This is a genomic window from Oceanimonas doudoroffii, from assembly GCF_002242685.1.
Lineage (GTDB): Bacteria > Pseudomonadota > Gammaproteobacteria > Enterobacterales > Aeromonadaceae > Oceanimonas > Oceanimonas doudoroffii.
The window spans coordinates 1,773,599-1,885,217 of sequence record NZ_NBIM01000001.1; the positions used below are offsets into that span (position 1 = coordinate 1,773,599).

A 111,619-nucleotide genomic window follows, 5' to 3' on the forward strand; every position below is an offset into this window, starting at 1 on the left:
GCGCCGAGGTGGGCTCGTCACAGACCAGAAACTCGGGCTCGCCGGCCAGGGCCCGGGCAATGGAGATGCGCTGGCGCTGCCCCCCCGAGAACTCGTGGGGAAACTTGTCCATGTCCGAGGCCGCCAGGCCCACCTGCTCCAGCAGTTGCCCGACCCACCTCCTCCCTTCTTCCCGGCTTTTGATCATGCCAAACAGCACCAGCGGCTCGGCGATGATCCGTTCCACCTTCCAGCGCGGATTGAGGCTGGCAAAGGGATCCTGAAAGATCATCTGGCAGCGGCGGCGAATATACTGGCGCTGCTCGCGGCTGGCTTCTGCCAGCACCGTGCCTTCATAACTGATTTCACCGTCGGTGGGCTGATACAGGCCCGACAACAGCCGCGCCACCGTCGACTTGCCGCAACCGGACTCACCCACCAGACTGAAGGTCTCGCCCCGGCGAATGCTGAAGTCGATGCCCCGCACCGCGTGCACATAGGTTTTGTCTTCCCGGTTCAGCAGCCGGTGCATAAGGGGCTTGGAGATATCGAACTTGATGTGCAGGTCGCGCACCTCCAGCAGACCTCTTTCTTCAATCATTTCGCTCATCACACCAGCTCCTCTTCCGTGACTTTCAGGCAGGAAACCCGGGAATCTCCCACCGTTTTCAGCACCGGCTCAGACTGCCGGCATTCGGCACTGCTGTTGGGGCAGCGCGGGTTGAAGGCACAGCCCGGAGGAATGGCGTTAAGCCGGGGCATGGAGCCCGGGATCTGCGACAGCCGAGGCTCACGCACGCCAATCCGGGGAATGGAGCCCATCAGCCCCGCGGTATAGGGATGGCTGGGGGACTTGAGCACCGCCTCCACCGGGCCTATCTCCACCAGCCGGCCCGCATACATCACCGCCACCCGATCGCAGATCTCGGCGATTACTCCCATGTCGTGGGTCACCAGCATCACCGAGGCATTGTGTTGTTTGCACAGCCGGCGCAGCAGCTGCAGCACCTGGGCCTGCACCGATACGTCCAGCGCCGTGGTGGGCTCATCGGCGATAATCACCCTGGGCTCAACACAGAGCGCCAAAGCGATCACGATGCGCTGGCGCATGCCCCCGGAAAACTGGTGCGGATACTGATCGATACGCTGCTCCGCCGCCGGTATGCCCACTTCCTTCATCAGGTTCAGTGCCTTCTGCCGGGCCTGCTCATAAGACAGCGGCAGGTGGGTCTGAATGGTTTCAATCAGCTGCTTGCCCACCGTCAGCACCGGATTCAGACTGGTCAGGGGATCCTGAAAGATGGCGCCGATTTCCTTGCCGCGCAGCAGCCGGCGCCGCTCTTCTGCCAGGTTATCGATGCGCTGGCCGTGCAGGCGAATTTCACCGCCGGCGATGCGTCCCGGCGCCTCCAGCAGGCCGGTGATGGCCGAGCCGGTCAGTGACTTGCCGGCTCCCGATTCTCCTACCACCCCAAGGATCTCCCCCTCGCGCATATCAAATGACACATTCTGAATTGCCTTCAGGTTGCCCTTGCGGTGCATAAACTCGATGCACAGATCATCCACCTCCAGCACCACCTCACCGCGGTTATTGTTCACCTTGTCCATGGTCTTCTCCTTAACGCAGCTTGGGATTTAGGGCATCGCGCAGCCAGTCGCCCACCAGGTTGACCGACAGCGCCAGCACGACCAGTACCAGGGAGGGGAACAGCACCACCCACCACTGGCCCGAGAACAGGTATTTGTTACCTTCGTTGATCAGGGTGCCGAGCGACGGCTGGTGTGGCGGCATGCCCACTCCGAGGAAGGACAGGGTCGCTTCGGTCAGCACCGCCAGCGCCAGGTGCAGGGTGGCCAGCACCAGTACCGGACTGAGCACATTGGGCAGAATATGCTGGAACATGATGCGCATATTGCTGCTGCCCATGACCCTGGCGGCCTGTACATATTCCTTGTTGCCCTCCAGCAGGGTGCAGCCCCGCACGGTACGGGCATACTGCATCCAGCCGGTGAGGGTGATGGAGATGACGATGATGTATACCGCCATCTGATCGTGCATGTCCTGAGGCAGCAGGCCACGGGCGGCACCGCTCACCAGCAGCGCGAACATGATGGTGGGGAAGCTGAGCATGGCATCGGCCAGGCGCATGATCAGGGCATCGATCAGGCCACCGAAGTAACCGCTGACCACCCCCAGGGTCACCCCCAGCGCCATGGCGCACAGCACACTGATAAAACCGACGATCAGCGACACCTGCAGGCCGTGCAGGATCAGCGAATAGACGTCTCGCCCCTGAATGTCGGTGCCCAGCCAGAAGCGGGCCTCACCGCCTTCCACCCAGGACGGTGGCAGCTCGGAGTCCATCAGGTCAAAGGCGGCCAGGTCGAAGGGGTCGTAATGAGCCAGCAGGGAAGCGCCAATGCCGCCGAACAGCAGCAACAGCAAGACAGCGCTGGCAAACACCGTCAGCCGGGAGCAGCGAAAGTTGTAGGCGATGTCGCTGTCCCAGACGGCCAGCAGCCGTTGCCATAGTTTCTGCAGTCCGACTGGGCGAGAGCCCGCCGGGGCGGCCGGAGCCGCCTTGGTCATGTTCATTGCCATAAGTTACCTCGTCCTTGGGGTGCTTACATTCAAGCGTTTTTCAGGCGCGGATCGATCACTCGATAAAGGATGTCCACCAGGGTATTGATGCAGATAAATATCAGGGAGATAAACACCAGATAAGCGGAGATCACCGGAATATCCACGTAGTTCACCGCCTGGATAAATAACAGCCCCATGCCCGGCCACTGGAACACCGTTTCGGTGACCACGGCGAAAGCGATCAGGCCGCCGATCTGCAAGCCGATAATAGTGATCACCGGCAGCAGGGAGTTACGCAGGGCATGCACATAATTGATGCTGCGCTGGCGGATGCCCCTGGCCTTGGCGAACTTGATGTAATCGGTGCGCAGTACCTCTTTCATCTCACTGCGTACCAGACGCATGACCATGGTGATCATGAACAGCGCCAGTGACAACGCCGGCAGAATGATCGAGGCCCAGCCCGACTGACTGAACAAACCACTGCTCCACCAGCCAAACTCCACGATGTCTCCCCTGCCATGGGAAGGCAGCCAGCCCAGCCAGACCGAAAACACGATGATCAGCACGATGCCGGCAATAAAGCTGGGCAGGGACACCCCGATCAGGGAAATGGTCTGCACCAGGCTGGTCAGCCACTTGTTGCGCGACAGCGACACCCAGACCCCGGCAGGCAACCCCACCAGCAGCGAGATGATCACGGCCACGAACACCAGCTCCAGGGTGGCGGGCAACCGTTCCAGGATTAAATTGAGCACATCCATCTTGTTGTAATAGGAAATGCCGAAATCCCCCTGGGCTATATTGCCGACAAAGCGCCCGTACTGGGTAAGCACGCCATCGTTCAGACCCAGCTCTTCCCGCAATTGATCCCGTTCCAGTTGAGTGGCGCTCTCCGGCAACATGCCGTCGATAGGATCCCCCACAAACTGAAACATGGTGAAGGCGATCAGCGCCACCGTCAGCATCAGGCCACAGGCCTGGATCAACCTCTGTATGATAAAAGCCAGCATTCATCTCACTCCTTTGATTGACTCGTACAAGGCCTTGCCAGCCCCACGGCGGGCCGGCAAGGAATCAGCTTTGCTTGATGCTCGCGTACCAGAGCCGTACCACATTGTCGGGGTTCTGAGTGATGGTCAGCTTGTCGGAGGTTGCCCAGGCCATGGGCTCAAAATGCAGGGGCAGGAGTGGCAACTCCCGTTGCGCCGTGGCCAGCACCTCCTCCATCAGCTGGGTACGCCTCTGCTGATCCTGCTCCACGGAAGACTGCTCAATCAGCCTGTCGATGGTGTCATTCTGAAAGCGGGGAATATTGAAGGCGCCGTAAATGCCGCCATCCCTGGAGTGCAACATCTGCTGGTTGATGCTGTAGGCGTCATACAGCGGCAGGTTGGCCCAGCCGAGCACCGCCACATCGGTACGGCCGTTGTCACGAATTTGCGAATAGACGCTGCGGGTATGCATATTCAGATTGGTGTCCACGCCAATCTTGGACCAGTAACGCTGCACCGCCTGACACCACTGCTCCGCGTTCAGGTAGTACCCCTGTTCACAGTCAAAGGCCAGCTTGAAACCATTCGAGTAACCGGCCTCGGCCAGCAGCGTTTTGGCCTTTTGCGGATCGTAGCCATGGCCAATGGCACGCTCGGCATCGTAGCCGGCGATGGCCGGCGCCACATAGGTGTTGGCCACCTCGGTCATGCCACGCATGATTTTCTTGACGATGGCTTCCCGGTCAATGGCCATGTGCAGGGCCTGGCGTACCCGCTGATCCTGCAGCGGATTTTTTCCATCCACATTGCCCGCATTAAGTTCGTTATTCATGTTCAGGGTAAGAAACATCACCCGCAGCGAAGGGCGCACCTTGACCTCTATGCCCTGCTCCCGTTCCAACCGGGGCAAGTCCTGCAGGGGAATGTCGCTGACCAGATCAAACTCGCCGGAGAGCATGCCGGCCAGGCGAGTAGACTCGGAAGCCACCGGCTTGAACACAATGCGATCAATGTTGTGCTTGACCTGCTCGGCCTGCCACCAGTGATCATTTTTGATCAGCACCATTTCCGCATCGCGGCGGCGGCTTTCCAGAATAAAGGGACCGGTGCCGTTGGTGTGGTTGGTGGCGTAGCCTTCGGTGCCCTTGCTCATGCTGGTGGGCTCGGTGGCCTTGTGCTCTTCCAGCCACTCCTTGTCCATCATCAGAATGCCGGTCAGCTCATTGAGGGCGATGGGCGACTTGCCATTGAGGCGAATATCCACCGTGTAATCGTCCACCTTGACGGCGTCCTTGATGGAAGAAGCATTGCCGCGAATTCCCGAATCCGGGTGGGTCACCCGGGCAATGGAAGCGACCACGTCATCGGCATTGAAGCTGTTGCCATTATGAAACCTGACTCCCTCGCGCAAATAAAAACGCAGGGTGGTTTCATCCACTTGCTCCCAGCCGGTCGCCAGTGCCGGAGACATTTCCAGCTGTTCATTCCATTGCACCAGACCTTCATAGATATGGTTCTGGAATGCCAGGGCCGGGGTGGAGGCAAAGGCGTAGGGATCAAGGGTGGGAATGTCTCCCTGCTGGGCCCAGCGCACCACATTTTCGGCCTGGGCCTGCTGTGCATTCAGGCTGCAGGAAGCAACCAGCAGACAAGCGGCAATTTTGGTCAGTTTCATCATCAATCATCCCTGTGAGTGAACATAGTGAGGCCTCGTCATCGAGCCCCTTCTGACAGATGTAATGCCTGTACAACCAGCATCGATAACATTTTTATTACAAAAAATTAGAGAGGGTAACCAAAATTGCTAACAATCTACTCCTTATGTGATAGCAATCCCAAAACCCAAAGATGCTGCCTGACGGGGCTCCACAACCCCTTACCCCGCTGATATGTTGCGTGAATGTTATCTTCACCCTGCATTTCCGGGCAGGGTGACGGCATCAGGTGCACCACACCGCATTCGCTTCATCGCTACAGGGAGTAACCATGACAGTCGCACTGCTCAGACAAGTTCGTATCAAGGGGGCGGCGGACAGCCGGGATATGCTGATCGAACAGGGCAAGATCTCTCGTATAGCGCCCCATATTCCATTGCCGCCCGGCGCCACCCTGTTGGAAGGCCATCACCGCCTGGCACTACCCGGTTTCATCGACGGCCACGCCCATATAGACAAGTCCCTCTGGGGCATGGACTGGTATGAAAATCAGGTTCCTCGGGAACTGCCGGCCATCATTGAAAACGAGCGCCACTTTCGCCGTCACCATGACGTTGACCCTCAGCGGCAGTCCGAGCGCATCACTCGACAGGCCATCAGCCTGGGCACCACCCATATTCGAACTCACATCGATGTGGACACCGAAATCGGCCTCAAGCACATGGAAGGTGTACTGACCACCAGAGATAAGCTAGCCGGTCAGGTCTACATAGAAACGGTCTGCTTTCCCCAGAGCGGCATGCTGGGCCGACCCGGTACCCAGGCCTTGATGAATGAGGCGCTCAGACTGGGCGCCGACTATGTCGGGGGCATTGATCCCTCCAGCTTTGAACGCAATCCGGTGGCCCATATCGATGCACTGTTCGACCTAGCCAACCGTCACGACAAGGGCATCGACCTGCACCTGCACGAAGCTGGCGAGCTCGGCGCCTTCTCGGTAGAGCTGATGATTGAACGCACCCTGGCTTCGAGCCTGCAAGGCAAGGTGACCATCAGCCATGCCTTCTGCCTGGGCGAAGTGGATACGGCCTACCAGGAGCGACTGATCGAGGGCCTGGCCCGGGCGGATATCGCCATTGCCACCACGGCGCCGGCCAACCGCAACGTGCCTCCCTATGAAAAACTACGCGCCGCCGGCATCAGGGTCACCGCCGGAAATGACGGCATTCGCGATACCTGGAGCCCCTATGGCAACGCCGATATGCTGCAACGGGCCATGCTGATGGGCCTGAAGTATCGCTGGCGTCAGGACAGGGAGCTGGAACAGGCTCTGCACGCCATCACCCAGGGCGGTGCCGAGGTCATGGGGCTGAGCGACTATGGTCTGCAACCGGGCTGCCAGGCAGACCTGGTGCTGCTGGACACCAGAACCGTTGCCGAAGCCATTGTCGAGCCCCCCCAACACCGTACCGTGATCAAGGCCGGTAGAGTGGTTGCCGACAGGGGGGAATGCCTGTTCTGAACCGAACCATGCCAACGCGCCACACCCGTTTACTGTTCAAAGGAATGAAATTCATATGAAAACCACCAAAATCACTGCCCGGTACGTGATTGGCTTCAAGGATGACGGCCATCACATTTATGAACACGGCGAGCTGGTCTACCAGGGGGATACCGTCCTCTTTGTGGGCCACGACTATCAGGGCCAGGTGGACGACACTCAGAACCTGGGTAACGCCCTGGTCGGCCCCGGTTTCATTGATCTGGATGCCGTAGCGGATCTGGACTCCACCGTGCTGGCCTTTGATCATCAGCCCGGTTGGAAAAAAGGCCGCCTGCCCGCCAGCGACTGGCTGCGACGGGAGACCTACAGCGATGCCGAGCTGGACTTCAACAAGCGCTATGCCTTCAGCCAGCTGCTGCTCAACGGCATTACCACCATCGCGCCCATCACCTCGATCCTGTACCGGGAGTGGGCGGAAACCGCCGACGAGTTTCGTCGTGCCGCCGATATCGCCGCCAGCCTGGGGGTCCGCGCCTACCTGGGCCCGGCCTACATGTCCGGTTATGGCGTGGTCAATCCGAACGGCAATTTCGACATGCGTTTCGACGAACGCCGCGGGCTGCAAGGACTGGAAGAAGCGGTGCACTACGCCGAACAGCTGGACCAGTACGGCGACACCATCAGGGGCATGCTGGCACCGGATCGCATCGAAGGTTGCACCCCTGAGCTGCTGCGCCAGACGGCCCGGGCCATGCGCGAGCTGGACTGTCCGGTGCGGCTGCACAGCTGCCAGGGCGAGTTCGAACTGGAAATGGTGCACCAACTGCACAACGGCATGTCCTCGGTGGAGCTGATGGCCGAAAACGACCTGCTTGACCGCCGCCTGTTGCTCCCTCACCTGCAATTGCTAGGCGGCAAGCACTCCACCCCGGACAAGATAGCCAGGGAACTGGCCTTGCTCGGACAAAGCGGCGCCAGCGCCGTGATCTGTCCCCTGGTGGCCGGTCGCCATGCCAAATACTTCAACGGCGTCAGTCGTTTTCGCGAGGCCGGCATCAACATCAGCCTGGGCACGGACACCTATCCGCCGGACATGATCCAGAACATGCACATTGGCGCCATTCTCAGCCGGGTCGAGCGCGGTAACATCACCGAGGCCTCGGCAGCGGATTATTACAATATGGCCACCCTGGGCGGAGCCAGGGCCCTGGGGCGGGAAGACATCGGCCGCCTCTGCCCGGGAGCCAGGGCCGATATTATGGTGTTCGACTTCGACCGCATTCATACCGGTCAGGTCTTCGACCCCATCACGGCCATGGTGATTAACGGCAATGGCCGGGACATCAAGGGCGTCATCATCAACGGTGACAGAGTAGTCTGGGACGGCCAGCTGGTGAAACTCGGGCTGGATCTGCAGCAACTGCATCACCAGGCCCAGAAACAGTTTGACGGCTTTATCGCCAGCTACCCGGAGCGTTGCCACCAGCATCCGCCGCTGACGGAGATCTTCCCGCCCAGCTTTCCCCTGAGTCGACGAAACCGGTAACCGAACGCAACGACGCAGCCAATAAGTACTGCGGGAAAGTGGCGGGATTGGCGGTATGCATATTGGTGGTATGGCCAGCGGTTCTGGCCTCTTCAATATTGGCCTGACGGTTGAGGTGTTCATTGGCCTTGACCGGCCGGAAAAACACAAACTCACGCACTTTGGTGATCAACCCGGGAATATTGACCGGGTGCACCAAGTGACTGGGCCCTTGAGCGCTTTCCCGGTATTTACGTTCTGCGCCAGCATGATCGTCCGGCATTGAAGCGGCCGGTCGCCTCCTTCACCAAAACGGGAAGGCCGATATCGGGGCGCCTCAGTGCGAACCGGGACCGGACTCCGCCTGTATCTCGGAAAACAATGCCGCCAGATCCAGGCTTTGCTCTTCATTTTCACTCAGATCCAGGCTGGATTCGAGGTGATCGAGGTGGCGGCGCATTTCCCCCACGGCCGTGTCCACGTCACCAGCCAGTAGCAGATCAACCAGCCGGCCATGATCATCACAGTGGCATTCATGGGCCCGGCGATCTTTCTGATACATGCTGACAATCAGCGAACAGCGCGCCAACAGCCGCTCCAGCATTTCCAGCAACACCTGATTACCGGCAATACGCGCCAACTCGAGATGAAAGCGGGCCGCCAGCTGCACCGCCGCCGGTCGCCGCCCTTCGTTGACGGCCTGCCTTTCCGCGTCGATCAACGCCCTGAGCGAGTCCCCCCCGGCTTCGTCGATGCGTGTAGCCGCCAGCACCACGGCTTCGGCTTCCAGCAAACGACGCACCACAAACACGTCCGCCGCTTCCTGCTGACTGGGGCAGGCGACCATAGCGCCCTTGTTGGCAATAATGCTCACCAGCCCCTGATGACTCAGCTCCAGCAGGGCGGCACGAATATGATTGCGGTTGGCCTGCAGAGCCTCGACCAGTTTGAGCTCTATCAAGCGGGTACCCGGGGCCAGCCGCTGCTCGACAATGGCACGACCTACGGCCTCGACAATACGGTGGATTTCCTTCTTTTTGGCAGTCGTCAAGGGCTACTCTCACACACCATGTCAGCACGAAATTGGGTAAATATTAACAAATGCCGTATAAAAGCGACACGACTCGAACAGGCTGCCGGCCGATGACGTCGGCAAGTTTCCCCTGCCATCACCTGATGCTCATCCCTGCCAGCGGCTGACGCCGGGATAGCCTCCTTCCAGCAGCTCTTTGACGAAGGGAGAAGGTATTTGCCGGTCGGCCAGCAGAAAAACCTGATCCCGGGCCCGGGTCAGGCCCACATAAAACAACCGGCGCTCTTCGGCGTGGGGATAGTCTTCCTCGACGGGCAGCAGCGCGTCGAGCAGCGAGGCCTGCTTTTTTTCCGGCGGAAAACCATAACGGCCCCGGGCCAGGCCCAGCAGGATCACACAGTCGCTTTCCTTGCCCTTGGCGCCGTGCAGGGTCTGAGCGTCAATGTGCAGGCCGGCAAAGCGTTTGCGCCAGCCCGCCAACAGGGCTTCGTCGGGCAGGCTGAAACGAAAGCGGGACAACAGATAAACGGAGGCATTGGGCCGCTGGGCGGCGATCTGCCCCAGCAGCCGGGCCACCACGTCCATACGCTCGTCATCGGCCACCGGCAGCACATGCACGCAGGGGCCGTCGCTGCGCTCCAGGGTGCTCAGGTTTTTTGGCAACTGATGGGGATTGCGGGTGACAAAGCGACTGGCCACTCGCTCAATCACGTTGTTGAAGCGAAAGGTGGTATCGAGGGCGGTAACGGCGGTGGCGCCAAAAAAGCCGGCAAAATCGGTGGTGAGCGATACATCGGCACCGCTGAAACGATAAATGGCCTGCCAGTCGTCACCCACGCAAAACAGTGACAACTCCGAAGCCGCATCACGCAACGCCAGCAACAGCTCGGCCCTATCCCGCGAGATATCCTGAAACTCGTCCACCAGCACATGGCGCCAGGGCACCGCAAAGCGGCCGGCTCTCACCAGGGCGGTGGCCTGCTCTATCATGTCGTCAAAGTCAATTTCACCGGTCTCGGCCAGGCGTTGCTGGTAGCGCTGCAGCAGGGGCCGCACCAGCGCCAGCTGCTCGGCCTGCTCCGGAGTGGGGGCCTCGGGCTCGCCGTACTGCTTGAGTGCCGCCACCAGCGGCGCCCATTCCCTCGCCAGACGGGCAAAGTCGGGAGTGGGCACGGTCTGAAAGCGGTGCATGCGCAACCAGGCCAGCAGGCGCATGCCATAGTGCTCGTCCTCGGCCAGTTGCTCCAGCCAGCGAGAAAAGGCACGCTGCCTGACCGCCTCGCTTTGTGCCAATTCACTCAGCGCCGGCGCACACCCGGTGGCCCGAGTGATAATGTTCAACCCGAGGGCGTGAAAGGTGCTGACCTGCACCCCGGCGTTTTCCGGGCGTCGGGCCAGGCGCTCGCGCATTTCCGCCGCCGCCTCATTGCCAAAAGCCAGCAACAGCAGATCATAGGGTTCGGCCTGGCCGGATGCCAGCAGAAAGGCGGTGCGCGCCGCCATCACGCTGGTCTTGCCGCAACCGGCACCGGCCAGCACCAGGTTGTGATCCTCATCGGTCACACAGGCCAGCCGCTGGGCCGGGGTAAGCGGATGGGCTTCCAGGGTATCGAACAGCGCCTGGTGTTCCTGCAGCACCTGCTCGCAATGCTCCCGCTGGCATTGCTCGCGCCAGTGATCATCGGCCTGTTGCAGGGTGGCCACCAGCTCAAAGGCGGCCCGGGCGCGGTCATCCAGAGAGGGCGGCAGGGTCAGGTCACACCAGCGCAGCGGCTCTTCGGCCAGCCAGTGCTGCAGTTGCTGCCAGCGGGACTGGCGCAGGTAGCCGGATTCCAGCAACGCCAGGCAACGCTCGGCCAGGGGGACCACGCGCGCGGCATGATGCGCGAACCAGCCCAGCTCCAGTTGCCGCTGCAGTGCCTCGGCACGGGCTTTAGGCAACCAGGCACACACCAGCTGTCCTTGCCGGCAGTTAAGCACCAGCTGCCGGAACAGCCGGCCGGGCGCCAGCACCGGCGGCGCCAGCAGTTCCTGCCAGGGCACCGGGTGACGTTCCCGCCGCAGGTGCAGCACCGGCCCGTGGTCGGTGGGCTCCACTCCCGAAAAGGGATGACTGAACAGCTGGCCCAGCCAGTGGGCCTTGCAGATGGACATGATGACGCCTCAGGACAGGGTGTTAATGAGCTCGCCCAGAATCATGTGGGTGCGCACCGTCTTGATATGGGGAGTGTGCTCAATAATGTGACGAATGGCGTCAAGCCGCTCCATCGACTCGGCCTCCACATACACCAGCATGTCGGTTTCGCCGCTGATGGTATAGCACAGTTTGATTTCAGGCACGGCACGCAGGGCCTCGGCATACTGCTCGCACTGGCGTACGTGGTAACAAAGGGCGAAATAGGCGCGTACCACCCCCTGAGGCCGTCCCAGGCGCGCATGATAACCGCGAATAATGCCGCGCTCTTCCAGGCCCTTGATGCGCTCGGACACCGCCGAACGGGACAGGCTCACCTCACGGGCGATGCTGGCTACCGCCATGCGGGCGTTTTCCGTTAACAAAGACAGAATTTTCTGGTCGAACTTGTCCACTGCTACCTCTTGTTCACGCTGCCGAACGAAACGTCGGGCAAAAGCGACGTTTCGCCGACGGAAAGCGTCATAGTGCCGAGTCTGATTATTATTGTGTGGCGGTAATATATCAGAATTCCTGAATATGGATTTGAAACTCGATGGGACGTTTGCATAAAGAACTGGGACTGGGCTATGGCACCGGCATGATGGCTACTTCGCTGCTGGGCAGCGGCATTTTCGTGGTGCCGGCGGTGGCCGCCGGCCTGGCCGGGGCAGACTCGCTGTGGGCCTGGCTGTTGCTGATGGTATTGGTGTTACCGGTGGCCTTTACCTTTGCCCGCCTGGGCCGGGCCTTTCCCCATGCCGGTGGCGCACCCCACCTGATTGGCCGGGCCCTGGGCCTGCCCATGGAAAAACTGGCCGCCTTTTTGTTTCTGGCGGTGCTGCCGGTGGGCCTGCCCGCCATGCTGACCCTGACCACCGGTTTCTGGCATGCGCTGTTTCCACTCAATGACGCCGGCGATCTGTTGATCCAGCTCGGCAGCCTGGGGCTGGTGCTGCTGCTGGGCAGCCGCCCCGGCGGCGCCTCGGGGCTGGTGCAGCTGATGATTGCGATCACCATCGTCGGGCTGCTGGTGGCGGTGTGGCTGGCGGGCGGCCTGGCCGCCAGTGCCGCCGCCACCCTGCCGGCGCCCTCCACCGTTAGCTGGGGCACGCTGCCGGCAGTGCTGGCGGTGATGTTCTGGTGCTTTGTGGGGCTCGAAGCCTTTACCCACATGGGCGAGGAGTTTCGTCGCCCGGAGCGGGACTTTCCCCTGGCGCTGTTGTTGGGGGTGCTGCTCGCGGGCCTGGTATATTTCGCCTATGCTATGGCGGTGGTGAAGTTCGGACTCTATGGTGACGAGCGCACCAACACCACCTCCTTCCCGGTGCTGCTGGCCATGCTGTTTGGCGAGCCCGGCCGCTGGGTTGCCGCCCTGGTCGGCTACGCGGCCTGCTTTGCCGGCCTCAATCTCTATGTGCAGGGCTTTGGCCGGCTGCTATGGAGCCTGGCCGACGAAGGCAAGCTGCCGGCATCTCTGGGTCGACTCAACCGCCACGGCGCTCCTTTTCGCGCCCTGTGCTGGGTGGTGGCGGCCTGCACCCTGTGCGTGCTTGCCGCCTGGCTGTTTCGACTGCCGCTGGAAACCCTGATGCGCTACGCCAACGGCAACTTTGTGCTGGTCTACCTGCTGGCAATGATCGCCGGGGTCAGGCTGCTTACCGGCTTCTGGCGTGCCCTAGCCCTGGTGGCCACCCTGCTGTGCGCCGGCGTCTTTGTGTCGCTGGGGCTGGAGGCGGGATACGCCCTGGTGCTGGGCGCCGGCTTTATCGGCGCAAGGGCGATCGGCGCGCGACGGGCCCGTCCGCAACTGGCCGCAAAGCGCCAGCGCCTTTAAACGCCGTTGGCGACTCAGTCCAGCCGCTTGTGAAAGCGGCGGGCAGCCACCACCAGGCCGAGCAGGGTAAAACCGGCCAGCCAGAGGGTGTCAAAAGCCAGGGAGGCAAGGCTCGCATCACGCAGCAAAATGCCCCGGGCCAGTCGCATGTAATGAGTGGCGGGCAGGCCTTCGGCCAGCCACTGGGCCGCTACCGGCATGCCCTCGTAGGGAAACATGAAGCCCGACAGCAGAATGGACGGCATCAGCACAAACACCGTCATCTGCATGGCCTGCAGCTGGTTGCGGGCCAGGGTGGAGATCACCAGCCCCAGCACCAGACTGGCGGCAATAAACAACAGGGTGGCCAGCAGTAGCTGCAGCGGGCTGCCGTTGATGGGCACATCAAACAGCGCCACCCCCAGCGCCAGAATGAGCACCAGCTGCACCAGACCGGCAAAAATATAGGGCACGATCTTGCCGATCATCAGCTCCATGGGACTCACCGGGGTAGTGATCAACCACTCCAGGTTACCCCGCTCCCGCTCCCGCACCACCGCCAGGGCGGTAAACAGCACCATGGTCATGGTCAGGATCACCCCGATAAGCCCAGGAATAATGTTTACCGCCGCCCGCTGCTCCGGGTTGAACAGCAGGGTCACCGCAAAGGGCGCATTCCGCCCCGGCGCTTGCGATATTTCCGGCAGGGCCGCCTGGCGCAACAGGGCATTGGCCAGCAAGGGATCCGTCCCATCCACCAGCCACTGTCCCAGCGGTCGCTCGTCCTGACGCCGGCGCGCCAGATCCACCGGCAGCACCAGCGCCGCCTTCACCCGTCCCGCGGTTATCGCCGCCTCGGCGTCGGCCGGCCGCACCAGCCGCTCCCTGAAGACAACCAGACCTCCGGCCTCCAGCCGCGCCGCCAGCGCCCGGCTGCCGGCGGTTTGCGCCTGATCCACCAGCGCCGCCGGAATATGCCGCACCTTGGTGTTGATGGCATAGCCAAACAGCAGCAACTGCAACAGCGGCACCATGATCACCATGGCAAAGGTGAGTCGGTCCCGGGACAACTGGCGGAACTCCTTGACGGTAATGGCCTGAATACGACGCAGACGTATGAGCAGGTTCATGGGGAAGCCCCGGTGCGGCTCACAAACACGTCTTCCAGGCTGGGGCGTACCCGTGTCAGCTCGGCTCCGTTCAGGCGTTCGGGTAGTTGCCGGCGCAGCCAGTGTTCCGGCTGCTCGATGCGGCCATCGACCAACACCCTCAGGCGCAGGCCCAACTGGGCGGCGGAATGCACCTCCCCAAGCGCCAACAGATCACGTTTCAGCTCGCGCAGCCCGGTAGTAAGCACTTCCACCACGGTGACCCCCAACCCATTCATCAGCTGCTCCGGCGAACCATCGGCCCGCTTGACCCCCTCATCCAGAATCGCCAGGCCATGGCAACGTTCGGCCTCGTCCATATAGTGAGTACTGACCACTATGCTGGTACCGGTGTCGCACAGATCGAACAGTGTTTCCCAGAAATCACGGCGGTTCTCCGGATCCACCGCCGAGGTAGGCTCGTCGAGAAAAAGCAGAGCCGGACGGTGCACTATGGCCGCCGCCAGTGCCAGCCGCTGGCGCTGACCGCCACTTAAAGAGCCCGCCAGCCGCTCCGACAGTGCCGCAAGCTCGTGGGTGGCCAGCAGCTCATGAATACGCTCCCTTGCCTGCCGGCCACTCAAGCCCTGCACCCGGGCCACAAAGGCCAGGTTTTCCTGTACCGACAGGTCCTCATAAAGGGAAAAGCGCTGGGTCATGTACCCCACTCGCCGGCGCAGGGCCTCGGCCTGCCGGGGAACCGGCAGCCCCAGCACGGTCACCTGACCATCACTGGGCAGCAGCAGGCCGGTAAGCATGCGCAAACAGGTCGACTTACCGCTGCCGTTTGGGCCGAGAAAGCCGTAGATGGTGCCGGCGGGAATGGCCAGATCGAGCCGGTTCACCGCCACCAGCTCACCAAATCGTCGAGTCAGGCCGTGCGCCTCTATGGCCAGTTCGCTCATGGTCCCTCCGGCACCACCCAGGCGGGCACGCCGGACGGCAGCTCCGCCGCCTCCGGCGGCAACTGCACTCGGGCCAGATACATCAGCCGGCTGCGCTCGCCCTCGCTCAGGGCATAGTAGGGACCAAACACCGGCTCTGTGGCCACCCAGCCGAGCCGACCGCCGAAGGGCTCGGTCAGGCCTTCCACCCACACCTGCATGGCATCCCCCAGGCGCAACCCGGTGCGCGCTGGCGCCGGCACATAGACCTCGGCATAAGGGGCGATGTCGGTTTCCAGTATTGCCACCACGGCACCCGCCGCCACCCTGTCCCCCACCCGGTAGGGAAGCTGCTCAACCACGCCGGCGCGACTGGCCTCGATGCTGAGTTCACTCAACCTGAACCTGGCCAGGGCCAGCTCGGCCCGGCTGGCATCCCGCGCCGCCTCGGCCGCGGTGATGTCTTGCGCCCGGCTGCCCGTTTCTGCCCGCGCCAGCCGCTGCCGAGCCGCCTCAACCTGGGCCTGCAGACGATCATGCTCTGCCTGCACCCGGTCCAGCTCCGCCCGGCTGGCCAGCCGACTTGAAGTGAGCACCCGCACTCGCTCCAGGTTGCGCCTCGCCTCAGGCAACAACGCCTCCAGCTGGGCCAGCTCGGCCCGGGCGGTTTTGATGTCTTCCACTCGGCTGCCCGCCTGCAACAGCGCCAGCCCCGCCTCGGCCTGGCGCAACCGGGCCCCTTGCCGCGCCACTTCCAGCCGCAGGCGCTCCGGGTTCAGCTGCATCAGCAGGGCGCCGGTCGATACCCGGTCACCCTCCGTCACCGGCTGCGCCAGCACCAGCTCGGACGCCGGGGCGAGCAGCTCAATGCGGTCCCGCTCCAGGGTACCCAGCCAGGGAACCGGCCCAGCGGGGTTGCAACCAGCCAGCAACAGGCCAAAGGCACAAAACAACAGGCGGCATAAAGCGGACATAAGGGATTCCATTGGAATTGATGGTTTCAGCTTAGCCGAGTGCGGGCCGTTGAGGTTTGCGCTACATCAGCCCGGCATGCAGTTCACCGACAATCCGAGTAACATAGCGCCCCATACATTGTCCCGACGTCAAGGAAAGGAACCACCCATGCCCATCACTCAGGAACTGCTTAACCAGACCGATGCCCTCGCCCGCCAGGCCGGTGACGCCATTATGGAAATTTACGGCCGGGACTTTGCCGTCGAACACAAGGAAGACAACTCTCCGCTCACCGAGGCCGATGCCGCCGCCCATCAGATCATCGTCAACGGGCTGAAGACATTACCGCTCACCGCCCCCATTCTGTCGGAGGAAGACACCGCAGGTTTTGCCGGGGCCGATGACCAGGGCCGCTACTGGCTGGTAGACCCTCTGGACGGCACCAAGGAATTCATCAAGCGTAATGGCGAGTTCACCGTCAACATTGCCCTGATCGAACAGGGCGAGCCGGTACTGGGTGTGGTTTATGCCCCGGCACTGGGCCTGGGCTATATGGCCGCCAAAGGGTTGGGAGCCTTTAAAACGGAGGGAAATGGGGAGCCTGAAGCCATTCGCGTGGTGGAGCATAAAGAGGGCCAGCCCTGGCGGGTGGTGGGCAGCCGCTCCCATGCCGGCGGCGAATTGCCGGCCTTGCTGGCAAAACTGGGTGAGCACGAGCTGGTGGCCATGGGCAGCTCGCTGAAACTCTGCCTGGTGGCGGAGGGCAAGGCCGATGTGTATCCGCGACTGGGCCCTACTTCGCTGTGGGACACGGGTGCCGCCCAGTGTGTGGTGGAACAGGCCGGCGGCCGAGTGCTGCAGCTGAACGGTGAACCACTGGGCTACGCCAATACTCGGGAAGTGCTTAATCCGTACTTTCTGGCACTGGGCGAAAATGGAGTGGACTGGCCGGCGCTGTTTGGCTGACACGGACGGCCATCACCGAATCGAAAAGGGCGGCGCTAAGCCGCCCTTGGTTTATTCAGTAAAGGCCTGGGCTGTGCTTATGCGCCCAAATGGCGGGCGTGAAACCGCAGATGTTCTGCAATAAAGCTGGCGATGAAGTAGTAGCTGTGATCGTAGCCGGGCTGCAGGCGCAGCTCGAGATCGGCACCGCTTTCTTCGGCGGCGGCTTTAAGCGCCTGGGGCTTGAGCTGTTCGGCCAGGAAGTTGTCGGCTTCGCCCTGGTCCACCAGCACCGGCAGGGAACAACCCTTTGCTTTCAGCAGCAGGCTGGCGTCGTAGTCGGCCCAGGCCGCCTTGTCTTCACCCAGATAGGCGCCCAGGGCCTTGTGGCCCCAGGGGCAGTCGGTGGGGTTGGAGATGGGTGCAAAGGCCGATACCGACACAAACCGCTCCGGGTTGCGCAGCGCCAGCACCAGGGCGCCGTGGCCGCCCATGGAGTGACCGCTGATGGCCCGTTTGCCGTTGAGCGGCAGTTCGCTTTCCACCAGTGCCGGCAGCTCGCTCAGCACATAGTCATACATGTGATAATGGCGGTTCCAGGGCGCTTGCGTGGCATTCACATAAAAACCCGCCCCCAGGCCCAGATCGTAGGCACCGTCGACGTCGTCGGCCACGCCCTCGCCCCGAGGGCTGGTGTCGGGAATGATCAGCGCCAGGCCAAGCTCGGCGGCCGCCCGCTGGGCGCCGGCCTTGGCAGAAAAGTTCTCGTCGGTACAGGTCAGTCCCGACAGCCAGTAAACCGCCGGTACCGCACCCTGCTCGGCCTGAGGCGGCAGAAACACGGAAAACTGCATGCTGCAGTTGAGGGTGTTGGAGTCGTGCTGATAGCGGATTTGGCGACCACCAAAGCACTTTTGCTCTTGTACCAGTTGCATGTGGGATCCTTTGAAAATCGGCTGAAAAGAAGGCCTGCTGCGCAGGCCCTTTTGGTAGGCCCGGTTTTAACCGGGCAGCTTGTACAACATGTATCGCCTCGCCCCCAATAAATTGAGGCCTGCCGATATTACTTGTTGTACAGGATCACGGAGCGAATGGACTTGCCTTCGTGCATCAGGTCAAAGGCATGGTTGATCTCGTCCAGGCCCATGGTGTGAGTGATGAAGGTGTCCAGCTCGAATTCGCCGTTCATGTACTGCTCCACAATGCCGGGCAGCTGAGAGCGACCTTTTACACCGCCAAAGGCGGAGCCTTTCCAGACCCGGCCGGTCACCAGCTGGAACGGACGGGTGGAGATCTCGGCACCGGCCGGGGCCACACCGATAATCACGGACTCACCCCAGCCCTTGTGACAGGCTTCCAGGGCGGAACGCATCACCTTGACGTTACCGATGCATTCAAAGGAGAAGTCCACGCCGCCGTCGGTCATTTCCACGATCACGTCCTGAATCGGCCGATCGAACTTGCTCGGGTTAACGCAATCGGTGGCGCCCAGCTTTTTGGCGATCTCGAACTTGTCTTCGTTGATGTCGACGGCGATGATGCGACCGGCCTTGGCCTGTACCGCACCGATGATCACCGCCAGGCCAATGCCGCCCAGGCCAAACACCGCCACGGTGTCGCCTTCCTGCACGTTGGCGGTGTTCTTGACCGCCCCCATACCGGTGGTTACGCCGCAACCCAGCAGGCACACCTTCTCCAGCGGCGCATCCTGGTTGATTTTGGCCAGGGAAATTTCCGGCACCACGGTGTGCTCGGCAAAGGTGGAGCACCCCATGTAATGGAAAATCGGCTTGCCGTCCTTGAAGAAACGGGTGGTGCCGTCGGGCATCAGGCCCTTGCCCTGAGTAGCGCGCACCGCCTGACACAGGTTGGTTTTGCCGGACTTGCAGAATTTGCACACGCCGCACTCGGCGGTGTACAGCGGAATGACGTGATCGCCGACCTCAAGGCTGGTCACGCCCTCGCCCACGGCTTCCACAATGCCGGCGCCTTCGTGGCCCAGGATGGACGGGAATACGCCTTCGGCGTCGTCACCGGACAGGGTGTAGGCGTCGGTATGACAAACCCCGGTGGCCACAATGCGAACCAGCACTTCACCCTTTTGGGGCGGCATCAGATCCACTTCTTCAATGCTGAGCGGCTTGCCCGGTTCCCAAGCGACGGCGGCGCGGGTTTTCATCATTTCCATGGTTTGCTCCTATTTGCTTTTTAAAGCGATAAATTGCAGTAACGTCAGCGTCTGTAACATTTCGCCCCGTTAAAACGGGGCCTACCAAGGGCGCAACATGTAAAAATATTGCACTTGTAGGCCCGAGTTTATTCGGGCAAATCGTACAGCGCTCCCCGAAGGGGATGCCGGCTATTGTAATACGGCCGTTTCCAATGATAATGCTCAGCAAGGCAAATGATTTTTACCCGTGAGTAACAATGACCCACTGGGAAGGCATTAACGAGTTCATCAGTGTAGTAGAAACGGAAAGCTTCACCGCCGCCGCCCGCCGGCTGAACGTGTCGGTGGCACACGTAAGCCGGCGCATCAACCAGCTGGAAAAACGACTGGGAGCCAAACTACTCTATCGCACCACCCGCAAGCTGCACCTGACCGAGACCGGACGCATCTATTACCGTCAGGTACGCCGGGTGCAGGACGAACTGCAGGCCGCCGAGCAGCAGGTGATGGCGATGGAAGGCAACCCGGCGGGCAAGCTGCGCATTACCGCCCCCGTCTATTACGGCGAGCAGTTCCTGGCGCCGCTGGTGAACGACTTTCTGCTCCGTTACCCGGAGCTCAAGCTCGACATGGTGCTCACCAACCAGACGGTGGATTTGGTGCAGGAAGGCTTTGACCTGGCCATTCGCCTAGGCACCCTGGACTCTTCAAGCCTGATGTGCCGCAAACTGGCCCGACGCACCCAGTATTTGTGCGCCGCCCCCGACTACCTGAGCCGCTACGGCACCCCGGGGCAGATCGGCGATCTGGGCCGGCACCGCTGTCTGGCCGGCACCGTGGATCACTGGCGCTTTCTGGAGCAGGGCAGGCCCCGCGCCTTTCGGCTGCCATCGGGCTGGCACTGTAATTCCGGGTTGGCCCTGAAGGACGCGGCCATCAAGGGGCTGGGCATAGTGCAGCTGCCCGACTATTACGTCACCGAAGAGCTGGAAAAGGGATTGCTGGTCAGCCTGCTGGATGAATTCCGCTTGCCGGACGACGGGGTCTGGGTGGTGTACCCCAATAACCGGCACCTGTCGCCCCGTGTGCGACTGCTGGTGGACTACCTGGTGGAACAACTGGGCTAGAAAGCAAACAAGGTTCTGAATGGTGCCCAGCTGACTTTATCCCGGCAGCGAGTATACAATTGGCAACATTTCATACAGCCCGCCCCGCCGCAAGGAAGCCGACATGTCCTCGTTCAAGCCCTGTGAAATTCTGACGCTTCCTGCCGAAATGACCACCCATCAGCATCACTACAACCAGATGGTCATCGGCCTTAACGGACAAACCGAATTCGATATTGGCGGCAGTGGCTGCCTGCTCGGCCCCGGTCAGGGCTGCCTGGTGGCCTCCGAGCAGGATCATGCCTTTGGTGGACTGGGTCGCAACAGCATACTGGTGGTCAATTTGCCCCCGCTGGTCACCTCATGGCTGCCCGACGGCGACGAGCGGCTGTCAGGCCTGTTTGACCAGCCTCGTTATTTTCAGCTGCCGCCACAGGCCCGGCAGCTGGTTTCGGCGCTCAGTCAGGAAATCAGCAGCCAGCCGGAAGACGAGCTGCTCGGCCAGGCCTGCGCCCATACCCTGATGTGTGCACTGCAGCGGCACATGGCCTTTGCCCAGGCCCGCCCCCGGCGCCCCCAACTGAACATGGATCTGATCGATGATTACATTCGGCTGCACCTGCACCGCAAGATCACCGTGACCCAGCTGGCCGGCTGCGTGTTCCTGGGGGAGAGCCAGTTTCACCAGCTGTTCAAGGAGCAGACCGGGCTATCGCCCTATCAGTACGTGTTGAAACAAAGGCTGGCCGAGGCCTGTCGGTTGCTGGTCTTCAGCCAGCACAGCCTGGCGGACATAGCCCAGCGCTGCGGTTTTTCCAGCCAGAGCCTGTTCACTCAGGTGTTCAGCCGGCACCACAATGTGTCTCCGGCCCGTTACCGCAAACTGCACGCCTGATCACAACCACACCAAAACCGGAGCTTTACTAAAAAAAACCGGAGCATTCCAAAAGACTCATCATTGGCCAGGCCCTACTATCCTCGACTATAACAAAACCTTAACCAAGGACCACGCGTCCTGCGTGTGCAAGTCAGGAATCCATCCTGGAGGAATAGGGAATGATTGAACCCAGCTTTGCCATTACCGGCACCTTTATCGTTTATCTTCTCGGCATGCTGGCGATTGGCTACTACGCCTATCGGCGTACTGCCAACTCGTCAGACTACTTTTTGGGCGGACGTTCGCTCGGCCCCTGGCCCGCGGCCATTTCCGCCGGCGCGTCCGACATGAGCGGCTGGCTGCTGCTCGGCCTGCCCGGCTACGCCTATGCCGCCGGCATGGAGTCGCTGTGGCTGGCCGGTGGCCTGCTGTTGGGCACCTGGGCCAACTGGCAGTTCTGTGCCAAGCGCCTGCGTACCTACACCATTATTACCGACAACGCCCTCACCATTCCCGAGTATCTGTCTCGCCGCTTTGAAGACGGCTCCAAACTGCTGCAGACCATAGCGGCGTTTTTCATTCTGCTGTTCTTCCTGTTTTACACCAGCTCCGGCCTGGTCGCGGGCGGCAAGCTGTTTGAAACCGTGTTCGGACTGGACTATCAGGTGGCCGTGGTCATCGGCACCGTCTGCATCGTGTCCTACACCCTGTTCGGCGGCTTTCTGGCGGTGTCCTGGACCGACCTGGTGCAGGGCCTGCTGATGGCGGCGGCGCTGCTGTTCGTGCCCATCGCCGCCATGGAAGGAGGCTTTGGCCAGCTCGGTCAGGATCTGTCCGCCATCAACCCCGAGTTACTGACCCTATGGAACGACATGCAGGGTGAGCCGCTGTCGCTGATCGCCATCCTGTCACTGGCCGCCTGGGGCCTGGGCTATTTTGGCCAGCCCCATATTCTGGCGCGCTTCAAGGCCACCCGCAGCAACAAGGACATCGGCACCGCCCGCCGTATTGCGGTCAGCTGGAGCCTGCTGTCCATGGCTGGCGCCGTCATGGTGGGCATGGTGGGCCTGCTCTACGTGAACAAGCAACTCGGTGGCGAGCTGGCCGACAGCGAAACCATCTTTATGGTGCTGGTGAACGCCATGTTCCACCCGGTCATCGCCGGCATTCTGCTGGCCGCCATTCTGGCCGCTATCATGAGTACCGCCGACTCCCAGCTGCTGGTGTCGTCCTCGGCGCTGGCCGAAGACTTCTACAAGCGGGTATTCAAGCCCGACGCCAGCTCGGAAAGCATCGTCAACGTGGGCCGCTTTGCGGTAATTGCCCTGTCGGTGATTGCCCTGGCGCTGGCCTTCAACCCCGACAGCACCGTGCTGGGGCTGGTGTCCTATGCCTGGGCCGGCTTTGGTGCCGCCTTTGGCCCGGCCCTGCTGTTCAGCCTGTACTGGCGTAACATGAACCGCAACGGCGCCCTGGCCGGCGTGCTGGTGGGCGGCGTGACCGTGGTGGTGTGGAAGCAGCTGTCCGGCGGCCTGTTCGATCTCTACGAAATCGTGCCCGGCTTTGTGTTTGCCTCTGTGGCCATCGTCCTGGTCAGCATCCTGACCGGCGGCGCCAGCCGCTCGGTAACGGCGACCTTCGACGATTACCAGAAGGGTCTGGATACCCTGGACTGATTGAGCGTAACAGCACCAAAACAAAAGGCCGGCAAATGCCGGCCTTTTTCATACGAGGTGAATACGGTTGTCAGCCCATCTGGGACTGCAGGTAGTTGGGCAGGCCGATGCGCTGAATGAGGCCCAGCTGCTGCTCCAGCCAGTGAGTGTGATCGTTCTCGGTGTCTTCCAGCAGCACCTGCAGCATGTCACGGGTCTGATAGTCCTGTTCCTGTTCGCACAGGGCCATGACCTTGCGCAGATCCTTGATCACCTTGTATTCCAGATCCAGGTCGCTCTGCAGCATGGAAGGCACATCCTTGCCGATATTGAGCGGTACTCGCGTCACCATGTCGGGGGTGCCTTCGAGAAACAGAATACGCTCAATCAGCTTTGAAGCGTGGCCCTTTTCATCCTCAAATTCGTGGTCGATGCGGGCAAACAGCTTGCTCAGACCCCAGTCGTCATACATGCGGGAGTGGATAAAATACTGATCCATCGCGCTCAGTTCACCGGCCAACAGCTCGTTCAGCGCGCCAATGATTTTTTGATTACCTTTCATGTTCTGCTCCGTTACAGTTGCGACTGCTGGTAATTCTCAAGACCAATCTTGCCGATAAGGTCGAGCTGGGTATCGATCCAGTCGAGGTGACCTTCTTCATATTCTTCCAGCTCGCACAACAGCTCCCGGGACACGAAATCGTGCACCGACTCACAGTAGGCAATGGCCTCTTTCAGCACCTGCAGCTGTTCTTCCACCTGCTGGCGATCACAGCCGAGCATTTCTTCGGTGTTTTCACCGATGCGCAACCGGTTGAGGTGCTGCAGATTGGGCAGGCCTTCAAGAAACAGGATGCGCTCGATCAGATCGTCCGCCTGTTTCATGTCCTTAATCGATTTTTTGTATTCGCGATCGTTCAGCTGCTGCAGGCCCCAGTTCTTGAACATGCGGGCATGCAGGAAATACTGGTTGATGGAGGTCAGCTCGATGCTGAGCACCTGGTTCAGGTACTCGATGACTTTGGTGTCGCCTTTCATAACCACTCTCCCTTTGAATGATGGCCATAAGGATAGACGCCAAGGGCCGTTTTTTCAAATTTAAACGCAATATAAGTTGTTGATTTAATTAACTTTAACTGTTAACGAGAACGAGTGGCATTCGCCCTCTTTATTGAGCCGGAACGCCGTCCCAACCGTTCATGGCAAAGCGGCGCTTTCCACCGTGCCGGCTCCTTCATTTTCCCCTGCCGTTCCTAGAAAAAATGAAAATATGGCTTGCCTTGATACACAAATGCAAATAAAAACAATTAACACTCACAATAAGGAGACTCGTAATGGCCTTCACCCTTCCCGCCCTGCCCTACGCTTACAATGCGCTTGAGCCGCATCTGGATGCCATGACCATGGAGATCCATCACGGCCGTCACCATCAGACCTATGTGAACGGCCTGAACGCCGCGGTGCGGGATACTCCCTACGCCGATTGGCCGCTGGAGCGACTGCTGCGTGAAATAAACAGCCTGCCCGCGGCGCTGCAAACCGCGGTGCGCAACCACGGTGGCGGCCATGCCAACCACTCGCTGTTCTGGACGGTGATGTCTCCACATGGCGGCGGCGAACCCGAGGGGCGACTGGCCGATGCCATGGGCAATGCCTTTGGCAGCCTTGAGGCGTTTCGCGAGCAGTTTGTGCAGGCCGCCGTCAGCCGCTTCGGCAGTGGCTGGGCCTGGTTGTGCGTGGATGCTGACAAGCGCCTGCTGGTGACCAGCAGCGCCAACCAGGACAGCCCGCTGATGGAAGGCCTGACCCCGATCCTGGGGCTGGATGTCTGGGAGCACGCCTATTACCTGAAATACCAGAACAAGCGCCCCGACTACATCGCCGCCTTCTTCCAGGTGGTGAACTGGAATGAGGTGGCATCACGTTACGAGGCGCTGTGCTGAGGAAGCCGCTGCCGCGCCACAGGCGCGACTACCGTCGGCCCCGCACCCTGGTGGGGCTGGCCATACTGGTGACCGGCGCCTGGCTGGTGCTCGGTCAAGGGGCTGAGGCATTGCTCGGGACCGATTCGGCTTTTTGGGCAGGCCTGCTCGGCGCCCTGCCGGGCTGAACAGGCAACTCTTAACAAAAAAGCCAGGGCCACTCTGTGACCCTGGCTTGTGTCTCGGAGCCGCGGTTATTTAATCCAGATGGGGTTGGAGTAGGCGCGCTTGCCGTTGCGGTCTTCCACCACCCACTGCATCCAGGTGTGGTTGGGCGGCACCGGCACGCCGGTCCTGAACCACTTGGCGCCGTTAATCTTCCAGCCGGCCACCTGCTTGCCATCCAGCCAGACCTCGGCCCGGGCCAGGCCCACCTCGGAGCGAAACTCCACCTGGCTTTCAGTGAAAGGCTGGGCGGTGCCGCCGAAGTTGGTGGTGATGGGATAGACCTGAGGCCCAAAGCTCAGAAAGCTGTGCCCCTTGCCGGCGGCGCTGGCATAGTCCGCGGTCAGCCGGCCATTGGGGGTGTAAGCATACAGCTTGCCGCTGTCTCCCCCCAGATACACCTTTTCACCCCGGCTCCAGCGCCGGCGCAGATCCTGCAGCCGAGCCTCAAAACCGGATGACGCCGGCGCCAGCTCCAGCAGCGCCAGCTCGGCACGGCCCAGGCCGGCATAAAGCTGCTTGTCGGCACTGAGGGCCCCCAGCGAGCCGGCGCTGAGCCAGGCGCTGACCTTACTGCCCTTGCGGTTTTTACGCAGATCGTCGCTCTCGTAGAGAATGCCCAGCTCGTTCTGCAGGCTAGCGGCGGTCCAGTGGGCCTGCACCATGTTGGGCATGTCATTGTAGTCGGGGCGGGCGGCGACGCCCTCATTGCGCTCCAGCCGGTAGCCGGCGAACACTGACTCGGCGGACGGCAGCGTGGTGGACAGACGAATGCCGGCGGTGTCCCGGTTGACCTCGTAGCGGCTGGTCAGGGGGCGGCCCTGCCATTCCCGCCGCAGCTCAATCACCACCCGCTGGTCGCTTTGCTCCACCACCTGGAGCTCGCTCAGGCGTAGAGCCTGCTCACCCGGCACAAAGTCGAGGGAGCGCACCAGATCGGCGCCGTACCGGCCGTCACCGGCCAGCGCCAGATCCACCAAGGCGCCATTGTCGGCACTGATGGCAAAGGCGAAATACGGCGTACGCACCGTGATGTCCTGTTCGCCGGTGGCATTGCCGCCCTCGATAAAGGTAGGCCCGTGCAACACCTCAAGGTTGACGGAAGCCGTGTTGGAATCACCGCCCTTGGAGGCGCAGGCGGAAAGCACCAGGGCCGCCAGCAGGGGCAGCCCGGTTTGAGAAAAGCGCATGAATAACACCCCGAAACAATGAAAAATTCGCCATGGATTCTGACACTTTGGCGCCGAATCTCAATAGCCTGAATGCAGCGGCAGCGGCCAGCCCTTGCCTGGGCCCCCTGGACCACTCGGGCTTGCGCGTGGGCGCGACCAAAGCGGTCGTTCAGCCGGCCTTGTCGTCGAGCCAGGCCTCGGCTTCGCTCAGGCTTTCAAAGTATTGCACCTCGCTGCCCAGCATAAACCAGTCCATCAGGGTGGCCATCAGCTTTTCCTTGAAGTTACAGCCCACCACCGCCAGCTTGCTGAATTCGTCACCGTGCTTGCGGGTGAAACGAATGTCTTCCCAGAAGGCCCGAGCTTCCCAGCCATTAAAGCCGGTCAGATCCACCAGGGCGAGAATGCGCGGCCCCTTCATCGCGGCCAGCTCCTGCTCCAGGCGCTGCTCCATCTCCCTGAAGTCGTCATAGGCGATGTCGCCGAAAATGCGCAGATTCAGGCGCAGGGTATGGTTGTCCTGGCGCGCCATCTCCACTTCCATGCCGTGTGCTTCAAGCATGTGTCCTCCCGTCGAGCTGTGACTGTGGGAGTAAGTATAGAGCCGCTCAGCGGCGGGAGTCGCCCATGCGCTCCAACTGCGTCAGCAGCCGGTTCAGGGTGTCTACCAAAGGGCGGGTTTCGCCTTCTGCCAGACCCTGCGCCAGCCGGTGCTCCCACTCCAGCACACGGGGCACCATGCGCCGGTACAGGGCCCTGCCCGCAGGGGTAAGGGCAATGCGTGCCGCCCGCTGATCCCGCGGGCTGGGGCTGCGCCGAATCAGCCCTTTTACTTCCAGCCCCTGCAGTGCCCGCGACACCTTGACCTTGTCCATGCAGGTGAGTTCGGCCAGCTCCCGGGCAATCAAGGCTCGGCCCTGACCAGTGACCGCCAGCAACCGCCATTCGGGCCGGGTAATGCCAAACTCTTCACGGTAAAAGGCCGCCAGCTCGCTACTGACCCGTTCGGCCACCTGCATCAGCTTGTAGGGCAAAAAGCGTTCCAGCTCAAAATCACTGTGATCATCCATGTAGGTCTTCCTGTCGGTCCGTTGAGGGGGCGCAGTGTAACCATTTTTGTGCCCGGCTTTGAAGTGGCCGCCACAACCGCGGGCGGACGGCTATAGTGTTTAGCATATGCATTCAGCGCAGGAGGGCACAGCATGAAAACGGAGTTCTCCTTTCCCCTGAGCGAAGGCGAGCATTCGCCTCAGGCTCACTGCGACCTGCCTGCCGGCAGTGTCGAACGGGAAATTGGCCGGGACGGCTTTTTCGGCCCGGCCAGCCACATGTATCACCGCCACCCGCCCACCGGCTGGAGCCACTGGGAAGGGCCGCTACGGCCCCGCGCCCTTGATACCAACAAACTGCCCAAGCTCGGCCCGTCGCCCTGGGATGCGGCCCCGCTGCTGCACAATGAGCGCCTGAGCATTCGGCTATGGCGTTGCCAGGCCGCCATGGATCACCTGGTGCGCAACGGTGACGGCGACGACTGCCTGTTTGTGCACCAGGGCAGTGGCGTGCTGTTTTGCGATTATGGCCGGTTGCCCTTTGGCGAAGGAGACTACCTGGTGCTGCCCCGGTCCACCAGCTGGCGAATAGAGCCGGAACAGCCGGTCACCCTGCTGATGATAGAGGCCACGCAAGGGCGCTATCGGCTGGCGGACCGGGGAGCGGCCGGGCGCCACGCCATTTTTGACCCCGGCGTGCTGGCACACCCGCGTATTGACGAGGCCTTTACTCGCCAGGCCGAAGCACCGGGAGAATGGCAGGTACGGCTCAAGGCCAGAGGCGGCCTCAACACCATCACCTATCCCTTTAATCCCCTCGACGCCATTGGCTGGAAAGGGGATCTCACCGCCCTGCGCCTCAACTGGCGAGACATAAGGCCACTGATGAGCCACCGTTATCACCTGCCGCCCTCGGCCCACAGCACCTGGGTGGCCGACGATTTCGTGATCTGCACCTTTGTGCCCAGACCCATGGAGTCGGATCCCGGCGCGCTCAAGGTGCCCTTTTTTCACAATAACGACGACTACGATGAGGTGCTCTTCTATCACCGGGGCAACTTTTTCAGCCGGGATAATATCGACGCCGGCATGCTCACCTGGCATCCCTGCGGTTTCAGCCACGGCCCCCACCCCAAGGCCCTGGCCGCCGGTCGCCAACCCGGCCGCAGCGACACCGACGAGGTGGCGGTGATGATTGACAGCCGCCGCCCCCTGGAGCTGGCCCCCCTGCCCGCCGGGGTGGAGAACCCCGATTATGTGAATTCCTGGCAAGGCAAGGCCCGAGCCGAATAATGCGACCAAGGAGGAAATGGTGAAACTGGCCTCTCTCAAACACGGACGCGATGGACGTCTGCTGGTGGTATCCCGGGATCTGCGCCGAGTCTGCATTGCCGAAGGCGTGGCCCCCACCCTGCAGGCCGCCCTGGATAACTGGGATGAATGCGAGCCGGCTCTGCGTCGCCTCTACCAGCGCCTGAACCGGGGCGAACATCAGGCTGCCTTTGCCTTTAATCCCGTCGAGTGCGCCGCGCCCCTGCCCCGGGCCTATCAGTGGGCCGACGGCAGCGCCTATGTCAGCCATATCGAGCTGGTGCGCAAGGCCCGGGGCGCCGAGATGCCGCCCAGTTTCTGGAGCGATCCCCTGATGTACCAGGGCATGTCGGACGGCTTTCTCGGGCCTCATGACGACATTGAACTGGCCGATGAAGCCTGGGGCATCGACTTTGAAGGAGAGGTGGCGGTGATCACCGGTGATGTGCCCATGGGAGTGAATGAACACCGGACACTGGACCATGTGCGATTGCTGATGCTGGTCAACGACGTGTCGCTGCGCCACCTGATCCCGGCGGAGCTGGCCAAGGGCTTTGGCTTTTTTCAGTCCAAGCCCGCCACCGCCTGCTCGCCGGTGGCCGTGACTCCCGACGAACTCGGCCGCCACTGGCACAATGGCCGGGTACACCATCGCCTGCGGGTAACACTGAACGGCGTCCTGTTCGGCGAGCCCCACGCCGGCACCGACATGACCTTTGGCTTTGACCGCCTCATCGCCCACGCCAGCCTGAGCCGCTGCCTGGGGGCCGGTACCATTATCGGCTCGGGCACCGTTTCCAACCGGGACCCAAATGCGGGCGCCTGCTGCATTGCCGAGCGCCGCACTCGCGAACTGCTCGACACTGGCGAAGCCAGCACCCCCTTTATGCGCTTTGGCGACACCGTGCGCATGGAGATGTGTGATGCCGGCGGCCACTCCATTTTCGGCGCCATTGAGCAGCGGCTGACGCCCTACTCCGGGCCGGACCAATGACAACCCCACCGCTGTGGACACCCTCCCCACTGCGAGTGCGGCAAAGTCGGCTGCACGCCTTTATGCAGCAGCTGAAACGGGAGCTGGGGCTGGAGTTTGCCGACTATGCCGCCCTGCATGCCTGGTCGGTGCAATACAGTGATCTGTTCTGGCAACAACTGTGGCGCTTTGCCGGGGTGACCGGTCACCAGGGGGGGATCACGGTGACGGACCCCGATGATGCCGAGCACGCCATCTGGTTTCCCGAGGCCCGGCTCAATTTTGCCGAAAACCTGCTGGCCCACGATCGGGTGCCGGGCCATGAGCCCGCCATTATCGCCCTGACCGAAGATGGCGATACTCAAACCCTGAGCTGGCACAAGTTGCAGCAGCAGGTGGCGGCGGTGTCCACCTGGCTCAATGCCGCCGGGGTGGAGCCCGGCGATGTGGTGGCGGGCTTTATGCCCAATGTACCGGAAACCCTGGTGGCCATGCTGGCCTGCACCAGCCTGGGGGCAATATGGACCTCCTGCTCCCCCGACTTCGGCGCCGATGGCGTGATTGAACGCTTTGGCCAGACCAGCCCCAAGGTGCTGTTTGCCGCCGACGGCTATCGCTATCACGGCAGAGCCCACGACAGCCGGGCCCGGGCCGACGCCATCATGGCGGCCATTGACAGCCTGACTCATCGGGTGGAAGTGCCCTGCCTGAACGCCCCCCCCGCCCCCGCCGGTATCACGCCCTGGCATCAAGTGCTGGCCGAAGGCCAGGGCGTGTCCCTGCGGTTTCATTCCATGCCCTTTAACGCGCCGCTGTATGTGCTTTATTCCTCCGGCACCACCGGCAAGCCCAAATGCATGGTACACGGCGCCGGCGGCACCTTGCTCAACCATGTAAAAGAACATGCCTTGCACTGTGATATTCGCCCCGGCGATCGCGTGTTCTATTTCACCACCTGCGGCTGGATGATGTGGAACTGGCTGGCGTCGGCCCTGGGCAGTGGTGCCACCCTGCTGCTCTATGATGGCGACCCTTTTTACCCCGATGCCGGCCGGCTGTGGCAATGGTGTGCCGAGCAACAGGTCAGCCTGTTCGGCACCTCGGCCAAATACCTGGAGGCACTGGAAAAGCGCGGCCTGCACCCGGGGCAGGAGTGTCACCTGGAGGCTCTGCGCACCTTGTGCTCCACCGGTTCACCGCTGGCACCGGAGCAGTTCGACTTCGTTTACCGACACATTAAAAGCGATCTGTCGCTGGCTTCCATTTCCGGCGGCACCGACATCTGCGGCTGCTTCGTGCTCGGCAATCCCCTCAGCCCGGTGTACCGGGGCCAGTGTCAGGGGCCGGGGCTGGGCATGGACGTCAGAGTGTTTGATGACAATGGCCGGGCCGTTATCGACGAGCCCGGCGAGCTGGTGTGCTGCAACGCCTTTCCCAACCGGCCGGTGGGGTTCTGGCACGATGCCGATGGCCACCGCTATCACGACGCCTACTGGGCACGCTGGCCGGGCGTGTGGCATCACGGTGACTTCGTCACTCGGACGGCCGAGGGCGGCATGGTGTTTCACGGCCGCTCCGACGCCGTGCTCAACCCCGGCGGCGTGCGCATCGGCACCGCCGAAATTTACCGACAGCTGGCGCGCTTTAAGGAAATAGCCGAGTCGGTGGTAATTGGTCAGCGCCGAGGCAATGACGAACGCCTGGTGCTCTTTGTGCAGCCGGCCAAGGGCCATGCATTGACGGCCGAGCTGACCGAGGCCATTCGCACACGGCTGAGAGAGGCCTGCTCACCCCGCCATGTACCGGCGGTGATCCTGGCGGTGAACGATGTGCCCCGCACCCGCTCGGGCAAGCTGGTGGAGCTGGCAGTGCGGGAAGTGGTGCATAACAGACCGGTGAAAAACCGGGAGGCCCTGGCCAACCCCGACGCGCTGGCGCAGTTCAAGGACAGGCCGGAGCTTATCTGAAGACAGCGGGAAGCCATCAGTACGAGTAGGTTGTGATGAGCGAAGCGAGTCCCAACCAATATAGACGACTGCGGCATGTTGGAATTCGCCGAAGCTCATTCCAACCTACAGACCATATCGGGCTGCTTATCGCTGTCAGCTGTCGAGGTAGCGTCCCTGATTCAGTTCGCGCTCACGCTGACATTCGGCCAGGTAAATCGCCGCCACCACCGAGGATTCCCGATGATGGTCGTCTATGGCCCGGGACACCATGCGTTCCAGGGTCTTGTCGTTTTTAGCCATGCGAAACTTGCGCAGCCAGTAGTGTTTATCCTGCAGGTCTTGCTTCGACTCTGTGTGTGTGTTCATTAACGGTGTGAATTCCGGTGAGGAAACAAAAAACGGCCAAAGCCTGAAAATAAGACGGTAAAAACAGCAAAATGGTTCCCGCACTCCGAGCGCGGGAACCACCGGCTCAGCGTGCCCGTGGCACGAAGCCGACGACATCATACACTTTGTCGAGGGTCTGCACCGCCTTGGCCCGGGCCTTGTCGGCGCCCAGCGTCAGCACACGACGCAGCTCGGTTTCATCTTCCCGCAGCTCGTGAAAGCGCTGCTGAATGGGCGTGAGCATGTCCAGCACCGCTTCGGCGGTTTCGGTCTTGAGGTGACCGTACATTTTGCCCTCAAAATGCTGCTCCAGCTCGGCAATGGAGCGGCCGCTGACGCCGGACATCAGGGTCAGCAGGTTGGACACGCCGGGCTTGTTTTCGGTGTCGAAACGCACCACGGGCGGATCGTCCGAATCGGTGACGGCCCGTTTCAGCTTCTTGCTGATCTTCTTGGGATCTTCCAGCAGGCCGATGAAGTTGTTGGCGTTGTCGTCCGACTTCGACATCTTCTTGGTAGGCTCCTGCAGGCTCATGATGCGGGCGCCGTCCTTGGGAATAAAGGGCTCGGGTACGGTAAAGACGTCACCGTAAAGCTGGTTAAAGCGATAGGCGATATCCCGAGTCAGCTCCAGGTGCTGCTTCTGATCGTTGCCCACCGGCACCTGATTGGCCTGATAGAGCAGAATGTCGGCGGCCATCAGCGCCGGATAGGTAAACAGGCCGGCGTTGATGTTTTCGGCGTAGCGGCTGGACTTGTCCTTGAACTGGGTCATGCGCGACAGTTCACCGAACTGGGTGTAGCAGTTGAGCACCCAGGCCAGCTCGGCGTGCTCGGGCACGTGGGACTGAATAAAAATGGTGCTCTGCTCAGGCGTGAGGCCAATGGCCAGGTACAGGGCGGCGGCGTCCAGACAGGCGGAGCGCAGGGCTTGCGGATCCTGGCGCACGGTAATGGCGTGCATGTCCACGATGCAATACAGGCAGTCGTAGTCCTGCTGCATTTTCACCCACTGGCGCAGGGCGCCCATGTAGTTGCCTATGGTCAGCTGGCCCGAGGGCTGGGCACCGCTGAGTACGATGGGTTTAGCCATGTTGTTCCTTGTGATGTATTTGATTAAAGCTTAAGCAGTGCGGCGAGCCCGGCAAAATCGTCCAGCACCCAGTCGGGCTGGCTGTCGGCAATGGGCCGGCCGTAGTTGTAGCCGTAGGTCAGCGCCGCCACCGCCATGCCAGCCGCCTTTGCCGCCAGCACGTCGTTCTCCGAATCGCCCACCATCAGGCTACGGGCCGGGCTCACATCCAGCCGCTCGCACACATGCAGCAGAGGCGCCGGGCTGGGCTTTTTCTCGGCCAGGCTGTCGCCGCCCAGAGCCAGCTCAAAGTGGCTGCTCAGTCCCGCCGCCGCCAGAATGCCGGGCACGAAACGATAGGGCTTGTTGGTGACCAGGGCCAGGCGCTTGCCGGCACTGCGCAACCGCTCAAGGGTGTCGAGCACGCCGGGATAAAACACTAGGGCACCGTCGGCATGGCCGGCGTAGGCCTCATCGAACAGGCCACGGGCGTGGCGATGCAGCTCGGCGTCAGGGGCTTCTCCCCGAGCGGCGGTGAGTGCACGCTGTACCAGCATGTCGGCACCATTGCCCACCCAGTGACGCACCGCGTCCACCGTCTGAGTCGCGTGACCGAGACTTGCCAGCATGTCGTTGATGGCTTCGGCCAGCTGGGGCACGCTGTCGATCAGGGTGCCGTCGAGGTCGAACTGAACAAGATCAAAGTCAGCCATGGGCGGCAGCCAGCTCGCGGCGCATGTCGTCGATCACCGCCTTGTAGTCGGGCTTGCCGAAAATGGCGGAGCCGGCCACGAACATGTCGGCGCCCGCCTCGGCGATGTCACGAATGTTGTCGGGCTTGACGCCGCCGTCGATTTCCAGGCGAATGTTGCGACCGCTTTCGTTGATGCGGCGGCGGGCCTCACGCAGCTTGTCGAGGGTGCCGGCGATAAAGGACTGGCCACCAAAACCCGGGTTGACCGACATCAGCAGGATCACATCCACCTTGTCCATGACGTAGTCCAGGTAACTGAGCGGCGTGGCCGGGTTGAACACCAGGCCGGCCTGGCAGCCGTGCTCGCGAATCAGGCCCAGGGTACGGTCGATATGCTCGGAGGCTTCCGGATGAAAGGTAATGATGGAGGCACCGGCCTTGGCGAACTGGGGCACCAGGCTGTCCACCGGCTTGACCATCAAATGCACGTCGATGGGCGCGGTAATGCCGTAGTCGCGCAGGGCCTGACACACCATGGGGCCAATGGTCAGGTTGGGCACATAGTGGTTGTCCATCACATCGAAGTGCACGACATCGGCACCGGCTTCCAGCACTTTCGCCACGTCTTCTCCCAGGCGGGCGAAGTCGGCAGAAAGAATGGAAGGAGCTATCAAAAAGTCTTTCATGGGGTTACCTTGAGCGCAAAAAACGCACCGATTCTACCCCAGCAACCGGGGATTCTCTAGCGTCCATCCCCCATGAGTAGCCGGAAGATGTAAGCTTGAAGCGGTAAGTAAAACACGGGAGCCTGAAATCGGGATGCCCTGCCCGCTGGCGACCTCGGGCAGCTTACCGCTAATCGCTTACGTCTTACAGACTGTCACGGAGTGCGCAATGAACTGGAAATACAGATTGCAGGGGGTGCTGGCGGCGATGTTCGGAGTACAGTCGGAGCAACATCGCCGGGCCCAGTTCAGCGGCAGCCCCTGGCCTTATGTGGCGATGGGGGTGGTGGTGATTGTGTTGTTTGTGCTGGCGCTACTGGGCGTGGTGCAGCTGGTGCTTGGAGCCTGAAACGGAAGAAGGAAGACATAATTAAGCATACTTACTCACTTTATGTCTTATCTCTTGTGTCTTGCCTTTTACTTCTTACATTTTGCCCGGAGCAAACAGCGCCAGCAGCTCGTCGACCTTCTGGCGATTATGACCATGACGGCTGATGGTGCGCTTGACCGCCACCACATCTAGGCTGGCGTCCCGGTATAACTCCCGGGTCAGCGGAATGTCGTGGTTGCTGATCAGCACCGGCACGCCTCTGGCGGCCGTTTCCCGGGCCAGCCGCGCCAGAATGGCCTGATCGTCCAGGGTGAAACCGTTGGCGGCATAGGTGGTGAAACTGGCGGTACTCGACAGCGGCGCATAGGGCGGATCACAGTAAAACACCTGCTCCGGCCGGGCACCGGCGAATACCTCGGCGTAACCCTGGCAGACAAAGGTGGCCTTTTGCGCCTTTTCGGCAAAAAACCACAGCTCCTTCTCGGGAAAATAGGGCTTCTTGTAGGCGCCGAAGGGTACGTTAAAACCGCCCTTGCGGTTGTAGCGGCACAGGCCGTTGTAACCATGGCGGTTCAGGTACAGAAACAGCAGCGCCCGACGCCAGGCATCCTGCTCCTGGTTAAATTCGGTACGCAGGCCGTAATACACTGCCTTGTCATTATTGGCGGACACAAAAAGCCCGGCAGCCTCACGAACAAAGGCCTCGGGCCGGTTTTTCAGTAGCTGATAAAGGTTGATCAGATCGGCATTGATATCGGCCAGTACATAGGCATCGAAGTCGGAATTGAGAAACACCGAGCCGGCCCCCACAAAGGGCTCGACCAGGGTGCGCCCTTCGGGCAGGCGGCGGTTGATGTTGTCCACCAGGCCGTATTTTCCACCAGCCCATTTCAGGAAGGCGCGGGTTTTCATCATTGTTGCCATGCTTGCCGAACGGTGTGAGGGGCGCGCATTGTACCCCCATGCCACGCCCATGGCTATGGGCTGGCCTCTTTCTGCACCTGGCCAAAGGGCTTGGGCCAGGGCTTGGCGGCACGCAATTCGGCAGGCAGCCGTTCGATCGCCCGCCTGGCCAGCTCCGCCGAAGCGAAGTCACCGAAGATAAGCACAAACCAGGGCTGGTCATTCAGCTGTCGGGCATATACCCAGGCCGGCTGCAGGGTGTGGCGGCTGGCCAGCTGCTGCAGGGCCTGCCGATCCTTGCTCGCCATCAACTGCAGGGTATAGTGACCAGCCGGCTTTTGGAACAAGGACGATGCAGGCGTAGCGGCTGGCACCGGTTGCGCCGCCGGCGTGGCATCTGCCGGCACCCTGGCCGCGGCCAGGGCCTCGCCAGACTTGCGCTGCAGCAGCTGGCTGACCACCTCGTCCTCAATCACTACCCGCTCCTTGCTGCTGTCATCGGGTGACTCCACGACCTGAGTAGTCACTCGAGGCTCCTCGGGCAGCGGCTGAGCCGGCCACTCCCCCGCCAGCCGTTCGGCCGAGGGCTCGGCGGCGGATAACGGCGCACCGCTCCCTTCGGGCGTCAGGGTCAGGGGTTGGGCCGGCGCCTCGGGCAACGACTCTGCCTGGAACGGCTGAGCCACCTCGGGCTGCGGTGGCTCCCTGTCCAGCAGCAAACTAACCAGCAGCAACAGGCCAAGCAGGATCAACCCGGTCAGCAGAATTTTCACCGGTTTTTGTTCCAGCCATTGCCGGTAGGTAGGTGTTCTCATGCTTGGCTCCGAAGTCGCGACCAGATCGCCGGGATAACGCAGCGTCGCCGGCTGGTCGGACGCCGTCACCCCGAGGTGTGTACATAACTGCCGTTTATCTTCCTCGCTCAGCTCGGGAACTTCAAGCTCCAGCACCGGCAGATCAGGCTGGTTGCGCAGCAGGCTGCGCACGCCACCGGCCCAGGCCGGCGAGCCCAGCAACAGTACAAAGGGACGTTGCGCCTCCGGCAGCCCCAGGCACAGCTCTGCCAGCTCCTGCAACTGGGGATCGGTCAGCCACTGACCGTTCTCCACCACCAGCAGCCGTCGGCCCGGGGCCGCAGGCAGCAGCCGGGTCACCGACTCCAGCAGGTGATCATCAGGGTCGAAAATGGCATCGCTGAACCAGTCACTCAGCAGGGCATCGCGAAAGGCGGCCTGGCTGGTAAGCAGGCGGGCGTCCAGGGTGGCAGCAGCGGGCAGCCCGGCCTGCTGCACCAACAGGCCGGCCAGGGTACGTTTGCCGGCTCCGGGCGGACCACTGAGCAACACCAGCCCCTGTTCAAGACGGGAGAGGTGCAGCAGCCGCTCCAGCAACTGCTGCTGGGATGACAGGGTCAGCACCATTTCGGCAGCCACGCTCGTCGCCCTTACGCCAGCACTTGTGCCAGCTGGGCTTCGGTTACATCACTCACCACCTGAGCCCGGCCTATCCCCACCGGCAGCACCAGCCGCAGCTTGCCGGCCAGTACCTTTTTGTCGCGCATCATGTGCGGCAGATACTGGGCCAGGGACATATTGCCGGGGCCGGTTACCGGCAGTCCGGCCGCGGCCAGCAGCGCCTCGACCCGAACCACCTCGGCATCACTCATGTCGCCGCGCAGCCGGGCGGTATGGCAGGCTTGAACGGTGCCGGCGGCCACCGCCTCACCGTGCAACCAGTTACCGTAGCCCATCTCCGCCTCGATGGCGTGACCAAAGGTGTGGCCCAGGTTGAGCAGGGCGCGCACGCCATGTTCGCGCTCGTCACAGGCCACCATTTCCGCCTTGATTTCACAACAGCGACGAATGGCGTAAGACAGTGCCTCGGTCTCGAGTTGCTGCAGCCGGTGCAGGTTGACCTCCAGCCAGGCAAAGAAGTTGGCGTCCCAGATAATGCCGTACTTGATCACCTCCGCCATGCCGGCGGCAAACTCCCGCGCCGGCAGGGTCTGCAGGCAGGCGGTGTCGATCAGTACCAACTCGGGCTGGTAAAAGGCACCTATCATGTTCTTGCCGAGCGGGTGGTTGACCGCGGTTTTGCCGCCCACCGAGGAGTCGACCTGGGCCAGCAGCGTGGTAGGCACCTGAATAAAGGGCACCCCCCGCTGATAGCAGGCAGCGGCAAAACCGGTCAGGTCGCCAATCACACCGCCCCCCAGGGCTACCAGGGTAGTGTCACGGCCATGACCACTTTCCAGCAGCCGGCCCATCACCTGGTTGAAGGTATCCAGGCTCTTGTACTGCTCGCCGTCGGGCAGCACCAGGCTGTCTACCTTCAGCGGCGCCAGGGCCGCCAACAGTGCATCCAGGTACAGCGGCGCCACCACCTCGTTGGTGATCACCAGTACCTTGTTGCCCTTGATGGCACCTTTCAGCAGGCTGCCGTCGGCCATCAGGCCATCGGCGATCAGGATGGGGTAGCTGCGCTCACCCAGGTTGACGGTTAACCTTTCCATGGAGCTCCCGAGGCTTAAAGGCCGATAAGTTCGACGATCTGGTTGGCCACCAGCTTGGCACTCTGCTCGTCGGTGCGCACCACGTAATCGGCCACTTCCAGATAGAGTTCGTTGCGCTCGTCGGCAAGGCGCTCCAGCACATTCCGCGGCGCCTCTTCGGTTTGCAGCAGCGGACGGCGCTTGTCTTTCTGCACTCGGGCCAGCTGCTTGTCTACCGTGGTCTCCAGGTACACCACTATGCCCCGGGCCGACAGCCGGTTGCGGCTTTCACGGCTCTTGATGGAGCCACCGCCGGTGGCGAGCACGATGCCCTGCATCTCGCTCAGCTCGTTGATTACCTTTTCTTCGCGTTGGCGGAAGCCTTCTTCGCCTTCTACATCAAACACCCAGCTGATGTCGGCACCGGTGCGGCGCTCGATTTCCTGATCAGAGTCATAAAACTCCATATGCAGTTGTTGCGCCAGGTATTTGCCAATGGTGCTCTTGCCCGCACCCATAGGTCCCACTAGGAAGATATTGCGTTTCTCAGCCATGTTGCACGAAATTCTCACAAACAAATGCGCCCCACGAACACCGCGGGGTCGACGATGAACCTAACCTTGATTTTCTGAAACTGGACGCCGGATTATCGCAACTGCGCCGCCGGCTGGCAAGGTGTACGCCGCCGGCCCGTAAACCGGCGGTCAATCCTTATATGCTGTCGTGCACGATACGGGGGGTGACAAAGATAATCAATTCCCGTTTGCTGTTGTTGTCCCGAGTGGTCTTGAACAGGTTGCCCACCACAGGAATGTCACCCAACAGCGGCACCTTGGTGACGTTGCGAGTGATATTTTGCTGAAAAATCCCCCCCAGCACCAGGGTTTCGCCGTCGTTAACCAGCACCTGGGTGGTGATCGACTGGGTGTTGATGGCCACCGCCTCGCCGCCGGTGGCCTGGGGAATGCGCTCGCCGATGGCGTCCTGAGTCACGGTAAGATCCAGTACCACCCGGTTATCGGGCGTGATCTGGGGCGTCACCTTGAGACTCAGCACCGCGTCCTGAAACTGTACCTCGGTGCCACCTTCTCCCGACGAACTGGAATAGGGAACTTGAGTGCCCTGCTCGATCAGCGCCGGTTTCTGATTGGAGGTGGTGACCCTGGGGCTTGCAATGATCTCGGCGCGGTTTTCCCGCTCCAGCGCCGACAGCTCCAGATCGAGAATACGCCCGCCATTTAGCTTGGCTATCTGAAAGGCCACGTTGCCGGCGGCGCCGGCCACCGGCAGGTTAACGTTAAGCGAGGTGTCATTGTCGGATCTGAGCCCCTCTAGGGTGCCACTGACCGACTGGGTGTTACTGCCGCTGGTGTTGTCGTTGCTGTAACCCCAACGCACCCCGAATGCCTCTTCAAAGCCGTCGTCTATGGTCACCATGCGGGCTTCGATCACTACCTGCTTGATGGGAATGTCCAGCAACGACAGCATACGGCGAATGCTTTCTATGCTGGCCCGAGTGTCCTTGATCACCAGCATATTGGTCCTGTCATCCACCGCAATAGCACCTCGCTCGGTCAGCAGGCCGGTGCTTTCATTGGTGAGCAGGGCCACCACGTCGGCGGCTTTGGCGTAGTTGACCTGCAGAAATTCGGTCTCCAGTGGTGCCAGTACTTCCTGGGCCTGCTGATGTTCCAGCTGGCGCTGCTCCTGCTGGGCCAGCTCCGCCGCCGGTGCTACCAGCAGAATGTTGCCGTCCAGCCGCTTGCCGAGGCCACGCACCTGCAAAATGGTATCCAGCGCTTGCTCCCAGGGCACGCCGTCCAGGCGCAGGGTCAGGTTACCCTGCACCGAGTCGGTGGTCACCAGGTTGAAATTATTGAAATCGGCGATCAACTGAAGCACGGTACGCACCGGAATATCCTGAAAATTCATGGAAATGGGCTTGCCGTCATAGCGCTTTTGGGTGACCGAAACGGCCTTGGCCCGCGTCGCCGGCACCAGCTCCAGCACGAACAGGCGCCGGGACTGATCATAGTGATAATCATAGGCTTCGGTGGTGGACACGGTAATCAGTGCCTTGTTGCGTTCGCGTCGTACTTCGATACGTTCCACCAGGGTAGCGAAGTCACCGACCCGGTAGCTCTTGAGCTGAGCCTCCGGCACATGGGTGTTGTGAAAGCTGACGATCAGCTGATTGCCCCGCTCCTGCATATCGACCGCCGCACTGGGGTTGTCGAGGCTTATCAGCACCTGGCCCTGGCCCTCGCGACCACGGCGAAAATCGATGCCGCCGATGGCGTTGGTGGCGCCCGGCGGCAGCGCCGTACCAGTGCTGGTGGTACCGGCCAAATCCTTGCCCAGTAACAATCGCACCCGATTGCCCTCCGGCTGCAAGCGATAAGGCAGGGGCTGCGCCATGGAAATCACCACCTCCAGGGCACCACTCACACTGCGCGCTTCTACGGCTTCGATACCAAGGCGCTCAACGGGAATACGGTTTTCCAGCAGCGCCGAGGTCGCGCCTGGCATGCGCAACACCAGCCGGTTAGGCGCACCCAGCATGCTGTCGGTAACGACGGGAGGCTCGTCGAATTCCAGCTCCAGCGCCAGCTGTTCGCCCGCCAGGGGATTGATCCGTATCTGCTCCAGGCTGGCCGCCAGCGTCGGCGCTGGGGCCGCCCATATCAATGCCAACGCCATGCCGGTTACCAGCCTCAGGGCCGTTGTTTTCAACATAATGCGCACTCCCTGCAATCATTGTTATGTCGTTATGGCTGGCCCAGGGCCAGCTCCAGCGCGGTCTCTCTCTTGTTCCAGCACCCCCGCCCATCGGGCACAAATTCCTGCAGGGTCACACCGTCGCGCTCGATGCGAATCACCCGGCCATGGTTCAGACCCATATGATGACCAATGTCGATGATGTGGGTTTCTCCGTCCTGGGCACTGATCAAGGCCTTGATGCCGCCGGCGTTTTGCAGGGTGCCCCTGAGATAAAGGTTGCTAAGGGAGTACTGCTCCAGCGGCTCACGGGCGCGCTGCAGGTTCGGCTGTTCGCAGTTCACCGGTCCTTGTTTCTCCTGGACCACGCCTTCCGGCTTCGGACTCACAAAGGGGCTACGGCGCTCATCCGGCCGGTAGTCTTCGGGCACATACTGGTTGACCTCCGGCACCGGCTCGGGCGGAACCGCCGGGCGGGAACGCACCTGGGCCACATACTGGCGCAGATCGTCCTGCTCCGAACAGGCCGTCAGCATCAGCAGCAGGCTCAGGAGCAATACCCTGTTCATGGCGCCTCCCGTTCATTGTATTTGTAGGTCTTGGCCAGCATGCTCATGCTCAGTTGCTCATCCTCAAGCCGCACCAGGCTGAAGCTGTCGAGGATTACGATACGCGGCAGCCCGGCCACATCCGCCACGAAACGGCCCAGCTGATGATAGTTTCCTCGCACTATGATACGCATGGGCAGCTCGGTGGAGAATTCGCCGGGCTGCTCCGCCTCCCAGTTGATGCGCTCAATGCGCAGGCCATTGTCGGTGGCGATATAGCTGATATCGTCCAGCAGGCCGGCAATTTCCAGGTTGCTGGGCAACTTGCGCAGCTCGTCCTCCAGCTGTTTCCCAAGCATCAGCAGTTGCGCTTCATAGGACGGCAGCAGGGCGGCCTGGGCGGCCTTTTGCTCAAAGGTGGTTTTCAGCCCAGTCTCCTGGGCCTGCGTGCGTTCCAGCAGCGCCAGGCTGTCGCGAATGAAGAAATAACCAATCAGCACCATTAGCAGCACAGAGATCACCACCACCGTCAGCACCTTGGCCGACCTGGGCCACTGGCCGATATTCTCAAAGTCCAGTTCGTTGAGTTCCTGCCAGTTCATGGCTGACTTCCTTCTGTGACCACCTTGATGCGCATGGAAAACTGGCTGAGGGCGATGGGCTGGGTATCGCTGGCATAGATAGAGCCCAGCCGGGGCTCGGTCAGCCAGCGCGACGCCTCAATACCGCGCAGCATGCTGGCTACCCGCGGGTAGGCCTCGGTCTTGCCCACCAGTTCAATGCGATCGCGGGCCACGTCCATTGAGCTCAGGTACACGCCCGGCGGCACCAGGGCCGGCATTTGATTGAACAGCCGCACCGAAAAGGCGCGACGTTGCTGCAGGCCTTCGATCAGCTGCATGCGCTCCAGCAACCGATCCCGCTGTTTAATGATGTCGCCGATACGCCCCAGCACCTGATCCAACCTGGCGGTTTCCACCTGCAGGTAACGATTACGCTCCTGCTGATGAGCCACCAGCTGGTGAATACGCAGGTTGACCAGCAGCATCAACGCCACGGTCAGGGTGGCGGCCACGCCCAGCAGCACCATGAAGTGTTTTTTCTGTCTGGCCTTGAGCGCTTCCCGCCAGGGCAGCAGGTTTATTCTGGACATGGCGTGAAGCTCCTCAGTGCCAGCCCCAGAGCCGTAGTATAAGCGGCGGTATTGGTATACTGCCCCTCCCCCAGCAGGTGCTCGAAATGGGGTTGAAGTACCGGCATGCCCAGCTCCTGCTCCAGTATCGACGCCAATCCCGGCAACTGGCTGCCGCCTCCGCTCAGAAACAGGGCCTTTGGCGTCTGCCCGCCGGAGCTGCTGGAAAACAGCTGAAGATTACGACGTATATGCTGCAGTATGTCGGTGATGTGTTGCTGCTCCACTTCTTCCCGCAGCGGCACCGCCTGAGCCGGATCCAGCTTGGCGCGCTCCGCCTGCTCTTCGGGAATATTGTTCATCTGGCTCAGGTCGCGGGTAAAATGAGCCCCGCCGAAGTTCTGCAGCCGGCCGTAGATCACTTCTCCCTGATCCAGCACCGCAAAACTCAGGCATTCCGCCCCCAGATCGACCAGCGCCATCACCTCCGTGTGTACTCCCTGAGCCTGAAGCAGTGCCTGAGCGGCCCGGGCCAGGGCATGTACGCCAATGTCCACCACCTTTGCCTCCCAGCCCGCCTGGTTCAGCGCTGCCAGACGGGTGGAAATGCTGTCGGTGCGAGCGGCGCTCAGCAGAATGCTGTCCCGATCCGGACGAGTGCGGCTGGGGCCGAGGTTTTCGTAGTCCAGGCTGATTTCTTCCAGCGGAAAGGGAATATGCTGCTCCGCTTCCAGCAGCACCTGGTTTTCCAGATCATCGGCAGACAGGCCGCGGGGCAACAGAATGATTTTGGTGGCGACATTGCTGCCGGTGACCACGGTCGCCACCTGGCTGATACGAGTATCAAGCCGCAGCCGCAGGCGCTTGAGCGCTTCGCCGACCACCTCCACATCCTGCAACTGGTGATCAACAATGCTGTTTTTGGGCAAGGGGACCGAGGCCATGGCTTCCAGCCGAATGTGTTCCGGCGTGCCCCGCAGGGCCACCGCCTTGAGGCAGTTGGAGCCGAAATCGATTCCCACCATCCACTGCGCATCCTTTTTTTTGAAAAGGTTCCACATAAGGCATCCATGCTGTTGTTTTTGTTGGCCCGATTTAGCTTAGCCTAGTTCAGGAAGACTCAAATGTACTTATTCATGATTTGGTACAGGTCTCAACAAAGCACTCGAATCCGACAAGGGGCACAGGATATACTTGCCGATTGTTGGTTAAAAAATGATATGTGAGTTTCTTCCATGTTGAAATGGCTCGTGCGCCTGATTGTTCTGGCGCTCTTTCTTGGTCTCTCAGGCGTGATTGCCGTGGTGGTGTTTTATCAGCAGCTCAGCAGCGATCTGCCCGATGTTTCCACCCTCAAGGACGTGCGCCTGGAAACCCCGATGCGCATCTACAGCCAGGACGGCGAGCTGATCTCCCAATACGGGGAGCAACGGCGCACCCCGGTATCGGTCGGACAAATGCCGCCACTGTTGATCGATGCCTTTCTCGCGACCGAAGACGCCCGCTTTTACGAACACCCGGGCATCGATCCGGTGGGTATTGCCCGCGCCGCCCTGGTCTGGCTGACCACAGGCGAAAAACGCCAGGGCGCCAGCACCATTACCCAGCAGGTGGCGCGCAACTTTTTCCTCAGCCGGGAAAAAACCGTGGTGCGCAAGGTCAAGGAAATCTTTCTGGCGCTGCACATTGAGAGTCAGCTGAGCAAGGACGAAATTCTGGAGCTCTACCTCAATAAAATCCCCCTCGGCCATCGCGCCCACGGTGTGGGGGCCGCCGCACAGGTGTATTACGGCAAGGAGCTGGCCGACCTGACCCTGGCGGAAATGGCCATGATCGCCGGCTTGCCCAAGGCCCCGTCCACCCTTAACCCCATCAGCAACCCGCTGCGCGCCGGCGAGCGCAGAGCGGTGGTGCTGGGGCGCATGCTGGAGACCGGCAAAATCACCCAGGCCCAGTATGATGAGGCCATGGCCGCCCCGGTGGCGGCCCGCTATCACGGTGCCGAAATCAGCCTGAACGCTCCCTACCTGGCAGAGATGGCACACCAGTTCGCCCTGTCCATGTTTGGTGAGGAAGCCTACACCCGCGGCCTCAACATCTACACCACGGTGCAGGCCGACGAGCAGCAGGCGGCCAACCAGGCCCTGATCAACGGCCTGCTCGCCTACGACCTGCGTCACGGCTACCGGGGGCCCGCCGCCACCCTGTGGCAGGGCGGTCAGCCCTGGAGCACCGAGCGCATTGCCGAGCACCTGCACGAGCTGCCCGCTTACTGGCCCTTGAAGCCGGCGGTGGTAACCGCGGTCGGTGAGCGCAGTGCGGTCTTGATGATCAAGGACAAGGGCGAAGCCACGCTGGACTGGGACGGTCTCAAGTGGGCACGCCCCTACATCGCCGACAATCGTCAGGGCCGCGCCCCTCGCCAGGCCAAAGAGATTCTCAAGGCCGGCGAGCAGGTTTGGGTGCGCCCTCAGGGTGAAGGCTGGATGCTGGCCCAGGTGCCCGAGATCAACGGTGCCCTGGTGGCGCTGGAGCCGGGCAGCGGCGCCGTAACCGCCCTGGTGGGCGGCTTCAATTTTACCCTCAACAAGTTCAACCGGGTGGAGCAGGCAGAACGCCAGATGGGCTCCAATATCAAGCCCTTTATCTACTCCACCGCGCTGGATCACGGCTTTACCCTGGCCAGCCTGGTGAACGATGCCCCCATCAACCATTGGGACGTCGGCAGCGGCAGTGCCTGGAAACCGCGCAACTCACCCAACGTGTATGATGGCCCCATTCGTGTGCGCGAGGCCCTAGCCCGCTCCAAGAACGTGGTGTCCATTCGCCTATTGCGGGATAGCGGCATCGCCAACGCCATGCAGCGGCTCAACGCCTTTGGCTTTGACACCGACAGTATTCCGGCCACCGAGAGCCTGGCGCTGGGCTCCCCCTCGGCCACACCGTTGCAAATGGCCACCGGCTACGCCGCCTTTGCCAATGGCGGCTACAAGGTCACCCCCTTTGTGGTGGAACGCATAGAAGATGCCCAGGGTGTGGTGCTGTATCAGTCCGAGCCGTCACGGGAGCGCATTATCAGTGAGGAAAACGCCTTTCTGGTGAGCTCGGCACTGAGCTCGGCGATTCAGGGTGGGGCCAGCGGCGACCGACGCTGGAACGGTACCGGCTGGCGAGCGGGGCGTGCCCTGGGTCGCGGCGACATCGCCGGCAAGACCGGAACCACCAACGACTCCCGTGATGCCTGGTTCTCGGGCTTCAGCACGGCCCGGGTAGCCACCGCCTGGATCGGTTTTGACGACTTCGGCCGCCCATTGGGCCGTACCGCCTACAACCCAAACCTGGGTCGGAATCAGGTAGCCGGCGGTGAATTTGGCGGCAGCACCGCCTTGCCGGTATGGGCCGATTACATGAAGGTAGCGCTGTCGCACTTTCCCGAACAGGCCAGGCCTCAACCCGAAGGCCTGGTGACCGCCACCATAGACACCAGCACCGGGCTGCTCAGCAACGGCAAGGGACGTACCGAGTATTTTGTAAAAGGCAGCGAACCCAACCGCTACAGCCGCCCCGACAGCCATCAGCGCTTCGGCGGCACCAGCGTGACCGACGAGCTGTTTTAACACCGTTGATGATCCAAAAGGGCGCTGCCTATGCAGCGCCCTTTTTTATTACATCAATTCCTTCAGCAACTTGCTGATCACTCGGGCCATTTCATTGAAACAGGGCCGACGCACCGAATGGGCCCGATGCAACAGGGCAATGGTGCGGCTGGGCTCGGGGTCGGTTACCTTGAGGTAGCTCACTCCGCTTTCCCCATTGTGCTCCCCCACCGCCAGCTGCGGGATCAGGGTCAGCCCCGAGCCCGCCGCCACCATGTTGCGCAGGGTTTCCAGGCTGGTGGCCTTGAAATGATTGTCTTCACCGATGCCGGCGGCAAAGCAGAAGCCCATGGCCTGTTCCCGCAGGCAGTGGCCGTCTTCCAGCATCAGCAGTTTTTCCCCCTTGAGCTCGTCGAGCCGAATCTGCTCCCGTCCAGCCCAGGCATGCTCCGCCGGCAGCGCCAGCAACATGGGCTCATCGTAAAGGGCAAGTGACCCAAACTGGTCCATATTGTCGAGCTGCGCCAGGATAAGGCAGTCCAGTTCGCCATCCGCCAGCTGCTTGAGCAACACCTGGGTCTGGGCTTCGTAGAGAAAGATATGCAGCTCGGGAAAATGCCGTTTCAGCGCCGGAATGATATGGGGCAGCAAATAGGGGCCAACGGTGGGGATCAGGCCGATATGCAGCTCCCCCGACATGGGCTCGGTAAAGGTGCGGGCAATGTCGCGCAGATCCTTGGTTGCGGCCAGCACGCGCCGGGCCTGCGCGGTGATGGCATCCCCCGCCGGGGTGAACAGCACCTTGCGGGACGTGCGCTCCATCAGCAAAACCCCGAGCTCATCCTCCAGCTTGCGCAACTGGCCGCTCAGGGTAGGCTGGCTGACGAAGCACTTTTCCGCCGCCTTGCGAAAGTGGCGTTCTTCGGCAAGCGCCACCAGGTATTCAAGATCCCGTAAATTCACCGTTTCACCATGGTTATCAATTCCTTTAACGGCATGATCCCCGATTTGGGTGAGAATGGGAAGGCAGGAGAAGCGGCCATAGGGTTAGCTATAGCTTCAATGCCGCTCTGCTCACTGCCATCCATGGCATGTGAACAGAGCGGCTCAGGTAATTCCTGTTACTGCTTTTCGCGTCATCCGTAGTCAGCCCAGGTGGGCGGCCAGTTCATCGCTGCCGCCGATATGACGACCGTCAATAAATACCTGAGGCACGGTACTGCGACCGGACACCGCCTTCAGGCTGATGCTGGTGGCGTCCTGACCGATAATCACCTCTTCGTAACGCAGGTTGCGATCCAGCAGCATTTGCTTGGCACGGGCACAATAGGGGCAACCCGGCTTGGTAAACAGGGTGATGGCAGACGGCTTGGCCGCATTGGGGTTGATCCAGGCCAGCATGGTGTCGGCATCGGAAACCTCAAAGGGATCACCAGGCTTTTGCGGCTCGATGAACATTTTTTCAATCACGCCGTCCTTCACCAGCATGGAGTAACGCCAGGAGCGCTTGCCAAAGCCCAGCTCCCGCTTGTCCACCAGCATGCCCATGCCCTCGGTGAACTCACCATTACCATCGGGGATCACACGAATGTGCTCGGCCTCCTGGTCCGCCAACCAGGCGTTCATCACAAAGGTATCGTTCACACTCAGACAGATAATGTCGTCGACGCCGTTTTCAAACAATGCCGGTGCCAGCTCGTTAAAGCGGGGCAAGTGAGTGGAAGAACAGGTGGGTGTAAAGGCGCCGGGCAGCGAAAATACCACCACGGTTTTACCGCTGAACAGCTCGTCGGTGGTCACATCGCTCCACTGATCCTGAATGCGGGTACGAAAGATCACCAGGGGCACACGCTGGCCGGTTTTGTCTGTCATCATGTTCGAGTCCTTGTGTTAGCTGCTTGCTGTTGGACTCAGTATTACCCGACGAGAGAGAAAGATTAAATCGTTTAATTGCATCAAGTTGATAGCTTTTAGCAATCAAAACGGGCAATGGCCTCGCCACTGCCCGTCTGTTGTTGTTCGTCAGCCCCGGCCGTTGAACCATCCCTTGTAAATCTGCTCCTTGAGTTGATGCCGGCGCAGTTTCAATCCCTCAAACTCGGCATCGGAAATGGGCAGGTTGCAGGCCTCCAGGCCTTCAATCTCGTGGTTCACCTTGTGATACTCCCGGGCCAGTTGTGCGAACTCTTCGTCGTTCAGCTTGAGCTCGCTGATGCGCTCGGCATGCTCGGGAAACTCTTCGGCAAGCGTGTGTGTCATGAATCAACCTCCTCGGCAACAGGGGATGATTTAACTATAGACGACAGACTCCTCGGGTACTCGCGCCATGGCGGCCTCCACCACTTCCGGGCCGGCCCCACGCTTGTGGGCATTTTCACTGAGGTGGCGGCGCCAGGCCCGGGCTCCGGGCATGCCCTGAAAAATGCCGAGGGTATGGCGGGTAATGTTGCCCAGATAGGTACCCTGGGTCAGCTCCCGCTCGATATAAGGCAGCAGGTTGCGAATCACCTGATGGCGGCTCGGCACCTCGCGCGTATCCTCAAACAGCTCGGCGTCCACCCGGGCCAGCAGATAGGGGTTCTGATAGGCTTCCCGCCCCAGCATGACGCCGTCCAGATGCTGCAGGTGGATGTGAGCCTCTTCCAGGGTCTTGATGCCGCCATTAATGGCCACGGTCAGCCCGGGGTAATCCCGCTTGAGCCGGTATACCCGCTCATAGTCCAGCGGCGGAATTTCGCGGTTTTCCTTGGGACTCAGCCCCTGCAGCCAGGCCTTGCGAGCGTGCACGACAAGGGCATCGGCACCGGCCTCGGCCACCCCGTCCACCAGCGCGCAGAGAAATTCGTAGCTGTCCTGCTCATCGATGCCGATACGGGTTTTGACCGTCACCGGTATGGACACCGCCGCCTTCATCGCCGCCACCCCCTCGGCCACGGTTTTCGGCTGGGCCATCAGGCAGGCGCCGAACAGGCCATTCTGAACTCGATCGGACGGGCACCCCACATTCAGGTTGATTTCGTCATAGCCGCGCTGCTCCGCCAGACGGGCGCAGTGTGCGAGCGCCTGCGGGTCATTGCCACCCAGCTGCAGCACCAGGGGATGCTCCTCGTCGTTATACGCCAGGTAGTCACCCTTGCCGTGAATAATGGCGCCGGTGGTCACCATTTCGGTATAGAGCTGGGCATGACGGCTCATCAGCCGATGAAAATAACGACAGTGTCGATCGGTCCAATCGAGCATGGGAGCTACAGAAAACCTGCCAGAGCTGAAACCGCCAGCTGTAGCGGCTTCGCTCTGGTTTTTCCTTGCATTTGAATCTCTTACAATCTCAGTCATTTCGCATTGTTCTCAGGTATTTTTCAGGCTACGGTATCCCATACAGTATCCCGCATAAATGGGATACCCGATGGAGGAAGCATGGCCAGCTTTACAGTGGAGAAGCGCAAAACGGCGGCGGGCGTCATACGTTACCGCTGCATTGTGCGCGTCAAAAAAGATAAGGCGATAGTGTATCAGGAGTCCCGCACCTTCGGGAAATTGGCCGATGCCCGCACCTGGGGTAAGGCTATGGTGTCCCATATCGAGACCCAGGGGATACCCGGTCAGACACCCGAGATACCAACCATTCGGGAGCTGATCACCATGTATCAGCAAGACCCTGACATATCGAAGAAGATAGGCCGCACCAAGGGGTATGTTCTCAACCTGCTGGTCGACAGCGACATATCAAAGCTACAAGCCGACAAGCTGACCACCATGGCCATTATCAACCACTGCCGGGACCGCAACGCCGCCGGCGCCAAACCGCAGACCGTCGCCCAAGACATCAGCTACCTAAAATCGGTCTACACATCTGCCAAGCCGGTGTTTGGGATACCGGTCACCGACGAAGTGATCCGCGAGGTGATCCCCGTTCTGCACAGCATGGGCCTGATCGGCCGTTCGGAACGGCGCAGCCGGCGACCGACCAGCGATGAGATCGGCAGGCTCCGCGAAGGCCTGGCCAAGCGCATGAGCCACCGAGGCAGCAAAATCCCCCTGACCGACATTCTGGATTTTTCCATACTCAGTTGCATGCGCATCAGCGAGGTTTGCGCTATCCGCTGGGGCGACATTGACGAAGAAGCTAGGGCAGTGATGGTGCGCAACCGCAAGGATCCCCGTAAAAAGGCAGGCAATCATATGTGGGTGCCACTGCTGGGCGAGGCCTGGAACATAGTGCAACGGCAGCCCAGGGAGAACGAGCTGATATTCCCCTACGAGTCACGCAGCGTGACTGCGGCCTTCCAGCGGGTGCGCAATGCGCTGGGCATTGAAGACTTGCGTTACCATGACCTGCGCCGCGAAGGCGCCAGCCGCCTTTTTGAAGCCGGGTTCGGCATTGAAGAGGTGGCGCAGGTGACCGGTCACAGAAGCCTGAACCTGCTCTGGCAGGTTTACACCGAACTGTTTCCAGGCAGACTGCATGCCAAGATGAAGGCAGAAAAACATTAGAAAAGAGTAGATCTTAGCGCCTGTTTAGATCGGCGTGAGAGGCCACTAACGTTGACATTCTTGTTGACGTACGCATAATGCTGCGCCAATTTATGCGGTAAGGTATACGAATGAATACATCAAAGGAGGGGGGTAGCATGCGAACACTGTCAAGCGAGTCTGTGGCCAACTACTTCATACAACGGTCCTTTGATGAGGGTGTACCACTGACGCCGATGAAGCTGCTTAAACTCGTTTACATTGCCCACGGTTGGCACCTTGGCTACTTCGATAAGCCATTGATCAACGATGCTGTTCAGGCATGGCAATACGGACCAGTGATCCCCGACCTCTACCGCAAAATAAAGCGATTTGGCCGCATGACCATAGACGCTCCCGTTGAAGGCTATGGTGTGGTTGGTGACGGTAATTTGATAAACACCCCACCGGACGAGCAGACAATCGCTCTTCTCGATAGTGTTTGGAATTCTTATTCCAAATTCGACGGCATTCAATTGTCTTCCATGACCCACCAGCGTGGCACGCCGTGGGATCTGGCATGGCATGAGAACCATGGCAGTCAGTATCAGGGCGCCATTATTTCCAACGACCTGATAAAATCTCACTATCAGTCAAAAATTCAACAGAATCAGCCTCGGTAAATCATGGCCGCTGAAGATATATTTGCCGCAATTGAGGTTGAGGCTGCAAAACCATTAACAGCTCAAAACGACACGCTGGCAAAAAAAGAGCAGGAGGCTCTTGAGAACGGACGAACACAAGTACAGACAGAACTTCACAAGCTCGTTCGCTACTCCCTCCGATTTGGAGCTGTGTTGATAGGCGCGTTGATTTGCGTGAGGTTCTGGCATCTTGGATCGCCTGAAGCATGGCGCTGGTTAAGCGATGAAGATGTTCAAGGTATCGACAAAATGCTATTCAGCAGCGCCTTCGGTGGCGTTGTAATTACTTACCTTAAAGACGTTCTATCTCCCCAGCAGCAAAAATCATAAAAAGATTCCCCGCCCCTTCATTCAGAATACTCATGAAAGCCGGCAGCGTTTTCATGCCCACTACCCCACCGAAAAATCAATTATCTCATTAGTTGTCACTTAGGCCTCCCCAGTAGTCATTCTAGCGTGGCTGCACCTGCCTGAATGGCATTCCCCAGAAACCTACCAGAAAACAGATAAACCACACGTCCAGGTGCACATTGTTGTGACCGTGGCAGCCAGGTCATGCAGCTCCCCCCTTCTCCGGCCCGCCCAACACAGCCCGCACCAGGTAAACAAGATGGGAAAGGCCCTCATCATCCCTGGTGGCTCAGCGATTAGCATGAAATTTTCGATGATTATACCATTGATTGCTTTTTAACCGCCCTGCCAATAAGCGCCACTGACCGCCAATAACTACCAAGTAAAAAAATCAACCCCCAAAGCCAATGTTTATTCCGAGGGTGATTCAACATTCACCAAATCCAGCCTGTTTGATACTGTCCATCCATACAGTAAGCTGTGAAAAGTTCCGAGACATTCCGGGCTTTGAAAGATCGGAATTTTGCAGAACTCGGAAAGCTGCCAACGCAAGCGATTAAAGGAAAATGCAGGCGATATAAGAACAAAGAAAGGATCCGAAAGGAGGTGGAAAATGCAGATGTTAAACACCAATGAGGCTGCAAAAATCCTGAACGTGCATGCAGTCACCCTGAGTAAGTGGGTACGCAATAAAAAGCCAGGTCTGGTGTGCTACCGGGTAGGGCGAGAGCTGAAATTCAAGCGTGAAGACGTGGAAGCGTTTCTTCAAAGCTGCAAAACCGGCTGCAGGCCAGAAGAGGTGAAGGCGTGACATTCCATACCAGTGTGAACGGGCTAGTAGAACGCCAGGTGGCCGAACTCAAGCAGGAGCTTACCGAGCTGAGACGAGCAGCAGAGCTTTTCAGCACTCTGCCGGACAGTCCAGGACAAAGCCTGATGGCCGCCGTTGAGCGCCTGGAACGCAAGCAACAAGCACTGTTCTCAGAACTCGGGTTCCATGCCGGTGGTTTTCATCTGGTGTAGCCAGTTGGGGTCAGTGAGGCGGCGTGGAGGCAGCATCAATGACCAAATCAGGAAAACACCAAATGTCAGAATCAAACATCCGTACCGGCTGGATTTGCATTGCCACCGAAGGCAACACCGCTGATGGCCGCATTATTCCCGCCCATTGGCTGAAGCAAATGGCCGAGACCTACAGCCCCGATTTTTACACCGCCCTGTTGTGGCCAGACCATAACCGCAAAGCGGATGTAATGGGCCAGGTGATCGCGCTCAAAGCCGAGCAGGTGATCGGCAAAATGAAGCTGTTCGCCATTCTCAAACCAACCCGTGAGCTGCAGTCGCTCAACGCCAGAGGCCAGAAGCGGTTCTGCAGCATTGAGCCAGCTGAAGACTTCGCCGGCACCAGTAAAACCTACCTGATGGGAGTGGGTGTGACCGACCAGCCGGCCAGCACCGGCACCACCCAGATGCAGTTCAGTCAGGGCAAACGACTTATTTCCAAGTCTGAGCCCCTGCACTTCTCCGCAAAGGCCGAAAAGGTCAGCGATGCCGAGTTCCAGAAGTTGATCGGTGCAGTGGAAAGGATTGCCCAGCAACAGCAGGAGTTTGAAAACAAACTGTACACCGCCGCCAGTGAAGCTCGGGGCTTCTACCTGGTGTAAAGGTCAGCCATGCCAGGTGGCATATCAAAAAAGCAGAGCTCCCCAAGAAATAAACCAAACGACCCAGACTCATTCACAAGGTGATCCGGACGGCCATTATGGTTGGGGACTAAACAAAAAATCATGAAGAAAAAACGAAGGAATAACCCATGAATAACGAAATTAACGCCGCCTTTAAAGCATTCGGTCAAGCCAAGCAACATCAGGACGAGATTGATCAACAGATGGTTTCTCTGAACCAGTTGAAATCAAAGCTGCTCAAGGAGAAAGCCGAAAAAGAGCAGCAACTTGAAGCGCAATCATCCGTTGAATCTGACGGCCTAATCTACGGCGAAAGTAAGACGCTGAAAAGTATTGCACAACTGAAAGGTGCCGTGCTGGTACTGGATGACAGAATGAAAGCCATTAACACCAAAGTCGGGGAAATGAAAGGGCAGCTTTCCGACGCTTACTTAGCCACCCAGGAAGCCAGGAGGAAATTCAATTCTCTTTATATCTACTGGCTTGAAAACGAAGCGATAAATGCTATTCAGAGTGGCCTAACAGAGGCTCTGAAGCCGGCGGCAGGTTTTATAAAAATGAAACGAAAGCTTGTTGGAGGCAAGGTCGAGTCAGGGATTGAAAAACTAATCAGCGATACCTTGTCAGAACTTTCCAGAAGTGAGAACACCAGTGAGGTGGTGCTTTTGCCTGGTGCGGAAGAGGTTGTATTCCAGCGTTATCAGCCGGCTTCGTTAAGCCATGAAGAACTTCAATTACTGAGTACCCCCGCCGGCCGCCACAAGCTGAAGGTACTGGCCAAAGCCCAGTAAAGCAAAAGCCGGGTAGTAGACCCGGCTTTGAACAGAGATCACCCACGCCAATGGAATCTCATTATTTAATATTCAAGCCATAGGTAAAAACAGTGATGACTATTCACCCTAAAAGCAAGAACACTGTTGATTATGCAATCGCCGATCCTGTGTGTAAAGCGCCTGCTGAAAAAATCACCCTGTTGCGCTTTGCTGACACCCTGCGTATTATCGTACTCGCTGGCCTAGACACCCAGCCAAACCGGTGGATTAGACACCCACAGGACGAAAACCAAGCAGGAAAATTTGTACGCCACATTCAATATGGACCTGAAGCCACTTCAGGTTCATTATCACTTTGTGGTGCAAGGATTGGAGCCAAGCGGCTTGACCGCAAAGCACCATCGCGCGTTCCTGCTTGGGCGCACGTCTTGAGGCTGCCAATCCACCCTGTTTTGAACTTCAAGCAGGGTATCAACATGCTCTATCAATTTCTTATCTGCTCCCCAGGCCGCAAGCTGGCCGAGCTTTCCCGTGTCCGTATTGTTTCCGCCTTCGGTCGGTCCGAGGCCGAGGCTCGCGCCCATCTGGCCGGCCCGAATCTGGTGTTTCTGAGCCGTACCCCGGCCCGTAAAGGGGGGGCAGCATGAGCCAGGTATTATCTCCCACCGTCTTTATGTTGATGGCCACCTACGGTGGCGTGACCACCGTTCGCCTGGACGACGTGGCCGATCTTTATTTCGGCATGGCCCCCCAAACCGCCAAGGCCAAGGCCACTGCCGGCCAGCTCCCCGTGCCGGCCTTTCGTGCTTCCCAAAAATCACCCTATCTCATTCACCTGGTTGACCTGGCCGCATACATCGATACGCAGCGCCAGGCCGCCGCCGAGCGGATCCAGCGCCTCAGTGTGGGAGGTAAACCAGCATGACCACTCCCATCAAACAGCGCATCGCCGAAAACGAAGACAGCGTTCATAGCCTGGCCCTGGGCGTGACGGCTCTGGGTGATCTGCTTTCCAGTCTCGACCCGGCCTCCGGCATGTCGGACAAAACCTTAAGAAGCCTGGGTTACCTGATCCAAGAAGTTGGCAAAAGCATGACCCAAAAGCTGGATGAAAATAACCGGCTCGACCTTGAGGAAGGCATGAAAAAACTGAGGGGGTCACGTGAGCACTAAGCTGTCCCCTACTTTGGATCGTCAGCCTCTTCCCGTCACCATCCCCGACTATGTAGCCGGGGTGAAAGTGATTCAGGCACTCTTCTCCGGGCCCACGGGCCCGGAGGACCTGGCATTCATTGAGTACGCGCTCAAAGGTCTGGAACTCAAGGCCGCCGGTAAGCTGTTCGGTGAATACCAGCGCCGCCGGAAACAATACAAGGCGAAATCGGCAAACATATGGCTACGAATGGCGGCCGGCACTGCCCGGGCGCAACAAGAACGTTTTCCCGTTCCGTTGAAACGCATCAACGAGGAAAAACGGCGTGAAGAAGTAGCCCGCGAGTGGGCCAGTCAGGTAGCCGCCATTATTGATAACTCAACCAAGGGGTTTACCTCTCCCCAGCCGGCCGATGAGCTGCTGGCGGCCGCCATGACCCCGGCCCGCCAATGGGGCTTTTCTCCGGTACTGCCCGACCTGAGCGGTGAAGTTACCGATAAGCACCTGAACCATGCAGCCAGTGCCTTGGCCAGGCTGCAGGATGACGGCTGGTGGCTGAGGCAGATCCGCCGCGCCTACCAGCGACACCAAGAGCTGATTGCCATTATGTCCGGCGAGGTACGCCGGGGCGTGAGCCCTTATGTATCGCATCGGGCCTTTATGGAATACCGGGCCAATAAAACCGCCCAAGCTCGCTGGCTGGCGGAAATGCTGGTGGTGAATGAGGAAGAAGGGCTGGAACTATCACTGGCCGAGGCCCACGCTGCCAGCGTTTCTAATCCGGAAGTCCGCCGGGTGGAGCTGATGGTAAGAATGCGGGGGTTTGAAGATCTGGCTTGGGAGCAGGGCCACGCCGCCGAGTTCTACACCTGGACCACGCCCAGCCGGTTTCATGCCTGGAATACGGTCAAAGCAGACCGGGGCCGCTCGGTGCGTAACAAGCGATACCGCGGCACCAGCCCAAAAGACGCCCAGGCTTATCTGTGCAAGCAGTGGGCCAAGGCCCGTGCCGCCATGGCCCGGGCCGGCATTACCGTATACGGCTTTCGGGTGGTGGAGCCGCACCACGACGGCACGCCCCACTGGCATATGCTGCTTTTCGTCGCGCCGGGCCAGCGTGATCAACTGCGGGACATTCTTGGCTATTACGCATGTGAACACGACCAGGGCGAAATAAAGAACAACCGCTCTGCCCGCTTTGACGTGCTGGCCATCGATCCAGAGTACGGCAGCGCCACGGGCTACATTGCCAAGTACATTGCCAAGAACATCGATGGCCACCGGGTAGGTGATGACTACGAGGCCGAAGCCCGGTCCAGCGATACCGCTACCAACGTGGCCGCCTGGGCTAGCCTGTGGGGCATCCGTCAGTTTCAGCAGATAGGCGGCCCGGCCGTGACCGTGTGGCGGGAGCTGCGGAGGCTACGGGAAGCGGTCAAGGATCCTTTGATTGAGTCGGCTAGAGTTGCCGCCGACGCCGGCAACTGGGCGGAGTTTATTGGTTCCATGGGCGGGGTCTCGCTGCCCCGGCAAGACAGGCCTGTAAAGCTGGCTCACCTAGTCACCCCCTGTGCCAGCAAATACGGCGAAGACCTGCGCCGCCTGGTGGGTGTTACGTCGGCCGGGGGCTGCTCGATGCGGACCCGCCTGGATGGTTGGGCCGTGATCAGAAAGTCACAGGCGCGGGGTTGTGGCGAGCGCAGCGAGTTGCCTTTAAGCGGCGGCAGCCGCGCCCCTTGGAGCTCTGACAATAACTGTACGGGGCAGATAGAACTCCCTCCCCTGGCCACCGAACTGGCCCGCGCCGGGCTCGATAACGTGGACCGGGCACGAATGGAAGCCGGTGCCGTGGTGGTAGTGGACGGGCTCTATCACTGGATCCGTGACGGCCGGCTTTACCAGTCCCGGCACCGTCCCCAGTTTGGCCGGTCGCCGGCGCCGAACGGCAGGAACGCATGGGAAGAAGACCGGGATCTGGAGCAGCTGCAGCAATACCAACTGAAACGCCAGGCCATGGCCGTGCTGGCTGGCGATCTGCAGCTTGATGAGTACATCAAAAACGCGATGGATACCTTCCGGGCAGTGCACACTCTGGAAACCCTGCTGGACAAGGAACGCCTGGAAGCGCCGGCATCCTTTCACCAAAGTGAGCACCTGGCCAGGCTGTCCGGGTTTGTAACCTCATGCCCGAGCCAGGGAGGTGCACTGTGACGGTACGCAAGCTCCCCACCGGCAAGTGGCTGGCTGAAGTGTTTCCAGAAGGAAGGGCCGGCCGGCGGGTGCGCCGCCAGTTCACCACCAAAGGCGAGGCCATGGCTTTCGAGCGGTTTCTACTGGAGCCAAACCAAGATCGCCCATGGATGGATGACGGGCACAATGATGGCGACACTCGCCGCCTGCAGGACTTGGTAGAGACCTGGTTTAACCTGCACGGGCAAAGTCTGAGCGATGGAGGCCGGCGAAGAACCAAGCTGCTCAACCTGTGCGAGGCTCTGGGAAATCCGGTGGCCACCGATTTCACCGCTCGGGATTTTGCAGCATACCGCGAAGCTAGGCTTTCCGGCCAACTGCCCAACCTTCGCGCTACCCAGCAGGAAGGGAAAGGAGTCAGCCCGACCACTGTCAACCGTGAGCATTCTTACCTGCGGGCGCTATTCAATGAGCTGAAGCGTCTGGGCGAATGGCAGGAAGGCAACCCGCTGGACGGCGTGCGGGCCTTCAAGGTCTCTGAAAGTGAGCTGGCGTTTCTGTACGAGATTGAGCTCAAGCGCCTGCTGTGTAGCTGTGCCGAAAGCAGTAACCCGGATCTGCTGATGGTGGTCAAGCTGTGCCTGGCCACAGGTGCCCGCTGGTCTGAAATCGAGAAGCTGCAGCAGTCCCAAGTATCCCCGCACCGGATCACCTTCACCCGCACCAAGAGCAACAAGAACCGCACCATTCCGATCAGCCGGGAGCTGTTCGCCCAGCTCCCCAGGCGAAGGGGCCGGCTGTTCGGTGACTGTTACCGGGCATTTGAAGTCGCCCTGGACAAGGCAGAGATCACCTTGCCCGAAGGCCAGTGTACCCACGTTCTGCGCCACACCTTTGCCAGCCACTTCATGATGAACGGCGGCAATATTCTGGTGCTGCAGAAGATACTGGGGCACTCCACCATCAATATGACCATGCGCTATGCCCACTTCGCCCCTGACCACCTGGAAGACGCGGTGAAGATGAACCCATTGGCGGCGGCCGGGCTGCTGTGATGGCGGAGAGGGACACCAGGAGGCAGCCACGGCGTAAACAAACACGCCACGAAAACCGCGCTCCTCCGCGCCCGCCTCCGCTCTTTACGTCATAAAAAATATGAAATTCTGCGGGAGTGCAATGCAGCCCGCCAATCCGCGCCATGACTGGGCTCATGGCCGGGAAAGCGGAATTTCAACGAATGATCTTTTTTGAAGAAAAATGAAATTACGGCGGGGTGGCGCAAGATCCGGCAAGGATCGCAAAACCCCGCCGGCTCTGCCTCTCAGGCCGTTTACGTGGGTGTATTTCACATTCCAATGTTTTATCTGGCCAGAAATAAACATTGCATAAAGCCAGGCAGGGCAAGGAGTTGGCCCGTTTTTATGCCGGGCTGAAAAATTTCACTTTTGAAATTCTTGGGGGGAAAAGATGCGCTTTACCTGCCGAGCCTGTGGGGCAAAGGCTACCGTCACGAAAAACAACCGGATTTCCGCCGATTACGCCGAGCTTTATATCAGCTGCACGGAGGTTTTGTGCGGGCACCGCTGGGTTGAATCAGTGGGGTATTCCCACGAACTGGCACCCTCACAGCTGCCCATACGGGATAGCGAAGTGTTCAGGATGATCAGCAGGATGCCGCCGGCAGAACGGGAAGAGCTGGTGGAGCAACTGAGAAAAGAGCTACCGCCTGCTATGGAAGCCGAACCAAGCGGCCCCAGGATCGTCAGGCGGTAAAAGTGAGTATTCTTCAAGTTGGTGGCGGCTGGCCACCACCAGGAGGTGGCTGCAGTCCCGGTTCTGGCCTTGTGATGCCTTTACCTGGGTATCAATCAGCTGAATAAGACCATCCAGCAGGCTAACGTTAATCCGCTTTGGCTTGCAGGTGAATTCGGTTAAATCCACATCCAGTAGTAACCAGCCATCACAGTGGTTATAACCTCCAATCTGCCAGCAATGACGTGGCCCTACTCCTTGATGCCGTCAACGTTTTGCACACCGGGCGATATAAGCGTAGCTTATCTAAGCCCGAGCCGAGTAACGGCTGAAGTGCTGCAACTTGTTAACTTTTTGTGGCAGCAAGGTAAGTCTCATTAGAAGAAAAAAGTTCAGAGATACATTTTTGCAAGCTAATAAAATTTGGAATTAACACAAGATTGACATCAACCTCATCAGATACTGACAGGAGGTACGGGAATTTTGAATCAAAACTTCCCTTATAGTGCTCAATTATTAATGAAGGCTTGTTCACTTTCTCGAGCTGGTTCTCAGTGTATCCAGCGAATTTGATAGCTTCGGCATGGTCTGATGAGTAATCTTGTCCTAGAACCTCTTCAAATACAGCCTCAGAATATACCCATCCTTCTGAAATGTCATATATGTAATCCATCTTTCGGTTCACTCGAAACTCCTTTGTGAAATTAACGTTTCAATAACGAACCAAAAAGCGAAGGCTTTTGAAGGTCCGAGCCCGAAGGGCTTTCGTTGATTGATTTGCTATATTCACAAATCACCGTTATATACTATTGATCTCTTATCTATTCCAATATCTTTCCGGGCTTCATTCAACATATTAAGTGCTAACTCTCGAACATCACTCCATACGTACTTTTCGGTTCCATTAGATATTTTTAATAGATGATCCATGAGCTTATCCTGCGCATCCATTACTGATTGTGGCGCAAGCATCGCAAGATAGCCATACACCCTCATTCTTTGCTCGTTAAACTCATCAAAGCGACTGCCTGCTTCATGCGGCTGAAGCCGTCCCATTTCATGGGAATCAAAAGAAGAGAGTATTCGAGAAACAACATCAATAGTTGCACGATATGTAAGAATTTTATCGTTCTGAAATCGGAGGGTAGTTTCTTTAATCAGGTCTAATTCTCGCTTTGTTTTTTCGAGAGCAGATGCTAACTCATGTGTTTGGTCAGCAAGAATTCGATTTGCCCAGACCTTGCCCAGCCACGACGACAGGGCGAAAATGGCTGCTCCTCCAATGCCAATAGAGGCAGTTGAGGCCGTTATGAATTTAAATACAGTTTCCCAGTCCATATGTCGTCACGCTCCGTGAATATAACGAGTCAATCAGTCATTAAGCCACATGCGACTACAGCAGTTTGTTATGCTTTGACTTCAACATATTCAGTCAACAAAGCTTCAAACCCTCTAACCGCAGAAATTACAGTAATTACTTCACTAGGTTCAATGTCAAGATCTTCAGGACTACGAGGATGCATTAACCGATCACGAATTTTGATTGCTTTTTTAAAATCGCCCCACCAAGCACCCCCCGCATGAAATGCTTTATTTAACTGATGAGCTTTTGAATATAGGTTAAAAGCAAATTTTATATTCTTAGTTAGGTTGATATGAGCACTAACTGCAACAATTTCACCTTTATCATTTAACTGGTGAGAAACTTCAAACGCTAAGTCTATTTCGGCTTGGGTTAGTTCAATGCCATTATCAATAGCATCATCAATTGCAGCAACTTTCAGAGAAAAGCTGACTCCCTCGATATAAGCGAAACCAGCTCTAACGAGCTGACGTGCATTAAACTCATGATCAGCGAGAGTTGTACCGTCTTCTTGCTTTTCACCCTCCTCAATATCTTTTAAGACATTGGTGTAACAGCGTTGAAAGTCTTCACCTAGTGTTAAAATAAGTTCGCCTGTACCTCTTTCGCTCATGCTTTCCTCTTTAAAGCATAACATTTTTAATACTGCATATGCACATACACACTCATGCACGCTATCTTAAAATATAACTTAAGATGATTATTAAATTGAACTTTTCTATTAAATAAGGAATTCCACACCGGCAAAAACGCGCATGCGCATATTGATGCATGGCCATGCGCAGTATCTACTTTGTTTACACGTCAACTTATTGATAATTAATGATTTCATCAAATTTGTTGGTTGTATACGCGCATCATGCTGCGACAATTTGAGCATCCGAACCGAGAAACGCAAAATATACTGTATATGAAAACAGTATTTTAATAGGCTTCTCATACAACCAAAACCAGCATAATTTCCTGCAATGGGCACGCTACCGCCCGGGTCTTGCGGGCGACCTTGCCTCTCCTCGTCCCTGCTGAGGTTGCTCTCTGCCAGTAGATTGGCATCGTATGAAGCTTTTGCATTATGACGCTACAGACCGCCGAATGGAAGACGGGCCCCGGTGTGCGGCATAAAGCCCCGGCCGCTACTGAGCCCGGCTGGAGTTAATGCGCTTGGATCACCGAGGGCCCCTTCAGCTCGACGTGATATTGCCGGCTACCAAGCCCGGGATTTAATGTGAGGGTCCAGGGCTCCGCCCTGGCGGGTATGGGCGGAGCCCATGAAGACCCTGCGAAACTGCAGGCCAGGACAAGTCCGCTACGCGATCACTGATGCATAAGGCGATACAAGGCGTTATCGCGCCCTGCCAAACCGAGCTTTTGCCGAAAGGTGCCGAGTAGAATGCTCTTGGCTGTGGGGAGGTATGTCACAAGTCCAGTTCAGCCTGCGGCAGGAAGCCCGGGAACGGGCGGAGAGTCTGGCGATGGCAGGGGCCAGAAAGTGCGCTTAATCAGATCCTTGGTGATCTATAAGTATCCCAATGAGTTTATCACTCTAATAAAAACAATGATTTATTTAAAAGTCTGCCCCATCGAGCATGGGGGCAACGGAAAAGCGGGCGCTGGGGTAATGACTCATGTGTATGACGACTTTTTGAACAACAGGGCGCGCATTATACCCAAGCAGGCTCACAGACCCAACCTTGAACGCAGGACGGGCATCCCAGCTGTGCTAAGATGCGCCCAGAAGCCTTAGCGTGAGCCTGATTTATGTCCATTCAACAACAACTTGAACGTGCCGAGCGATTGTGCGAGCAGCGTGGGGTTCGTTTTACCCCCACCCGGCGCCACGTGTTTTCGCTGCTGGCGGGCCAGAAGGGCGCGGTCAGCGCCTATGAGCTGCTGGACCGGCTCAGGGAGCTGGAGCCCAATGCCAAGCCGCCCACCGTGTACCGGGCGCTGGATTTTCTGCTGGCCCAGGGCTTTGTGCACAAGGTAGAGTCCCTCAATGCCTTTCTGTTCTGCGACCACTTCGCCGAGCACCACCCCATGCAGTTGCTGATCTGCACCCAGTGCGGCGACGTCATCGAGTTGCACGATCAGGCCATCAACCGGGCTTTTGAACATCAGGCCGAGCAGCACGGCTTTGCCATCACCAGCCAGTCTATCGAGGCCCATGGCCGCTGCCGCCGATGCCGGAGCGAAACCGCCGACAGCTGATATAGTTAGGTAACCACCAGCCACAAGGAATGCTGAGGATGGGCGCCTTTTTCAAGCTGTTTCTGCTGCTGGCCGTGTTTTACCTGGCCAGCGAGGTGAAACTGAGTACCTCGCTGTATCACTACGAAGAAAACGAGATTGAGCTGACCTTTCCGGTCTGGCAGACCGACAACCCCTGGTATTACATGAAGTGGAACCCGGCAAAGCAGGAATTTGAGCAGAAACTGGGAATACTTGAGCGTGAAGCGTGAAGCGTGAAGCGTGAAGCAGTATAAGGCAACCCGATGGCTGATCACCGGGTTGCCTGAGGAATATCCTCGTTAATCCACGTATTCCAGTCTCGGGCGGGCGGTCATGCGGGTCACCAGCTCATAGGCAATGGTGCCCACATGGCGGGCCACTTCTTCCGCCGCCAGCCCCTCACCCCACAGTAGCACTTCATCTCCCACCTGATCGGTGGCGTCCGGCCCCAGATCCACCGTGGCCATGTCCATCGAAACCCGGCCAGCCAGGGTGGCCCGGCGGCCGTTGACCAGCACCGGGGTGCCTGCCGGCGCCATGCGCGGATAGCCATCACCGTAGCCCACGGCAATGACGCCAATGCGAGTGTCACGAGGACTGACCCAGCTGCCGGCATAACCCACCGGCTCGCCGGCCTTGTGCTCACGTACCGCGATCAGGGTGGTGGTAAAATTCATCGCCGGGCGCAGGCCAAAGTCGGTGCCCTGCCGATCGCCAAAGGGGGTGATGCCATAGAGCATGATGCCGGGCCGAATATAGTCGGCATGGGCCTCGGGAAAGGCCATTACGCCGGCGGAGTTGCACAGGGCGGTGGCCGCCACTTTGCCATCGGTGACGGCCTTGAAACGGGCAATCTGGGCCTCGGTCACGGTGCGCTGCTCGGGCTCGTCGGCCCGGGCGAAGTGGGTCATGGCGTTCACCGGCTGCACCACCTGAGGCAGTTTCGCCAAGCGGGCAAACACCCCTTCGGCCTCTTCCGGGGCAAAGCCCACTCGATGCATGCCCGAGTCGATTTTGACCCAGACGGTCACCGAGGCGGCCAGCGGCGTACGCTCCAGTGCATCGAGCTGGGCGTGACCGTGAATGCACAGGTGAAAGTCGTGGCGCGCGGCATAGTGCAGCTGCTCGAGATTGAAAAAACCTTCCAGCAACAGGATGGGAAGGCGAATGCCGCCGGCACGCAGACGCTGCGCCTCTTCAAAGCGGGCTACCGCAAACAGATCCGCTTCCGCCTCCAGCGCCGCCGCTACCCGCAGGTCACCGTGCCCATAGGCATTGGCCTTGACCACCGCCACGGCCTTGGCATTGGGTGCCTGTTGTTTGGCCACCTTCAGGTTGTGCCGAATCGCCGCCAGACTGATGCGGGCCACCGCTCCCCGTGCATCCATGTTCGCTCCTCAATAATCATCATCGAAATCCGGTCCGGCGTAGTTGTCGAAGCGGGAAAACTGCCCCTGGAACGTCAGCCGCACCTTGCCTATGGGTCCGTTACGTTGCTTGCCGATGATGATTTCGGCGATACCCTTGTCGGGGCTGTCGTCGTGATAGACCTCGTCCCGATAGATAAACATGATGAGGTCGGCGTCCTGCTCGATGGATCCCGATTCCCGCAGATCCGAGTTTACCGGCCGCTTGTCGGCCCGTTGTTCCAGGCTTCGGTTCAGCTGGGACAGCGCCACCACGGGCACTTCCAGCTCCTTGGCCAGGGCCTTGAGCGAGCGGGATATCTCAGCGATCTCCAGGGTCCGGTTATCGGCCAGACTCGGCACCGTCATCAGCTGCAGATAGTCGATCATGATCATGCTGACGCCGCCGTGCTCGCGGGCCACACGCCGGGCCCGGGAGCGTACTTCGGTGGGAGTCAGACCGGAGGAGTCGTCAATATAGAGCTGACCCTTTTCCAGCAGCATGCCCATGGTGGAAGACAACCTGCCCCAGTCTTCATCATCCAGTTGCCCGGTACGAATGCGGGTTTGATCGATTCGTCCCAGGGATGCAAGCATCCGCATAATAATCTGCTCAGATGGCATTTCCAAGGAGAATATGAGCACAGGTTTGTCATTTGTTAGTGCAGCATGCTCGCAAAGATTCATTGCAAAAGTGGTTTTACCCATAGAGGGTCGGGCCGCCACTATAATTAGATCGGAAGGCTGTAGTCCGGCAGTTTTTTTATCTAGATCATTGTATCCCGTCGAGACTCCGGTTATGCCCTGATGGGGATTTTTGAATAGATCTTCTATGCGATCGATCGTCTTTTCGAGCAGATTACGCAGGGGTTGCGGGCCTTCATTGGCGCTGGTGCGGCTTTCGGCTATCTTGAACACCTTGCTTTCGGCCAGATCCAGCAGGTCGGACGAATTGCGCCCCTGAGGGTCAAAGCCGGCCTCGGCAATCTCGTTGGCCACGGAAATCATCTCGCGCACCACCGCCCGCTCCCGCACGATATCGGCATAGGCACCGATATTGGCGGCACTGGGAGTATTCTTGGCGATTTCCACCAGATAAGAGAAACCGCCCACGGTTTCCAGCGCCTCGTGCCGCTCCAGCTCTTCCTGCACCGTGATCAAATCGATGGGATTACCGGTCTGGCTGAGGCGTTGCATCGCCTGAAAAATCAGCCGGTGCGGCCGGCTGTAAAAGTCGGTATCCGAGACCTTTTCCGCCACCCGATCCCAGGCGTTGTTGTCCAGCAACAAGCCGCCCAGCACGGACTGCTCCGCTTCAAAGGAATGGGGCGGCATCTTCAGCTGGGCCACGGCCTGATCGGGCCTGGCGGCGGATTTGTCTGTCATCGGAACTCTCACTGCGTGACCAAAACGCCATTATCGGAATTTTTGCCCGCCACTGAAAGGTTCAATCTTGCCCTAACCGTAAAAGTCGATGGCGAATGATTAAACAGCAGTTGACATAACATGTCCCTGCTTTACGATGTTGCCAGTCTGTAACCCAAGGAAATCACCATGCGCAAATTGCTTGCCCTGTTTACCCTCGTCTTTGCGGTGGGCCTGACCGCCACCGCCTTTGACGCCGAAGCCCGCAAGATGGGCGGCGGCAGCCGCTCTGTCGGCAAGTCCTACAAGACCGCGCCGGCGCAACCGGCCCAGCAGAACATCAACAACACCGCCGGCAGCCAGGCCCAGCCCAAGGCCAAGAAGTCCGGCCTGATGGGCGGCATTCTCGGCGGCCTGCTGGCCGGCGGCCTGTTCGCCTGGCTGCTGGGCTCCGGCGCTTTTGAAGGTTTCCAGTTTATGGACTTTCTGCTGATCGCCGGCCTGGCCATCGGTGCCGTGTTCCTGCTGCGCGCCCTCAAGGGCAGCAAGGCACGGCAACAATCGCAGCAGCCGGCCTACAATGGCCCCCAGCGCTTTGAAGCGCCACAGTCCGCCCCGGCCACCGGTGCCACCGGCGGTTTTGGCCAGACCGATGTGCCCTTCAGCCTGCCCCCAGGCTTTGACATGCAGGCCTTCCTGCAGGGCTCCCGCGAGCACTATCGCACCCTGCAGCAGGCCTGGAACCAGAACGACCTGGAAAAAATGCGGGAATACATGTCTCCCGAGCTGTTTGCCGAGCTGAGCCGCGAGCGGGCCAGCCTGAGCGGCGATCAGCACACCGAGGTAATGTTCGTGGATGCCGAGCTGGTGCGTGCCGACCATACTTCCTACCAGGCTCAGGTCAGCCTGAAGTTCAGTGGCCGCTACCGCGACAGCGTGGAAAACGTGGAGCAGGACATCAATGAAATCTGGCACCTGGAGCGGGACCTGACCCAGGCCAACGCCCCCTGGCTGATTGTCGGCCTGGAAGATCTGGCCTGATAACTTCCTGTTTGCCAAATCAAAGGGCTGCCATGGGCAGCCCTTTTTATTTACGCCCCCCTTTCGCGCGCGGATCTTGTCCCTGATGAATAGGGGCGGCCTGCCCACAACGTACTCACACTGCGAAGGAACGACAGCACGCTGTAGGTTGTGATGAGCGAAATCGCAACAAGGCAGGCGACGGTGAAATGTGGTAATTCGCTGCGCTCATTTCAACCTACCGAACCGAGCAAAGTACTGAACCGCAGCCCCCGACTGACCATCCGATATACACTCCCACGCAGGAGCGTGGGAGCGAGAAACCCCGTATCCCCATTCCCAGCTCCCTCCTATTCCCCAAAATAAAAAAGGCGCCCGCAGGCGCCTTGTCATCCAGTTTGACAGTCGTCAGCCCACCAGGGCCAGCAGCACACCGGCAGCCACCGCCGAGCCGAGCACACCGGCCACGTTGGGGCCCATGGCATGCATCAGCAGGAAGTTCTGATGGTTGGCTTCCAGTCCCACCTTGTTCACTACCCGGGCCGCCATGGGCACCGCCGATACGCCGGCGGCGCCGATCAGCGGGTTAACCTTGCCACCGGTGAGCCGGCTCATCAGCTTGGCCATGAGCACACCCGCTGCGGTGCCGATGGAGAAGGCCACCGCACCCAGGCCGAGGATCCCAAGCGTATCCAGGGTCAGGAACTGTTCAGCCGACAGCTTGGAGCCCACCGCCAGTCCCAGGAAGATGGTGACCACGTTGATCAGCTCGTTCTGGGCGGTCTTTGACAGCCGGTCCACCACGCCCGATTCCTTCATCAGGTTACCCAGGCAGAACATGCCCACCAGGGGCACCGCCGACGGCAGGAACAGCAGGGTCAGGGTGAGGATCATCAGCGGAAAGATCACCTTCTCGCGCTTGCTCACATGACGCAGCTGATCCATCTTGATGGCCCGCTCTTCCGGGGTAGTCAGCAGCTTCATGATGGGCGGTTGAATGATCGGCACCAGCGCCATGTAGGAATAGGCCGCCACGGCAATGGCCCCCAGCAAATCCGGTGCCAGCCGGGAGGCCAGGAAGATGGCGGTGGGGCCGTCGGCACCGCCGATGATGGCGATAGCCGAGGCGTCCGCCAGGGTAAAATCAAAACCGGGCAGTGCATTGAGGGCAATGGCACCGAACAGGGTAGCGAAAATACCAAACTGGGCCGCCGCCCCCAGCAACAGGGTTTTGGGGTTGGCAATCAGCGCCCCAAAGTCGGTCATGGCTCCGACCCCCATGAAGATCAGCAGCGGAAACACCCCGCTGCCGATGCCTACTTCATAGACGTAATAGAGCAGACCGCCGGGCTCGGCCATGCCGGCATTGGGAATATTGGCCAGCACGCCGCCAAAGCCGATGGGCAGCAGCAGCAAGGGCTCAAAGCCCCGGGCGATGGCCAGATACAGCAACAGCAGGCCGACCGCGATCATTACCAGCTGTTTCCAGTGGAAGTTGGCGATGCCGGTTTCCTGCCACAGGGTCAACAAAGAGTCCATTCCGTGCTCCTTATGCCAGGGTGACCAGGACATCGCCCACAGACACGGCGTCGCCTTCCTTGACCAGCACGTCCACCACCTGGCCGTCCCGGGAGGCGCGCACCTCGGTTTCCATCTTCATGGCTTCCATGATCAGCAGCACGTCACCGGCGGCGACCTGGGTGCCTTGCTTGGCCAGGATCTTGAAGATATTGCCCGCCAGCGGCGCAGCCACCGGCTCACCTGCACCCGCGGGTGCAGGTGCCGGCGCGGCGACAGGAGCCGAAGCCGGCGCACTGGCATCACGCACGGCGCTGATGCTGCCCGCCGGGCCCACTTCCACCTCATAGACACGACCGTCCACCTTGACCGCATAAGTCTCGGGAGCGCCCGCAGGGACGGCTACAGGCGAGGCGGCCGGAGCCGGCTCCGTGCCCGGCGCCGGCTCAAAGGCACCCGGGTTGTCGCGGTTGCGCAGGAACTTGAGGCCGATTTGCGGGAACAAGGCGTAGGTGAGCACGTCGTCCACCTCATCGCTCGCCACCCGCAGCTGCTCATCTTTGGCCAGCGTCTTGAACTCGCCGGTGAGCCGCTCCAGTTCATCGGAGAGCAGATCCGCCGGCCGGCAGGTGATGGCCTCGCCACCATCCAGCACCCGCTGTTGCAGCTCGGCATTAACCGGCGCCGGGGCCGCACCGTATTCCCCCTTGAGAATACCGGCGGTTTCCTTGGTGATGCTCTTGTAGCGCTCGCCGGTGAGCACGTTGATCACCGCCTGGGTGCCCACTATCTGAGAGGTGGGGGTCACCAGCGGAATAAAGCCCAGATCTTCCCGTACGCGCGGAATCTCTTCCAGCACCTCGTCCATGCGATCCGCGGCATTCTGCTCCTTGAGCTGGCTTTCCATGTTGGTGAGCATGCCACCGGGCACCTGGGCCAGCAGAATACGGGAGTCCACGCCCTTGAGGCTGCCCTCGAACTTGGCGTATTTCTTGCGCACCTCACGGAAGTAGGCGGCAATCTCTTCCAGCTTGGTCAGATCCAGGCCGGTGTCACGCTCACTGTTCTGCACCATGGCCACCAGGGTCTCGGTGGGCGAATGACCGTAGGTCATGCTCATGGAGGAAATGGCGGTGTCGAGAATATCGATGCCGGCGTCGATGGCCTTCATGTGGGTTGCCAGACTCAGGCCGGTGGTGGCGTGGCAGTGCAGCGCCAGCGGCAGCGAGACTTCGGCCTTGATACGCTTGATCAGCGTCTCGGCCTCGTAGGGCTTGAGCAGCCCCGCCATGTCCTTGATGCAGATGGAGTGACAGCCGAGATCCTGCAGCCGCTTGGCCATGTCTACCCAGGTATCCAGGGTATGAACCGGCGAGGTGGTGTAGGAAATGGTGCCCTGGGCATGGCCGTCCATTTCCACCGTGGCCTGAATGGCACTTTGCAGGTTGCGTACGTCATTCATGGCATCAAAGATGCGGAATACGTCCATGCCGTTGGCCCGGGCTCGCTCCACAAACTTGAATACCAGATCGTCGGCATAATGGCGGTAGCCCAGCAGGTTTTGACCCCGCAGCAGCATTTGCTGACGGGTGTTGGGCATGGCCTTTTTCAGGGCACGCAGGCGTTCCCAGGGGTCTTCGCCCAGATAACGAATACAGGCGTCAAAGGTGGCACCGCCCCAGGTTTCCAGGGACCAGTAACCGATGGCATCGAGCTTTTCGGCGATGGGCAGCATGTCTTCCAGGCGCAGGCGGGTTGCCAGCAGGGATTGGTGCGCGTCGCGCAGCACGACGTCAGTGATGGCCAGAGATTTGGTCATGAGTAAGAGCTCCGTTCATGTTTCCGTTTAAGGGAGTTTCCGTTATGTGCCGCTCAGGGCTTGTGGTTTTTTTTATATTGGGCAATGGCCGCAGAGATGGCGGCAAGTGTTTGCGGACCCGGTCCCTGGTCGGCGGTTGCAGGCGCAACCGGGACCGCAGGCGCGGGCGCCGCTTCACCCGCCAGGCGGGCCAACAGCTTGACGGCCACAATGGCCAGAGAAAGAAAGGCAAAAACGAAGGCCATGCCCAGCCCCATCAGGCTGGCGGCCTCCAGCAGTTGTGCAGAGAGGTTATTCATATCAGCGTTGTCCTTGCTGTGGTTTGTCCAGGGCCACGAGCATACTGAGCCAACCCGGGTAATGACAACGCCGCATTGTCAAAAGTGTCGTAAAGATTAAAAAAAAGTCATCACAAGGTGAGTGGGGTCACAGGACCCGAAGAAAGCAGGAAGTGAAAAACACAAAAGAAAAAAGCCGGCACAAGGCCGGCTTTTTTAGATGGCGCATCCGGGAGGATTCGAACCTCCGACCGCTCGGTTCGTAGCCGAGTACTCTATCCAGCTGAGCTACGGATGCATGTTATGTTGCGTTTATTTTCAGATGGCGCATCCGGGAGGATTCGAACCTCCGACCGCTCGGTTCGTAGCCGAGTACTCTATCCAGCTGAGCTACGGATGCTTTTCTGAAAAACGCTTTTTAAAAGTGGCGCATCCGGGAGGATTCGAACCTCCGACCGCTCGGTTCGTAGCCGAGTACTCTATCCAGCTGAGCTACGGATGCGCTGTAAAATGGCGGTGAAGGAGGGATTCGAACCCTCGATGCGGGTATAAGCCGCATACTCCCTTAGCAGGGGAGCGCCTTCAGCCTCTCGGCCACCTCACCGTGTTTGCGGGGCGTATATTACCGCCGGGCCAAAATAAGTCAAACACTTTTCCAACCCGATTTTTTCGTTCGAACAGACTTTAAGCATTTCGCTGCCAAAGCCACCAAAAAGAATAAAAAACGCCCCAGGAACCCGTTAATTAATACTGGCTGTCTTCGCCGGTGCCCTTCTCGGCCTGTATACGCATGTAGATTTCTTCACGGTGAACGGACACTTCTTTCGGTGCATTCACACCAATACGCACCTGGTTACCCTTCACACCCAGCACGGTCACGGTTACTTCGTCACCGATCATCAGGGTTTCCCCTACTCGACGAGTCAAAATCAGCATATGGCTGCTCCTGTAATTGCAATGATTAGAAAATATGTTGGTTATTATCCGATAAAGGCGACGAAAAACCCAGCCTTCCCATGGCCTGAAATGGGGTGAGCCGATGCCAAAATCAAGAGGCCTGTCGATGACAGGCCTCTTTATACCACTCGGCTTAACGCTGCCGAATCAAATTATAGACGGCTTGCCTTGGACTGCGGCCTCAGAGGCGCTCGCTGAGCCAGGACGTGACCGAGTCCAGCGCCGCCGGCAGGGCCGCCGGCTCGCTGCCACCGGCCTGAGCCATGTCGGGACGGCCACCGCCCTTGCCGCCCACCTGCTGGGCCACCATGTTGACCAGCTCGCCGGCCTTGACCTTGCCGGTAAGATCCTTGGTGACACCGGCAATCAGGCTGACCTTGTCACCGCTGACGGTGCCCAACACCACCACGCCGGACTGCAGCTTGGACTTGAGATCGTCCAGGGTGCCACGCAGAGACTTGGCATCCACCCCTTCCAGGTTGGCCACCAGCACCTTGTTGCCGTTGATGTCACGCACCTGCTCCAGCAGAGAGGCACCGGCCTGGGCCGCCAGCTTGCCCTTGAGCTGTTCGATTTCCTTTTCCAGCTGGCGGCTGCGGTCCAGCACCTGGCGCACCTTGGCCGACACCGAGAAGGTGTCGCCCTTGACCAGGCTGGCGGCCTGGGCAATTTCATGGTCAAGCTGGTGCAGATAGGCCAGCGCGGCCTCGCCGGTCACCGCCTCAATACGGCGCACACCGGCGGCAATGCCGCTTTCCGAGAGGATCTTGAACAGACCGATGTCGCCGGTACGGCCGACGTGAGTACCGCCACACAGCTCGGTAGACACCTCGCCCATGGCCACCACCCGCACTTCGTTTTCATCGTACTTCTCGCCGAACAGGGCGGTGGCGCCGGCCTGCTTGGCGCCTTCCAGATCCATCAACCGAGTGGAGACCGGCAGGTTGGCGCGAATGTCACGGTTGACCATGTCTTCCACTTCCCGCAGTTCCTGGGCGCTCATGGCCTCCAGGTGGGAGAAGTCAAAGCGCAGCCGCTCGGGCTCGACCAGCGAGCCTTTCTGAGTCACGTGCTCGCCCAGCAGCTTGCGCAGGCTGGCGTGCAGCAGGTGGGTCACCGAGTGGTTGAGGGCGGTGGCCTGACGACGAGCGCCATCGACCGCGGCGGAAACCTCCTCGCCCACTTCGAGGGTACCCAGCTCCATGAAACCCAGGTGCAGAATGCCACTGCCGGCCTTCTGGGTGTCTTTCACCACGAACAGGCCGTCATCCATGCGGATCACACCCGCATCGCCCACCTGACCGCCGGACTCGGCATAGAAAGGCGTGGTGTCGAGCACCACGGCGCCCTCTTCGCCGGCGATCAGCGCGTTCACCGGCTCACCGTCCTTGAACAGCGCGGTCACCTTGCCCGGCTGGGCCAGGTGCTCATAGCCGGTAAAGGCGGTTGCGCCGTCCACTTTGATGGTTTTGGAGTAATCCACACCAAAGTTGGAGGCTTCCTTGGCCCGTTCCCGCTGCTGCTGCATCAAGGTCTCAAAGCCGGCCTCATCAATGCTGATATCCCGATCCCGCAGCACGTCGGCGGTGAGATCCGCCGGAAAGCCGTAAGTGTCGTACAGCTTGAACACCACCTCGCCGGGCAGCACAGTGCCCTCGCCCAGTTCGGCAATGGCGTCTTCCAGCAGCTGCAGGCCCCGGTCCAGGGTGCGGGCAAACTGTTCTTCTTCCAGCCGCAGCACCTTCTCGATGATCGGGCGCTGAGTGTTGAGTTCGGGATAGGCTTCACCCATCTGCTCGCACAAGGCAGCCACCAGGGTGTGGAAGAAGGTCTTGTCGGCGCCCAGCTTGCGGCCATGGCGCACGGCGCGACGAATAATACGACGCAGTACGTAACCCCGGCCTTCGTTGGACGGCATGACACCATCGGCAATGAGGAAGGAGCAGGAGCGAATATGGTCGGCAATCACCCGCAGTGACTTGTTGTCGAGATCGCTGGTGCCCACCGCGTCGGCGGCGGCCTTGATCAGCGCCTGGAACAGATCGATTTCGTAGTTGGAATGCACGCCCTGCAAAATGGTGGCGATACGTTCCAGGCCCATGCCGGTGTCTACCGAAGGCTTGGGCAGCGGCTCCATGGTGCCGTCGGCATGACGGTTGAACTGCATGAATACCAGGTTCCAGATTTCGATGTAGCGATCACCGTCCTCTTCCGGACTGCCGGGAGGCCCACCCCAGATATGCTCGCCGTGATCGTAAAAGATCTCGGTACAGGGGCCACAGGGGCCGGTGTCGCCCATGGTCCAGAAGTTGTCGGAGGCGTACTGGGCGCCCTTGTTGTCGCCGATACGTACAATGCGATCCACCGGTACGCCGATTTCCTGGGACCAGATATCAAAGGCCTCGTCGTCGGTTTCATACACGGTGACCCAGAGTTTTTCCTTGGGCAGCTTGACCACACCGGTCAGGAATTCCCAGGCGAAGCGAATGGCATCCTGCTTGAAGTAGTCACCAAAGCTGAAGTTGCCGAGCATTTCAAAGAAGGTATGGTGACGGGCGGTGTAACCCACGTTTTCCAGATCGTTGTGCTTGCCACCGGCACGCACGCAACGCTGGGAGCTGACGGCCCGGTTATAGGCCCGCTGTTCCAGACCCAGGAACAGATCCTTGAACTGGTTCATGCCGGCATTGGTAAACAGCAGGGTCGGGTCGTTGTGAGGCACCAGCGAGCTGGACGCCACCACCTGGTGTCCTTGCTGGCGGAAATACTCGAGAAACGCATTGCGTAACTCAGACGTGGTCATTCGCATGGAAAATCCTGTTGATAGCTTGGTAGGCGTTTACACGCATAATTTAAAAGGAATGGGCGGCAATGTAAAACGCGCCATCGGGCGGGTGCAGGCGGAAAGGAGCTATTCGTCGTCGCTTTCCAGGGCATAACGAATGTGATCCGGGCCAAAGCCCCGCGCCTGCAGGTAGCGCATGCGTCTGGCGCGTTCCTTGAAATCGGCGATGGGTGCGTCGCCGAAGCGGGCCCGGTGGCATTCCCGGGCCAGCTCGAACCAGTCGGTGTCCTGCTCATCCAGCGCCGCGGCAATCTCGTCTGCGCTTACCCCCTTACGCTGCAGCTCGGCACGAATGCGCGAGGGGCCATGCTTTTTATACACGTGCTGGCGCACCTGAGTATGGGCAAAGCGCGCATCCTGCAGCCATTGCTGCTGCTCCAGCCGATCGAGCGTACGCGTAATCTCGTCTTCGCCAAACTGACGCTGGCGCAGCTTTTGCTCCAGCTCCCGCCGGCTGTGATCCCGCCGCGACAACAACCGCAAGGCGCAATCCCATACCGCCTGATCCGGATTGGATGACTCAAATAACATGCTCGTCCCTTAAAACACGAAGGCCGGGCATTGCCCGGCCTGTTTATCAGAACTCCTGGTCGCCGTCGGGGCCATCCAGCTCGGCCAGTGCCTCGCCCTTGCCGTTGCCTTCGGTAGCCGCTCCCGGCGCCAGCAGCAGCATCTGACGCAGTTGTTGCTCGATTTCGTCGGAAATATTCTTGTGTTCCAGCAGATACTTGATGGAGTTGGCCTTGCCCTGGCCAATTTTGTCCCCCTTGTAGCTATACCAGGCTCCGGCCTTTTCAATCAGCTTGTTTTTCACGCCCAGCTCAATCAGCTCGCCTTCCTTGGAGATGCCGGCGCCGTACATAATCTGGAACTCGGCCTGCTTGAACGGCGGCGCCACCTTGTTCTTGACCACCTTGACCCGGGTTTCGTTGCCGACCACCTCGTCGCCTTCCTTGATGGAACCGATACGACGAATGTCGAGACGCACGGAGGCGTAGAACTTGAGGGCATTACCACCGGTAGTGGTTTCCGGGCTGCCGAACATCACACCGATTTTCATGCGGATCTGGTTGATGAAAATGCACAGGCAGTTGGCGCTCTTGATGTTGGCGGTAAGCTTGCGCAGCGCCTGGGACATCAGACGGGCCTGCAGGCCCACGTGGGAGTCACCCATCTCGCCTTCAATTTCGGCGCGGGGGGTCAGCGCCGCCACCGAGTCGACGATGATGACGTCCACCGCCCCGGAGCGCACCAGCATGTCGCAGATTTCCAGCGCCTGCTCACCAGTGTCGGGCTGGGAGACCAGCAGGTCGTCCACGTTAACGCCCAGTTTGCCGGCATAGACGGGATCCAGGGCGTGTTCCGCATCCACAAAGGCACAGACCTTGCCGGCGCGCTGGGCTTCGGCAATGACCTGCAGGGTCAGGGTGGTTTTACCGGATGACTCGGGACCATAGATTTCCACGATACGGCCGGTAGGCAAGCCACCGATGCCCAGGGCAATGTCCAGAGACAGGGAGCCGGTGGAAATGGCTTCAACATTCAAAGCCTTGTTGTCGCCCAAACGCATGATGGAGCCCTTGCCAAACTGTTTTTCAATCTGGCCCAGGGCGGCGGCCAAGGCTTTTTCTTTGTTCTGATCCATAAAATGCTCCGCTGAAATTGGCTGGTGCGTAATGCAGGAAACTGAGGATGAGTATACTGTTTATTCGTACAGTATCAAGTGGGGTTTTGCTCAAGCAGTGTCAGGCAGGCCTGCAATGATTCCGTTACGGTCTGCCGACGTACGGCGGCCCGATCACCATCCAGCCGCAACAGCCGGCAGTCGAGCCGATCGCCGGCGGCCGCATAACAGGCCAGCCAAACGGTACCCACGGGTTTGTCCGGACTGCCGCCGCCGGGGCCGGCCACACCGGTGACCGCAACCCCGAGGCCGCAGCCCGACACGGCGCAAGCGCCGCGCACCATGGCTTCGGCCACTTCCCGGCTGACCGCGCCATGGCGCTCAATAATGGCGGCATCCACGCCCAACATGGTGGTTTTGGCGGCATTGGAATAGGTGACAAAGCCCCGGTCAAACCAGGCCGAACTGCCAGCGATATCGGTGAGCGCCGCGGCGATGCCACCGCCGGTGCAGGATTCGGCGGTGGTCATCATGATGTCACGGGCGAGCAAGGCTTCACCCAGTTGCCGCGCCAGTGTCTCCGTGTCCATCGCTTTCCCTCGTTCGCCAAATACTCGTATCGGTATTATGCCGGGGCAGAGGGGGAACGCCAATGGCTAACCGACAAGTCCTGCCCGAATGCCCTGCCACAATACTCCCAGCGCCGACAGCACGGAAATCAGCAGAATGGCCGGCCGGACGCTGTCTCTATGGACCCTGCGTTCAAGCCACCGGGACAGCCAGAAGCCCAGCGCCACACCGGGAAGCAACTTCACCACCAGCGGCAGGGCAAGCAAGGCCGGCCCCCCCTTGGCGAGCAGCATCAGCAGCGACAGCGGTGTGCCCACCAGAAAAAAGACGGCGAGCTCGTCACGGGTGGTCAGTCGGGGTTGATACTGATAAAGCAACGCCATGGGCGGACCGCCCACCGAGGTGGCGGTACCCAACAGGCCCGAACAAAAGCCGGCCACGGTCAGGCCCACCGGCGTAGGCGCAATCGGGTAACGGCGTCCACTCAGCCAGACCGCCAGCAACAGGGCGCCGCCAAACAGCAGGCTGAGCTGCCAGCCGGTCAGGGTGACCAGCAGCAGGGCACCGCACCAGGAGCCGGGCAAGCGAGCGAGTATGGCCGGCCACACTCGTCGCCAGTTCAGCCGGTGGCGCTGCTTCAGCACCACCAGCAGCGACAGCCCCCAGCCCAGCACCAGCACCAGCACCGGTCCCGGAACATAGGCAGGATTGAGCAGATACAGCAGGGGCGCGGCCAGCAGTCCAAAACCGATGCCCACCCAGGCCTGCACCAGAATGCCACCGGTCACAATCAGCAACGCCAGCAACTCGGGGGAGGAATACAGCATGAATGTTGTTGGCAAGAAGTCGATGGCAAGCAAAGGGGATAGTCACCTATCGGAAAACCGACAGGTGACCAGTGTGCGTTATTGTGCCCCCGCCCCCAGGCGGGAACGTTCGCTGTTTTCCACCAGAATACCGGCGCCGATACGGTTGATCTCGGCCCACAGGGCTTCGTCGATCTCGATGCCGTTATCGATCACGTATTCCTTGTTCTCCGCCAGATCCTCCGGGCTCAAATAGCGCGCATGGCGGTTTCCCTTGGAGCGCTGCAGTGACCCGGCCAGATCCACCCGGGAGCTGCAGACAATGGTCAGCGCCTGTTGCTCTTCCGGCGTGGTCACCAGATTGGTGGAAGCCTGGCTGAAACTGGGGTAGCGCTCTCCCGCCTTGATGGCTGCGGCATATTCCTTCACCGTGCGGCTGCCATTCTGCCAGTAGGCGGTCACACTGATGCCGCGCCGGCCGCAATCGGTCAGCGCCTTGAGGGCAAACATGCGGTTGTGGCAGTTGTGTACGGTAATGGTGGCAATGCCGCTTTCCAGCGCCTTGGCATGGGCCAAATCCACCGAGGCGGCAATGCAGTTCAGGGCACTGCGGCCGTTGCTGTCGATAATGGCCGAGGTGCTGTCTTCATACACGACCGTGCTCAACGGCTTGTCGGCGTCCAGGGTCAGATAGGGCAACGCCCGCTCCAGCTCCGCCAGCCCGCCCAGGCCGTGCTTTTCCAGCCACAGCACCATGTTGGCAGCATCTTCATAGTTGCCCACAAAGTATCCGCATGCTTCAAAGCAGCGGCGCAGAGCCGCCTTCAGCTCATTCATTGAAACCTGCATCAGTCGTTCCCTCCCACGGTCGGTGCCAGGGGCATAAACCAGTCATCGTTATAGGTTTTGCCGATGTCTTCCAGCAGCGGAGCCCCCTGATACATGGTATTGCGCACCCACAGTCGGGAGCGCGGATCGAACTTGCTCACCCCAAAAAACGACAGCTTGCAGCGCAGCAGGTGCATGGGCAATATGTCATGGGCCAGCAGGTTGGCCTGAATGTCACCGTACACACAGCGATTCATGCTCTGAATGCGGCGGACTATGCCACGCAGTTTGGGCCGGGCCACCATAAAGCGGGCCGTGGTGTGCTCCGGGAACTCTTCAATATACTGGCACAGCAGCTGGTAACAGCGGAACACGGCATAGCCCACGCCCAAAGCCATTTGCTTTTCCCGGCCATCATCCAGCTCGCATTTGCCCAGGCGGGGCTCCATTTTGTCTTCCGAGCGGTACCAGAAAATATCCCGGTTTTTCGGATCGCTGAAGTCGATTTTCAGCGTCCAGGCATAGCGTTGTTCAATCACTGCCTTAAGCTGCTGCAGCGGCATCAGTGGATCCAGGTCGAGAAACTCTTCCGCACAATAATATTCATCCAGGCCATCCACCAGTTGCGGGTAAAGCTCCAGCATGACCGACACCAGCAGCTCCTGTCCCTGCAACGAGCAGTGTTGTTCGCTCCAGGCCAGCAGGTCATTCCAGCTCTCCAACCCCACGCCCGCCTGCTCCCGCAACTTCGCGAGATCCTCGATCACTCGGCGATTGTTATTGCTCTGCCAGGCGTCTTCCGTCACGGTTTCGGCAATATGCTGTGAACAGCGGCCCAGCAATTCACCCAGGCGCCAGCGTACTCCTTCATCGATATGCCCGAGGGCACGAACCTGGGCCAGGGCCAGCTCGCGCATTTCGATCCATCGGTTGATCAAGATGGGGTGATTAATAAGGTAAGGCGCCATGCCCAGGCCGGTGGAATTGCCGATGCCGAAATAGCGCTTGAGCTCGAGCTTCATGGGCGTGAACTGCTGCGGGTCCCGCTGCCGGGCAATGTGCTCGACCTGCAGCAGACTAAAGTTGCGCAGCATAAAACAGGCAAACATCTCGGCCGCAAACGGGCGGGCAAAATCCGGGAAACGGCTGCAGACCTTGTCCCAATCGGCCATGCCCAGCTTGCCGCTGCCGTAGACCGCGGTGGTGCGATAGAGGTAACCGACTTCGGCAATACGGGCGACGTCGGGTTGCTCCCCCTTGCTCAGTTGCGCCACCACATAATCAAAGTTGCGGGCGCTGCGGTTGGCGCGGGACAATACAAACACCCGGGAGTCGACCCGGCCGGCTTCCTGCAGGGGAACATTCTGGCGCAGGAAGGCCAGATATTCGTCTTCAATCCGCCCTTCCACCAGCGCCATGGTCAGATCCCACTTGCTGGCAATGACCCTGTCGTTGCGCTCTTCCGGGCTCAGATAATTGGAAAAAATAACAAAACTGAACAGGCCCTGGGGCGTGTTGATTTCGTAGATAAGGGTGCCGTAGCCTTCGGCACACAGCTCCTGACGAGCAATATTCACCTGCCAGCGTTCCAGCATAATGCGGCGTACCAGGGTACGCATAAAGCTCAACCGGCTTTGATGCATGGCACCCAGCCGCTCCAGATCCATCACCTGCTCTGCCGGGCGCAGCGGTAATGCATTTGGCCCCCGCAGCGAGGCCTTGATCGCAGCCAACCTCATCATGTTTCTACCCTCGATTAATGATTCCATTCCTGTGCGCCTTGAACCGAAACAAACGTTCGGGACGGCGCAGTGCCTGAAAGCGCAACACAGCCCGTTACCGGTGTGCTTGCCCGCCTTCTTTCTGGCTCATGGTGTGCATCTTCAATCAGGGCAATAAAACCCGACAAGTTAAATGGCTATATCACTTGATAAGAAAAGTTTATCAGAATGCTGCAAACCCGCATAAATACTGTTTCCCATGTAAAAACAAACCCGGCAAAGAGAAACAAAAAAACAACAAAAAATGAGAGATCGCGCAGCTAGGTGGGATGGATCGGCTGCCGACTTCGGCCGGCAACCATCGACGGCTCAGCCCTGGCGACTGGCCAGAATAAAGTCAACCAGCGCCTGGGCCGGCGGAGTCAACGACTTGTTGTTGAGCTGAATAATGCCGACCTGGCGCGTGATCACCGGGGCATGCAGGGGAATAAAAGTCAGCCGGGTATTACCTTCGGGAAAGGCATACCAGGGCAGAGTGGTAATGCCAAACCCCGCTTCCAGCATGGCGACCAGGGAAATCATGTTGGAAATATAGTACTGGGAGTGAGCCAGCAGTGACTCGGCCGCGCTGCCCTTCAGCAGGCTGGAGGTGCCATTACGGATCAACCGGTAGGGTTTCAGCTCGCGCCAGTGCAGCTCCTGGCTGACCGCCAGCGGATGTTCCTTGAGACACACCACGCCCAGCTTATCCTCCCACACCGGTATATAGCGTTTCTCGCTTTGGTCCTGATCATCGAACAGGCTGGCGATGCCGAAATCCACCTGCTGGTTTTCCACCATCTTCAGCACGGCGCGGGAGTTGTCATCGAACACGCTCACATGCAGCTCGCTGTCACCGATAAAGTCGAGCAACAGGCCGGGCAGAAAGCGGCTGGCAATGGAGGGCACCGAGGCCAGCCGCAAATGGCCGGTTTTATGCTCGGCCAGCAGCGCCATGTCTTCGGCAATGCGATCATGATGGGACAACAGCTCCTTGGCCCGAGGCAGAAACGCCCGACCAAAGGGGGTCAGTTCGGTCTTGGCGGTGCGGCTGTTGCGCTTTTCAAACAGGGCCTCGCCCAGCTTGCTCTCCAGGTCACGAATCGACAGCGAAATGGCGGGCTGAGTGCGATGGGCCTTTTCCGCCGCCAGGTGAAAGCCCTTCAGTTCGGCCACCCAGACGAAATGACGCAGCTGCGCCACCTTGAACTCCGGCAACATGATAAGTCTTCCTTATCAGCTAATATCATTAATTAATTTTTATTATTAAAACACAGCTCCTATCATGACTCCAACCAAGTAAAGGAGGTCCCTCATGTCTGATTCCGTATTTCGTAACTATATCGCCGGTGAGTGGGTTGAAGGCCCGAAGACCATTGCCAACATCAGCCCCGCCGATCTGAGCGACGTGATTGGTCATTACGCCCAGGCCGACGCCGCCCAGACCCAGGCCGCCATCGAAGCCGCCGAGCAGGGTCAGCAGGAGTGGGCCAAAAGCGGCCTGGAGCAGCGCTATGGCGTGCTGATGGCCATTGGTGACGAGCTGATCGCCCGCAAGGACGAGCTGGGCCGGCTGCTGGCCCGGGAAGAAGGCAAGACCCTGGCCGAAGGCGCCGGTGAAGTCTACCGCTCCGGTCAGTTCTTTCATTACTACGCCGCCGAAGTGCTGCGCCAGATGGGCGAAACCGCCGACTCGGTGCGCCCCGGTATTGAAATTGAAACCCGCCGCGAGCCGGTGGGCGTCGTGGGCATCATCACCCCCTGGAACTTCCCCACCGCCACCGGTGCCTGGAAAATCGCTCCGGCCCTGGCCTTTGGCAACGCCGTGGTGTGGAAACCCGCCAACCAGGTTCCCGCCTCCGCCTGGGCGCTGACCGAGATCATCTCCCGCCAGAACCTGCCCGCCGGCACCTTTAACCTGGTGATGGGCCCGGGCGCCGAAGTGGGCGACGTACTGATCAACTCCCGTCAGGTCAATGCCCTGACCTTTACCGGCTCACTGGAAACCGGCCGTCGGGTAGCCGCCGCCACCGCCGGCAATCTGGTCAAGTGTCAGCTGGAAATGGGCAGCAAAAACGCCCTGGTGGTGCTGGATGACGCCGATCTGGACAACGCCGTGGAGTGTGCCGTGAACGGTGCCTTTGGCGGCACCGGCCAGAAGTGCACCGCCTCGTCACGGCTGATCGTGACCGAAGGCATTCACGATCGCTTTGTGGACGCCGTGGTCGAGCGCATGAAGAAACTGGTCATCGGTCACCCGCTGAAGGAAGGCGTACATATCGGTGCCGTCGCCGACGGCCGCCAGATGGAGTCCAACCTCAAGTACCTGGAGCTGGCCAAAAACGAAGGCGGCAAGCTGGTGTTCGGCGGTGAAGTGATTAACGAAGACACCGACGGCTACTACATGCAGCCCGCACTGTTTGTGAACACCACCAATGACATGACCATCAACCGGGAAGAAGCCTTTGCCCCCATCGCCTGTGTGATCAAGGTGAAGGATTACGCCGAGGCGCTGGCCACCCTGAACGACACCAACTTCGGCCTGACCGGCGGTATCTGCACCCAGTCGCTGAAATACGCCACCGACTTCAAGCGCAATGCCAAGACCGGTTGCGTGATGGTCAACCTGCCCACCGCGGGCACCGATTACCATGTGCCGTTCGGCGGTCGCAAGGATTCCAGCTTTGGTCCCCGCGAGCAGGGTACCTACGCCCGGGAATTCTACACCGTCGTGAAAACCACCTACATCCGCGCATAACGGAGGCGGAATCATGAGCAGAGAGTTGCATAACGAAATGATCGTGATCGACGGACTGCAGTATTCCAACTGGAGCCGGGAGATCTTCGAACAGCTGCGCGAAGGCGGCGTGACCATGGTGCATGCCACCATTGTCTATCACGAGCAGATCCGTGAAACCCTGATGCGCATTGCCGAATGGAATCGTCAGTTCGAACAACACGGTGACCTGATCATGCCGGTGCGCGGTGCCGATGACATTCGCCGCGCCAAGGCCGAGGGCAAGGTTGGCATCATGTTCGGTGCACAAAACTGCTCACCGATCGAGGACGACATCGGCATGGTGGAGGTGATGCGGAATCTGAACCTGATGATCATGCAGCTGACCTACAACAACCAGAGCCTGCTGGCCTGTGGTTGCTACGAGGCAGAAGACAGCGGTGTGACCCGCTTTGGCCGTCAGGTAATTCGGGAAATGAACCGGGTCGGCATGGTGGTGGACATGAGCCACAGCGCCGAGCGCAGCACCCTTGAAGCCATCGAGATCTCGGAACGTCCCATCGTGATCTCCCATGCCAACCCGCTGAGCTTTCACGCCGCCAAGCGCAACAAGTCGGACACCGTGCTCAAGGCGCTGGCCGAGTCGGGGGGCCTGCTGGGTTTCAGCGCCTACCCGTTCCACCTGAAAAACGGCCCGGACTGCACCCTGGAAGACTACTGCGACATGATTGCCCGCACCGCCGATCTGATGGGGGTAGAGCGACTGGGCATCGGTACCGATCTGTGTCAGAACCAGCCGCTGTCGGTGCTGGAGTGGATGCGCAACGGCCGCTGGTCCAAAACCATGGATTACGGTGAAGGTTCCAAATCCAATGCCGACTGGCCCCGCCCGCTGTCCTGGTTCCGCGATAGCCGCGATTTCCCCAACCTGACTCAAGGGCTGCTGGCCCGGGGCTTTGGCAAGGAAGACGTGGCCAAAATCATGGGCCTGAACTGGCTCAACTTTCTGGACGAGGCCCTGCAACCGCAGGCCGCTGCTCGATAAGGATCTGGGGAGCCCCCGCTCCCCTTCGCATGATGTACCGCTATGGAGGCGAACATGAGCAACTCAACCGAGGCAACCCTGGCCATGAATAAGGATATCAACGGCAAGCCCACCCTGCTTTCCAGTCTCGATTTACCGGTGTTTCTGATCAGTGGCGGCGCCCTGCTGCTGTTCGTGGCCGCCGCCCTGTACGATATCGAGCTGGTTTCCCGACTGGTTAACAGCGCTTTTGCTACTTCCACCCGGCTGTTTGGTGCCTACTGGCAGGTGCTGCTGCTGCTGACCTTTCTGATCGGACTGGTCATGGCCGCAGGCCGTGGCGGTCGCGTGCGCCTTGGCAATCTGAGCACGCCCGAAATGTCCACCTTTCAGTGGATGTCGATCATCATGTGTACCCTGCTCGCCGGCGGCGGTGTGTTCTGGGCCGCCGCCGAGCCCATGGCTCACTTTATGTCGCCACCGCCGCTGTATGCCGGTGAAACCGACAAAATGAACATGGCCATCAACGCACTGGCTCAAAGCTTTATGCACTGGGGCTTTCTGGCCTGGGCCATTCTCGGCAGCCTGACCGGCGTGGTGTTTATGCATCTGCACTACGACAAGGGCCTGCCGCTGAAACCCCGTACCCTGCTGTATCCGGTGTTTGGTGACAGAGTGATGAAAGGCTGGCTCGGCGCCCTGGTGGATGCCAGCTGCGTACTGGCAGTGGTGGCCGGCACCGTGGGCCCCATCGGCTTTCTCGGTCTGCAGGTCAGCTTTGGCCTGGAAAAACTGTTCGGCATTCCCGATGTCTACAGCACCCAGGTCGCCATTCTGATAGGCCTGATTGTCATCTATACCCTGTCCGCCGTGAGCGGTGTGACCCGGGGCATTCAGATTTTGAGCAATGCCAATGTGGTGCTGGCCGCCTTCCTGATGCTGTTTATCTTTCTGTTCGGCCCGACCTCTTTTATCGTCGATACCTTTCTGAACGCCTTTGGTCTGTACCTGGACAACTTCATTCCCATGGCCACCTTCCGTGCCGATCCGGCCTGGCTGGACTGGTGGACGGTGTTCTTCTGGGGCTGGTTCCTGGGTTACGGGCCACTGATGGCGATGTTTGTGGCACGCATTTCCCGGGGCCGCACGGTGCGCCAGGTGATCATGCTGATTTCCATCATTGCGCCCATGATCACCTGTTTCTGGTTCACCATCATGGGAGGCAGCGGCCTGGCCTTTGAACTGGCCACGCCCGGCAGCGTGTCCGAGCCCTTTACCGGCTTTAACCTGCCCGCCGCCCTGCTGGCGATCACCGAACAGCTGCCCCTGGGCTTTGTGATCTCGGTACTGTTCCTGGTGCTGACCACCATTTTCGTGGCCACCACCGGCGACTCCATGACCTATGCGGTCTCCATGGTGATGACCGGCACCGATCACCCCCACGCCAGCGTGCGGGTGTTCTGGGGCATCATGATGGGGGTAGTGGCCGCCATTCTGATCTCCATCGGCTCCGGCGGCATCAGTGCCCTGCAGTCCTTTATTGTGGTCACCGCCGTGCCGGTATCCCTGGTGTTACTGCCCACCCTGTGGACGGCGCCACAAATCATTAAGCGCATGGCAGCTGAACAGGGGCTTTAAGCCGCCATGGCACGCTCCCGGTCTGACTCGCCGGAGCACGACTTTTGAGCGGCGACAGCCGCTCTTTTTTCACTTTTGTCCATCAAGGAACCACTTATGAAAACCGCCGTAAAAACCGACCTTTTCGCCTCCAAAGCGCCGCTGGAATGGGCCGTCATGGCCAACGGCCAGTTCTATACCGCCCAGATCCCCATCGATGCCGACGGTCAGGTAGTGGACGGTGGCATTGAGGCCCAGGCCCGCCAAACCATGGACAACTTCAGGCACACGGTGGAAGCCGCCGGCCTGACCATGGCCGACGTCACCCAGGTGCTGATCTACGTCACCGCCCGGGATCAGCTGCCGGTGTTCAACAAGGTCTATGCCGAGTACTTCGAGGCCCCCTACCCCAACCGCGCCGCCATGATCGTGGCCGGCCTGGCCCGGGAAGAGATGCTCTGCGAAATCGTGGCCTACGCCGCCCAGCCCTGACCCCGCCATGCTGTTCCGCTCACGATAACCCCGGCGGCCCGTGCGATTACAGGGGCCGCCGGTCTGCCTTCTTTGTTTGCGCTTTGCCCGCTTATCCTCGACTCCCCGATGCTGGTATCATGCTCGCCTGTTTTGTTTCGTCACGCTTCCACCAGACAAAAAGGCATTGATTTCATTATGAATCAGGAAAATTCCCCGCATACGCCCATGATGCAGCAATACCTGGCCCTGAAGGCCCAGCATCCGGACATTCTGCTGTTTTACCGCATGGGGGATTTTTACGAGCTGTTCTACGACGACGCCAAAAAGGCATCGCGGTTGCTGGACATCTCCCTGACCAAACGAGGCAAGTCGGCGGGCACCGCCATTCCCATGGCCGGGGTACCCTATCACGCGGCGGAAAACTACCTGGCACGGCTGGTGCAGATGGGGGAATCGGTGGCCATCTGCGAGCAGATTGGCGACCCCGCCACCAGCAAGGGGCCGGTGGAGCGCCAGGTGGTGCGCATCGTCACCCCCGGCACCCTGTCCGACGAGGCCCTGCTGAATGAGCGCCAGGACAACTGCCTGGCGGCGGTATATCACGACGGCGAGCGGTTCGGCTTTGGCATTCTGGATGTGAGCACCGGCCGCTTTGTAATCAACCAGTTCGAGCAGGAAGAAACCCTGATCGCCGAGCTGCAGCGCACCCAGCCCGCCGAGCTGCTGTATCCGGAAGGCTTTGCCTGGTTTGGGCTTATCGAGCAGCGCAAGGGCCTGCGCCGCCGGCCCGAGTGGGAGTTCGATCTGGGTACCGCCCGCCACCTGCTGTGCCAGCAGTTCGGCACCCGGGATTTGGTTGGCTTTGGCGTCGAGCAGTCCACCACCGCTCTGTGCGCCGCCGGCTGCCTGCTGCAATACGTGAAGGATACCCAGCGTACCGCCCTGCCCCATATCAACAGCGTCCGGCTGGAGCGCCGTCAGGACATGGTGATCATGGACGCCGCCACCCGCCGCAACCTGGAGCTGACCTTGAATCTCTCGGGCACGGTGGAAAACACCCTGGCCGAGGTGCTGGACGGCACCGCCACTCCCATGGGCAGCCGGCTGCTCAAGCGCTGGATCCATCAGCCCAGCCGCAACAAGAACGAGCTGAGCCAGCGTCAGGACATTATCGCCACCTTGATGGAGGGCGGCCACCATGAAGAGCTGCACCCGCTGCTGCGCCAGGTAGGCGACGTGGAGCGGGTGCTGGCGCGGCTGGCATTGCGCTCGGCCCGGCCAAGAGACTTAAGCCGGCTGCGCGCAGCACTGCAGGCCCAGCCGGACATTCAGGCGGTGCTGACTAACGCCCAGGCCGAGTGCCTGATGCCCCTGGCTCAACAAATCAGTGACTTTCCCGAGCTGGCCGAGTTGCTGGAAGCGGCGGTGGTCGACACCCCGCCGGTGGTCATTCGGGACGGCGGCGTCATCCGCGACGGCTACAACGCCGAACTGGACGAACTACGCGAGCTGGCCGCCGGCGCCCACCGTTATCTGGAAGAGCTTGAAGCCCGGGAGCGGGCCGCCACCGGCATCAGCACCCTGAAGGTGGCCTACAACAAGGTGCACGGTTTTTATATCGACGTCAGCCGGGCCAACTCCCACCTGGTGCCGGTGCACTATGTGCGCCGTCAGACCCTGAAAAACAACGAACGCTACATTATTCCCGAACTGAAGGAATACGAAGACAAGGTGCTCAACGCTCAGAGCAAGGGCCTGGCGCTGGAAAAGCGCCTGTACGAAGCACTGCTCGACCGCTTGCTGGAGCACCTTGCCCCCTTGCAGCAAAGCGCCGCCGCCCTGGCCCGGCTGGATGTGCTCGCCAACCTGGCGGAGCGGGCCGAAAGCCTGAATTACTGCCGGCCCGAGCTGACCGACGACGAGGTGATCGACATTGAGGAAGGCCGCCATCCGGTGGTGGAGCAGGTCATGACGGATCCCTTTATCGCCAACCCGCTATCGCTGTCTGATGAACGAAAAATGCTGGTGATCACCGGCCCCAACATGGGAGGTAAGTCCACCTATATGCGGCAAACGGCGCTGATCGTGCTGCTGGCCTACATGGGCTCCTTTGTGCCGGCTCAATCGGCCCGCATCGGCCGGGTGGATCGCATCTTTACCCGTATCGGTGCGTCCGACGATCTGGCCTCGGGCCGCTCCACCTTTATGGTGGAAATGACCGAAACCGCCAATATCCTCAACAACGCCAGCCGTCACAGCCTGGTGCTGATGGACGAAATCGGCCGGGGCACCAGCACTTACGACGGCCTGGCCCTGGCCTGGGCCTGTGCCGACGCCCTGGCCAACCGGCTGCATGCCTATACCCTGTTTGCCACCCATTATTTTGAGCTGACCGGGCTGGCGGCGCTGTGGCCGGCGGTGGCCAACGTGCACCTGGATGCGGTGGAGCACGGCGACACCATTGCCTTTATGCATGCCGTTCAGGAAGGGGCCGCCAGCCGCTCCTACGGCCTGCAGGTGGCGGCACTGGCGGGCGTACCCAGACCGGTGCTGACCCTGGCCCGGCAAAAACTGGCAGAGCTGGAAAGCGGCCGGAATGTGAGTGCGCCCAAGCCCGCCGCCGAACCTCAGGGCTCGCTGCCGTTGTTTGATGAGCCGGTGAATCCGGCGCTGGAATTGCTGGACGGGCTGAACCCGGACGACCTTACCCCACGCCAGGCACTGGAGCAGTTGTACCGGCTGAAACAGGCCAGAAGTGAAGGGTAAACGTAAGGAGTGAGGCAGTCCGAACATTCCCTACAAAGATGAAAAAGCCCCGCTTTACCGGGGCTTTTTCATGAGGCCAGCTTAGTATTACTCGCTGTGAAACAGGGTGTCGATATTCAGCCCCTGCTGGGTGAGGATTTCCTTCAGTCTGCGCAGGGCTTCCACCTGGATCTGGCGCACCCGCTCCCGGGTCAGGCCGATTTCCCGGCCCACGTCTTCCAGGGTGGACGCTTCATAGCCCAGCAGGCCAAAGCGCCGGGCCAGTACTTCCCGCTGCTTGGGATTGAGCTCTTCCAGCCAGCGCACCAGGCTGACATTCATGTCGTCATCCTGGGTTTCCATCTCCGGATCCTTGTCGTTCTCGTCGGCCAGCACATCCAGCAGCGCCTTGTCGCCGTCACCGCCAATGGGGGTGTCAACCGAGCTGATTTTCTCGTTCAGCTTGAGCATGCGCGAGACGTCTTCCACCGGTTTGTCGAGGGCTTCGGCAATTTCGTCGGCGGTAGGCTCATGATCCAGCCGGTGGGCCAGCTCGCGGGCGGTACGCAGGTAGACATTGAGCTCTTTCACCACATGAATGGGCAGCTGAATGGTGCGGGTCTGGTTCATGATGGCCCGCTCTATGGTCTGGCGAATCCACCAGGTGGCATAGGTGGAGAAACGAAACCCGCGTTCGGGATCAAACTTTTCCACAGCGCGGATCAGGCCCAGGTTGCCTTCCTCGATCAGATCCAGCAGGGCCAGGCCCCGATTGTTGTAGCGGCGGGATATTTTGACCACCAGGCGCAGATTGGACTCAATCATGCGTTTACGGGCAGCGAGATCGCCACGCAGGGCGCGGCGGGCGTAATGAACTTCTTCTTCTGCGGTCAGCAAGGGAGAAAAGCCGATTTCTCCCAGGTAAAGCTGGGTTACATCCAGGCTGCGTTGGCTTGGCGCGGAGAGAATTTCCTCTTCCTGAGGGCTTTCCTGCTCCACGGTTTCCACGTCCGCATCCCGATCCAATTCTACGTCTGCGTCCTGGTTCCTGTTCTTTTTCTGGCTCATGGCAGTTCTCCCTAAAACCGGGTACTACCCGACTCCCGGTGACTATCGCTTTGGCAGATACTTTCTCGGATCAACCGATTTGCCCTGATGCCGGATTTCAAAATGCAGCCGGACATCAGTGGCATCACTGCTTCCCATATCCGCTATGTGCTGGCCCGCCTGCACCGAGTCCTGCTCCTTGACCCGCAGTACCTCGTTGTGAGCATAGGCCGACAAATAATCATCGTTGTGCTTGATGATGATCAAATTGCCATAACCACGTAGCGCGTTCCCTGCGTAAACTACCTTTCCTGCAGCGGCGGCCTTGACGGCCTCCCCCCTGCTTCCGCGTATGTCGATGCCCTTGTTGCCGGTTTCGGCCAGCGAGAAGCCGGAAATCACCGGCCCCTTTACCGGCCATTGCCAGGCAATGGGCCCATTGACAACGGCGTTTTTTTGAACTCCGCTACCAGCGTATGCTTTTCCTTTCGCCGGTGCAAGAGGTCGGGAGGATTTGACTGCTGGCGACGGTTTGGCCGTGGGCTTGCTCGCCGACGCAGAGGCCGGCGTCGCCGAGGCCGGGGCGGAGGGCGCCGCAGCGGCGCCGATGGAATGCAACGCCAGTGCCTGGCCCACATAAATGCGGTAAGGCGGACGCAGGCCGTTGAGGCTGGCCAGATCGGCCACCGAATGGCCGGTGCGGCGGGCGATGCCGTTCAGGGTATCCCCCCGGCGCACGCGATAGGCCACCCGCTTACGGCCGGGCACATCCAGCCGCAGGGTCTGACCGGGATAAATATGATAGGGAGGGCGCAAACCGTTGTGCCGGGCCAGGGTGGGCACATCGGTGCCGGCCTGCCAGGCGATGGAATAGAGGGTATCCCCCCGCACCACCACATACTGACGGCCATTGGCCTTGACCTGCCCCTGGGCATGAGCCCCCACTCCCGCCACCGGGGCCGGTGGCGCCACGGAGCAGGCCGTCAGCAACAGGCTCAGCGCAATGCCGAGACTGCCAATGCCGACGGTCTGACTCCGGCTCTTCATCAGGGCCTCAGCAACAAATAGGCCACCACGGCCGCCGCCACACAGGCCCAGCCGAGCAGATCGATATAGCGGATCAGCCTGCTTTCCATACGCACGCCGCCCCATACCATCAGCCCGGACACCAGGAAAAAGCGCAACCCCCGGCCGATCAGCGACACCAGAATAAACGGCAGAAACGCCATTTGCAGCAGACCGGCGGTGACCGTGAACACCTTGTAGGGAATGGGCGTAAAGCTGGCAATAAAGATCACCCAGATGCCCCAGTCATCAAACCACTGCCGGGCCACGGCGATCTTGTCCTGATAGCCCATGGCCTGAATAAAGGGCTCCACCAGCGGCTCCCACATGGCGTAACCCAGCAGGTAGCCAAAGGCCGCCCCCAGCACCGAAAACACCGTGGCCAGGGCGGCGTAATGCCAGGCCCGGTCCGGCTTGGCCAGGGCCATGGGGGCCAACATTACGTCTACCGGTACCGGCCAGAAAATAGACTCCACAAAACTGTTCATGGACAAGTACACCGGCGCATGGCGGTGCACCGCCCACATCATCACCAGCCGATACAAACGGGAAAACAGCTTCACTCAAGATCACCCTGAATCAAAGGAACAAACCGCACCGCTTCAAGCTCGGTGCGCACAAAATCATCTCCCCGGCGCCGATACAGCCACAAGGTCTGGCTGAGCCCGCCCACCGGAATGACCATGCGACCGCCATCGGCCAGCTGTTCCAGCAGCGCCGTGGGCGTGGTGCTGGCCGCCGCGGTCACCATAATGGCATCGAAGGGTGCCTTACTGGCCCAGCCCTGCCAGCCGTCGCCGTGCTTGGTGGACACATTGTGCAGATCCAGCCGTTGCAACCGGCGCCGGGCCTGGTATTGCAGTGCCTTTATCCGCTCCACGGTAAACACCTGCTCCACCAACTGGGCCAGCACTGCAGTCTGAAACCCGGAGCCGGTGCCCACCTCCAGCACACGCCGAAGGGGCGGCCCATCCAGCAGGGCCTCGGTCATGCGCGCCACTATATAGGGCTGGGAGATGGTCTGGCCAAAACCGATGGGCAGGGCGCTGTTGTCCCAGGCCTTGTGCGCCATGGCCTCATCCACGAAATCGGCGCGCGGCAGTTCGGTAATGGCACGCAGCACCCGCTCGTTACGAATGCCCTGCTGTCGCAGCAGGCGGTAAAGCTGCTCTCCTGCTAACCTGTGCACGCCTTACTCCACATCCTGAATCCAACGGGACAATGCCGACATTTGATCGTAGGCCGTGAGATCTATGGTCAGCGGCGTGATCGACACAAAGCCCCGTTCGACGGCATCAAAGTCGGTGCCCTCGCCCGCATCCTGAATGGCACCGGGAGGGCCAATCCAGTAAATGGCGCGGCCTCGCGGATCGAATTCTTTCAGCACCGCCTCGGAACGATGACGATTACCCAAACGAGTCACTTTGATACCCTGAATCTCGTTCAGGGGCAAGTCGGGCACGTTCACATTCAAAATCTGGTTGGAATAAAGCGGCGCCCGCAACAGGCCCTGCACCAGCATGCAGGCAAAATGGGCCGCGGTGTCAAAATGCCGGTCGCCGCACAGGGAAATGGCCAGGGACGGCAAACCCAGGTGGCGGCCCTCGGTGGCCGCCGCCACCGTGCCCGAATAAAGCACGTCGTCGCCCAGGTTGGCACCGTGGTTGATGCCCGCCACCACCAGATCCGGATCCGGATCCAGCAGGTGATTTACCGCCCAGTGCACACAGTCGGTGGGCGTGCCCTTGACCGAATAAAAACCGGTATCATCCAGCTTGTCGGCCCGCAGGGGTACTTCCAGCGTCAGCGAATGACTGGCACCGCTGCGGTTGCGATCCGGCGCCACCGTGACCACCTCGGCAAATTCCGCCAACGCCCGGCTCAGGGTGCGAATGCCGGCGGCGTTCACACCATCGTCGTTACTCACCAGTATTTTCATGGCTGTCCTTTTCCTGAATGATTTCCCTGACCAGACTGGTGGCATAACTGCCCGCCGGCAGCCAGAAAGACAGCGTGAGGCAATCGCCGTTTTGCTGCCAGCTGAGTTGCCCCGGCTTCAGCAGCAGCGCCCGGCGCTCCTGCTTGAGGCCGTTGGCCTCCAGCCCGTCCATCAGATCCTGCTGTCCGGCCAGCGCCGCCAGCTCCAGTGTTGCCGCTTCGTCTTCGGCCGGCAGCCGGCCCCGCCCCCACAGCGGCGCGCTCAGGCGAATGTCGCCCTCGGCAAACCGCGCACGCAGGGCGTCGTCGAGGGGATTGTCTTCATTGATGGTAAAGAATGACTGACTGCCTGCCAGCATGACACAGTCGCCGTGCAGCAGCTGCTCGCCCAGGCCCTGCGCCAGCCGGTGGCTGACCGCCAGGTTAAACAGCTGGCTGCGGGCCGCCGATAGATACATCGACCGTTTATTGCGATCCTTGATGCGCTTGCCGCCAAACATGGCCCTGGCCTGATCAATATTGCCACCGTTGTGGCCGAAACGCTGCTCACCGAAATAGTTGGGCACGCCCCGTTCGCCAATGGCCGCCAGCCGGGCGTCGAGATCGTCTTCCCCCTCCAGCTCGGTCAACACCAGCTCGAACCAGTTACCCTTGAGGGCACCGGTTTTCAGCTTTTTGTGGTGCCGGGCAATGGCCAGGATCTGCACGTCGTCGCTTTCCAGCGGTGAGAAGTCGGGCATGTCCTTGCCCGGCAGGTGCACGCCAAACCACTGCTCGGTGACCGCATGGCGGTCCTTGAGCCCGGCCCAGGTCACATCGCGTTGGGCTACGCCCGCCAGCCGCGCCAGATCCCGCGCCACCCACTGGGTATTCTGGCCGCGCTTGCGAATGTGCAGAAAAATATGCTCGCCTTCACCACTGGGCTCAAAACCCAGATCCTCGCGCACGATAAAGTGTTCCGGCGCGGCCTTGAGCAGGCCGCTGACGCCGGGTTTGCCGTGCAGGTAATGCTGTTGTTCACTCATGCTTTCACCAGCAGCACCACGGCTTCCGCCGCTATGCCTTCCTTGCGGCCCACGAAGCCGAGTTTCTCGGTGGTAGTGGCCTTGACATTGATATGGGAAACCGTGGTCTGCAGATCCTCGGCAATGGTGGCCGCCATGGCGTCCACAAAGGGCGCCAGCCGGGGGGCCTGCGCCATGATGGTCAGATCGGCGTTGCCCAGCACGTAGCCGGCGGCCCGCACCTTGGCAAACACCTCCCGCAGCAGCAGGCGGCTGTCGACCCCCTTGAAGGCGGCGTCGGTATCGGGAAAGTGGCGGCCGATATCACCGGCGCCAATGGCGCCCAGCAGGGCATCGCTCAGGGCGTGCAGCACCACGTCGCCGTCGGAATGGGCCAGCAGGCCCTGGTCATGGGGTACCGCCACCCCACCCAGAATGCAGGGACCATCCCCGCCAAATTTATGCACGTCAAAACCGTGCCCGATTCGCATCATTGATTGTTCTCGTTCAGCTGCTGCAGAAAAAAGCCGGCCAGCGCCAGATCTTCCGGCCGGGTTATCTTGATATTGTCGGCCCGGCCTTCCACCAGCAGGGGGTGAACGCCGGCCAGCTCCATGGCCGAAGCCTCGTCGGTGACCGCCTGCCCTTGGGCCAGCGCCTCGGCAAGGGCCCGGCGCAGGGCCTGGGTGTCAAAACATTGCGGAGTCAGGGCGTGCCAGAGCTCGTCCCGGGGCACACTGGCGGCAATGGCACCACGGCCATCCCCTCGTTTCATGGTGTCCCGCACCCGGCAGGCCAGAATGGCGCCCCGAGGCTGTGAGGCCGCCGCCAGCAGGGCATCAAGATCCTGCATGGCCAGACAGGGCCGGGCGGCGTCGTGCACCAGCACGTATTCGCTGGACACCGCCGCCAGGGCATTAAGCACCGAGTCGGCCCGCTCCCGGCCACCCTGTACCCGTACCACGCGTTCATCCCGGACCAGGGGCAGGCTGTCGAACCACTGATCTTCCGGGCTGACCGCCACCACCACCCGCTCGATGGCGCCGTGCGCCAGCAAGCGCTCAATAGTGTGCTCCAGCACCGTTTTACCCGCCAGGGTCAGGTATTGTTTGGGAATGGCGCTGGCCATGCGTTTGCCGGCCCCCGCGGCCGGCACCACGGCGGTGCAGCTCAGTGCGCTCATGGCTTGTCCTGGCTCAGCAGTAACCGGTAGAAGGTTTCACCCGGCTTGATCATGCCCAGATCGTTGCGCGCCAGTTCTTCCACCGCCGCCAGCCCGTTGTTGAGATCCTCGATATCCCGATAGAGCAAGGCGTTCCTGTCGGCCAGGCGCTGATTATCTTCCAGCTGCCGGGACACATTGGCGGCGGCCTCATGGTATTCGCCGAGACCGTTTTTTCCCCACCACAGGTGGTATTGCAGGGTTCCCAGCAGGGCCAGCAGTATCAGCGTCAGGGTGCGCATTTATCCTCCTAAGTAAGCGGCTAGTTTCCCATATTCCCCGGCCGAACAAAAGAAACCCCGCACGAGGCGGGGCGTCAGAAAGACAACCAGCATGGTTTGTCATCACGGCCATGGGGCGGGTAAAGACAGTGCGCCGGTGAAAGGCCGCAAGCTTCCCTGCAGGTTGCGAATGAGTGCCACGAATTCCAACCCGCAGGTGGCGGTAAAACATGGTGAATTCGCCATCCTTCTCACCAAGCCATGGTTCGCCACTCTGGCTGCATTCACTCGCACCATAAACAAAAAAGCCCCGCACAGGGCGGGGCTTTTGGTTCAGTGCAAGGCAGGCATTACGCCTGGCCTTTTACCTCGGCCAGGCCACGGTAAGGAGCCTTGGCACCCAGTTCTTCCTCAATACGGATCAGCTGGTTGTACTTGGCGATACGGTCGGAGCGGCTCATGGAGCCGGTCTTGATCTGACCGGCGCAGGTGCCCACGGCCAGATCGGCGATGGTGGCGTCTTCGGTCTCGCCGGAACGGTGAGAGATAACGGCGGTGTAACCGGCGTCCTTGGCCATCTTGATGGCGTTCAGGGTTTCGGTCAGGGAGCCGATCTGGTTGAACTTGATCAGGATGGAGTTGGCAATGCCCTTGTCGATACCTTCCTTCAGGATACGGGTGTTGGTGACGAACAGATCGTCACCAACCAGCTGTACCTTGTCGCCCAGAATCTTGGTCTGGTAGGCGAAACCGTCCCAGTCGGACTCGTCCTGACCGTCTTCGATGGAAACGATCGGGTACTGCTCGCACAGCTCGGCCAGGTAGTCGGAGAACTGCTCGGAGGTGAACACCTTGCCTTCGCCCTTCATGTTGTACTTGCCGTCTTCATAGAATTCGGAAGAGGCGCAGTCCAGGGCCAGGGTGATGTCCTTGCCCAGGGTGTAGCCGGCTTTTTCCACGGCTTCCTTGATGGCGGCCAGGGCGGCAGCGTTGGATTCCAGGTTGGGCGCGAAGCCACCTTCGTCGCCCACGGCGGTGGACAGGCCCTTGGCCTTCAGTACCTTGGCCAGGTTGTGGAATACCTCGGCACCGATGCGCAGGGCTTCCTTGATGTTCTTGGCGCCCACCGGCTGAATCATGAACTCCTGAATGTCGACGTTGTTGTCGGCGTGCTCACCACCGTTGATGATGTTCATCATCGGCAGCGGCATGGAGTACTGACCCGGGGTGCCGTTCAGCTCGGCGATCCAGGCGTACAGGGGCTGGCCCTTGGCGGCGGCGGCGGCCTTGGCATTGGCCAGGGACACGGCCAGAATGGCGTTGGCGCCCAGGGTGGCCTTGTTGTCGGTGCCGTCCAGATCGATCATGATCTGGTCAATTTCGGCCTGCTGAGTTGCGTCCTTGCCTACCAGAGCGGCGGCAATGCGATCGTTGATGTTGGCCACGGCGGTCTGTACGCCCTTGCCCAGGAAGCGGGACTTGTCACCGTCACGCAGTTCCAGCGCTTCGCGAGAGCCGGTAGACGCACCGGACGGCGCGGCGGCACGGCCCATGAAGCCACCTTCCAGGTAAACGTCGGCTTCCACGGTGGGGTTGCCACGGGAGTCGATGATCTCACGACCGATCACTTTAACGATCTTAGCCATTCTCAGTTTCCTCTTGAGTTGAACGTAAAACCTAACTAACGCACGAAAAAATACGGCCGAACCCTGAGGTTCAGCCGCTGGTACTGGTTACTCCAGCTCTCCCTGCTGGTGCTGGCCGGCCGCCTTCACGAAACCGGCGAACAGGCCGTGGCCGTCGCGGGGGGTGGAGGTGAATTCGGGGTGGAACTGAGCCGCCACGAACCAGGGGTGATCCGGGTTCTCGATGATCTCCACCAGCTTCTTGTCGGCGGAGAGGCCGGTCACCTTCAGGCCCGCCGCCTCGATTTTGGGCAGCAGACGGTTGTTTACTTCATAACGGTGACGATGACGCTCGTAAATGGTGTCGGAGCCATAGAGGGCATGCACCTTGGAGCCCGGAGTCAGATGACAAAGCTGGGCGCCCAGACGCATGGTACCGCCCAGATCGGACTCTTCGTCACGCACTTCAACGTTGCCTTCCTCGTCGACCCACTCGGTGATCAGACCCACGACCGGGTAAGGGCTCTTGGGGTCAAACTCGGTGGAGTGGGCGCCTTCCAGGCCGGCCACGTTGCGGGCGTATTCGATCAGCGCCACCTGCATGCCCAGGCAGATGCCCAGGTAGGGCACGCGGTTTTCCCGAGCATAACGGGCGGCCATGATCTTGCCTTCCACGCCGCGCTCGCCAAAGCCACCGGGCACCAGGATGGCGTCCAGTCCTTCCAGCAGGGAAACGCCCTTGCTTTCCAGGTCCTGGGAGTCGATGTACTTGATATTGACGGTCAACCGGCTCTTCAGGCCGCCGTGCTTGAGCGCCTCGTTCACCGACTTGTAGGCGTCTGGCAGCTCAACGTATTTGCCCACCATGCCGATGGTGACTTCACCCACCGGGTTGGCTTCTTCGTAAATCACCTGTTCCCATTCGGACAGATCCGCCGCCGGGCAGCTCAGGCCAAAACGCTTGACCACCAGCTCGTCCAGGCCCTGAGACTTGAGCAGGGCCGGAATCTTGTAGATGGAATCTACGTCCTTCAGGGAGATGACCGCCTTGTCGGACACGTTGCAGAACAGGGCAATCTTGCCGCGCTCGTTGGCCGGAATGACCCGGTCGGAGCGGCAGATAAGAATGTCGGGCTGAATGCCGATGGACAGCAGCTCTTTCACCGAGTGCTGGGTCGGTTTGGTTTTCACCTCGCCGGCGGCGGCCATGTAGGGCACCAGGGTCAGGTGCATGAACAGGGTGTTTTCCCGGCCCACTTCCACCGCCAGCTGGCGAATGGCTTCCAGGAACGGCAGCGACTCGATGTCGCCCACGGTGCCGCCGATTTCCACGATGGCCACCTGATGGCCCTCGGCACCGGCGATCACCCTGTCCTTGATGGCGTTGGTAATGTGCGGAATCACCTGAATGGTGGCACCCAGATAGTCGCCGCGTCGTTCCTTGCGCAGCACATCCGCGTATACCCGGCCGGAGGTGAAGTTGTTGCGGCGAGTCATTTTGGTACGAATGAAACGCTCGTAGTGGCCCAGGTCCAGGTCGGTTTCGGCGCCGTCGTCGGTCACGAAGACTTCACCGTGCTGGGTGGGGCTCATGGTGCCCGGATCCACGTTGATGTAGGGATCCAGCTTCATGATGGTCACGTTAAGACCACGGGCTTCGAGGATGGCGGCCAATGAGGCGGCTGCAATGCCTTTGCCCAGGGAGGAGACCACCCCGCCAGTAACAAAAATATATTTAGTCGTCATGCTGAACCTGAAAAAGCTTGGGAACGAATGGAATGTGGAATTCAAGACGGGGTCACATTATACGCAAGAAGGCCGATTACGACAATGAAACAATACCGGCCTCGGGCCGGCCGCCGATCACTGCCCGCTTGTGGTGAATCATCGTCATTCGTTCCGTTAATGGCGATGACTATACCCTTTACCGTAGTTTTATTACAACAGAATAACATTCCCTTTCGGCTTGCCATTGTCGTCCGACAGGCCAGAATAGCAACAGCCGGCCTGGCGGTATGCCGGCCCCCATTATTCTCACCAATAAGGATATGAAATGAGTTTTACTTTCAGTGACTTGAAGAACGACAACGGAAACAACTGGCGTGCCTACCTGGAACACGACTTTGTGCGCCAGCTGGGTGAAGGCCGGCTGGCGCCGGAAGCCTTTCGCCATTACCTGAAACAGGATTACCTCTTTCTTATTCAGTTTGGCCGTGCCTTTGCCCTGGCCGCCTACAAGAGCCCGACCCTGGCCGATCTGCGCCATGCCAAGGCCGGCCTGGACGCCATTATCGATCTGGAACTGGGCCTGCATATCGACTACTGCACTCAGTGGGGCATCAGCGAGCAGGAACTGGCCGAGTTGCCGGAAGCCCGCGCCACCCTGGCCTACACCCGTTATGTGCTGGACACCGGCAACCGGGGGGATCTGCTGGATCTGCACGTGGCCCTGGCGCCCTGCCTGGTGGGCTATGCCGACATCGCCCGCTGGCTGGTGGAGCAGCCCGCCACCGTGCGCGGTGAGGCGAACCCCTATGAGCCTTGGATTGCCATGTATGAAAGCGCCGAGTTTCAGGCCGCCGCCCAGGCCGAAATCGCCTGGCTGAACCAGCGCCTGGCGGAAGTCTCCCCGTCCCGCTTCAGGCAGCTGTGCCGCATCTTTGACGACGCTACCCGGCTGGAAATCGACTTCTGGGACATGGGATTAGAACAAAGAATGTAATTGTTAAGGGACTAGGGACTAGGAAAATAGCAGAGACGTAGGTTGGCGATGAGCGCAGCGAATCCCAACATTTCACAGTCGACTTCGTGTTGGAATTCGCTGCGCTCATTCACAACCTACCCGGTCCCTATTCATCAATCCCTAATCCCTGCTGTTTACAGCTTCTCAATCAGCTTCGGCAGTGCCTCAAATAAATCCGCCACCAGGCCGTAGTCGGCCACCTCAAAGATGGGGGCCTCTTCGTCCTTGTTGATGGCGACGATGATTTTCGCGTCCTTGATGCCGGCAAGATGCTGAATGGCACCGGAAATACCCACGGCGATATACAACTCCGGAGCCACTATCTTGCCGGTCTGCCCCACCTGCTGATCGTTGTCGGCCAGGCCCGCGTCCACCGCCGCCCGGCTGGCGCCTACCGCCGCCCCCAGCTTGTCGGCCAGTTGCTCCAGCAGGGCGAACTGCTCCTTGCTGCCCAGGCCTCGGCCACCGGACACCACCACTCGGGCCGAGGTCAGCTCTGGGCGTTCACTCACGCTCAGCTCATCGCGGACAAAGCGGCTGGTGTTTTCCACCGCCACCGCAGACAGGGTTTCCACCGGAGCCGGCTCACAGCCCTCGGCAACGGGATCAAAGGCGGTGGCGCGAATGGTCAGCAGGGTCACCGGATCCAGCGACTGTACCCGGGCCAGGGCATTGCCGGCGTAAATGGGCCGAGTAAAGGTATCCTCACTTTCAATATCCACTACGTCCGCCACCAACCCCACCCCCAGCAAGGCAGCCGCCCGGGGCAGCACATCCTTGCCAAAAGTGGATGCCGGCGCCAGCACATAGCGATAATGGGTGGCCAGGCGTGACACCAGGGCCGCGCAGGGCTCGGCCAGCTGCTGGCGGTAAAGTGCATCATCGGCCAGCCGCACCTTGTTCACACCGGCCAGCACCCTGCCCTGTTCACTCACGGCGGCGCAGTCGTGCCCCATCACCAGCAGGTGCACCTCGGCATTCAGCCGGCTGGCCGCCCCCAGCACCTTGGCGGTGTTGGCGCTCAGGGTGAGGTTATCGTGTTCGGCTATCACCAGTATGCTCATGAAATCACCTTGGCTTCATTCTTCAGTTTGTCCACCAGCTCGTCCACATCGGCCACCCGAATCCCGGCCTTGCGTGCCGGCGGCTCAGTCACTCCCAGCAGGCGCACATGCTGTTCAAAGGTCACGCCCAGTTCGTCCGGGGTCAAGGTTTCCAGCGGTTTTTGCCGGGCCTTCATGATATTGGGCAGGGAGGCAAAGCGCGGCTCATTCAGGCGCAGATCCGTGGTGATCACCGCCGGCGGCGTCAGCCCTTGTGTACGCAGGCCGCCATCGACCTCACGGGTGACCAGCAGCTCGTCGCCGTCCCGCTCGATGGCCGAGGCAAAGGTGGCCTGGGGCCAGCCATTGAGGGCCGCCAGCATCTGCCCGGCCTGGTTGTGATCGGTGTCGATGGATTGCTTGCCCATCAACACCAGCTCGGGGTGTTCCCGTTCGCACAGCGCCGCCAGCAAGTGAGCCACGGTCAGCGGCTCGGCCGGCTCGCTGCTTTCCACCAGAATGGCCCGGTCGGCACCCAGTGCCAGGGCCGCGCGCAGCTGTTCACTGGCCTCGGTGCTTCCTATGCTGACCGCCACGATTTCCGACACCCACCCCTTTTCCTTCATGCGCACCGCCTCTTCCACCGCGATCTCGCAAAAGGGGTTGGCCGCCATCTTGACGTTGCCCAGATCCACGTCGCTGCCGTCGGCGCGCACGCGAACCCGAACGTGATAGTCAATCACCCGTTTAACCGTCACCAGTACTTTCATGGCCGCTCCCGGAATTGGTGAATTCGACTTAATACTAGTCGATTTCACCGCGCCGCCATGGGCCACGGCGGTTTGTTAAATATCGCCGCCAATACAATACTTTAGCCATGGCAAGCAGCGGGAGACGCGGCATGAAACGGGAGTCAATGGAGTTTGATGTGGTCATCGTGGGGGCCGGTCCGGCGGGGCTGGCCGCGGCCTGCGGCCTGATGCAACGTGCGCAGCAGGCCGGGCTGGAGCTGAACGTATGCGTGGTGGAAAAGGGCGCCGAGGTGGGCGCGCATCTGCTCTCCGGCGCCCTGCTTGACACTCAAGCCCTGAACGAGCTGTTTCCCGACTGGCGAGAGCGGGGTGCACCGATCACCACAGCGGTCACTCAGGAGCATTTCTACATGCTGAGCAGCCCTCAGGGCGGACTGGAGCTACCCGCCTGGATGACGCCGGCTTCACTGCATAACACCGGCAGCTATATCGTCAGCCTGGGCAAACTGTGCCGCTGGCTGGCGAAGCAGGCGGAGGGCCTGGGCGTGGCGGTATTTCCCGGCTTTGCCGCCAGTGAGGCGCTGTTCGACGACGCGGGTGCCGTGTGCGGCGTGCTTACCGGCGACATGGGGGTGGGGGCGAACGGCATTCCCAAGGCCGGCCATGTGCTGGGCATGGAGCTTCGCGCCCGCTACACCCTGTTCGCCGAAGGCAGTCGGGGCCATATCGGCAAGACCCTGATTGACCGCTTTGCCCTGGATCGAGGCAGGGATCCCCAGCATTACGCCATCGGCTTCAAGGAATTGTGGCGGCTGGCGCCGGAGCGCCATCATCCCGGGCTGGTGGTGCACGGTGGCGGCTGGCCGCTGGGTCGAAACGGCGGTGGCTTTTTTCTCTATCACGGCGACGACGGCCTGGCCGCGGTGGGGATGATTGTCGATCTCAACTATGACAATCCGCACCTGGATCCATTCAAGGAATGCCAGAGGCTCAAGCATCACCCGCTGCTGGCCCGGCACTTGTGGGGCGGCAAACGCCAGGCCTGGGGGGCCCGGGCGTTAACCAAGGGCGGGCTCAACTCCCTGCCGCAAATGATCCTGCCCGGCGCCCTGCTGCTGGGCTGCGATGCGGGCACCCTTAACGGCGCCCGCATCAAGGGCATTCACACCGCCATGAAGTCGGGCCTGCTGGCCGCCGAAGCACTGCTGCCGGCACTGGTGGCGGGCCGTGGCGGCGACAAGCTCACGGAGTTTACGCAACTGATGGAAGAAAGCTGGCTTCAAACCGAGCTGCAGCGCGCCCGGCACTTCGTTCCCGCACTGCACAAATTCGGGCCCTGGGCCGGAGGCGCGCTGAACTGGCTGAGCCAAACACTGCTAAGGGGCCGGCTGCCGTTTGCCCCCCATGACTCCATTCCGGATCACGCCACGCTGAAGCCGGCGGCGGCCTGCCCTTCCATCGCCTATCCGAAAGCCGATGGCGTGCTGGCCTTTGATCGCATGTCATCGGTGCACCTGGCCAGTACCGGCCACGACGAGGATCAGCCCTGTCACCTGCATCTGGCCGACAGGGCCCTGCCGCTGCGGGACAACCTGCCCCGCTTTGATGAGCCGGCCCAGCGCTACTGCCCCGCCGGCGTCTATGAAGTGGTGCAGCAGGCGGGCAAGCCGGTGTTTCGCATTAACGCCGCCAACTGTGTGCACTGCAAAACCTGCGACATCAAGGATCCGGCCCAGAACATTACCTGGGTGCCACCGGAAGGAGGCAGCGGGCCCAATTATTCGGGCATGTAATGCAAAAAAAACCCTGAATGCAGTGCTCCCTCGTAAGGGATCAATGCGTTCAGGGGTATGGCAGTATTATGGTTATATTGTAGTTTGGCTCTGTTAACGCAGGGGGCACGTTCCGTTGCTGTGCGTTGCAAAAAACAATACGCCTTTCCCCCTGCGCTCACAAGATAGACTTTAGTGTTACCCTGAGGGACACGGGTCACAAAATTCGGTGTTACAACCGCAAGCCACCGTCCATTTCCAGCAGGCGGCCGTGAAAATAGTCATTCTCAATCACATATTGCAGGCTGTGCACCAGCTCCTCCACCTCCGCCAACCGCCCCTGCGGAATGCGCCGAGTGATCCGTTCCATGGCGTCGGGCTTCATCTGGGCGGTCATTTCGGTGGCAATCATCCCGGGCGCTATGCCCGCCACGCGAATGCCAAAACGACACAGCTCGGCAGCCCAGCATACCACCAGCGCCGCCACCCCGGCCTTGCTGGCGGCATAGTTGCTCTGGCCCGCATTGCCGGCCCGAGCCACCGAGGAAATGTTGACAATCAACCCGCCTTCGCCGCGCTCGGCCATGATGGCCGCCGCCTCACGACCACAGAGAAAGCTGCCGGTCAGGTTGACGTCCATCACCTGCTGCCAGTCTGCCAGGCTCATTCTGCGGCTGACCTTGCCGTCTTCCAGCTTGACCAGCAGGGCATCGCGCAACAGGCCGGCATTGTTGACCAGCACATCCAGGCCTCCCAGCTCCCGTACGATATGGCCAAAGCTGTCAGTCACCTGCTGCTCATTGGCCACGTCGCACAGATGTACTGCCACGCGAGCGCCGGTGGCCGCCACCATCTCGCCGCTTTTGGCCAGATCCCGCTCGTGAGTGTCAATCAGTGCCAGTGCCGCCCCCTGCCGGGCCAGATGATGAGCCATGGCCCGGCCCAGGCCGCGACCGGCACCGGTAATCACCACCACCTTGTTCTTGATGTCCATTCACGCATCTCCTTCGGGCTGGCGATAGAGCCGAAACAGGCTGGAAAAGTCGAGCCCACCATGACCCGCGACCTGGTGCAGACTGAACAGGGCCCGGGCGGCCGAGCCCATGGGCACCGGCGAGCCGCTGCCCTGGCTCAGGCCCATGGCCAGGTTGAGATCCTTGCACATCAGGTTGACCTGAAAACCGCCCTGATAGCCATGGCTGGCAGGGACCTTTTCCATGACGCCGGGCACCGGATTGTAGTGCTCCATCACCCAGTTGTTACCCGAACTCTGATGAATAATCTCCGACAGCACCGCCGCGTCCAGGCCATGATTCAGCCCCAGGTTAAGGGCCTCGCAGCTGGCCGCCATCTGCGCCGCCAGCAGCAGGTTGTTGCAGGCCTTGGCCACCTGGCCGGCGCCGTGAGGGCCGGCATGCAGCACCTTTTTACCCATTTGCGCCAGCACGGGCCGGGCCCGGGTAAACTGATCCTCGCTGCCGCCCACAATAAAGGTCAGGGTGCCGGCCTCGGCTCCGGCCACGCCTCCGGACACGGGCGCATCCACAAAATCCAGGCCATGACCGGCGGCCACCTTGGCCATGCGTTGTGCGATCTCGGCTTCTATCGTCGAGCAGTCGATCACTAGGGCGCCCGGCGCCAGATGGCCAAAAAGACCATCGTCACCGCCATACAGCCCCGCCACCTGTTCACCACTTTGCAGCATGGAGATCACCACGGTCGCGTGCTTGACCGCGGCCACCGCCGTGGTCTCGGGAATGGCGCCAAGGGCCGCAGCCCGGCTGACCGCTTCCGGCTGCAGATCAAATACCTGCACGCGGCGCCCGGCCCTGACCAGATTGGCGGTCATGGGGATTCCCATGTTGCCGAGGCCGATAAATGCGATGGTTGCCATAGTGTGCCTCCTATTTGAGATCCGCGAGCGGGCTAAGGCCCCAGGGTGAAGTGAACAGGGTGTTCAGCAGCGCCGGTTCGACCTCACTCAGGCTGGCAAAGGTCCAGCCGGGAGTGTTGTCCTTGTCGATCAACCTGGCACGCACCCCTTCGGCAAACTCCCGAAAACGACACAGCTGCACCGACAGATCCAGCTCGGCCTGAAACACCTGCGCCAGCGACGAATACCGGCAACGGGTCAGTTGCCGGTGGATCACCGCCATGGCCAGGGGACTGCCTGCCGCCAGGGTTTGCTGAGCCCGAATAAACCAGGCATCGTGTGTGTCAGCCTCCAGTATGGCGGAAACCTTATCGGCCAGGCTGTCCTGGTCCATCAGCTTTCGAATCAGATCCTGATGCCGGCGCAGGGGCGAATCGAGCCCGGCAAGCTGTGCGGCCGATTCCGCTTCCAGCTCCCTTATTACCTCTGCAGCGCCACCGCTGTCCCGCTGCAATCGGGGCCACAGCTCATTCAGCCGCTCTTCGGCCACAAAGCGGTTGGCCAGGCCCAGCCAGAGGCTGTCGGCGGCATTGAGGGAGCAGCCGGTCAGGGCAATAAATTCCCCCAGTCCCGGCGGCAGCCGGTTGAGAAACCAGCTGCCGCCCACGTCCGGGTAGAGCGCTATGGTCACCTCGGGCATGGCCAGACGGCTATGTTCGGTCACCATGCGCTGGCTGGCCGCCATAAACAGCCCCATGCCGCCGCCCATGACAACACCGGCTCCCACACAGATCACCGGCTTGCCAAAGGTATGCAGCAGATGATCGAGCCGGTATTCCCGCTCAAAAAAACGCGCCGCCGCCGAGGGCACGGTGCCGAGTTCACGTTCGCCGCAGCCGGCCCGCACGGTGGCGATGGCCGAGATCAGCCCCACCACGTCCCCGCCGGCACAAAAGGCCCGGGACCCGGCCCCCTCCAGCACCACAGCCACCACACTGTCGTCATGCCGCCAGTCCCGCAACACCGCCGTCATGGCGTCAATCATGTCCAGGTTCAACGCATTTAACTGGGCTTCACGATCCAGCACCAGCCGACCGATATAACGGCCATCGGCAGTGGGCTGCTTGCCTGAAATTACACTCATGCCACCTCCTAACGGTTGCGCCACTGGGGCTCACGCTTTTTCAAAAAGGCATTTACCCCTTCCCGCTGATCCTCGGTATCGAACAGCGCCATAAAGGCGTCCCGCTCCCGTACGCGGCCTTCGTTCAGCGGCCGCCGCCGAGCCGACTGAATCAGCCGTTTGCAGGCGGCCACCGAGCCCGGGCTCTGCCCTTCAACCCGTTCGGCCAGGGCAAGGGCCCGGGTCAGCACCTCGCCATTGGACACCACCTCTTCCACCAGGCCGATGGCCTGCGCCTGGTCGGCGCCCAGCCGCTCCCCGCATAAAATCAACCGCTTGGCCCAGGCCTCTCCTACCAGATGGGGCAGCAGCTGAGTGCCGCCGGCACAGGGCAGCAGCCCCACCCGGGCCTCGGGCAGCCCCATCACCGCCCGCGCGGCGGCAATGCGCAGATCACAGGCCAGGGCCGCTTCCAGCCCGCCGCCCATGGCATAGCCGTTAATGGCCGCCACCGACAGCCCGCGAAATTCGCTCAGCGCCTCAAAGGCCCGGCCAAAGGCCTGGGCCATGGCATGAGCCTTGCCCTTGTCGCCATCGGCAAACACACTGAGCTCGGCCCCGGCACAGAAAAACTTCTCGCCCTCACCGGTGAGCACCAGGCTGCGAATGTCGTCGTCACCGTTCAGCTCATCCACCAACGTCGCCAGCCGGTTGAGGCTGTCCACCGTCCAGGTATTCGCCGGCGGGTTATTCATGGTTAACAGTGCCACCTGTCCTTGTTTTGTGAAGCAGATTTTTTGTGTCATTTTTGCTCCTTGGGCATGATCCTATAGTGCTGCTGATTACCATGGAGTTGTTCGGCATTAACACATTATTTTAAGGTCCCCAAAACCATGCATATGTGAAAAGCGCTAGCAATAAGCTAACAAAGCAGCCAACACCAAATCCGGCGTTTTCTTCGCCCAATATAGTCTTAAATAGCCACCCCAATGAGCTACCTACCACCAAGTAAATCAAGAGGAAGAGCACGCCGAATGCCGCCAACTTAAGGGAAAAAATAACAATCAGGTCTATTAGCTCTATCAAAGCTCTCCCCCTTCACCCAGCAGCCGGCGGGCGATCAGCAGTTTCATGATTTCGTTGGTGCCTTCCAGAATGCGGTGCACCCGGGTATCGCGCACATGGCGCTCCAGCGGGTACTCTCGAATGTAGCCATAGCCGCCGTAAAGCTGCAGCGCTCGATCGCAGACTCTAAAACCCACGTCGGTGGCAAAACGTTTGGCCATGGCGCAATAGGTAGTGGCGTCGGCATGTCCGGCATCCAGCCGGCTGGCGGCCAGCCGCACCAGCTGCCGTGCCGCCGTCAGCTCGGTGGCCATGTCGGCCAGGGTGAACTGCAGCGCCTGAAACTCCGCCAGCTTGCGGCCAAACTGACTGCGCTCCTGCAGGTAATTGCACGCCAGGTTCAGCGCCTGTTGCGCCGTGCCCAGCGAGCAGCTGGCGATATTGATACGGCCACCGTCCAGCCCTTTCATGGCGAGCTTGAAGCCCTCTCCTTCCCGCCCCAGCAGCTGACGGGCGGACACCCGCACACCGTCAAAGGTCACACTGCGGGTGGGCTGACTGTTCCAGCCCATCTTGTCTTCCGGCCGGCCGTATTCAATGCCGGGGCTGTCGGCATTCAGGGCAAAGGCGGAAATGCCGCCGGGACCCTCACCGCCGGTGCGGGCCATCACCACCAGCACCTGAGTGCTGCCCGCCCCCGAAATAAACATCTTGCTGCCGGTCAGTTCATAGTCTTCACCCACCTTCTTCGCCTGGGTTTTAAGGGACGCCGCATCGGAGCCGGCATTGGGTTCGGTGAGGCAATAGGAGCCCAGCAAACGGCCGCTGGTCATGCCTTCCCGCCACGGCTCCCAAACCGCTTTTTCTGCGGTGCTGGCAATCATCCAGGTGACCATATTGTGAATGGTGAGAAAGGCGGTGGTAGAGGTGCAGCCCATGGCCAGCCGTTCAAAAATAAGGCTGGCATCGAGCCGGGACAGACCCAGGCCACCGGCGGCCTCTGGGGTATACAGCGCGCAAAAGCCCAGCTCGCCGGCCTGTTGCAGGGTGTCCACCGGAAAGTGATGCTCTCTGTCCCACTGCGCCGCATGGGGCGCCAGCGCCTTGTCGGCAAAGTCTCCCGCCAGCGCCACAAAGGCCCGCTGATCCTCATTCAGTTCAAAATCCATGAGCCCTCCTGGCTGACAACCAAAAGCTGCAAAGTTGACTGTAAGTTCCTGCCCGCCTCCGGACAAAGGGCACTACTTCGCCGACACGCCGTAAACCCTTCCATGGGGGCTCCGCTGCGCATCTGACCGCCATGGATGGCGGGAATGCCGAAAATGCAGGAGCAATTCTCGGCCCTGCGCAGAGGGTACGGCGAAGCAGACACCCTTTGCCCTTCGGGAAAATGCCGAGTTGCCTGACGGCATTCATCAGGCGGCGCCGGCGTGAAGCGAAGAAGCTGCAGGGATTGCCGGAGCCGACCGTCAAATGCCAGGGATGGCATTTGCCGAGCGCTACATGGATGTACTCGCAGCGTGTCGGCGCAGGTAACCCTGCTGATTCATCGCTTGGCGGAACTCGCAGACAACAGACGCTCCGCCAGTCTCCCGCCGTATTCGTCATTTGAGGTGGATCGACAGATTGGGGCCGGCCACGACATCGTCGTCGAACCAGCGGGCGGTCACGGTTTTGGTTTCGGTGTAAAAGCGCACCGCCTGTTTACCGTAGGCGTGCAGATCGCCGTAAAAGGAGCCGCGCCAGCCGGTAAAGGAGAAAAACGGCAGCGGTACCGGAATGGGTACGTTAATGCCCACTTGCCCCACCTGTATGTCCATCTGGTATTTGCGCGCCGCCGCCCCCGAGGCGGTAAAAATGGAAGTGCCGTTGCCGTAAGGGTTGGCGTTGACCAGGGCAATGGCCTCATTCAAGGTGTCGGCTGTCATTAACAACAGCACGGGACCAAAGATTTCTTCGGTGTAAATGCGCATGGTGGGGGTGACGCCGGCAAACAGGGTGGGCCCCACCCAGTTGCCGTTAGGATGACCACTCACGGAGCACTGGCTTCCATCCAACAAACAGTCGGCCCCTTCCTGCTTGCCCGTCTCAATCAGCCCCAGCACTCGGGTTTTGGCGGCCTGGCTGATGAGCGGGCCATAGCCCGCCTCGGGGTCATTCCAGGCACCGGGCTGCACTTTCGCCAGTGCTTCTTTAATGTCGGGAATCCACGCCTGCGCCTCGCCCACCAGCACCCCCACCGAAATGGCCATGCAGCGCTGGCCGGCGGCGCCCACGGACGCGCCCACCAGATTGTTGATGGCCTGCTGCTTGTTGGCATCAGGCATCACCACCATGTGGTTTTTGGCGCCAGCAAACACCTGCGCTCGCTTTAACCGGTCGGTGGCGGTGCGATACACATGCCGGCCCACCGCCACCGAGCCCACAAAAGACACGGCGGCAATATCATCATGGGTCAGCAGCCGATCCACCACCTCGGCGCCGCCATGCACAATATTGAGCAGGCCATCCGGCGCTCCCGCTTCTCGAAACAGCTTGGCCAGCTCCATGGGCACCAAGGGATCCTGTTCGGACGGTTTCAGCACAAAGGTATTGCCACAGGCGATGGCCAGGGGAAACATCCACAGCGGGATCATGGCCGGAAAATTAAAGGGAGTGATGCCCAGGCACACCCCCAGGGGCTGGCTGAAGCTGTAACAGTCCACCCCGGACGCCACATCGGCCTGGGTTTCCCCCAGGGTCAGAGAGCTCACATTGGCGGCCTGCTCCACCACTTCTATACCCCGCCAGACATCACCTTTGGCATCTTCGAGGGTTTTACCCGTGTCCTGGCTGAGCAACTGCGCCAGCTCGTCATGCCGTTCCTTGAGCAGGGCCTGGTAGCGCAGCATCAGCCGGGCCCGCTCCGGCACCGACACTCGCCGCCACTGCGCAAAGGCGGCCTTCGCCGCCGCTACCGCCTCGATAACTTCGTCGTCGGTGGCGCAGGGCAGACGCGCAATCAGCTTCTGGCTGGCCGGGTTGGTTACTTCCAACCAGGTTTGAGTCTGGCTCTGCACCATGCTGCCGTTTATCAGCAGCGGAACCTGATAGGCCATGGGTCACCTCATTCACACAGTTCAATCGCCAGCGCCGTGGCTTCGCCACCGCCAATACACAGGGCCGCCACACCCTTGCTCAACCCGCGCCGGCGCAGGGCATGGAGCAGGGTTACCACAATGCGGGCGCCGCTGGCGCCGATGGGGTGACCGAGGGCACAGGCACCGCCGTTAACGTTCACCTTGTCCGCCCCCAGGCCCAGCTCCTTCATGGCCAGCAGGGTAACCACCGCAAAGGCCTCGTTGATTTCAAATAGATCCACTTCCTTCGCATTCCAGCCCTGTTGCTTCAGTAGCTTCTGAATGGCACCGATGGGCGCCAGGGTAAATTCGGCGGGCAATTGTGCGTGGGTGGCATGGCCCAACACGCGAGCCAGCGGCTTCAGGCCCAGTTCCTCCGCTTTGTCTTTCGTGGTCAGTATCAGAGCGGCGGCACCGTCGGAAATGGAGCTGGAGTTGGCGGCGGTCACGGTGCCGTCTTTGGCAAAGGCGGGTTTGAGGGTGGGTATTTTTTTCAGGTCTGCATTGCCTGGTTGCTCGTCGGTGTCGACCAGCGTGTTGCCTTTGCGCCCAGCCACGGTGACCGGGGCGATTTCCTCGCGAAAGTCTCCCTCGAGAATGGCCCGTTGCGCCCGATGCAATGAGGCGATGGCAAAGTCATCCATTTGTTGCCGGGTGATACCAAAATCGTCGGCGGTGCGCTGAGCAAAGCAGCCCATCAGGTCGCCCTCGAAGGCATCTTCCAGACCATCGAGAAACATGTGATCCTGCAACTGACCATGACCCAGGCGCAACCCGGCCCGGGCCTTGGGAAGCAGATAAGGGGCCAGGCTCATGCTCTCCATGCCGCCAGCCACCATGACCGAAGCGGAGCCCGCCATTAACTGGTCATAAGCCAGCATCAACGCCTTCATGCCCGAGCCGCACATCTTGTTGACCGTAGTGCAGGGCGCCGACACCGGCAGCCCCGCTCCCAGCGCTGCCTGTCGTGCCGGAGCCTGGCCCTGACCGGCAGGCAGCACACAGCCCATCACCACCTCGTCCACTTGCCCGGCATTTACTCCGCTTCGCGCCAGCGCGGCGCCAATGGCGACGGAGCCCAGCCGGTGGGCGGGTTCATTACCCAGCGCGCCCATCAGTCCGCCCATGGGGGTACGGGCGGCGGCAACAATCACAATCTGATTTCCTGTGCTCATGCTGGCCTCGTTGCTGAAAATGCCTTTGTCGGTTAAAGCTTAGCTGGCTCCCGCTGACTATAGTTAATGCATTCAAACGAACCCCAGCTTGCCTGGCGCTCAGGAGGTGACATGGCCCCTTACCCCACCCTGGATCTTGATCTGGGCGGAATGCATACCTTGCTCAGGGAGCAGGTAGCCGCCTTTGCCGGTAAGGAAATTGCCCCCCTGGCCGAGGCCATCGACCGGGACAACCGCTTTCCTGCCGAGCTATGGCCCAGGCTGGGCGACATGGGGCTGTTTGGCATTACCGTGTCAGAGGAAATGGGCGGCGTGAACATGGGCTATCTGGCTCATGTACTGGCCATGGAAGAGATCAGCCGGGCCTCGGCTTCGGTGGGGCTGTCTTACGGTGCCCACTCCAATCTGTGTGTGAATCAAATTCACCGCCATGGCAGTGAGGAGCAGCAACACAAATACCTGCCCGCCCTGCTCAGCGGAGAACATATCGGCGCCCTGGCCATGTCCGAGCCCGGGGCCGGCTCCGACGTGGTGGCCATGAAGCTCAGCGCCAGACAAGACGGCGATCACTTTGTGCTGAACGGTA

111 protein-coding genes and 4 tRNA genes (2 of these 115 cut by a window edge) are annotated in these 111,619 nt (G+C 60.2%); 39 read left to right on the forward strand and 76 right to left on the reverse strand.

The window, feature by feature from the left end; genetic code table 11:
• The 5 genes from B6S08_RS08190 to B6S08_RS08210 form a co-directional block, all read right to left on the reverse strand.
• Positions 1 to 589, reverse strand: partial view of an ABC transporter ATP-binding protein gene (locus tag B6S08_RS08190; protein ID WP_094200226.1) — the 5' portion only. 419 nt of this gene lie to the left of the window's left edge; the window shows 589 of its 1,008 coding nt (coding positions 1–589); it begins with the start codon at positions 587 to 589; its stop codon lies beyond the left edge, outside the window.
• A complete protein-coding gene (locus tag B6S08_RS08195) occupies positions 589 to 1,587 on the reverse strand; it encodes an ABC transporter ATP-binding protein (RefSeq protein ID WP_245849833.1) in 999 nt (332 codons plus the stop codon). The genes B6S08_RS08190 and B6S08_RS08195 overlap by 1 nt, the downstream gene beginning before the upstream one ends.
• Positions 1,588 to 1,597: 10 nt before the next feature.
• Positions 1,598 to 2,581, reverse strand: coding sequence for an ABC transporter permease (locus tag B6S08_RS08200; RefSeq protein ID WP_245849834.1), 984 nt, complete (start codon positions 2,579 to 2,581; stop codon positions 1,598 to 1,600).
• 29 nt (positions 2,582 to 2,610) lie between these two features.
• Positions 2,611 to 3,576, reverse strand: a complete 966-nt coding sequence (locus B6S08_RS08205) for an ABC transporter permease (RefSeq protein WP_094200228.1) — start codon at positions 3,574 to 3,576, stop codon at positions 2,611 to 2,613.
• A 64-nt stretch (positions 3,577 to 3,640) separates the two neighbouring features.
• Positions 3,641 to 5,233 carry an ABC transporter substrate-binding protein gene (locus B6S08_RS08210; RefSeq protein WP_211284177.1) on the reverse strand — a complete coding sequence of 531 codons (1,593 nt, stop codon included), beginning with the start codon at positions 5,231 to 5,233 and terminating at the stop codon, positions 3,641 to 3,643.
• 311 nt (positions 5,234 to 5,544) lie between these two features.
• Here B6S08_RS08210 and B6S08_RS08215 point away from each other — a divergent pair, with 311 nt between their 5' ends.
• Genes B6S08_RS08215 through B6S08_RS08225 form a run of 3 tightly spaced genes read left to right on the forward strand, consistent with a single transcriptional unit; the run spans position 5,545 to position 8,528 of the window.
• Positions 5,545 to 6,735, forward strand: a complete 1,191-nt coding sequence (locus B6S08_RS08215) for an amidohydrolase family protein (protein ID WP_094200230.1) — start codon at positions 5,545 to 5,547, stop codon at positions 6,733 to 6,735.
• A 55-nt stretch (positions 6,736 to 6,790) separates the two neighbouring features.
• The gene (locus B6S08_RS08220) at positions 6,791 to 8,263 is read left to right on the forward strand and encodes a chlorohydrolase family protein (protein WP_211284178.1); all 1,473 of its coding nucleotides are present in this window, start codon (positions 6,791 to 6,793) and stop codon (positions 8,261 to 8,263) included.
• A 55-nt stretch (positions 8,264 to 8,318) separates the two neighbouring features.
• Positions 8,319 to 8,528, forward strand: a complete 210-nt coding sequence (locus B6S08_RS08225; protein ID WP_094200231.1) for a hypothetical protein — start codon at positions 8,319 to 8,321, stop codon at positions 8,526 to 8,528.
• A 51-nt stretch (positions 8,529 to 8,579) separates the two neighbouring features.
• Here the strand turns inward: B6S08_RS08225 and B6S08_RS08230 are convergent, their stop codons facing one another.
• From B6S08_RS08230 to B6S08_RS08240, 3 genes are all read right to left on the reverse strand, one after another.
• Positions 8,580 to 9,293, reverse strand: coding sequence for a GntR family transcriptional regulator (locus B6S08_RS08230; RefSeq protein WP_094200232.1), 714 nt, complete (start codon positions 9,291 to 9,293; stop codon positions 8,580 to 8,582).
• Positions 9,294 to 9,422: 129 nt separating this feature from the next.
• Positions 9,423 to 11,429, reverse strand: coding sequence for a UvrD-helicase domain-containing protein (locus tag B6S08_RS08235; protein WP_094200233.1), 2,007 nt, complete (start codon positions 11,427 to 11,429; stop codon positions 9,423 to 9,425).
• A gap of 9 nt (positions 11,430 to 11,438) precedes the next feature.
• Positions 11,439 to 11,864 (reverse strand): Lrp/AsnC family transcriptional regulator, encoded by a 426-nt coding sequence (locus B6S08_RS08240; protein WP_094200234.1) that lies wholly within the window; start codon positions 11,862 to 11,864, stop codon positions 11,439 to 11,441.
• A 140-nt stretch (positions 11,865 to 12,004) separates the two neighbouring features.
• Here B6S08_RS08240 and yjeH point away from each other — a divergent pair, with 140 nt between their 5' ends.
• On the forward strand, positions 12,005 to 13,285 hold the full coding sequence (gene yjeH, locus B6S08_RS08245; protein WP_094200235.1) for an L-methionine/branched-chain amino acid transporter: 1,281 nt from the start codon (positions 12,005 to 12,007) through the stop codon (positions 13,283 to 13,285).
• A 14-nt stretch (positions 13,286 to 13,299) separates the two neighbouring features.
• On the opposite strand, the gene B6S08_RS08250 is transcribed toward yjeH, so the two are convergent.
• From B6S08_RS08250 to B6S08_RS08260, 3 genes are read right to left on the reverse strand one after another with little or no spacing between them, the layout of a single operon-like run.
• Positions 13,300 to 14,394: an ABC transporter permease gene (locus B6S08_RS08250; RefSeq protein ID WP_094200236.1), complete on the reverse strand. Its 1,095-nt coding sequence runs from the start codon at positions 14,392 to 14,394 to the stop codon at positions 13,300 to 13,302.
• Positions 14,391 to 15,317, reverse strand: coding sequence for an ABC transporter ATP-binding protein (locus tag B6S08_RS08255; RefSeq protein ID WP_094200237.1), 927 nt, complete (start codon positions 15,315 to 15,317; stop codon positions 14,391 to 14,393). The genes B6S08_RS08250 and B6S08_RS08255 overlap by 4 nt, the downstream gene beginning before the upstream one ends.
• Entirely contained in the window at positions 15,314 to 16,270 is a 957-nt protein-coding gene (locus B6S08_RS08260; protein ID WP_094200238.1) for an HlyD family secretion protein, read from the reverse strand. Before B6S08_RS08260 ends, B6S08_RS08255 begins: the two co-directional genes overlap by 4 nt.
• 148 nt (positions 16,271 to 16,418) lie before the next feature.
• Here B6S08_RS08260 and cysQ point away from each other — a divergent pair, with 148 nt between their 5' ends.
• Positions 16,419 to 17,216, forward strand: a complete 798-nt coding sequence (cysQ, locus tag B6S08_RS08265) for a 3'(2'),5'-bisphosphate nucleotidase CysQ (RefSeq protein ID WP_094200239.1) — start codon at positions 16,419 to 16,421, stop codon at positions 17,214 to 17,216.
• A gap of 77 nt (positions 17,217 to 17,293) precedes the next feature.
• Here the strand turns inward: cysQ and fghA are convergent, their stop codons facing one another.
• The gene (gene fghA, locus B6S08_RS08270) at positions 17,294 to 18,130 is read right to left on the reverse strand and encodes an S-formylglutathione hydrolase (RefSeq protein ID WP_094200240.1); all 837 of its coding nucleotides are present in this window, start codon (positions 18,128 to 18,130) and stop codon (positions 17,294 to 17,296) included.
• A gap of 128 nt (positions 18,131 to 18,258) precedes the next feature.
• The gene (locus B6S08_RS08275) at positions 18,259 to 19,383 is read right to left on the reverse strand and encodes an S-(hydroxymethyl)glutathione dehydrogenase/class III alcohol dehydrogenase (RefSeq protein ID WP_094200241.1); all 1,125 of its coding nucleotides are present in this window, start codon (positions 19,381 to 19,383) and stop codon (positions 18,259 to 18,261) included.
• A gap of 239 nt (positions 19,384 to 19,622) precedes the next feature.
• Here B6S08_RS08275 and B6S08_RS08280 point away from each other — a divergent pair, with 239 nt between their 5' ends.
• From B6S08_RS08280 to putP, 3 genes are all read left to right on the forward strand, one after another.
• Complete coding sequence (locus tag B6S08_RS08280; protein WP_094200242.1) at positions 19,623 to 20,492, forward strand: LysR family transcriptional regulator; 870 nt, start codon at positions 19,623 to 19,625, stop codon at positions 20,490 to 20,492.
• Between the two features lie 103 nt (positions 20,493 to 20,595).
• Positions 20,596 to 21,366 (forward strand): helix-turn-helix domain-containing protein, encoded by a 771-nt coding sequence (locus B6S08_RS08285; RefSeq protein ID WP_094200243.1) that lies wholly within the window; start codon positions 20,596 to 20,598, stop codon positions 21,364 to 21,366.
• A gap of 161 nt (positions 21,367 to 21,527) precedes the next feature.
• On the forward strand, positions 21,528 to 23,024 hold the full coding sequence (gene putP / locus B6S08_RS08290; RefSeq protein ID WP_094200244.1) for a sodium/proline symporter PutP: 1,497 nt from the start codon (positions 21,528 to 21,530) through the stop codon (positions 23,022 to 23,024).
• A 70-nt stretch (positions 23,025 to 23,094) separates the two neighbouring features.
• On the opposite strand, the gene bfr (B6S08_RS08295) is transcribed toward putP, so the two are convergent.
• Entirely contained in the window at positions 23,095 to 23,565 is a 471-nt protein-coding gene (bfr, locus tag B6S08_RS08295) for a bacterioferritin (protein ID WP_094200245.1), read from the reverse strand.
• An 11-nt stretch (positions 23,566 to 23,576) separates the two neighbouring features.
• Positions 23,577 to 24,041, reverse strand: a complete 465-nt coding sequence (gene bfr / locus B6S08_RS08300) for a bacterioferritin (protein WP_094200246.1) — start codon at positions 24,039 to 24,041, stop codon at positions 23,577 to 23,579.
• A gap of 296 nt (positions 24,042 to 24,337) precedes the next feature.
• On the opposite strand from bfr (B6S08_RS08300), the gene B6S08_RS08305 reads away from it, so the two are divergent.
• The gene (locus B6S08_RS08305; RefSeq protein ID WP_094200247.1) at positions 24,338 to 24,946 is read left to right on the forward strand and encodes a superoxide dismutase; all 609 of its coding nucleotides are present in this window, start codon (positions 24,338 to 24,340) and stop codon (positions 24,944 to 24,946) included.
• The gene (locus B6S08_RS18400; RefSeq protein ID WP_165661305.1) at positions 24,940 to 25,113 is read left to right on the forward strand and encodes a hypothetical protein; all 174 of its coding nucleotides are present in this window, start codon (positions 24,940 to 24,942) and stop codon (positions 25,111 to 25,113) included. The genes B6S08_RS08305 and B6S08_RS18400 overlap by 7 nt, the downstream gene beginning before the upstream one ends.
• Positions 25,114 to 25,179: 66 nt before the next feature.
• On the opposite strand, the gene B6S08_RS08310 is transcribed toward B6S08_RS18400, so the two are convergent.
• The 3 genes from B6S08_RS08310 to B6S08_RS08320 all read right to left on the reverse strand — a co-directional run bounded on the left by B6S08_RS08310 (position 25,180) and on the right by B6S08_RS08320 (position 27,392).
• Positions 25,180 to 26,340 carry a CehA/McbA family metallohydrolase domain-containing protein gene (locus tag B6S08_RS08310; RefSeq protein WP_094200248.1) on the reverse strand — a complete coding sequence of 387 codons (1,161 nt, stop codon included), beginning with the start codon at positions 26,338 to 26,340 and terminating at the stop codon, positions 25,180 to 25,182.
• 151 nt (positions 26,341 to 26,491) lie between these two features.
• Positions 26,492 to 26,884, reverse strand: a complete 393-nt coding sequence (locus B6S08_RS08315; RefSeq protein ID WP_094200249.1) for a SpoIIAA family protein — start codon at positions 26,882 to 26,884, stop codon at positions 26,492 to 26,494.
• Positions 26,885 to 26,930: 46 nt separating this feature from the next.
• The gene (locus B6S08_RS08320; RefSeq protein WP_094200250.1) at positions 26,931 to 27,392 is read right to left on the reverse strand and encodes a MarR family winged helix-turn-helix transcriptional regulator; all 462 of its coding nucleotides are present in this window, start codon (positions 27,390 to 27,392) and stop codon (positions 26,931 to 26,933) included.
• Between the two features lie 132 nt (positions 27,393 to 27,524).
• On the opposite strand from B6S08_RS08320, the gene B6S08_RS08325 reads away from it, so the two are divergent.
• Genes B6S08_RS08325 through B6S08_RS08335 form a run of 3 tightly spaced genes read left to right on the forward strand, consistent with a single transcriptional unit; the run spans position 27,525 to position 31,622 of the window.
• Complete coding sequence (locus B6S08_RS08325) at positions 27,525 to 28,664, forward strand: homogentisate 1,2-dioxygenase (protein WP_094200251.1); 1,140 nt, start codon at positions 27,525 to 27,527, stop codon at positions 28,662 to 28,664.
• Between the two features lie 19 nt (positions 28,665 to 28,683).
• Positions 28,684 to 29,676 (forward strand): fumarylacetoacetate hydrolase family protein, encoded by a 993-nt coding sequence (locus B6S08_RS08330; protein WP_094200592.1) that lies wholly within the window; start codon positions 28,684 to 28,686, stop codon positions 29,674 to 29,676.
• Complete coding sequence (locus B6S08_RS08335; protein WP_094200252.1) at positions 29,673 to 31,622, forward strand: acetoacetate--CoA ligase; 1,950 nt, start codon at positions 29,673 to 29,675, stop codon at positions 31,620 to 31,622. The genes B6S08_RS08330 and B6S08_RS08335 overlap by 4 nt, the downstream gene beginning before the upstream one ends.
• A gap of 135 nt (positions 31,623 to 31,757) precedes the next feature.
• On the opposite strand, the gene B6S08_RS08340 is transcribed toward B6S08_RS08335, so the two are convergent.
• From B6S08_RS08340 to rpe, 4 genes are all read right to left on the reverse strand, one after another.
• Positions 31,758 to 31,970, reverse strand: a complete 213-nt coding sequence (locus tag B6S08_RS08340) for a hypothetical protein (RefSeq protein WP_094200253.1) — start codon at positions 31,968 to 31,970, stop codon at positions 31,758 to 31,760.
• A 106-nt stretch (positions 31,971 to 32,076) separates the two neighbouring features.
• Positions 32,077 to 33,084, reverse strand: coding sequence for a tryptophan--tRNA ligase (gene trpS, locus B6S08_RS08345; RefSeq protein ID WP_094200254.1), 1,008 nt, complete (start codon positions 33,082 to 33,084; stop codon positions 32,077 to 32,079).
• A 23-nt stretch (positions 33,085 to 33,107) separates the two neighbouring features.
• Positions 33,108 to 33,776: a phosphoglycolate phosphatase gene (locus tag B6S08_RS08350; protein ID WP_094200255.1), complete on the reverse strand. Its 669-nt coding sequence runs from the start codon at positions 33,774 to 33,776 to the stop codon at positions 33,108 to 33,110.
• Positions 33,769 to 34,443 carry a ribulose-phosphate 3-epimerase gene (gene rpe / locus B6S08_RS08355; RefSeq protein WP_094200256.1) on the reverse strand — a complete coding sequence of 225 codons (675 nt, stop codon included), beginning with the start codon at positions 34,441 to 34,443 and terminating at the stop codon, positions 33,769 to 33,771. The genes B6S08_RS08350 and rpe overlap by 8 nt, the downstream gene beginning before the upstream one ends.
• A gap of 208 nt (positions 34,444 to 34,651) precedes the next feature.
• Here rpe and B6S08_RS08360 point away from each other — a divergent pair, with 208 nt between their 5' ends.
• Positions 34,652 to 34,831 (forward strand): DUF2970 domain-containing protein, encoded by a 180-nt coding sequence (locus tag B6S08_RS08360; RefSeq protein ID WP_094200257.1) that lies wholly within the window; start codon positions 34,652 to 34,654, stop codon positions 34,829 to 34,831.
• 75 nt (positions 34,832 to 34,906) lie between these two features.
• On the opposite strand, the gene B6S08_RS08365 is transcribed toward B6S08_RS08360, so the two are convergent.
• The 9 genes from B6S08_RS08365 to pilM form a co-directional block, all read right to left on the reverse strand.
• Positions 34,907 to 35,728, reverse strand: coding sequence for a Dam family site-specific DNA-(adenine-N6)-methyltransferase (locus tag B6S08_RS08365; RefSeq protein ID WP_094200258.1), 822 nt, complete (start codon positions 35,726 to 35,728; stop codon positions 34,907 to 34,909).
• A gap of 62 nt (positions 35,729 to 35,790) precedes the next feature.
• Positions 35,791 to 37,149: an SPOR domain-containing protein gene (locus B6S08_RS08370; RefSeq protein WP_094200259.1), complete on the reverse strand. Its 1,359-nt coding sequence runs from the start codon at positions 37,147 to 37,149 to the stop codon at positions 35,791 to 35,793.
• A gap of 11 nt (positions 37,150 to 37,160) precedes the next feature.
• Positions 37,161 to 38,228, reverse strand: coding sequence for a 3-dehydroquinate synthase (aroB, locus tag B6S08_RS08375; RefSeq protein ID WP_094200260.1), 1,068 nt, complete (start codon positions 38,226 to 38,228; stop codon positions 37,161 to 37,163).
• 14 nt (positions 38,229 to 38,242) lie between these two features.
• Positions 38,243 to 38,761, reverse strand: a complete 519-nt coding sequence (aroK, locus tag B6S08_RS08380) for a shikimate kinase AroK (RefSeq protein WP_094200261.1) — start codon at positions 38,759 to 38,761, stop codon at positions 38,243 to 38,245.
• A 157-nt stretch (positions 38,762 to 38,918) separates the two neighbouring features.
• The gene (locus B6S08_RS08385) at positions 38,919 to 40,943 is read right to left on the reverse strand and encodes a type IV pilus secretin PilQ (RefSeq protein ID WP_240919635.1); all 2,025 of its coding nucleotides are present in this window, start codon (positions 40,941 to 40,943) and stop codon (positions 38,919 to 38,921) included.
• A 32-nt stretch (positions 40,944 to 40,975) separates the two neighbouring features.
• On the reverse strand, positions 40,976 to 41,494 hold the full coding sequence (locus B6S08_RS08390) for a pilus assembly protein PilP (protein WP_094200262.1): 519 nt from the start codon (positions 41,492 to 41,494) through the stop codon (positions 40,976 to 40,978).
• Entirely contained in the window at positions 41,491 to 42,075 is a 585-nt protein-coding gene (locus B6S08_RS08395; RefSeq protein WP_094200263.1) for a type IV pilus inner membrane component PilO, read from the reverse strand. The genes B6S08_RS08390 and B6S08_RS08395 overlap by 4 nt, the downstream gene beginning before the upstream one ends.
• The gene (locus tag B6S08_RS08400; protein WP_094200264.1) at positions 42,072 to 42,626 is read right to left on the reverse strand and encodes a PilN domain-containing protein; all 555 of its coding nucleotides are present in this window, start codon (positions 42,624 to 42,626) and stop codon (positions 42,072 to 42,074) included. The genes B6S08_RS08395 and B6S08_RS08400 overlap by 4 nt, the downstream gene beginning before the upstream one ends.
• Positions 42,614 to 43,630 (reverse strand): type IV pilus assembly protein PilM, encoded by a 1,017-nt coding sequence (pilM, locus tag B6S08_RS08405; RefSeq protein ID WP_094200594.1) that lies wholly within the window; start codon positions 43,628 to 43,630, stop codon positions 42,614 to 42,616. The genes B6S08_RS08400 and pilM overlap by 13 nt, the downstream gene beginning before the upstream one ends.
• 210 nt (positions 43,631 to 43,840) lie before the next feature.
• Here pilM and B6S08_RS08410 point away from each other — a divergent pair, with 210 nt between their 5' ends.
• Complete coding sequence (locus B6S08_RS08410) at positions 43,841 to 46,222, forward strand: penicillin-binding protein 1A (RefSeq protein WP_094200265.1); 2,382 nt, start codon at positions 43,841 to 43,843, stop codon at positions 46,220 to 46,222.
• Between the two features lie 48 nt (positions 46,223 to 46,270).
• Here B6S08_RS08410 and oxyR read toward each other — a convergent pair whose 3' ends face one another.
• From oxyR to dusA, 4 genes are all read right to left on the reverse strand, one after another.
• Positions 46,271 to 47,164 (reverse strand): DNA-binding transcriptional regulator OxyR, encoded by an 894-nt coding sequence (gene oxyR / locus B6S08_RS08415; RefSeq protein ID WP_094200266.1) that lies wholly within the window; start codon positions 47,162 to 47,164, stop codon positions 46,271 to 46,273.
• A gap of 183 nt (positions 47,165 to 47,347) precedes the next feature.
• Positions 47,348 to 48,076: a glutathione peroxidase gene (locus B6S08_RS08420; RefSeq protein WP_094200267.1), complete on the reverse strand. Its 729-nt coding sequence runs from the start codon at positions 48,074 to 48,076 to the stop codon at positions 47,348 to 47,350.
• Positions 48,077 to 48,223: 147 nt separating this feature from the next.
• Positions 48,224 to 48,460: an HP1242/YdcH family protein gene (locus B6S08_RS08425; protein WP_094200268.1), complete on the reverse strand. Its 237-nt coding sequence runs from the start codon at positions 48,458 to 48,460 to the stop codon at positions 48,224 to 48,226.
• Positions 48,461 to 48,490: 30 nt separating this feature from the next.
• On the reverse strand, positions 48,491 to 49,537 hold the full coding sequence (gene dusA / locus B6S08_RS08430) for a tRNA dihydrouridine(20/20a) synthase DusA (protein WP_094200269.1): 1,047 nt from the start codon (positions 49,535 to 49,537) through the stop codon (positions 48,491 to 48,493).
• Positions 49,538 to 49,618: 81 nt separating this feature from the next.
• On the opposite strand from dusA, the gene B6S08_RS08435 reads away from it, so the two are divergent.
• The 13 genes from B6S08_RS08435 to B6S08_RS08495 all read left to right on the forward strand — a co-directional run bounded on the left by B6S08_RS08435 (position 49,619) and on the right by B6S08_RS08495 (position 59,282).
• Positions 49,619 to 50,695 carry a tyrosine-type recombinase/integrase gene (locus tag B6S08_RS08435; RefSeq protein ID WP_094200270.1) on the forward strand — a complete coding sequence of 359 codons (1,077 nt, stop codon included), beginning with the start codon at positions 49,619 to 49,621 and terminating at the stop codon, positions 50,693 to 50,695.
• Positions 50,696 to 50,832: 137 nt separating this feature from the next.
• Positions 50,833 to 51,336, forward strand: a complete 504-nt coding sequence (locus B6S08_RS08440) for a Panacea domain-containing protein (protein ID WP_169716377.1) — start codon at positions 50,833 to 50,835, stop codon at positions 51,334 to 51,336.
• A gap of 3 nt (positions 51,337 to 51,339) precedes the next feature.
• Positions 51,340 to 51,687, forward strand: a complete 348-nt coding sequence (locus B6S08_RS08445; protein WP_094200272.1) for a hypothetical protein — start codon at positions 51,340 to 51,342, stop codon at positions 51,685 to 51,687.
• 634 nt (positions 51,688 to 52,321) lie between these two features.
• Positions 52,322 to 52,519, forward strand: a complete 198-nt coding sequence (locus B6S08_RS08450; protein ID WP_094200273.1) for a helix-turn-helix domain-containing protein — start codon at positions 52,322 to 52,324, stop codon at positions 52,517 to 52,519.
• Positions 52,516 to 52,731 carry a hypothetical protein gene (locus tag B6S08_RS08455; protein WP_094200274.1) on the forward strand — a complete coding sequence of 72 codons (216 nt, stop codon included), beginning with the start codon at positions 52,516 to 52,518 and terminating at the stop codon, positions 52,729 to 52,731. The genes B6S08_RS08450 and B6S08_RS08455 overlap by 4 nt, the downstream gene beginning before the upstream one ends.
• A gap of 62 nt (positions 52,732 to 52,793) precedes the next feature.
• Positions 52,794 to 53,372 carry a GPO family capsid scaffolding protein gene (locus tag B6S08_RS08460; protein WP_094200275.1) on the forward strand — a complete coding sequence of 193 codons (579 nt, stop codon included), beginning with the start codon at positions 52,794 to 52,796 and terminating at the stop codon, positions 53,370 to 53,372.
• A 149-nt stretch (positions 53,373 to 53,521) separates the two neighbouring features.
• Complete coding sequence (locus B6S08_RS08465) at positions 53,522 to 54,184, forward strand: hypothetical protein (protein WP_094200276.1); 663 nt, start codon at positions 53,522 to 53,524, stop codon at positions 54,182 to 54,184.
• 92 nt (positions 54,185 to 54,276) lie between these two features.
• Positions 54,277 to 54,813 (forward strand): hypothetical protein, encoded by a 537-nt coding sequence (locus B6S08_RS18225; RefSeq protein WP_141202182.1) that lies wholly within the window; start codon positions 54,277 to 54,279, stop codon positions 54,811 to 54,813.
• Positions 54,810 to 55,091 (forward strand): pyocin activator PrtN family protein, encoded by a 282-nt coding sequence (locus B6S08_RS08475; protein WP_094200278.1) that lies wholly within the window; start codon positions 54,810 to 54,812, stop codon positions 55,089 to 55,091. The genes B6S08_RS18225 and B6S08_RS08475 overlap by 4 nt, the downstream gene beginning before the upstream one ends.
• Entirely contained in the window at positions 55,088 to 55,339 is a 252-nt protein-coding gene (locus B6S08_RS08480) for a hypothetical protein (protein ID WP_094200279.1), read from the forward strand. Before B6S08_RS08475 ends, B6S08_RS08480 begins: the two co-directional genes overlap by 4 nt.
• Positions 55,329 to 57,530 (forward strand): replication endonuclease, encoded by a 2,202-nt coding sequence (locus B6S08_RS08485; RefSeq protein WP_169716378.1) that lies wholly within the window; start codon positions 55,329 to 55,331, stop codon positions 57,528 to 57,530. Before B6S08_RS08480 ends, B6S08_RS08485 begins: the two co-directional genes overlap by 11 nt.
• Positions 57,527 to 58,564, forward strand: coding sequence for a phage integrase (locus B6S08_RS08490; protein ID WP_094200281.1), 1,038 nt, complete (start codon positions 57,527 to 57,529; stop codon positions 58,562 to 58,564). The genes B6S08_RS08485 and B6S08_RS08490 overlap by 4 nt, the downstream gene beginning before the upstream one ends.
• A gap of 412 nt (positions 58,565 to 58,976) precedes the next feature.
• A complete protein-coding gene (locus B6S08_RS08495) occupies positions 58,977 to 59,282 on the forward strand; it encodes an ogr/Delta-like zinc finger family protein (protein WP_094200282.1) in 306 nt (101 codons plus the stop codon).
• Positions 59,283 to 59,607: 325 nt separating this feature from the next.
• Here the strand turns inward: B6S08_RS08495 and B6S08_RS08500 are convergent, their stop codons facing one another.
• The 3 genes from B6S08_RS08500 to B6S08_RS08510 form a co-directional block, all read right to left on the reverse strand.
• A complete protein-coding gene (locus B6S08_RS08500) occupies positions 59,608 to 59,946 on the reverse strand; it encodes a hypothetical protein (RefSeq protein ID WP_094200283.1) in 339 nt (112 codons plus the stop codon).
• Between the two features lie 101 nt (positions 59,947 to 60,047).
• Complete coding sequence (locus tag B6S08_RS08505) at positions 60,048 to 60,599, reverse strand: hypothetical protein (protein ID WP_094200284.1); 552 nt, start codon at positions 60,597 to 60,599, stop codon at positions 60,048 to 60,050.
• Positions 60,600 to 60,667: 68 nt separating this feature from the next.
• Positions 60,668 to 61,237, reverse strand: coding sequence for a hypothetical protein (locus B6S08_RS08510; RefSeq protein ID WP_094200285.1), 570 nt, complete (start codon positions 61,235 to 61,237; stop codon positions 60,668 to 60,670).
• A gap of 1,145 nt (positions 61,238 to 62,382) precedes the next feature.
• On the opposite strand from B6S08_RS08510, the gene zur reads away from it, so the two are divergent.
• A complete protein-coding gene (gene zur, locus B6S08_RS08520) occupies positions 62,383 to 62,832 on the forward strand; it encodes a zinc uptake transcriptional repressor Zur (RefSeq protein WP_094200287.1) in 450 nt (149 codons plus the stop codon).
• A gap of 38 nt (positions 62,833 to 62,870) precedes the next feature.
• Positions 62,871 to 63,083, forward strand: coding sequence for a hypothetical protein (locus tag B6S08_RS08525; protein WP_094200288.1), 213 nt, complete (start codon positions 62,871 to 62,873; stop codon positions 63,081 to 63,083).
• A 69-nt stretch (positions 63,084 to 63,152) separates the two neighbouring features.
• Here B6S08_RS08525 and alr read toward each other — a convergent pair whose 3' ends face one another.
• Positions 63,153 to 64,241 (reverse strand): alanine racemase, encoded by a 1,089-nt coding sequence (alr, locus tag B6S08_RS08530; protein WP_094200289.1) that lies wholly within the window; start codon positions 64,239 to 64,241, stop codon positions 63,153 to 63,155.
• Between the two features lie 9 nt (positions 64,242 to 64,250).
• Positions 64,251 to 65,645, reverse strand: coding sequence for a replicative DNA helicase (gene dnaB / locus B6S08_RS08535; protein WP_094200290.1), 1,395 nt, complete (start codon positions 65,643 to 65,645; stop codon positions 64,251 to 64,253).
• Between the two features lie 168 nt (positions 65,646 to 65,813).
• Here dnaB and B6S08_RS08540 point away from each other — a divergent pair, with 168 nt between their 5' ends.
• Positions 65,814 to 66,665 carry a Tim44 domain-containing protein gene (locus tag B6S08_RS08540; RefSeq protein WP_094200291.1) on the forward strand — a complete coding sequence of 284 codons (852 nt, stop codon included), beginning with the start codon at positions 65,814 to 65,816 and terminating at the stop codon, positions 66,663 to 66,665.
• A gap of 387 nt (positions 66,666 to 67,052) precedes the next feature.
• Here the strand turns inward: B6S08_RS08540 and B6S08_RS08545 are convergent, their stop codons facing one another.
• The 16 genes from B6S08_RS08545 to B6S08_RS08620 form a co-directional block, all read right to left on the reverse strand.
• The gene (locus B6S08_RS08545; protein ID WP_094200292.1) at positions 67,053 to 68,183 is read right to left on the reverse strand and encodes a sodium ion-translocating decarboxylase subunit beta; all 1,131 of its coding nucleotides are present in this window, start codon (positions 68,181 to 68,183) and stop codon (positions 67,053 to 67,055) included.
• Positions 68,184 to 68,193: 10 nt separating this feature from the next.
• Positions 68,194 to 69,981, reverse strand: a complete 1,788-nt coding sequence (gene oadA, locus B6S08_RS08550) for a sodium-extruding oxaloacetate decarboxylase subunit alpha (RefSeq protein ID WP_094200293.1) — start codon at positions 69,979 to 69,981, stop codon at positions 68,194 to 68,196.
• Positions 69,982 to 70,034: 53 nt separating this feature from the next.
• Positions 70,035 to 70,280 (reverse strand): OadG family protein, encoded by a 246-nt coding sequence (locus B6S08_RS08555; RefSeq protein ID WP_094200294.1) that lies wholly within the window; start codon positions 70,278 to 70,280, stop codon positions 70,035 to 70,037.
• Between the two features lie 200 nt (positions 70,281 to 70,480).
• Positions 70,481 to 70,557, reverse strand: a tRNA-Arg gene (locus B6S08_RS08560).
• A gap of 25 nt (positions 70,558 to 70,582) precedes the next feature.
• Positions 70,583 to 70,659: transfer RNA gene (locus tag B6S08_RS08565), tRNA-Arg, on the reverse strand.
• Between the two features lie 25 nt (positions 70,660 to 70,684).
• Positions 70,685 to 70,761 (reverse strand) — tRNA-Arg (locus B6S08_RS08570).
• Between the two features lie 9 nt (positions 70,762 to 70,770).
• Positions 70,771 to 70,863, reverse strand: a tRNA-Ser gene (locus B6S08_RS08575).
• Positions 70,864 to 71,003: 140 nt separating this feature from the next.
• Complete coding sequence (gene csrA, locus B6S08_RS08580) at positions 71,004 to 71,195, reverse strand: carbon storage regulator CsrA (protein ID WP_094200295.1); 192 nt, start codon at positions 71,193 to 71,195, stop codon at positions 71,004 to 71,006.
• 202 nt (positions 71,196 to 71,397) lie between these two features.
• Entirely contained in the window at positions 71,398 to 74,025 is a 2,628-nt protein-coding gene (gene alaS / locus B6S08_RS08585; protein WP_094200296.1) for an alanine--tRNA ligase, read from the reverse strand.
• A 102-nt stretch (positions 74,026 to 74,127) separates the two neighbouring features.
• Positions 74,128 to 74,592: a regulatory protein RecX gene (locus B6S08_RS08590; protein WP_094200297.1), complete on the reverse strand. Its 465-nt coding sequence runs from the start codon at positions 74,590 to 74,592 to the stop codon at positions 74,128 to 74,130.
• 46 nt (positions 74,593 to 74,638) lie between these two features.
• A complete protein-coding gene (gene recA / locus B6S08_RS08595) occupies positions 74,639 to 75,706 on the reverse strand; it encodes a recombinase RecA (protein ID WP_094200298.1) in 1,068 nt (355 codons plus the stop codon).
• A 74-nt stretch (positions 75,707 to 75,780) separates the two neighbouring features.
• Positions 75,781 to 76,275, reverse strand: coding sequence for a CinA family protein (locus tag B6S08_RS08600; protein ID WP_094200299.1), 495 nt, complete (start codon positions 76,273 to 76,275; stop codon positions 75,781 to 75,783).
• A 66-nt stretch (positions 76,276 to 76,341) separates the two neighbouring features.
• Positions 76,342 to 77,082 (reverse strand): sulfite exporter TauE/SafE family protein, encoded by a 741-nt coding sequence (locus tag B6S08_RS08605; protein WP_094200300.1) that lies wholly within the window; start codon positions 77,080 to 77,082, stop codon positions 76,342 to 76,344.
• Between the two features lie 78 nt (positions 77,083 to 77,160).
• On the reverse strand, positions 77,161 to 77,910 hold the full coding sequence (locus B6S08_RS08610; RefSeq protein WP_094200301.1) for a DUF3726 domain-containing protein: 750 nt from the start codon (positions 77,908 to 77,910) through the stop codon (positions 77,161 to 77,163).
• Complete coding sequence (locus B6S08_RS08615; RefSeq protein ID WP_094200302.1) at positions 77,910 to 79,631, reverse strand: hypothetical protein; 1,722 nt, start codon at positions 79,629 to 79,631, stop codon at positions 77,910 to 77,912. Before B6S08_RS08615 ends, B6S08_RS08610 begins: the two co-directional genes overlap by 1 nt.
• Before the next feature lie 348 nt (positions 79,632 to 79,979).
• Positions 79,980 to 80,870 carry a LysR family transcriptional regulator gene (locus tag B6S08_RS08620; protein ID WP_094200303.1) on the reverse strand — a complete coding sequence of 297 codons (891 nt, stop codon included), beginning with the start codon at positions 80,868 to 80,870 and terminating at the stop codon, positions 79,980 to 79,982.
• 94 nt (positions 80,871 to 80,964) lie between these two features.
• Here B6S08_RS08620 and B6S08_RS08625 point away from each other — a divergent pair, with 94 nt between their 5' ends.
• The 5 genes from B6S08_RS08625 (at position 80,965) to mutS (ending at position 88,267) form a co-directional block, all read left to right on the forward strand.
• Positions 80,965 to 82,407, forward strand: coding sequence for an aldehyde dehydrogenase family protein (locus B6S08_RS08625; RefSeq protein ID WP_094200304.1), 1,443 nt, complete (start codon positions 80,965 to 80,967; stop codon positions 82,405 to 82,407).
• Positions 82,408 to 82,420: 13 nt separating this feature from the next.
• On the forward strand, positions 82,421 to 83,431 hold the full coding sequence (locus tag B6S08_RS08630; RefSeq protein WP_206063559.1) for a dipeptidase: 1,011 nt from the start codon (positions 82,421 to 82,423) through the stop codon (positions 83,429 to 83,431).
• Positions 83,432 to 83,485: 54 nt separating this feature from the next.
• On the forward strand, positions 83,486 to 85,048 hold the full coding sequence (locus tag B6S08_RS08635; protein ID WP_094200305.1) for a BCCT family transporter: 1,563 nt from the start codon (positions 83,486 to 83,488) through the stop codon (positions 85,046 to 85,048).
• Between the two features lie 96 nt (positions 85,049 to 85,144).
• A complete protein-coding gene (locus tag B6S08_RS08640) occupies positions 85,145 to 85,519 on the forward strand; it encodes a RidA family protein (RefSeq protein ID WP_094200306.1) in 375 nt (124 codons plus the stop codon).
• Between the two features lie 174 nt (positions 85,520 to 85,693).
• Positions 85,694 to 88,267 (forward strand): DNA mismatch repair protein MutS, encoded by a 2,574-nt coding sequence (gene mutS / locus B6S08_RS08645; protein WP_211284212.1) that lies wholly within the window; start codon positions 85,694 to 85,696, stop codon positions 88,265 to 88,267.
• Between the two features lie 87 nt (positions 88,268 to 88,354).
• On the opposite strand, the gene rpoS is transcribed toward mutS, so the two are convergent.
• The 11 genes from rpoS to pyrG form a co-directional block, all read right to left on the reverse strand.
• The gene (gene rpoS / locus B6S08_RS08650; protein WP_094200308.1) at positions 88,355 to 89,314 is read right to left on the reverse strand and encodes an RNA polymerase sigma factor RpoS; all 960 of its coding nucleotides are present in this window, start codon (positions 89,312 to 89,314) and stop codon (positions 88,355 to 88,357) included.
• A gap of 42 nt (positions 89,315 to 89,356) precedes the next feature.
• Positions 89,357 to 90,340, reverse strand: coding sequence for a peptidoglycan DD-metalloendopeptidase family protein (locus B6S08_RS08655; RefSeq protein ID WP_094200309.1), 984 nt, complete (start codon positions 90,338 to 90,340; stop codon positions 89,357 to 89,359).
• Entirely contained in the window at positions 90,340 to 90,921 is a 582-nt protein-coding gene (locus B6S08_RS08660; RefSeq protein WP_094200310.1) for a YqaA family protein, read from the reverse strand. Before B6S08_RS08660 ends, B6S08_RS08655 begins: the two co-directional genes overlap by 1 nt.
• Complete coding sequence (locus tag B6S08_RS08665; protein ID WP_094200311.1) at positions 90,918 to 91,547, reverse strand: protein-L-isoaspartate(D-aspartate) O-methyltransferase; 630 nt, start codon at positions 91,545 to 91,547, stop codon at positions 90,918 to 90,920. Before B6S08_RS08665 ends, B6S08_RS08660 begins: the two co-directional genes overlap by 4 nt.
• 3 nt (positions 91,548 to 91,550) lie before the next feature.
• Positions 91,551 to 92,297: a 5'/3'-nucleotidase SurE gene (gene surE / locus B6S08_RS08670; protein ID WP_094200312.1), complete on the reverse strand. Its 747-nt coding sequence runs from the start codon at positions 92,295 to 92,297 to the stop codon at positions 91,551 to 91,553.
• Positions 92,278 to 93,321, reverse strand: coding sequence for a tRNA pseudouridine(13) synthase TruD (gene truD, locus B6S08_RS08675; RefSeq protein ID WP_094200313.1), 1,044 nt, complete (start codon positions 93,319 to 93,321; stop codon positions 92,278 to 92,280). Before truD ends, surE begins: the two co-directional genes overlap by 20 nt.
• Positions 93,318 to 93,794: a 2-C-methyl-D-erythritol 2,4-cyclodiphosphate synthase gene (gene ispF, locus B6S08_RS08680; protein ID WP_094200314.1), complete on the reverse strand. Its 477-nt coding sequence runs from the start codon at positions 93,792 to 93,794 to the stop codon at positions 93,318 to 93,320. The genes truD and ispF overlap by 4 nt, the downstream gene beginning before the upstream one ends.
• Positions 93,791 to 94,483: a 2-C-methyl-D-erythritol 4-phosphate cytidylyltransferase gene (gene ispD / locus B6S08_RS08685; protein WP_094200315.1), complete on the reverse strand. Its 693-nt coding sequence runs from the start codon at positions 94,481 to 94,483 to the stop codon at positions 93,791 to 93,793. The genes ispF and ispD overlap by 4 nt, the downstream gene beginning before the upstream one ends.
• Positions 94,480 to 94,764, reverse strand: a complete 285-nt coding sequence (gene ftsB, locus B6S08_RS08690) for a cell division protein FtsB (protein ID WP_094200316.1) — start codon at positions 94,762 to 94,764, stop codon at positions 94,480 to 94,482. Before ftsB ends, ispD begins: the two co-directional genes overlap by 4 nt.
• A gap of 329 nt (positions 94,765 to 95,093) precedes the next feature.
• Entirely contained in the window at positions 95,094 to 96,389 is a 1,296-nt protein-coding gene (eno, locus tag B6S08_RS08695; protein WP_094200317.1) for a phosphopyruvate hydratase, read from the reverse strand.
• A gap of 87 nt (positions 96,390 to 96,476) precedes the next feature.
• The gene (gene pyrG / locus B6S08_RS08700) at positions 96,477 to 98,114 is read right to left on the reverse strand and encodes a glutamine hydrolyzing CTP synthase (protein WP_094200318.1); all 1,638 of its coding nucleotides are present in this window, start codon (positions 98,112 to 98,114) and stop codon (positions 96,477 to 96,479) included.
• A 307-nt stretch (positions 98,115 to 98,421) separates the two neighbouring features.
• On the opposite strand from pyrG, the gene tenA reads away from it, so the two are divergent.
• The gene (tenA, locus tag B6S08_RS08705; protein ID WP_094200319.1) at positions 98,422 to 99,090 is read left to right on the forward strand and encodes a thiaminase II; all 669 of its coding nucleotides are present in this window, start codon (positions 98,422 to 98,424) and stop codon (positions 99,088 to 99,090) included.
• A 155-nt stretch (positions 99,091 to 99,245) separates the two neighbouring features.
• On the opposite strand, the gene B6S08_RS08710 is transcribed toward tenA, so the two are convergent.
• Positions 99,246 to 100,175, reverse strand: coding sequence for an electron transfer flavoprotein subunit alpha/FixB family protein (locus B6S08_RS08710; protein ID WP_094200320.1), 930 nt, complete (start codon positions 100,173 to 100,175; stop codon positions 99,246 to 99,248).
• Positions 100,172 to 100,924 carry an electron transfer flavoprotein subunit beta/FixA family protein gene (locus B6S08_RS08715; RefSeq protein WP_094200321.1) on the reverse strand — a complete coding sequence of 251 codons (753 nt, stop codon included), beginning with the start codon at positions 100,922 to 100,924 and terminating at the stop codon, positions 100,172 to 100,174. Before B6S08_RS08715 ends, B6S08_RS08710 begins: the two co-directional genes overlap by 4 nt.
• A gap of 131 nt (positions 100,925 to 101,055) precedes the next feature.
• Between B6S08_RS08715 and B6S08_RS08720 the strand changes: the two genes are divergently transcribed.
• Complete coding sequence (locus tag B6S08_RS08720; RefSeq protein ID WP_094200322.1) at positions 101,056 to 102,699, forward strand: electron transfer flavoprotein-ubiquinone oxidoreductase; 1,644 nt, start codon at positions 101,056 to 101,058, stop codon at positions 102,697 to 102,699.
• Positions 102,700 to 102,910: 211 nt separating this feature from the next.
• Here the strand turns inward: B6S08_RS08720 and B6S08_RS08725 are convergent, their stop codons facing one another.
• The 7 genes from B6S08_RS08725 to B6S08_RS08760 all read right to left on the reverse strand — a co-directional run bounded on the left by B6S08_RS08725 (position 102,911) and on the right by B6S08_RS08760 (position 111,033).
• A complete protein-coding gene (locus B6S08_RS08725) occupies positions 102,911 to 103,672 on the reverse strand; it encodes an SDR family NAD(P)-dependent oxidoreductase (RefSeq protein ID WP_094200323.1) in 762 nt (253 codons plus the stop codon).
• Entirely contained in the window at positions 103,673 to 104,572 is a 900-nt protein-coding gene (mmsB, locus tag B6S08_RS08730) for a 3-hydroxyisobutyrate dehydrogenase (protein ID WP_094200324.1), read from the reverse strand.
• Between the two features lie 10 nt (positions 104,573 to 104,582).
• A complete protein-coding gene (locus B6S08_RS08735) occupies positions 104,583 to 105,695 on the reverse strand; it encodes an enoyl-CoA hydratase/isomerase family protein (protein WP_094200325.1) in 1,113 nt (370 codons plus the stop codon).
• Between the two features lie 8 nt (positions 105,696 to 105,703).
• Positions 105,704 to 106,480 (reverse strand): enoyl-CoA hydratase, encoded by a 777-nt coding sequence (locus tag B6S08_RS08740; RefSeq protein ID WP_094200326.1) that lies wholly within the window; start codon positions 106,478 to 106,480, stop codon positions 105,704 to 105,706.
• Between the two features lie 276 nt (positions 106,481 to 106,756).
• A complete protein-coding gene (locus B6S08_RS08750; RefSeq protein WP_094200328.1) occupies positions 106,757 to 107,908 on the reverse strand; it encodes an acyl-CoA dehydrogenase family protein in 1,152 nt (383 codons plus the stop codon).
• A gap of 435 nt (positions 107,909 to 108,343) precedes the next feature.
• Positions 108,344 to 109,837: a CoA-acylating methylmalonate-semialdehyde dehydrogenase gene (locus tag B6S08_RS08755; RefSeq protein WP_094200329.1), complete on the reverse strand. Its 1,494-nt coding sequence runs from the start codon at positions 109,835 to 109,837 to the stop codon at positions 108,344 to 108,346.
• An 8-nt stretch (positions 109,838 to 109,845) separates the two neighbouring features.
• Entirely contained in the window at positions 109,846 to 111,033 is a 1,188-nt protein-coding gene (locus tag B6S08_RS08760) for an acetyl-CoA C-acyltransferase (RefSeq protein WP_094200330.1), read from the reverse strand.
• A gap of 111 nt (positions 111,034 to 111,144) precedes the next feature.
• On the opposite strand from B6S08_RS08760, the gene B6S08_RS08765 reads away from it, so the two are divergent.
• On the forward strand, positions 111,145 to 111,619 hold the beginning of the coding sequence (locus tag B6S08_RS08765) for an isovaleryl-CoA dehydrogenase (RefSeq protein ID WP_094200331.1). 689 nt of this gene lie beyond the right edge of the window; only the first 475 of its 1,164 coding nucleotides appear in the window; its start codon is at positions 111,145 to 111,147; its stop codon lies off the right edge, out of view.

What these genes read in the sequence shown, in the direction of transcription:
- B6S08_RS08195 (WP_245849833.1), bottom strand. Translation starts at nt 1,587, where the DNA reads ATGGACAAGGTGAACAATAACCGCGGTGAGGTGGTGCTGGAGGTGGAT.
- B6S08_RS08200 (WP_245849834.1), bottom strand. Translation starts at nt 2,581, where the DNA reads ATGGCAATGAACATGACCAAGGCGGCTCCGGCCGCCCCGGCGGGCTCT.
- B6S08_RS08205 (WP_094200228.1), bottom strand. Translation starts at nt 3,576, where the DNA reads ATGCTGGCTTTTATCATACAGAGGTTGATCCAGGCCTGTGGCCTGATG.
- B6S08_RS08210 (WP_211284177.1), bottom strand. Translation starts at nt 5,233, where the DNA reads ATGAAACTGACCAAAATTGCCGCTTGTCTGCTGGTTGCTTCCTGCAGC.
- B6S08_RS08215 (WP_094200230.1), top strand. Translation starts at nt 5,545, where the DNA reads ATGACAGTCGCACTGCTCAGACAAGTTCGTATCAAGGGGGCGGCGGAC.
- B6S08_RS08220 (WP_211284178.1), top strand. Translation starts at nt 6,791, where the DNA reads ATGAAAACCACCAAAATCACTGCCCGGTACGTGATTGGCTTCAAGGAT.
- B6S08_RS08225 (WP_094200231.1), top strand. Translation starts at nt 8,319, where the DNA reads ATGCATATTGGTGGTATGGCCAGCGGTTCTGGCCTCTTCAATATTGGC.
- B6S08_RS08235 (WP_094200233.1), bottom strand. Translation starts at nt 11,429, where the DNA reads ATGTCCATCTGCAAGGCCCACTGGCTGGGCCAGCTGTTCAGTCATCCC.
- yjeH (WP_094200235.1), top strand. Translation starts at nt 12,005, where the DNA reads ATGGGACGTTTGCATAAAGAACTGGGACTGGGCTATGGCACCGGCATG.
- B6S08_RS08250 (WP_094200236.1), bottom strand. Translation starts at nt 14,394, where the DNA reads ATGAACCTGCTCATACGTCTGCGTCGTATTCAGGCCATTACCGTCAAG.
- B6S08_RS08255 (WP_094200237.1), bottom strand. Translation starts at nt 15,317, where the DNA reads ATGAGCGAACTGGCCATAGAGGCGCACGGCCTGACTCGACGATTTGGT.
- B6S08_RS08260 (WP_094200238.1), bottom strand. Translation starts at nt 16,270, where the DNA reads ATGTCCGCTTTATGCCGCCTGTTGTTTTGTGCCTTTGGCCTGTTGCTG.
- cysQ (WP_094200239.1), top strand. Translation starts at nt 16,419, where the DNA reads ATGCCCATCACTCAGGAACTGCTTAACCAGACCGATGCCCTCGCCCGC.
- fghA (WP_094200240.1), bottom strand. Translation starts at nt 18,130, where the DNA reads ATGCAACTGGTACAAGAGCAAAAGTGCTTTGGTGGTCGCCAAATCCGC.
- B6S08_RS08275 (WP_094200241.1), bottom strand. Translation starts at nt 19,383, where the DNA reads ATGGAAATGATGAAAACCCGCGCCGCCGTCGCTTGGGAACCGGGCAAG.
- B6S08_RS08280 (WP_094200242.1), top strand. Translation starts at nt 19,623, where the DNA reads ATGACCCACTGGGAAGGCATTAACGAGTTCATCAGTGTAGTAGAAACG.
- B6S08_RS08285 (WP_094200243.1), top strand. Translation starts at nt 20,596, where the DNA reads ATGTCCTCGTTCAAGCCCTGTGAAATTCTGACGCTTCCTGCCGAAATG.
- putP (WP_094200244.1), top strand. Translation starts at nt 21,528, where the DNA reads ATGATTGAACCCAGCTTTGCCATTACCGGCACCTTTATCGTTTATCTT.
- bfr (WP_094200245.1), bottom strand. Translation starts at nt 23,565, where the DNA reads ATGAAAGGTAATCAAAAAATCATTGGCGCGCTGAACGAGCTGTTGGCC.
- bfr (WP_094200246.1), bottom strand. Translation starts at nt 24,041, where the DNA reads ATGAAAGGCGACACCAAAGTCATCGAGTACCTGAACCAGGTGCTCAGC.
- B6S08_RS08305 (WP_094200247.1), top strand. Translation starts at nt 24,338, where the DNA reads ATGGCCTTCACCCTTCCCGCCCTGCCCTACGCTTACAATGCGCTTGAG.
- B6S08_RS08310 (WP_094200248.1), bottom strand. Translation starts at nt 26,340, where the DNA reads ATGCGCTTTTCTCAAACCGGGCTGCCCCTGCTGGCGGCCCTGGTGCTT.
- B6S08_RS08315 (WP_094200249.1), bottom strand. Translation starts at nt 26,884, where the DNA reads ATGCTTGAAGCACACGGCATGGAAGTGGAGATGGCGCGCCAGGACAAC.
- B6S08_RS08320 (WP_094200250.1), bottom strand. Translation starts at nt 27,392, where the DNA reads ATGGATGATCACAGTGATTTTGAGCTGGAACGCTTTTTGCCCTACAAG.
- B6S08_RS08325 (WP_094200251.1), top strand. Translation starts at nt 27,525, where the DNA reads ATGAAAACGGAGTTCTCCTTTCCCCTGAGCGAAGGCGAGCATTCGCCT.
- B6S08_RS08335 (WP_094200252.1), top strand. Translation starts at nt 29,673, where the DNA reads ATGACAACCCCACCGCTGTGGACACCCTCCCCACTGCGAGTGCGGCAA.
- B6S08_RS08340 (WP_094200253.1), bottom strand. Translation starts at nt 31,970, where the DNA reads ATGAACACACACACAGAGTCGAAGCAAGACCTGCAGGATAAACACTAC.
- trpS (WP_094200254.1), bottom strand. Translation starts at nt 33,084, where the DNA reads ATGGCTAAACCCATCGTACTCAGCGGTGCCCAGCCCTCGGGCCAGCTG.
- B6S08_RS08350 (WP_094200255.1), bottom strand. Translation starts at nt 33,776, where the DNA reads ATGGCTGACTTTGATCTTGTTCAGTTCGACCTCGACGGCACCCTGATC.
- rpe (WP_094200256.1), bottom strand. Translation starts at nt 34,443, where the DNA reads ATGAAAGACTTTTTGATAGCTCCTTCCATTCTTTCTGCCGACTTCGCC.
- B6S08_RS08360 (WP_094200257.1), top strand. Translation starts at nt 34,652, where the DNA reads ATGAACTGGAAATACAGATTGCAGGGGGTGCTGGCGGCGATGTTCGGA.
- B6S08_RS08365 (WP_094200258.1), bottom strand. Translation starts at nt 35,728, where the DNA reads ATGATGAAAACCCGCGCCTTCCTGAAATGGGCTGGTGGAAAATACGGC.
- aroB (WP_094200260.1), bottom strand. Translation starts at nt 38,228, where the DNA reads ATGGAAAGGTTAACCGTCAACCTGGGTGAGCGCAGCTACCCCATCCTG.
- aroK (WP_094200261.1), bottom strand. Translation starts at nt 38,761, where the DNA reads ATGGCTGAGAAACGCAATATCTTCCTAGTGGGACCTATGGGTGCGGGC.
- B6S08_RS08385 (WP_240919635.1), bottom strand. Translation starts at nt 40,943, where the DNA reads ATGTTGAAAACAACGGCCCTGAGGCTGGTAACCGGCATGGCGTTGGCA.
- B6S08_RS08390 (WP_094200262.1), bottom strand. Translation starts at nt 41,494, where the DNA reads ATGAACAGGGTATTGCTCCTGAGCCTGCTGCTGATGCTGACGGCCTGT.
- B6S08_RS08395 (WP_094200263.1), bottom strand. Translation starts at nt 42,075, where the DNA reads ATGAACTGGCAGGAACTCAACGAACTGGACTTTGAGAATATCGGCCAG.
- B6S08_RS08400 (WP_094200264.1), bottom strand. Translation starts at nt 42,626, where the DNA reads ATGTCCAGAATAAACCTGCTGCCCTGGCGGGAAGCGCTCAAGGCCAGA.
- pilM (WP_094200594.1), bottom strand. Translation starts at nt 43,630, where the DNA reads ATGGTGGGAATCGATTTCGGCTCCAACTGCCTCAAGGCGGTGGCCCTG.
- B6S08_RS08410 (WP_094200265.1), top strand. Translation starts at nt 43,841, where the DNA reads ATGTTGAAATGGCTCGTGCGCCTGATTGTTCTGGCGCTCTTTCTTGGT.
- B6S08_RS08420 (WP_094200267.1), bottom strand. Translation starts at nt 48,076, where the DNA reads ATGATGACAGACAAAACCGGCCAGCGTGTGCCCCTGGTGATCTTTCGT.
- B6S08_RS08425 (WP_094200268.1), bottom strand. Translation starts at nt 48,460, where the DNA reads ATGACACACACGCTTGCCGAAGAGTTTCCCGAGCATGCCGAGCGCATC.
- dusA (WP_094200269.1), bottom strand. Translation starts at nt 49,537, where the DNA reads ATGACTGAGATTGTAAGAGATTCAAATGCAAGGAAAAACCAGAGCGAA.
- B6S08_RS08435 (WP_094200270.1), top strand. Translation starts at nt 49,619, where the DNA reads ATGGCCAGCTTTACAGTGGAGAAGCGCAAAACGGCGGCGGGCGTCATA.
- B6S08_RS08440 (WP_169716377.1), top strand. Translation starts at nt 50,833, where the DNA reads ATGCGAACACTGTCAAGCGAGTCTGTGGCCAACTACTTCATACAACGG.
- B6S08_RS08445 (WP_094200272.1), top strand. Translation starts at nt 51,340, where the DNA reads ATGGCCGCTGAAGATATATTTGCCGCAATTGAGGTTGAGGCTGCAAAA.
- B6S08_RS08450 (WP_094200273.1), top strand. Translation starts at nt 52,322, where the DNA reads ATGCAGATGTTAAACACCAATGAGGCTGCAAAAATCCTGAACGTGCAT.
- B6S08_RS08460 (WP_094200275.1), top strand. Translation starts at nt 52,794, where the DNA reads ATGTCAGAATCAAACATCCGTACCGGCTGGATTTGCATTGCCACCGAA.
- B6S08_RS08465 (WP_094200276.1), top strand. Translation starts at nt 53,522, where the DNA reads ATGAATAACGAAATTAACGCCGCCTTTAAAGCATTCGGTCAAGCCAAG.
- B6S08_RS08475 (WP_094200278.1), top strand. Translation starts at nt 54,810, where the DNA reads ATGAGCCAGGTATTATCTCCCACCGTCTTTATGTTGATGGCCACCTAC.
- B6S08_RS08480 (WP_094200279.1), top strand. Translation starts at nt 55,088, where the DNA reads ATGACCACTCCCATCAAACAGCGCATCGCCGAAAACGAAGACAGCGTT.
- B6S08_RS08495 (WP_094200282.1), top strand. Translation starts at nt 58,977, where the DNA reads ATGCGCTTTACCTGCCGAGCCTGTGGGGCAAAGGCTACCGTCACGAAA.
- B6S08_RS08505 (WP_094200284.1), bottom strand. Translation starts at nt 60,599, where the DNA reads ATGGACTGGGAAACTGTATTTAAATTCATAACGGCCTCAACTGCCTCT.
- B6S08_RS08510 (WP_094200285.1), bottom strand. Translation starts at nt 61,237, where the DNA reads ATGAGCGAAAGAGGTACAGGCGAACTTATTTTAACACTAGGTGAAGAC.
- zur (WP_094200287.1), top strand. Translation starts at nt 62,383, where the DNA reads ATGTCCATTCAACAACAACTTGAACGTGCCGAGCGATTGTGCGAGCAG.
- B6S08_RS08525 (WP_094200288.1), top strand. Translation starts at nt 62,871, where the DNA reads ATGGGCGCCTTTTTCAAGCTGTTTCTGCTGCTGGCCGTGTTTTACCTG.
- alr (WP_094200289.1), bottom strand. Translation starts at nt 64,241, where the DNA reads ATGGATGCACGGGGAGCGGTGGCCCGCATCAGTCTGGCGGCGATTCGG.
- dnaB (WP_094200290.1), bottom strand. Translation starts at nt 65,645, where the DNA reads ATGACAGACAAATCCGCCGCCAGGCCCGATCAGGCCGTGGCCCAGCTG.
- B6S08_RS08540 (WP_094200291.1), top strand. Translation starts at nt 65,814, where the DNA reads ATGCGCAAATTGCTTGCCCTGTTTACCCTCGTCTTTGCGGTGGGCCTG.
- B6S08_RS08545 (WP_094200292.1), bottom strand. Translation starts at nt 68,183, where the DNA reads ATGGACTCTTTGTTGACCCTGTGGCAGGAAACCGGCATCGCCAACTTC.
- oadA (WP_094200293.1), bottom strand. Translation starts at nt 69,981, where the DNA reads ATGACCAAATCTCTGGCCATCACTGACGTCGTGCTGCGCGACGCGCAC.
- B6S08_RS08555 (WP_094200294.1), bottom strand. Translation starts at nt 70,280, where the DNA reads ATGAATAACCTCTCTGCACAACTGCTGGAGGCCGCCAGCCTGATGGGG.
- csrA (WP_094200295.1), bottom strand. Translation starts at nt 71,195, where the DNA reads ATGCTGATTTTGACTCGTCGAGTAGGGGAAACCCTGATGATCGGTGAC.
- alaS (WP_094200296.1), bottom strand. Translation starts at nt 74,025, where the DNA reads ATGCGAATGACCACGTCTGAGTTACGCAATGCGTTTCTCGAGTATTTC.
- B6S08_RS08590 (WP_094200297.1), bottom strand. Translation starts at nt 74,592, where the DNA reads ATGTTATTTGAGTCATCCAATCCGGATCAGGCGGTATGGGATTGCGCC.
- recA (WP_094200298.1), bottom strand. Translation starts at nt 75,706, where the DNA reads ATGGATCAGAACAAAGAAAAAGCCTTGGCCGCCGCCCTGGGCCAGATT.
- B6S08_RS08600 (WP_094200299.1), bottom strand. Translation starts at nt 76,275, where the DNA reads ATGGACACGGAGACACTGGCGCGGCAACTGGGTGAAGCCTTGCTCGCC.
- B6S08_RS08605 (WP_094200300.1), bottom strand. Translation starts at nt 77,082, where the DNA reads ATGCTGTATTCCTCCCCCGAGTTGCTGGCGTTGCTGATTGTGACCGGT.
- B6S08_RS08610 (WP_094200301.1), bottom strand. Translation starts at nt 77,910, where the DNA reads ATGCAGGTTTCAATGAATGAGCTGAAGGCGGCTCTGCGCCGCTGCTTT.
- B6S08_RS08615 (WP_094200302.1), bottom strand. Translation starts at nt 79,631, where the DNA reads ATGATGAGGTTGGCTGCGATCAAGGCCTCGCTGCGGGGGCCAAATGCA.
- B6S08_RS08620 (WP_094200303.1), bottom strand. Translation starts at nt 80,870, where the DNA reads ATGTTGCCGGAGTTCAAGGTGGCGCAGCTGCGTCATTTCGTCTGGGTG.
- B6S08_RS08625 (WP_094200304.1), top strand. Translation starts at nt 80,965, where the DNA reads ATGTCTGATTCCGTATTTCGTAACTATATCGCCGGTGAGTGGGTTGAA.
- B6S08_RS08630 (WP_206063559.1), top strand. Translation starts at nt 82,421, where the DNA reads ATGAGCAGAGAGTTGCATAACGAAATGATCGTGATCGACGGACTGCAG.
- B6S08_RS08635 (WP_094200305.1), top strand. Translation starts at nt 83,486, where the DNA reads ATGAGCAACTCAACCGAGGCAACCCTGGCCATGAATAAGGATATCAAC.
- B6S08_RS08640 (WP_094200306.1), top strand. Translation starts at nt 85,145, where the DNA reads ATGAAAACCGCCGTAAAAACCGACCTTTTCGCCTCCAAAGCGCCGCTG.
- rpoS (WP_094200308.1), bottom strand. Translation starts at nt 89,314, where the DNA reads ATGAGCCAGAAAAAGAACAGGAACCAGGACGCAGACGTAGAATTGGAT.
- B6S08_RS08655 (WP_094200309.1), bottom strand. Translation starts at nt 90,340, where the DNA reads ATGAAGAGCCGGAGTCAGACCGTCGGCATTGGCAGTCTCGGCATTGCG.
- surE (WP_094200312.1), bottom strand. Translation starts at nt 92,297, where the DNA reads ATGAAAATACTGGTGAGTAACGACGATGGTGTGAACGCCGCCGGCATT.
- truD (WP_094200313.1), bottom strand. Translation starts at nt 93,321, where the DNA reads ATGAGTGAACAACAGCATTACCTGCACGGCAAACCCGGCGTCAGCGGC.
- ispF (WP_094200314.1), bottom strand. Translation starts at nt 93,794, where the DNA reads ATGATGCGAATCGGGCACGGTTTTGACGTGCATAAATTTGGCGGGGAT.
- ispD (WP_094200315.1), bottom strand. Translation starts at nt 94,483, where the DNA reads ATGAGCGCACTGAGCTGCACCGCCGTGGTGCCGGCCGCGGGGGCCGGC.
- ftsB (WP_094200316.1), bottom strand. Translation starts at nt 94,764, where the DNA reads ATGCGCACCCTGACGCTGATACTGCTGGCCCTGCTGGGAACCCTGCAA.
- eno (WP_094200317.1), bottom strand. Translation starts at nt 96,389, where the DNA reads ATGGCTAAGATCGTTAAAGTGATCGGTCGTGAGATCATCGACTCCCGT.
- pyrG (WP_094200318.1), bottom strand. Translation starts at nt 98,114, where the DNA reads ATGACGACTAAATATATTTTTGTTACTGGCGGGGTGGTCTCCTCCCTG.
- tenA (WP_094200319.1), top strand. Translation starts at nt 98,422, where the DNA reads ATGAGTTTTACTTTCAGTGACTTGAAGAACGACAACGGAAACAACTGG.
- B6S08_RS08710 (WP_094200320.1), bottom strand. Translation starts at nt 100,175, where the DNA reads ATGAGCATACTGGTGATAGCCGAACACGATAACCTCACCCTGAGCGCC.
- B6S08_RS08715 (WP_094200321.1), bottom strand. Translation starts at nt 100,924, where the DNA reads ATGAAAGTACTGGTGACGGTTAAACGGGTGATTGACTATCACGTTCGG.
- B6S08_RS08720 (WP_094200322.1), top strand. Translation starts at nt 101,056, where the DNA reads ATGAAACGGGAGTCAATGGAGTTTGATGTGGTCATCGTGGGGGCCGGT.
- B6S08_RS08725 (WP_094200323.1), bottom strand. Translation starts at nt 103,672, where the DNA reads ATGGACATCAAGAACAAGGTGGTGGTGATTACCGGTGCCGGTCGCGGC.
- mmsB (WP_094200324.1), bottom strand. Translation starts at nt 104,572, where the DNA reads ATGGCAACCATCGCATTTATCGGCCTCGGCAACATGGGAATCCCCATG.
- B6S08_RS08735 (WP_094200325.1), bottom strand. Translation starts at nt 105,695, where the DNA reads ATGAGTGTAATTTCAGGCAAGCAGCCCACTGCCGATGGCCGTTATATC.
- B6S08_RS08740 (WP_094200326.1), bottom strand. Translation starts at nt 106,480, where the DNA reads ATGACACAAAAAATCTGCTTCACAAAACAAGGACAGGTGGCACTGTTA.
- B6S08_RS08750 (WP_094200328.1), bottom strand. Translation starts at nt 107,908, where the DNA reads ATGGATTTTGAACTGAATGAGGATCAGCGGGCCTTTGTGGCGCTGGCG.
- B6S08_RS08755 (WP_094200329.1), bottom strand. Translation starts at nt 109,837, where the DNA reads ATGGCCTATCAGGTTCCGCTGCTGATAAACGGCAGCATGGTGCAGAGC.
- B6S08_RS08760 (WP_094200330.1), bottom strand. Translation starts at nt 111,033, where the DNA reads ATGAGCACAGGAAATCAGATTGTGATTGTTGCCGCCGCCCGTACCCCC.